The sequence below is a fragment of the Goodfellowiella coeruleoviolacea genome (genome assembly GCF_024171785.1).
Classification (GTDB): domain Bacteria; phylum Actinomycetota; class Actinomycetes; order Mycobacteriales; family Pseudonocardiaceae; genus Goodfellowiella; species Goodfellowiella coeruleoviolacea.
Genome location: NZ_JAMTCK010000006.1, coordinates 1 through 111,338, shown reverse-complemented (window position 1 = coordinate 111,338; position 111,338 = coordinate 1). Strand labels below are relative to the sequence as shown.

Sequence of the window (111,338 nt, the reverse complement as noted above, 5' to 3'; positions counted from 1 at the left end):
CGCCGGCCGGGCGCCGCGGCGCGCGGCTGCACCAGCCGGTGCGGGCGGTGGTGGCCGGGGTCGAGGTGCTGCTGGCCGTGCTGCTCGTGCTGGCCGCGGTGTGGTGCTGGCGCCAGGGGATCGTCCGCTACGAGTTCCCCTTCGACGGTGCCGCGCCCCTGGTCGCCACCCGCTACTTCGGCAACTGGCTGGCCACGGCCATCGGCCTGGTCACGGTGGCGGCCGTGCTCGTGCTGGACGCGCTGCGCCAGCTGCTGCTGGCCCTGCGGGGCAGCGCCGGGTGACCCCGGTCGGCCACGCCGACCCGACATGTGAGACTGGCAGTCGTGACAGCCAACGCGGAGCCGGCACACGTGGCCGAGTCGAAGGCCCTGTTCGAACGCGCGGTCCGGACCACTCCGGGCGGGGTGAACTCCCCGGTGCGAGCCTTCCACGCGGTGGGCGGCACCCCCCGCTTCATGGTCCGGGGGCAGGGCCCCTACCTGTGGGACGCCGACGGCAACCGGTACGTGGACCTGGTCAGCTCGTGGGGCCCGATGATCCTCGGGCACGCCCACCCGGACGTGGTCGCGGCCGTGCGCGAGGCCGCCGGCGGCGGGCTGTCCTTCGGCACGCCCACCCGGGGTGAGATCGAGCTGGCCGAGGAGATCATCAACCGGGTCGAGCCGGTCGAGCAGGTGCGGCTGGTCAACTCCGGCACCGAGGCCACCATGAGCGCCGTCCGGCTGGCCCGCGGCTACACCGGCCGCCGCCGGGTGATCAAGTTCGCCGGCTGCTACCACGGGCACGTGGACGCGCTGCTGGCCCAGGCCGGCTCCGGCGTGGCCACCTTCGGCCTGCCCACCTCGCCGGGCGTGACCGGCGCGCAGGCCGCCGACACCATCGTGCTGCCCTACAACGACCTGGACGCGGTGCGCGCCGCCTTCGCCGCCGACCCGGAGGACATCGCCTGCGTGATCACCGAGGGCGCCGCCTGCAACATGGGCGCGGTCGCCCCGGTCGAGGGTTTCAACGCCGCCCTGCGCGAGCTGTGCCACGCCCACGGCGCCCTGCTGATCATCGACGAGGTGCTGACCGGGTTCCGGGTTTCCTCCGCCGGCTGGTACGGGCTGGACCGGGTCGCCGGCGACCTGTACACGTTCGGCAAGGTCATGTCCGGCGGGCTGCCCGCGGCGGCGTTCGGCGGCCGCGCCGAGATCATGGCCAAGCTGGCCCCGGCCGGGCCGGTCTACCAGGCCGGCACCCTGTCCGGGAACCCGGTGGCGGTGGCCGCCGGCCTGGCCACGCTGCGCGCCGCCGACACCGACGTGTACCGGGCGCTGGACCGCAACGCCACCCGGCTGGGCGCGCTGTTCACCGACGCGCTCACCGCGGCGGGCGTGCCGCACCGGGTGCAGTACGCCGGCAACCTGGTCAGCGTGTTCTTCACCGACACCCCGGTGCGCGACTTCACCGGTGCGCAGGCCAGCCAGACCTGGCGGTTCCCGCCGTTCTTCCACGCGCTGCTTGAGCGCGGCGTGTACGGGCCGCCGAGCGCGTTCGAGGCGTGGTTCGTCAACGCCGCCATGGACGAGGAGACGTTCGACCGCATCGCCAGCGCGCTGCCCGCGGCCGCCGCTGCCGCCGCCGCGGCCGTGCCGCCACCCGACCCGACCGGCGGCTACGCGGTTTCGGAGGACGTTGAGTGACCAGGACCGTGGTTCACCTGCTGCGGCACGGTGAGGTGCACAACCCCGAGGGCATCCTGTACGGCCGGCTGCCCGGGTTCAAGCTGTCCGAGCGGGGCGAGCGGCAGGCGTTAACGGTCGCCCAGCATCTGGCCGACCACAACATCGCGCACGTGGTCGCCTCCCCGCTGGAGCGGGCCCAGCAGACCGCCCTGCCCATCGCCGACTCGCACCGGCTCGACCTGGCCACCGACGAGCGGCTGATCGAGGCGGACAACCAGTTCGAGGGCCAGCGGGTGTCGGTCGGCGACGGCGCGCTGCGCTCGCCGGCGCACTGGCCCAAGCTGCGCAACCCGTTCCTGCCGTCCTGGGGCGAGCCGTACCTGATGATCGCCCACCGGATGCTCGGCGCGGTGCACCGGGCCAGGCAGGCGGCCACCGGCCGGGAGGCGGTGTGCGTGTCCCACCAGCTGCCGATCTGGACGCTGCGGCGGTTCCTGGAGGGCCGGCGGATGTGGCACGACCCCCGGCGGCGGGAGTGCTCGCTGGCCTCGCTGACCAGCCTGGTGTTCGAGGACGAGCGGCTAGTGCGGCTGGTCTACACCGAACCGGCCGGCGCCACCGACCCGAAGGTGACCGGCGCATGAGTGCCAGCCCCGCCAGCCCAGCCCGGCCCGGGGGGGTGCGACGCGGTCGCGTGCTCGCCGGCCTGCTCGCCGCGGTGCTGCTGGCCCTGGTCGGCTGCTCCACCGGGGACGACGCCGTGGCCACGAACAACGAGTTCACCTTCGTGGCGCCGGGCGGGCAGACCACGATCCGCTACGCCGTGGCCGACCGGCAGGCCTCGCCCGACCTGACCGGGGAGAGCCTGCTGGAGGCGGGCAAGCAGATCAAGGTCTCGGACTTCGCCAACCAGGTCGTGGTGATCAACGTGTGGGGCACCTGGTGCCCGCCGTGCCGGGCCGAGGCCAGCGAGCTGGAGCAGGTCTACACCAACACCAAGGACTCGGGCGTGGCCTTCCTCGGCATCGACCTGAAGGACACCCGCAGCGCGGCCGAGGACTTCGTGCGCAACAACAACCTGACCTACCCGTCGATCTTCGACCCGTCCGGCCGGTCGCTGCTGGCGCTGAACGGCTACCCGCGCAACGCCGTGCCGTCCACCATCGTCCTGGACCGCCAGCACCGGGTGGCCGCGGTCTTCCTGACCGGGCTGCTGGCCAGCGACCTGGAGCCGGTGGTCAAGGAGATCGCCGCCGAGTCCTGAGCGGGCGACGACACCGCGCTGGTGTGACACCCGCGCCACCGGGTACCCCGGGCGTGCCGGAACGTGCGTGCGGGAGGTGGTGCGGGTGGCGGCACCCGAGGGACCGACGGAACTGTCCAAGCGCTCCTGGTGGCTGGTGCTCAAACGCACCGTGCGGGAGTTCAAGCGGGACAACCTGACCGACTGGGCCGCCGCCCTGACCTACTACGCGGTGCTGTCGGTGTTCCCGGGCCTGCTCGTGCTCACCGCCGTGCTGGGCATGCTCGGGCAGTCGGCCACCCAGACCCTGATCGACAACATCAACCAGATGGTGCCCGGCCAGGGCAAGCAGATCCTGGTCAACGCCCTCCAGGAGTTGCAGCGCTCGCAGGGGCTGGCCGGGCCGCTGGCCATCATCGGCCTGCTCGGCGCGCTGTGGACGGCCTCGGGCTACGTCGGCGCGTTCAGCCGGGCGGCCAACGCGGTCTACGACACCGAGGAGGGCCGCCCGGTCTGGAAGACCGTGCCGCTGCGGGTGGTGCTCACCCTGGTGCTGGTGGTGCTGCTGGCGCTGTGCACGGTGGGCGTGGTCGCCACCGGCTCGATCGCGCACCGGCTCGGCGACCTGCTCGGCCTGGGCTCCACCGCCGTGCTGGTGTGGCAGATCGCCAAGTGGCCGGTGATCGCGATCCTGATCAGCCTGGCGTTCGCGCTGCTGTACTGGGCCGCGCCCAACGTCCGGCACCCGGGTTTCCGCTGGCTGAGCCCGGGCAGTGTGCTGGCCCTCGTGGTCTGGGTGCTGGCGTCGGCCGGGTTCGCCTTCTACGCGGCCAACTTCGGCTCCTACAACAAGACCTACGGGTCACTGGCCGGCGTGATCGTGTTCCTGGTCTGGCTGTGGATCACCAACATCGCCATCCTGCTCGGCGCCGAACTCGACGCGGAACTGGCCAGGGGCCAGCGCATCGCGGCCGGCCAGCCCGAGAGCCAGGAACCCATCCTGCCGCCCCGCGACACCCGCGCCATGCCCGAGCGGCCGAGGGGCAGGGGCCACCGCCCAGCCCCCGGTCACTAGCGTTCCCCACCCCTCCCGCGCGAGTTGACTTTGCAAACCCCGCGAGTTGACAGCTCAGGCAGGGCCGTTCGGGTGATCGAGGCGGGGCGAGCGAGAACCTGGCCGGCGTTCAGCGGAGCGGACTGGGCAGGCCCGCCTTAAGGGCGGACAGGAACGCGTGGAACGCGGTGTCGGGGAAGAGTAATGTGCCGGCGCCCGGGTTCTTGCTGTCCCGGATCGCGGTGCGCTCCGGCCGCCGGTCGAGTTCCACGCACTCGTTGGCGCCGCCACCGCTGTAGCTGCTCGTGCGCCACCTGTTTTCGGTCATCGGTGCCCCTCCAGTTGTTTCAGTTGGTCGAGGATCAGGTCCGCCGAGGCTCCTGATGGCAGAGCTGCCGCGCTGATCTCGGCGAACATGGAGATGATGCGCGAAAGGTCGACCTGGTTCTCCACCCAGCGTCCACCTGCCATGTATTCGAGATAGACGCCAGGCGGGTCCTGAGGATCGGGGTAGTTGATGATCAGACACGGACCCGACATGGTCCCGTAGGCACCCGCAGCGTAGGGAATGACCTGGATCGTGATGTTGGAACGGGCTCCCATGGCCAGCAGGTGGCCAAGTTGTTCTCGCATGACGTCTGGGCCGCCGACCACGCGCCGGACGGCTGCTTCGTCCATGAGGACGTGGAGTCGTGGTGCGGCGGGGCTCATGAGGATCTTCTGGCGAGCCAGCCGTGCGGTCACGTACCCGTCCACCTTCGCCGCCGGGTGGAGGAACAGGTGAGCGGCAGCGTTCAACGCTCGGATGTAACCCTCGGTTTGTAGGAGACCGGGCACGATCGATGGCGCCAGGGTCCGGATGAGTTCCGCCTCTCGCTCGGCGCGGACCAGGGATCTGAGGTCGTTGGAGGCGTCCACGGGTAGCCGGACGCGGGTTGTCGTGGTGCCGGCGTCATCCCACAGGGCCAGGGCTTCGGCGGCTTCGTCGTCGGTCGCCCCGTAGAACTTCAGCAACTGCTCGACGGATGTCCGCTTTGGACGGACGTGCCCAGTCTCGTAGCGGCTGATGGTCGGCCCGGCGACACCGATCAGCTTGCCCGCCTCCGCCGTCGACCTGCCCGCGCGGGTGCGCAGGTGCTCCAGGTACGCGCCGAGTCGCTTCTTCCAGCGTGTTGGTGTCCCTGGCATGGCGTGAGCGTAGCGATGGCCATCACCAGGGCCGATGTACCCAATCGTGTTATTTAACGGGGTACATACCCCTTCTATTGTCGGTGGTGATCCCGATGAGAGGGGTGGCGATCGATGGACTCGCGCGATGTTGACGAGGAACTGGCGCTGCTGGTGTCGCGGAAGTGGACGCTCTACTACTTCGGCGGCAGGGAGCAGCCCAGGGCGATCGGGGCGGTGTACCAGTACCCGTGCTCGGAGTGCGCGGACGTGGTGTTGATCCGGGGCGAGTGGCTGACCATCGCCTTCCGCACGCCCACCGACGAGCACACCGACGTGTTCCGGCCCGAGCAGGTGGTCTGGTGGTACGGCAGCGCCACGCTGTGGGCGCTGCGGGCGGTGTTCCAGCTCGCCCCGCCGGGAGACCTGCGCGCGCCGCACCTGCCGATGCCGGCCCCCGGTTGCTGCCGGCTCGCGCCCGAGTTGACCAAGCCGCTGGTGGTGCGACCGCCCCGGTTCTCCGGCAGGTTGTGCTGAGCGTCGGGCCGCTGATCAGCCCTGTTGGGCGGGCGGCTGCTGGGTGCGGGCGTCGATGAGCAGGGCGATGCCGTCCAGGATGCGGTTCAGCCCGAAGTCGAGGGCCTGGTCCTGCCCGTCGGCGTGCTCGGTCGCGTCGGCCAGCAGCGCCGCCAGCGCCGGGAACCGGTCCTCGCGGCCGGACACCAGTGCGGTGTAGGCCAGCCCCAGGTGCTGTTCGGCACCGCCGTCACCGGCCAGGGCCCGGCCCTGCTGGGCGACGGTGCGCACGTGGCCGGCCAGGGTGGCGGCCACGTCGAGCACTTCGCCGCCGCGCAGGCCGCTGCCGGCGAGCGCGGCCACCACGTGCTCCAGCCAGGTGAGTTCGTTGGGACCGATGGCCCTGGCACCGACCGTGGCCTCCAGTGCCCACGGGTGCGCCCAGAACTGCTCGAACAGCCAGTGGGCCAGCCCGTCCAGTTGGGCGCGCCAGTCGCCGGGGGAGAACTCGCCGGGGCGGGGCGGCTCGCCGAGGGCGGTGTCGGTCATCAGCGCGACCAGTTCGTCCTTGCCCGGCACGTACCGGTACAGCGCCATCTTGGTGACGTCCAGTGCGGCGGCCACCCGCTGCATGGTGACCGCGGCCAGCCCGTCGGCGTCGGCGATCGCGATGCCGGCGCGCGCGATCGCGTCCAGGGTCAACGTGGGACGAGGACCGCGGCGCGGGGCGCCCGGCTGCTCCCAGAGCAGTGCCACGGCGTTCGCCTGACTGTCGCCGCTGGTCGCCATCTGACCTCCTGACTTGACGCTGACCTGGGGTCTTGTCGAAACCACGGAACTGTGTCTATGGTACACCGTATCCGTCGGACACAGTTTCGGTCCGGTTCGCACCCCTCTCGCCCCGAGGCAGGCATCGATGAGCACTTCCCCACTGCACGGCGTCCGCGTCCTGATCTCCGGTGCTGGCGTGGCCGGACCGGCCCTGGCCTGCTGGCTGACCCGCTACGGCGCCGAGACCACCGTGGTCGAGGTCGCGCCCGCGCCGCGCACCAGCGGGTTCGCCGTGGACTTCCGCGGCCCCACCCACCTGGGCGTGCTGGCCAGGATGGGCGTGCTCGACGAACTGCGCGGCCTGCAGACCCGCGGCGGCGCCATGAGCTTCGTGGACGAGCACGACCGGGAGATCTTCGGGCTGCCCGCCGAGTTCGCCGGCGGCGACATCGAGGTGCACCGCCGCGACCTGTCCCGGGTGCTGCACGAGCACAGCGCCGACCGGGCCGAGTACCTGTTCGGCGACACCGTCACCGGGCTGCGCGAGCAGGCCGACGGCGTGCGGGTGGACTTCGCCAGGTCCGCCTCCCGCACGGTCGACCTGGTGATCGGCGCGGACGGGATGCACTCCACCGTGCGCCGCCTGGTCTTCGGCCCGGAGGCGCGGTTCGTCCAGCACCTCGGGTTCTACCTGGCCGGCTGGGACCTGCCCGACGACCAGCGGTTGCGCGCCACCGCCACGGCCCGGGTGTACACCGAGCCGGGCCGGATGGCCAGCGTCGCCGCTGACCAGCGCACCCCAGGGCGGGCCGGCACGCAGGTCGTGTTCGCCGCACCGCGACTGGACTACGACTGGCACGACATCGACCAGCAGAAGAAGCTGGTCGCCGACGCCTGCCAGGGCATGGGCTGGCACGTGCCGCACCTGCTGGCCACCCTGCGCGAGGCCGACGAGCTGTACTTCGACTCGATCAGCCGGGTCACCGCGCCGGCCTGGACCAGTGGCCGGGTCGCCCTGCTCGGCGACGCCGCGTGGGGCGTCACCCTCGGCGGCATGGGCGTGGGCACGGGGATTGTCGGCGCGTACGTGCTGGCCGGTGAGCTCGCCGCCGCTCGGGGCGCGCACCGCACCGCGTTCGCCGCCTACGAGCGGCGCATGCGCGGCTACGCCGGCCGGTGGCAGCGCGGGGCCAACCCCGGCCAGTTCCTCGCGCCGCCCACCGCCACCCGGCTGCGGCTGCGCAACACCGTGCTGTCATCCCGGCTGGGCAGGTGGGCGCTGATCGCCAGCAGCAACTCCCTGGCCAAGGACGCCGCCCTGCCCGAGTACCGGTTCTGACCGGAACCGCTGGTGGCGGGTCCGGTGGGACCGGCACCGCCGACCCCACCGGGATGTTCCGCGGGTCGCGCTCAGCCGACGCCGAGCAGCTCCACCTCGAAGACCAGGGTGGCGCCACCCGGGATCACGCCGGGGAAACCGCGGTCGCCGTAGCCGAGGTGGGACGGCACGGTCAGCTTGCGCAGGCCGCCCACGCGCATCCCGGCCACGCCCTGGTCCCAGCCCTTGATCACGTGACCGGCACCGAGCGGGAACTCGAACGCCTCGCCGCGGTCGCGGGACGAGTCGAACTTCTTGCCGTCGGTGAGCGTGCCCACGTAGTGCACGCGCACGGTGTCGCCGGACTTGGCCTCGGCGCCCTCGCCGACCTTGATGTCCTCGATCTGCAGCTCGGCTGCCATGTGGTCCTGCTTTCCTGCTGACTACTGGTTCACCCGCTATCCGACCACACGGCCCCGGGTCGGGCGCGCCGCGCCCTACCGGTCCGCGGCGGCAGCGGCGTGCCGCGCGCGCATGGCGGCGGCCGTGGCCGCGGCGTCGTAGTCCGGACCGACCCCGTCGAGCAGGATGAGCGAGCCGGGGAGGTGCCGGGTGCGCAGTGGCTTGATCTCCTGGTAGGCCGGCGAGTCGTACCAGGCGCGGGCCGCGGCCATGTCCGGGAAGGCGACCATCACCAGGTCCCCGGTCCACGTCCCCTCCCACACGTGCGGGGTGGCGCCGCCGTGCACGATGAACCGGCCGCCGAACGGGGCGAAGGTGCCCTGGACGCGCTCCATGTACTCGAACACCTCCGGGTGCGGCTCCCCCTGCTGCAGGTGCGCGATCACGTAGGCGGTCATGGTTCCTCCTGACGGGCGTGCCGAGTGGGGCGGCGACCACCGCGTTGTCGCTGGTGGCCGCCGTGTTGCCGCAATCCTGCTGGCCGGTCGGCCAGCTGTCGATTACCCGCCGGGTAATGCCGGACCCCGCGCTGCCCGGTTCCGCGCGGTTCGGTTCCGCACGGTTCGGTTCCTCACTGCTCGGGGGGAGCCGCGACGAGCTTCTGGATGGTCATCGGCTCGGCCAGGATGCCCGCCAACACCTCGCTGACGTGGGCGAAGTGCGGGGTGGCGAAGTGGTCGGCCAGGGCGGCGGCGCCGGTCCACCGCTCCACCACCACCATCCGGGCCGGCTGGTTGGGGTCGGCGTAGGGGCGGTAGGCCAGGCAGCCGGGCTCGTCCAGGGACGGCTCGATCATCGCCTCCAGGGCGGTGCGCAGCCGGTCCTCCTGGCCCGGGGTGGCCAGGCACTCGGCGATGACGGTCAAGGACATGGCGGTCTCCTCGCTGGTCGGGGTGGGTGACGAACGGGTCAGGGGCGGGTCGGGCCGGTGCCCGCGCCGGAGGTGGTGATGGCGGCGGCGATGTCGGCCAGGTCGGCGTCGGTCAGCACCAGGCCGGCGCCCGGCGTCCAGCCGTCGACCTGCCCCGGGTGGCGGGCGCCGACGATCGCGCCGGTCACGCCGGGCCAGGCCAGCGTCCAGGCGACCGCCACGGCCGGCACGGTGGTGTCGTGCCGGCGCGCCACCGCGCGCAGCGCGTCGGTGACCACCAGGTTGCGCGCCAGGTTCGTGGTGAAGTCGGGGTGGCCGCGCCGCCAGTCGCCCGCCGGCAGCGCGGCCACCCGTGCCGCGTCCACGGCGCCGGTGAGCAGGCCGGACTGCATGGGCTGGTAGACGATCACCCCGGTGTCGTGCGCGGCACTCCAGGCGATCTCGGCGGCGGCGCCGCGGTCCAGCGCGGAGAACGGCGGCTGGATGGCGTCCACGTGGGCGACCCGCTCGGCCCGCTCCAGCTCGGCCACCCCGTGGTTGGACAGGCCGATGGCGCGCACCTTGCCCGCCCGCTTCAGGTCGGCCATGGTCTGCCAGTACTCCTCCAGCGGGGTGGCGCCCACCGGCGGCGCGGTGTCCTCGCCGCCCCAGATCAGCAGCTGGCCGTCACCGGGGTAGTGCACCTGGTACAGGTCGATGTGGTCCACGCCCAGCCGGCGCAGCGAGTCCTCCAGCTCCCGCCGCACACTGGCCGGGCTCATCAGCTTGCGCGGCGGCACGTTCCGCTGGTTCGGGTCCGCCCAGACCAGGCCGAGCTTGGTGAACAGGTAGGGGCGGTCCGCCTCGGGCAGGCCGGCGACGGCCTTGCCGACCACCTCCTCGGAGTGGCCCAGCCCGTAGGCGGCGGCGGTGTCGATCCAGTTCACGCCGGCCGCGACCGCGTGCCGGATGGTGGCTATCGAGTCGGCGTCGTCCTGCGGACCCCAGGCGTACTGCCAGTCGCTGCCGCCCATGGCCCAGGCACCCAGCCCGGTGGTGGAGATCGCCATGCCGGTGGTGCCCAGCTGCCGGGTGGTCAGGTTCGTCGTGGTCATTCTCGTTGCTCCTGCCGAGTGGGTGGTTCGTTCGGTGAGCACAACCCTGCCGGCGGGCGACCGGTCCACCCAGTGCCAGCGCGTGCCTGGGCACGGCATGACCAGGCAGGGCCGGTCAGCGGCCACGGATACTGGGCGCATGGCACTGGATCGACGCGCCGAACTGGGCGAGTTCCTCAGGTCCCGGCGGGCCCGGCTGCGGCCGGAGGAGCTGGGGCTGCCCGACTACGGCGGGGCCCGGCGGGTTCCCGGGCTGCGCCGCGAGGAGCTGGCCCGGCTGGCCGGCGTGAGCGTCGACCACTACGTGCGCCTGGAACAGGGCCGCACCCTGCACTTCTCCGCGGCGGTGCTGGACGCGGTGGCCCGCGCGCTGCGCCTGTCCGACGCCGAGCGCCAGCACCTGTACCGGCTGGCCCGCCCGTGGCCGGGCCCGGACCGCGCGGACAGCGCGCCCGAGCCGCAGCGGGTGCGGCCCGGGCTGCGCCGGCTGCTGGACTCGGTCGGCGAGGTGCCCGCCTACATCGTCGGCCGCAACACCGACGTGCTGGCCTGGAACCGGCTGGCCGCCGCGCTGATCACGGACTTCGGCGCGCTGCCGCCGCGCGAGCGCAACCTGGCCCGGCTGGTGTTCCTGGACGAGGGCATGCGCGCGCTGTACGCGGACTGGCGCGGCAAGGCCAGTGACGTGGTGGCCTACCTGCGGCTGGACGCCGGCCGCCACCCGGGCGATCCGAGCACCGCGACCCTGGTCGCCGAGCTGTCCTCGGCCAGCCCGGAGTTCCGCGAGGTGTGGGCGGAACACCAGGTCAAGGACAAGACCCACGGCCGCTACCGCTACCGGCACCCGGTGGTCGGCGAGCTGGAGCTGGGCTACGAGACGCTGCGCTTCCCGGACGACCCGGACCAGGCGCTGATCGCGCACACCGTGGCCGAGGGCTCACCCGCGCAGACCGCGCTGCGGCTGCTGGTGGCCTGGTCCGAGCAGACCACGCTGGTCACCGCCGCTCCGCCCGGGGGAACCGGCGACGGCTAGGCGTCCTGCGGGTAGCGCGCGCCCGCGGCGGCGCCGGCCGGCACCGCCCGCTCGATCGCGGCCAGCTCCTCCGGGGCCAGCCGCAGGTCGGCGGCTGCCAGCGACTCGGCCAGCCGGTCCCGGCGGCGCGCGCCCACCAGCGGCACGATGTCCTCGCCCCGGGACAGCACCCAGGCGATCGCCACCTGGGCGGTGGTGGCGCCGCGTGCCTCGGCGATGCCGCGCAGCGACTCGACCAGCTCCAGGTTGCGCGCGAGGTTCTCGCCCTGGAAACGCGGGGTGATGCCGCGGTAGTCGCCCTCGGTCAGGCGCCGCTCCGGTGACCAGTGCCCGGACAGCAGGCCCCGGGACAGCACGCCGTAGGCGGTGATGCCGACGCCCAGCTCCCGGCAGGTCGGCAGGATCTCCGCCTCGATGTCCCTGGTCAGCAGCGAGTACTCGATCTGCAGGTCGACGACGGGGTGGACGGCGTTGGCGCGGCGCACGGACGCCGCGTCCACCTCGGACAGGCCGATGTGCCGCACGTACCCGGCCCGCACCAGGTCGGCGATGGCGCCCACGGTGTCCTCGATCGGCACGGCCGGGTCCAGCCGCGCCGGCCGGTAGATGTCCACGTGGTCGGTGCCCAGCCGGCGCAGCGTGTAGGCGAGGGCGTTGCGCACCGCCGCCGGCCGCCCGTCCTGCCCCAGCCACTCGCCGTCCGGGCCGCGCAGCGCCCCGAACTTCACGCTGAGCACCACCCGCTCCCGGTCCCGGCCGCGCAGCGCCTCGCGGATCAGCAGCTCGTTGTGGCCCATCCCGTAGAAGTCGCCGGTGTCGAGCAGGGTGACGCCGGCGTCCAGCGCGGCGCGGACGGTGGCGATGCCCTCCTGCTCGTCCGCCGGCCCGTACAGGTCCGACATGCCCATGCAGCCCAGGCCCAGCGCGGGCACCTCCGGCCCGGTGGCGCCAAGACGACGCGTCTCCATGTGGTGCTCCTCTCCTCCTGCCTCGCATGACAGATGTCAGTGTTTGTCACCCCGCTTGGGGGGTGCAAGCGGGCCGCCCCGCGCGCCGGTCACCCGAACGGGCCTGCTGGAACGCCCGACTCGCGCACGCCGAACGCCCGACTCGCGCACGCTGAACGCCCGACTCGCGGGGTTTGCACAGTCGACTCGCGCGGTTGCGAACGCGAAATCACCGGCTGCGGGCTGATCGGGTGGTATGTGTGTGGCACCCCGCCGCGCCGGCTCAGGGCGGTCGCGGGTTGTGAGCCACGGCGCTCCTGGGGTATGCCGGTGCTCGCCCGCCCGAACGCGGTACCTACCCTCAGTACCCGTGGACCCCATCACCCAGTACGCCATCTCGGGGCCGCTGCTGCTGGCCACCGGATTGGCGTTACTCGCAGGGACGGTCTCCTTCGCGTCCCCCTGCGTGATGCCGCTGGTCCCCGGTTACCTCGCCTACCTGGCCGGCCTGGTGGGCGCCGAGGCCCCCGCCGTCAGCACCGCGGAGCGGCGGCGCGGCACCGGCCGGGGCCGGGTGGCCGGCGCGGCCGGGCTGTTCGTGCTCGGGTTCACCGCGGTCTTCGTCGCCGGCACGGTCGGCGTGCTCGGCCTGACCGACGTGCTGTACCTCAACACCCCGCTGCTCCAGCGCGTCGGCGGGGTGGTCACCATCGCCATGGGCCTGGTCTTCATCGGGCTGATCCCGGTGTTCCAGCGCGACCTGCGGATGCACCGGGTGCCCAGGGCCGGCCTGGTGGGCGCGCCCCTGCTCGGCGCGGTCTTCGGCCTGGGCTGGACACCCTGCCTGGGCCCCACCCTGTCCGGGGTGATGTCCCTGGCCGCCGGCACCGAGATCGGCCCGGCCGCGCTGCGCGGCCTGGTGCTGGCCCTGGCCTACTGCCTGGGCCTCGGCCTGCCGTTCGTGCTGATCGCCCTCGGCTCCCGGTGGGCGCTGCGGGTCACCGGCTGGCTGCGCGCGCACGTGCGCGGCATGCAGATCTTCGGCGGGGTCCTGCTGCTGGTGGTCGGCACGCTGCTGGTCACCGGCGTGTGGGGGATGCTCGTCCGCTGGCTGCAAACCGCCCTGATCAACGGCGTGGGGGTACCGCTGTAGATGAGCACCGACCAGAGCACGCGACCGAGCGCCCAGCACAGCCCGTCCCGGTTCGGCGCGCTGCTCGCCTTCCTGCGCAACACCTGGCGCGGCCTGACCGCCATGCGCACCGCGCTCACCCTGCTGTTCCTGCTCGCCCTGGGCGCCATGCCGGGCGCGCTGCTGCCGCAGCGCTCGCTCAACTCGGCCAAGACCGACCAGTACATCGCCGACCACGGCTGGTGGGGCCGACTGCTGGACCGGCTGCAGTTCTACGACGTCTACTCCAGCGTCTGGTTCTCCGCCATCTACATCCTGCTGTTCACCTCGCTGATCGGCTGCCTGCTGCCGCGCACCGTGGAGTACGCCAGGCAGTTGCGGGCCAAGCCGGTGCTCACCCCGCGCAACCTCGCCCGGCTCCCGCACCACCGGCAGTCCACTGTGGACGCCTCGGCGGACGCGGTGCTGACCGCGGCCAGGACGCGGCTGCGCGGCTGGCGCGTGGCCGAGCACACCGAGGAGGACGGGGCCCGCAGCATCAGCGCCGAGCGCGGCTTCCTGCGCGAGACCGGCAACCTGGTGTTCCACTTCGGACTGCTCGGCATCCTGGTGGCCTTCGCGCTCGGCGGCATCTACAAGTACGAGGGCCACGTGATCGTGCTCGCCAACGGCGGCGAGAACAGCGAGTTCTGCAACTCGGGCGTGGCCAACTACGACTACTTCGTGCCCGGCCTGAGCGTGGACGGCACCCAGCTCAGCCCGTTCTGCGTCAAGGTGAACGGCTTCACCGCCCAGTACCTGCCCACCGGCCAGCCCACCAGCTACCAGGCCGACATCCAGTACCAGGCCGGGGCGGACCTGAGCACCGGCACCTGGCGGCCCTACGACCTGCGGGTCAACTCGCCGCTGCGCACCGCCGGGGACCGGGTCTACCTGCTCAGCCACGGCTACGCCCCCCGGTTCACCGTCACCTACCCGGACGGCACCCAGCGCAGCAACGTGATCCAGTGGGAGCAGGCCGACCCGATCACCCTGCTCTCCAGCGGCGCGACCAAGTTCGACCCGCCCGACACGCCAGACCCCGAGCAGCGGCGCAAGTCCCAACTCGCCATCACCGGCCTGTTCGCGCCCACCGCCGTCTACGACGGCACCGTGCTCAGCTCCTCGTTCCCGGAACTGCGCGACCCGGCCGTCGCCGTGGACATCTACCGGGGCGACCTGGGCAGCGACTCCGGCCGCGGCCAGTCCATCTACTCCATTGACCAGTCCATGGTGGACAGTGGCCGGCTGCAGAAGGTGGCCAGGAAGAACCTGGCGCTGGGCGAGGAGATCACCCTCGACGACGGCACCCGGGTCCGCTTCGACAACGTCGAGCAGTGGGTGTCGCTGCAGGTGTCCCACGACCCCACGCAGAACTGGGTGCTGGTGTTCGCGGTGCTGATGCTGCTGGGGCTGGTCACGTCCCTGGTCGTCAAGCGCCGCCGGATCTGGGTGCGCGTCACCCCGGCCGGCGGATCGGGCGGGTCGGGTCGTACCGTGGTCGAGGTCGGTGGCCTCGCCCGCACCGACCAGGCTGGCTACGGCGAGGAATTCACCAAGGTGGCCGACGAGCTGCTGCGCGCGGCGCGGGCCGGAAGGGAGAGCTGATGCCGGTCGACGAATCGCTCTCGACGTTCAGCGACTGGTCCTACGGCAGCGCGGTCGCCGTCTACCTGCTCGCCATGATCTTCCTGCTCGTCGAGCAGGCGTTCGGCCGGACGGCGCGCGCCGCCGCGGCCGGGCGGACCGCCAGGGCCGCCGCGCTGGTCGGCGCCGGCGCCGGCGGCAGCAGTGTCGTCCAGGCCGACCAGACCGATCAGTCCGATCAGTCCGATCAGGACCGGCCCCGCATCACCCCCGGCGTCGTGAGCACGCCGCAGCGCTCCCGGCCCGAGCGGTTCGGCCGGATGGGCGCGGCGTTGATCGTGCTCGGCGCGCTGCTGCACCTGGGCTCGATCGTGTTGCGCGGATTCGCCGCCGGCCGGGCGCCCTGGGGCAACATGTACGAGTACATGTCCGTGGTCTGCTTCGTGGCCGTGGGCACCTGGCTGGCGCTGATGCGCAAGTTCCCGATCCGCCGGCTGAGCGCGTTCACGCTGCTGCCCGTGGTGGTGCTGATGTTCATCGGCGGCACCGCCCTCTACACCACGGCCGCGCCGGTGCAGCCCTCGCTGCAGTCCTACTGGCTGGTGGTGCACGTGTCCGCCGCGGCCAGCGGGTCCGGTGTGCTGCTGGTGCCGGGCGTGGCCAGCCTGCTGTACCTGGCCAGGAAGGCCAACGAGCGCGACCCGGGCCGGTTCGTGAAGCTGGCCGCCCGGCTGCCCGAGGCCGACCTGCTCGACCGGCTGGCCTACCGCACCACGATCATCGCCTTCCCGGTGTACACCTTCGGCATCTTCTGCGGCGCGATCTGGGCCGAGTCCGCGTGGGGCCGGTTCTGGGGCTGGGACCCCAAGGAGATCGTCGCGTTCGTCGCCTGGGTGGTGTACGCGGCCTACCTGCACGCGCGCGCCACCGCCGGCTGGCGGGGCAACCGCGCCGCCTGGATCAACGTGGTCGGATTCGCCATGACCGTGTTCAACCTGTTCTTCGTCAACCTGGTGACCACCGGCCTGCACTCCTACGCGGGGGTGTGACGCCGCACCGCCGTCGGGGATTTCGGTAACGGCGGGGAAAGGCCCGGCGAAAGCCTTCGTGATATGGCCACCCCGGATCGACCCCGCCGCCTAGGATGACTACCGTCGGCCGTGGTCGGGGAGGTCTCGATCGATCCGCGTCTGCTCAGGGAGGACCCCAGCGGTGACTGGTCGCTACGAGGAGCCTGAGCGGCGGCACAACGTGTCGTGGCAGCCGTCCGGCGGGGCGGACTCGCACAGCCACGGTGTGCCCGGCCAGAGCGCCAACCCCAGCCAGTCCGGGCCGTACCCGGTGGAGACCGGGGCGGCCACACCGGACGCCGCCGGACGCCACCAGGATCCGCCCACCATCCACATGGAACCGGTGAGCGGTGGCGCGTCCGGCCCGTACTCGGTGGGCGGCGGGGCGTCGGGCCCCTACTCGGTCAGCGGCACACCGCAGCCGGCCGACCCGTACGCGGTGAGCGGTGGCGCGTCCGGTCCCTACTCGGTCGGTGGCGGCCAGTCCGGCCCGTACTCGGTCGGCGGTGGACCGTCCGGTCCGTACTCGGCGGATCCGGGCGCGGGCGGGTACCACGTGGACCCGGCGCCGTCCGGACCGCACCAGCAGGTGTACGGGGCCGGCTACCCGGGTGGGCCGGTGCCCGGCGGCGGCCCGCAGCAGTACCCGCAGCAGCCGCAGTACGCGCCGCAGCAGCAGCCGGCGCCGCAGCAGGGCCGGAACACCTCCGCGCAGGAGGTCACCTCGCAGCGGCTGATCAAGCAGGCCAAGCGGCCACCGCAGTCCGGGTGGCGGCGCACCCTCTACAAGGTCAGCGGCGGCATGGTCAACCTCGGCGAGAGCCCGGGCGACCTGCGCCGGCGCGAGCTGATCATGCGGATCAACCAGCCGCTGCGCGGGTGCTACAAGATCGCCATGCTCAGCCTCAAGGGCGGGGTCGGCAAGACCACGACCACCACGACCCTGGGCTCGACGTTCTCGTCGCTGCGCGGTGACCGGGTGATCGCGGTGGACGCCAACCCCGACCGGGGCACGCTGAGCATGAAGATCCCCCGGGAGACCACGGCCACCGTGCGGCACCTGCTGCGCGACGCCAACCGGATCACCAAGTACAGCGACGTCCGGTCCTACACCTCGCTGGGCCCCAGCCGGTTGGAGGTGCTGGCCAGCGAGCAGGACCCGGCGGTGTCCGAGGCGTTCAGCGAGGAGGACTACCGCAAGACCGTCGCGCTGCTGGAGCACTTCTACAACATCGTGCTGACCGACTGCGGCACCGGGCTGATGCACTCGGCCATGCGCGGCGTGCTGGACCTGGCCGACTCGCTGGTGATCGTCTCGTCCGGATCGGTGGACGGCGCGCAGAGCGCCGCGGCCACCCTGGACTGGCTGGACGCGCACGGCTACCGAGACCTGGTGGCCAAGTCGGTCGCGGTGATCAACTCGGTGCGGCCGACCGCGGGCAAAGTGGACTTGACCAAGCTGGCCGCGCACTTCGGCGCGCGCTGCCGGGCGGTGTGCCGGATCCCGTTCGACCCGCACCTGGAGGAGGGCGCGGAGATCGAGCTGGACCAGCTCGCCCCGGAGACCAGGCTGGCGCTGCTGGAACTGGCCGCCACGGTCGCGGCCGACTTCCCCAGCTGAGGGGCGTCAGGCAACACTGATGGACGTCTCCACCCAGCGGGCGAGCGCCACCCCCGCGCGCTCGGCGACCCGCGACCCGGCCAACACCGGCGTCAGCACCATCGAGCTGTTCTTCGACCTGGTGTTCGTCTACACCGTGGGCTGGCTGAACACGGTGCTGGTCGACCAGTTCGACCTGGTCGGCCTGGCCAGGATGACGCTGCTGCTGGCCGTGCTGTGGTGGATGTACGGCGGGTACGCGTGGTCCACCAACGCGGTGCCGCCGGTGCGGGCGCGCAGCCAGGCGCTGCTCGTGCTGGGCATGGCCGGTTTCCTGGTCGCCGCGCTGGCCGTGCCGGGCGCGTTCGGGGACAGCGGGCTGGCGTTCGGGCTGGCCTACCTGGTGGTCACCCTGGTGCACATCGCGCTGTTCCTGGCCAACGGGACGACCACGGTCTGGCGCGGCCTGCTCCAGTTGGCACCGTGGAACCTGGCCGCCGCCCTGCTCATCGTGGCCGCCGCCCTGGTGGACGGCCCGCTCCACTGGGTGTTGTGGGTCGCCGCCCCGCTGGTGCTGTGGCTGCATCCGCTGGTGCATCGGGCGGCCGGATTCACCGTCGCGCCAGGACACTTCGTGGAGCGGCACGGGCTGGTGTTGATCATCGCCCTGGGGGAGACCGTCATCGCCATCGGGGTGGGCGCCACCGATCTGCCCGTCGACCTCGGTCTGGTCAGTGTGTCGGTGCTGGCCCTGGGTGTGCTCGCGGCGCTGTGGTGGTTCTACTTCACTGACAACCACCGCTTCGAGGAGGGCATGGCGCGCATCGAGCCCCGTCAGCGCTCCTGGGCGGCCCTCACCGGCTACGGCCACACGTTCCTGCTGCTGCTCGCCGGCCTGATCGTGTTCGCCGCCGGGGTGAAGAAGGCGGTGGCGCACCCCGGTGAGCACCTGTACCTGTCGGCTGCCCTGGCCGTGGGTGGCGGTGCCGCGCTGTACCTGCTGGGGAACCTGCTGCTGCGGTGGATCCTGGGGCTGCGGCCGACGGTGGTCCGGGTGGCGGCTCCGCTGCTGGCGTTGGCCACCACGGTGGTCGGCGCGGCCGGTAGTGGTCTGGCCCAGTTGGGGACGCTGCTGGCGGTGCTGGTCGCGGCCATGCTCGCCGAGGTGCGCCTGCGCTAGCCGCCAGCGGGGGCCGGGTCGTCAACCGAGGACGGCGTTGGCAACCGAGGACGGCGTTGTCAACCGAGGTATGGCCGAAACCCCCGAGTTGTCCACAGGCACCGCGGTTGTCCACAGGTGCGGGCCACGGCCTGTTGTGCACGGGGGAGCGCCGATAGGCTGGACCCGGGGTCGCCCCCCTGGGAGGGCGGGGGCTGCGCTCAGGTCTCGTCGTCGTCGCGCCGCCGGGTCTGCTCACCCAGCCGGCGCAGGAACTCGGGGTCGTCGTCCGGTGCGATGGTGGGCCGGGTGGCCACGCCAAGGCGTTCCGGGCCAAACGCTCGCCAGAGCAGTATGGCCACGGTGAGCGCACCAATCGCCGCCAACACGTACAACATGGCCGCCACCTCCTCAGGTTCCCGCACCCCTGAGGTTAACCCCCAGCGGGGAAAGAGCGGGTGAGGCCATCCTGTCGGGCACGGCCTTGCACACTGACAGCGGAACGACAGCGTCAGTTCACCGCTGCCAGTGTGCGGAGGGTGTTCAGTGGCGGACGGGTTCCGTCGCCTCGGTGGTGAGTTCGGACAGCAGCGCCTTGACCTCGGACTCGCGGAACCGGCGGTGGCCTCCGGGAGTGCGGATCGACCCGATTCGGCCGGCGGTCGCCCAGCGGGTGACGGTCTTGGGGTCGACCCGGAACAGGGTCGCGACCTCACCGGGAGTGAGAAGTCGCTCGTTGCTGTGCTGACGGGTGCTCTGCACGATGGCGGTCACTCTCGTCCTCCTTCGCCTGTCGAGCGCCAGCGGGGATCCGGCGTACCGGTCGCATCGTCGCATCTCACCCGTCAGGTACTCGAACGCTTGGCTGATAGTAAAGGGGGAGTAAGGGACGAACCGCCCGGTTCGGACATCGGTCGTGCGGGCCTAAGCTGTGCCGGGTGGATGCTCTCGATCGCCAGATCATCGCGGCGCTGCGGGTCAACGGCAGGGCAACGTACGCCGATCTGGGGCGAAAGGTGGGGCTGTCGGCCTCGGCCGTGCACGAGCGGGTCGGCAAGCTCGAATCGACCGGCGTGATCACCGGTTACCACGCCATGGTCGAGCCGAGCCTGGTCGGTCTCGGTGTGACCGCGCTGATCGGCATCCAGCCGACCGACACCGCTGACGACGACGAGGTGGCCGACGAACTGGGCCGGCTGTCCGAGGTGGAGTCCTGCTACGCGGTCGCCGGCGACGAGGCGTTCGTGGTCAAGGTCCGGGTGGCCACCGTGGACGAGCTGGAGCGCACCCTCGGGCGGCTGCGGCGCATCGCCGGGGTGGCCAGGACCAGGACCACCGTGGTGCTGTCCACCCGGTTCGAGGGGCGCCCCAACACCGGGGAGGTGCCGGCGCCGGCGGTACCGGGTGAACCAGAACCGGGCGAGTAACCTGGGAGCGTGCGACCCACAGGTGGACAGGCGGACGGGAACCCAGCTGACCAGGCCAAGGCCGACGTCCTCGGGGCCAGCGTCGCAGAAGCCAGTGCCGCAGAAGCCAACGCCGCAGGAGCCAGCGCCGCTGAGACCGGTGTCCCAGGGGCCGGTGTCCCAGGGGCCATCGCCGCTGGGGCCGGTGTCGCTGGGGCCGAGGTGCCCACCGCGACCAGGGCCGGCCGGCTCGGGCTGGACATCACCGTGTACGCGCTGGCCAGGTTCGGGCTGATCGCCGCGCTCGCCGCGGTGCTCGCCCTGTTCCAGGTGCCCCTGGTGGTGGGGCTGGCCGTGGCGATCGTGGTGATGGCGCCGCTGTCCCTGGTGCTGCTGCGCGGCCTGCGCACCCGGGTGGCCACCGGGCTGGCCGAACGCGCCGTGGTGCGCCAGGCGCTGCGCGCCCAACTGCGCGGGGAGTAGCCCGGCGCCGCCGGTTACAGTGCCGGCGTGAACGCCGTGGACAGGTGCAGTGAGACGACCAGGGACTGGGTCTGCGAGGCGGTCCGCGTCATCGAGGCGGACGCCAACCGCAGCGCCGACACCCACCTGCTGCGGTTCCCCCTACCCGCCGACTGGGGTGTCGACCTCTACCTGAAGGACGAGTCCACCCACCCGACCGGCTCGCTCAAGCACCGGCTCGCCCGGTCGCTGTTCCTCTACGCGATCTGCAACGGCTGGGTCACCAGGGGCACCCCGGTGATCGAGGCGTCCTCCGGGTCGACGGCCGTGTCCGAGGCGTACTTCGCCCAGCTGCTCGGCCTGCCGTTCATCGCGGTGGTGCCCCGCTCGACCAGCCGCGCCAAGATCGAGCTGATCGAGCGGCAGGGTGGGCGCTGCCACTTCGTGGACCGGGCCGACGCCATCTACGACGAGTCGCGGCGGCTGGCCCACGAGCTGGGCGGCCACTTCATGGACCAGTTCACCCACGCCGAGCGGGCCACGGACTGGCGGGGCAACAACAACATCGCCGAGTCGATCTTCGAGCAGCTGGCGCTGGAGCCGCACCCGGTCCCGGAGTGGATCGTGGTCGGCGCCGGCACCGGCGGCACCAGCGCCACCATCGGCCGCTACATCCGCTACCGCCGGCTGCGCACCCGGCTGGCCGTGGTCGACCCGGAGCGCTCGGTGTTCTTCGCGGCCTGGCGGGACCAGGCGCCGGAGCTGACCGCGACGGGCGGGTCGCGGATCGAGGGCATCGGCCGGCCCCGGGTGGAGCCGTCCTTCGTCGGGCAGGTGATCGACCGGATGATCAAGGTGCCCGACGCCGCGTCCATCGCCACCATCCGGCACGTCGAGCACGTGCTCGGCCGCCGGGTCGGCGGGTCCACCGGCACCAACCTGTGGGGCGCCTTCCAGATCGTGGCCGAGTTGGTCGCGGCCGGTCAGCGGGGCAGTGTGGTCACCCTGCTCTGCGACGGCGGCGAGCGGTACGCGCACACCTACTACGACGACGAGTGGGTGGCCGGTGAGGGGATCGACCTGGCACCCTGTCACCACGTTCTGGACCGTTTCCTGGACAGCGCCGAGTGGGTCGCCGACCCGGTCGGCGCGGGCCGGGCAGGCTAGGAGGGGCGGCGGTGCGGCGTGGCGGCCGACGAGTCGTGGAAGAGCGCCGAGGTGCTGGCGGCCGAGGCGGCACTGGGTCGGGCCGTGCGCGCCACCGAGCAGGACATGCGCGCGGCCGAGCAGCTGAGCCGCCCCACCGCCGAGCCGTCCACTGAGGACATCCGGCGGGTCTCGCGCTGGGCCCGCTCGCCCGAGGCGTCCGCCGAGACCAGGGCGCTGGCCGCCCGCGTGGCCAGGGGCGAGTTGAGCTGGCGGGACGTGCTCACCGGCCGGGCCGGCGCCGACGCCGGGGTGCGCGCGGCCATGGCGCGCGACCGGGCGAGGTTCGGCGAGGTGTGCCGCGGCGGTCCACCGTCCGGTGTGGACGACGCCGCGACCGCGACCGCCGCCCGCGACCGGCGGCCCGAGCCGCGCTCCTGGGACGAGAACGAGGACGAGGGCCTGCGCCAGGTGCTGCGCCGCCGGGCCTGGTGACCAGGGCCATCGTTTCGGGGTCCGTTTGTTCGTAGTGGACCCGAGCGCGGCCGCGGGCTGGCAGACTGTCCCGCCGTCGGGGCCCTGTCGAGGGGGGGAAGCATGTCGGGAAAGCCGAAGAGCCTGTGGAAGGTCGTGCTGTGGGGTGTCGCCGTGCTGGCCAGCCTCGGCATCCTGGGCTACCAGCTGGTGACCTACTTCGTGGTGACCTCGGCGGACGAGACCACCTACACGTCGACCAACTACGACCTGCGCCGGCTCACCGGTCTGTCCATGCCGGACGGTGTGCCGTGGCCCGGCGGACCGGCCAAGATCGAGAAGGACGACAGCAGGGCCGCGGGCACGGTCCGGTGCGTGTTCGTCTCCGACAGCAACAAGGACCTGCCCCTGCAGGACGCGCCCAAGTACCTGAACACGTTCTCCGGCGTGGCCGTCGAGATGCACCCGGACCAGCCCGGGCCGGGGCGGCTGGCCTGCTTCGCCGACAAGCGCGTGCGGCTGAAGATCTACTACGGCGCGGAGAACATCCAGGCGCAGCGCGACGCCACGGCGACAGGTGCCAACGTCGAGCGCTTCGCCACCATCATCGCTCCGCTGGTGGTGGCGCTGATCGTCACCCTGGTCGCCGGCGCGGTCCGGAGGTCCGGGCGTCGGTCCTGAGTGGACCACGCACCGAACCGTCCACTGTGTCCGGTTGACGGCATTCCTGGCGCTGGTTCCGCTTTGCTGCGTACAAGTACTCATCTCTGGTTCCGCCGGGAACCCGGGAACGAGGGGCGTCGTCTCACTGGCCGGTTCCGCCGGAATTCCGGGACGAATATCAGCACGATCGTGGTAAGGGGAGCGTTTTGCCCGATATCAACGTGGCGATCGAGGAACTGAACGCCTACGCCGACAACTTCGAGAACCTGAAGGGCAGAGTCGGCGAGATCCGCGGCTACGTCCAGGACCACGCGTGCGACAAGTCCGGTTTCACCGGCCTGCTGATGGTTCTCCAGCCCGGCGTCGACCTGGTGCGGTCCCTGTTCAACGAAACGCTGGACATCGTCGAGGACAAACTGGACAGCACCGCCCAGGGCATCAAGGACACCGCCGCCCACTATTCCGAGCAGGACGCCAAGATCCAGGACACGTTCACCAAGATCATGGACGGTTTGGAGAAGAGGGTCTGATGGGTGACTACGACGACGGGGGCGCCATCACCGAGGTGCTGTCGCCGCCCGAGGAGCCCAGCGGTGCGGACATCCAGCAGATGGTCCAGGAGGCCGGCTGGCAGGTCGCCGCGGTGGACTGGATCTTCACCAAGGTCACCGGCGAGAGCATCGTCGAAAAGGTGATCATGCCGATCACCGGTGATTTCCGGAAGATCGCCCAGGACGGGGAGAGCTGGGACAAGGTCGGCGAGGCCATGAGCACGCTGGCCGACACCCTGGTGAGCAACGTCAACGCCGTCCGGCAGAACTGGGACGGCGCCGCCGCGGTCAAGCACGAGCTGTACGTGCAGGCCGGGTGGCGGGCCGGGCTGTTCGTCGAGGGCCAGGTCGCCAAGCTGATCGCCAAGGGGTTCAACAGCGTGGCCGAGGGGTCGCAGCGGCTGTGCGCCAAGGCGCTCGACCTGCTCAAGACCCTGGTGAACAAGCTGATCGACGCGATCGCCAAGATCTGGATCCCGGCGGCCGGCTGGATCCGCGCCGCCCAGCTGGTCTGGGACGCCTACCAGCTCTACCAGAAGATCATGTCGATCATCGACGCGGTCAAGGACATCATCGAGCGCTGCAAGGCGCTGTGGGAGTCGGTGCAGAACATCGGCGGCCAGCTCGCCAAGCTCAAGGACGCCCGCAGCATCGGCGACGTCGTGGACATCGCCACGGGCATCTCCGACGAGGTCGGCAACATCAAGGACAACGTCCAGGGGATCAAGGACGACGCCACCGACATCGCCGCCAACGCCAGGGAAGCCAGCGGGGACGCCCGCGACGTCTACAACCGGTCCAAGGACCTGCCCAAGGACCTCAAGGACGGGTGGAACGAGACCCGCGAGAACTGGGACGAGCAGAAGCAGCGGATCAGGGACGCGCCCGGGCAGGCGTGGGACGCCGCCCGGGACGGCGCGCACAACGCGCTGGACAACGCCAGGGCCGGCGCGCGCAACGCGGTGGACTCGCTGCGCGACGGCTCCGCCTGGGACGCGGCCAGGCAGGGGGTCCGGGACGGCGCCAGCGGTGCGCTCGGCGCCGCCCGCGACGGGGTGACCAGCTACGGGCAGGACCTGTACCAGGAGCACATCGGCCAGCACGTGGACCAGGTCCGCCAGACCGCGGACATGGCCCGCAGCGGCGTCGAGCACGCGCGCAACATGCCCAGCTACGCCGGTGACCTGCGGGACGGCATCAGCCAGGGCTGGACCAGCGCGCGGGACGGCGTGGACGGTTTCCGCCAGGACCCGGGCGGCGCGGTGCGCGACGCCGGCGCGGCCGCGACCCGGGGCGTGGTGGGCGAGCAGGGCGTCCAGGACCTGCGCGAGACCAGGGACAACATGCGCGGCCTCGCCGGTGACCTGCGTGAGGACGCCGGCCGGGTCCGGGACCGGGTCACCAACTGGTGGCAGAACCGCTGAACCGACGAGAGACCGAGGGTGACGACGTGACCGGACCCACTGCGCCGTTCCGCGACGACAGCTGGAAGACCCCGCGGATCCGCGAGGCCGAGGCCCAGCTGGACGCGTCCATGGGCAAGGCCAGGGACCTGCTCAAGGAGCTGGAGAAGATCAAGCTCCAGCCGGCGCCCAGCGCGGCCACCGAGGCCGACATCCAGCAGATCCAGGACGCGGCCCGCAAGCCGGACGCCCCGCGGGAGCTGCGCGAGATGCAGAAGAAGGTCGAGCGGGGCGACCTGAACTGGAAGGACGTGCTGGAGGGGCGGGCCTTCGACGATCCGGACGTGCGCGCCACCGTGGAGAAGCAGCTCGGCCAGATGCGCGCCATCTACGAGCAGTTCGAGCAGGGCTACACCCTCGACCAGGTGATCGAGGCCAGGGAGGCGGCCGAGCGCGGCCACCACGGCGAGGACGAGGGCGGCGGCTCCATCCTGCGCTGAACCCCCGGGGCTGAACCCTGGGGCCTGAACCCGCGGGGCGGCCGGTCAGGGCCTGGGCAGGGGCGGCTCAGGCCAGGGCCAGGGCCACGGCGGTGATCGCGGACCAGGCCAGCATGCCCAGGCCGGTGTCCCGCAGCACCGGGATCAGGGCGCGCCCGGTGGTGCCACCGGCCACCGTGCGCACCGAGGGGATCACCGGGACCAGGGCGAGCAGACCGACCAGCACCCAGGGGTTGCCCGGCGCGCACAGCAGGGTGATCACGAACGGCACGGCCACCAGCGCGCAGTACAGCACCCGGGTGTTGCGGTCCCCCAGCAGCACCGCCAGGGTGCGCTTGCCGGTCTCCCGGTCGGTGGGGATGTCCCGCAGGTTGTTGGCCACCAGCACGGCCGAGGAGAACACGCCGACCCCGACCGCCCCGGCCACGCCCACCAGGGTGATCCGGCCGGACTGCACGTACAGCGTGCCGAGCACGCCGATCAGCCCGAAGAACACGAACACGGCGACCTCGCCGAAGCCGGAGTAGCCGTAGGGCCGCTTGCCGCCGGTGTAGTACCAGGCCGCGGCGATGCACGCGGCGCCGACCAGCAGCAGCCACCACAGCCCGGTCGCGGCCACCAGCACCAGGCCGGCCAGGGCGGCCACGCCCAGGCAGGCCACGGCCGCGGCCAGCACCGCCTTCGGCCGGGCCGCGCCCGAGCCGACCAGCCGGAACGGCCCCACCCGGTTGGCGTCGGTGCCGCGGATGCCGTCGGAGTAGTCGTTGGCGTAGTTCACACCGACCTGCAGCGCCAGCGCCACGACCAGGGCGACCACCGCCTGCCACCAGACGAACTGACCGATGGCGCGGGCCGCACCCGCACCCACGAGAACCGGTGAGATCGAGTTGGGCAGGGTGCGGGGACGGGCTCCCTCGATCCACTGGGCGACTGTGGCCATGCCTACATCCTGCGACATGGCCACACCGCCTTTTTCACCAGGCTGGGGGATTGCCTCACAGACCGATCAACAGGTTGCCGCGCCTGAGACGCCGGTCACGTACACCTTGGACACGTACATGTTGGTGTTGATCCGGTACCAGACGTTGGAGGTGCCGCCGCTGCCGGTGACGGTGTCGCCGGTGGTCTGGCACTCCACCCGCACCTGCGCGTAGTTGGCGCCGAGGCCGACCTGGGTGGCCGAGAGCTTGGGCGCGCTGCGCACGTTCACCGGGTCACCCGCGGTCTTGATGGTGCCGGCCGGGCCGGTGCCGGTCCACAGGTAGGTGACGTTCAGCCACGAGTTGTCGCTGAGCTTGAGCCCGTCCCAGAAGGTGCCGTCGGCCAGGTCGATGCCGGCCGGGTTGGTCGGCTTGCGGTTGCGCTGGCTGAGCCCGTCGTCGTAGCCGTTGTTGTAGTTGTCCTGGTAGGCGGCCTGCGCCTCGGGCTTGCCCTGGGGCAGGTCCTGCCACATCTGCCGGACGTCGGAGGGGTTCCAGTAGTCGTCGGCGATGTTCCACGGCCCCACGTCCCACACCGGCGCCCACTCGCAGCGGACCGAGGTGCCGGTGGTGCACAGCCGCACGCTGTAGGTGCCGGTGCCCTTGCTGGACAGGCCGCGTCGGGAGGGCAGGGCCACGAAGTGGTCCCGGCTGGTGATCACGTGGCCGTTGGCGGTGGTGCCGCCGACCAGGCCCTCCCGGGTGGCGTAGATCCGGTAGGTGTTGCCGGCCGAGGCGGCGGCCAGCCGCGCGGTGGGTGCCGCCTCGGTGGTGCTCGCGGTCAGCGACAGGCCGCGCACCTGGGGGCTGGCCGCGGCGTTCGGCGCGGTCAGCGACAGCCTGGCCTGCACGGAGGTGGTGCTGTAGGGCAGCACGGCCGGGCTGTCCGCGGTGGCCTCGGTCCACTCCGACCACTGGCCGTCCGCGCGCTGGCCGCGCACCTCCACGGCCAGCTGCGAGCCGGCCGGCACCGTGGCGTCCACCGCGGCCGAGACCGTGTTGGCGGGCTGGCTCAGCTGGTGGGTGTCGGCCACGAGCATGCCGAACCGCTGGTCGGTGCGGGCGCTGGCCGGGGAGACGGCCAGGTTGTCCAGGCGGACGGTGCCGCCGGTGGTGACCACGTTGCTGTCGTCGTCGGTCACCGTGGACAGGTCCGGGCGCCAGGTGGCGGACTGCTCGGCGGCGCCGGCCGCCGGGCTGGCGAAGGTGGCCAGGCTGACGGCGGCCGCGGCGAGCACCGGCAGGGTGCGGGCGAGTAACCGTCTGTTACCGGCAGGAGCTGAGGACAAGGTCGGCCTCCTCGTCTGGGCACGCGGTGCGGCCGTGGCGCCGCAGCGGGGCCGCGTCTCCCAAGGCGAGGTGGAGCCAATCGCTGCGACGGTTACTTGTCAACGAATCGGCTTTGTTTGGTGGAAAATTCTGACCTTATGCGTACCGCTGCTCGGCCGGTTGGGCTAGTTCGACCAGCGTCGGGTTAGCCCGAGCAGAACCCGAACGGGTGATGTGATCCCTAACTCGATCGGGTGGTGTCAGGGCAGGTGGGATCAGTGCTCGGCCGCGAACCCGGCCCGCACCGCGGCCCGGTCCACCTTGCCCGGCCCGAGCACGGGCAGCTCGGCCACGAACCGCAGCCGCCTGGGCACCGCGGCCCGCCCCACCTGGGCGCGCACCGCGTCCAGCAGGTCGCGCTCGGCCGGCGGGCGCGCCGGGTCGGCGGGCACCACCGCGGCCACCACGGCCTGGCCCCACTCCGGGTCGGCCACCCCGGTCACGCACGCCTCCAGCACCCCGGGCTGGGCCACCAACACCCGTTCCACCAGCAGCGGCGGCACCTTCACCCCACCGGTGTTGATCATGTCGTCGAGCCGGCCGACCACCTCCAGCCGGCCGTCCGGCAGCCAGCGGCCCACGTCCCCGGTGCGGAACCAGCCGTCCTCGGCAAAGGCCCCGCCCCCGGTCCCGGGGTCCCCGGCCCGCCGGTAGCCCCTGGCCAGCATCGGCCCGGCCAGGTCGATCCGGCCGGTGCCGGCCTGCCCGTCCGGCGTGTCCCGCTGAGCCGGCCCGTCCGGCCCGTCCTGTCCGGTCAGCGGGGTCAGCCGCACCCGCGCCCCGGCCAGCGGCACCCCGTCGTAGACGCACCCGCCGGCGGTCTCGCTCATCCCGTAGGTGGTGACCACCCGCACGCCCGCGGCCGCGGCCGTGGCCAGCAGGGACGGCGGGGTGGCCGCACCGCCCAGCAGCACCGCGTCGAACGCGCGCAGCGCGGCCAGCCCCGGGCCCTCGCCCGCGACCAGCCTGGACAGCTGGGTGGGCACCAGCGCGGTGTAGTGCCGGCCCGGGCTGGCCAGCACCGGCTCGGCCGCGGTCGCGAACGCCGCCGGCCGGAACCCGGTCGTCAGGTCGAGCACCCCCGGCTCCAGGCCGGCCAGCAGCGAACGCACCAGCACCTGCAGCCCGGCGACGTGCCTGGCCGGCAGGGCCAGCAACCACCGCCCGACCCCGCCCAGGCGCGCGTGCGTGGCCTCGGCCGAGGCGCGCAGGGCCGCGCCGGACAGCAGCACGCCCTTGGGCGCGCCGGTGGAGCCGGACGTGGCGATCACCACGGCGGTCGGGTCGGCCGCGCTGTCCTCGCCGGCGCGCAGCACACCGGGCGCGGCCACGGCGGCGGCCAGCGCCCCGGCCTCCCGCTGGTCGTCGGCTGGCACCGGCAGCAGCGCTGGCCCCACGCCGTCGAGCGCGCGGCGCAACGCGGGCAGCAGGTCGAGCACGGCCGGGCCGAGCGGCACCGGCACCGGTTCGAGCCGCCGGGGCGAGCCCGCGTCGGTGGGGTTCATCGCGCCGCCCATCAGAAGTAGTGCGGGAATCGGGACCAGTCCGGGCTGCGCTTCTCCAGGAACGCGTCCCGGCCCTCGACCGCCTCGTCGGTCATGTAGGCCAGCCGGGTCGTCTCACCGGCGAACAGCTGCTGGCCGACCAGGCCGTCGTCGATCAGGTTGAACGCGTACTTGAGCATCCGGATCGCCGTCGGCGACTTGCCGTTGATCTCCTTGGCCCACTGCAACGCGGTCGACTCCAGCTCCGCGTGCGGCACCACCGCGTTGACCATGCCCATCTCGCGGGCCTGCTCGGCGGTGTAGGGGCGGCCCAGGAAGAAGATCTCCCTGGCGAACTTCTGGCCGACCTGCCTGGCCAGGTAGGCCGAGCCGTACCCGCCGTCGAAGCTGCCCACGTCCGCGTCGGTCTGCTTGAACCGCGCGTGCTCGGCGCTGGCCAGGGTGAGGTCGCAGGTCACGTGCAGGCTGTGCCCACCGCCGGCGGCCCAGCCGGGCACCACCGCGATGACCACCTTGGGCATGAACCGGATGAGTCGCTGACACTCCAGGATGTGCAACCGACCGGCCCGCGCGGGATCGATGGTGTCCGACGTCTCACCGGACGCGTACTGGTACCCGTCCCGACCACGGATACGCTGGTCACCGCCGGAGCAGAAGGCCCACCCGCCGTCCTTTGCGGACGGTCCGTTGCCGGTGAGCAGGACGCATCCGACAGTCGGGCTCATCCGTGCGTGGTCCAGCGCGCGGTACAGCTCGTCCACGGTGTGCGGCCGGAACGCGTTGCGGACCTCGGGCCGGTTGAAGGCGATGCGCACCGTGCCGTGCTCGACCGCGCGGTGGTAGGTGATGTCGGTGAAGTCGAACCCCGGCACCTCCTGCCACGCGGCAGGATCGAACAGCTCGGAGACAGGACCATTACTAGGCTCTGGCGAGCCGGTCGGCGAGTGGGTCTCGGTTGACTCGGTCACGCCTGCGAGGATAGGAGGGTGGCTTTGAGGGCATGTGTCCCACTATGGGCCGGTCGTCCTGTCGCTCAGCTGGGTGACGGGTGATGAATCCCGCCACGGCGCAGGCCCGGGTCATCGTTGACGAACTCGTCCGCAACAACGTGCGGAACGTGGTGCTCTGCCCCGGCTCGCGCAACGCCCCGCTGGCGTTCGCGCTGTACGAGGCGGCCGTGCGGGAGCGGCTCACCCTGCACGTGCGGGTGGACGAGCGCAGCGCCGGCTTCCTGGCCCTCGGCCTGGCCAAGGGCCTGGCCCAGCACTCCCCGCGCGGCGCCCACCCCGGCCGGTCCGGGTTCGCCGCCGTGGTCTGCACCTCGGGCACGGCCGTGGCCAACCTGCACCCCGCCGTGCTGGAGGCGCACCACGCCGGGGTGGCGCTGCTGGTGCTGACCGCCGACCGGCCGGTCGAGCTGTACGGCACCGGCGCCAACCAGACCGTGGACCAGCGGGGCGTGTTCGGCGCGGCGGCCGACACCGTGGAGTTCCCCGTGGCCGAGCGCCGCGGCGGGCAGAACGCCATCTGGCGCGGGCTGGTCTGCCGCGCGGTGGCCAGGGCCGACGCCAACCAGCCGGTGCACCTCAACCTGCCGTTCCGCGAGCCGCTGGTGCCCGACGGCGACGACGACTGGCCGGAGCCGCTGGACGGCCGGCCCGACGGCCTCGGCTGGACCCGGATCAGTCCCACGTGGACGGTGCGCGGGCCGGCCGGCGGGGCCGCACCGCCGTTACCCCTGTGGTCGCGCACGGTCGTGGTGATCGGCGACGGCGACTGGCGGGCGGCCGGACAGGCCGTGCGGGTGGCCGAACGCGCCGGCTGGCCGGTGATCGTGGAGCCGACCGGGATGACCGGCTCGACCGGCGCCAAGGAGGTGCTGCGCTACGGGTCGCTGCTGCTCAACTCCGGGCAGCTGCCCGAGCGGCTGCGCCCGGACGCGGTCGTGGTGGTCGGCCGCCCCACCCTCACCAGGGGGGTGCAGCGGCTGCTGAAGACCACCGGGGTGGTGCTGGTGGTCGGCGACCCGGCCGGCGACTGGACCGACCCGCAGCACGTGGCGTCCACCGTGGTCGCCCACTTCGGCCCGGACGACGTGTTCTGCTCCGGCGAGACCGGCGAGCCGCTGACCGACCCGGATTTCACCCGACTCGTGGACCCGAACTGGCTGCCGGACTGGCGGCGGGCCGACGAGGAGGCCGGCGGCGTGCTGGACGCGCTGCTGGCCAGCCACCCGTGGCCGACCGGGCTGCGCGTCGCCAGGGACCTGGTGGACGCCTTACCCGAGCGCGCCGTGCTGTTCCTGGGCTCGTCCAACCCGGTGCGCGACGTCGACCTGGTGGCCGACCGGCGGGACGACCTGCTGGTCTACGCCAACCGAGGGGTAGCCGGCATCGACGGCAGCGTGTCCACCTCGGTGGGCGTGGCCCTGGGCACCAGGCTGGCGACGGCCACTGTGGACAGACCGGCCGGGCCGGGCTACGCGCTGCTCGGCGACCTGACGTTCCTGCACGACATCAACGGCCTGCTGATCGGCCCGCAGGAACAGCGGCCGGACCTGGCGATCGTGGTGCTCAACGACAACGGCGGCGGCATCTTCTCGCTGCTGGAGCAGGGCGCCCCCGAGCACGAGGCGGCCGGGTTCGAACGCGTCTTCGGCACCCCGCACGGCACGGACCTGGCCCTGCTGTGCGCGGGCTACGGCGTGCCGCACACGCTGGTCACCACCGCCGCCGAGTTCCACGCCGCACTGCGGCCCCAGCCCGGCCTGCGCGTGGTCGAGGTGCGCACCGACCGGGGCACCCTGCGCGCCCAGCACGCCGAGGTCCTGGCCGACGTGGCGACGGCGCTGCGCCGCTGATCCCCGGGCCGTGCGGCTGGACCACTCGACTAGGCCGCTTCCCGCCCCCGCGTCAACGTGAAAAATCCCGGGATCCCGAGTGGCAGGAAGTCGACACAGGGGGTAGTGGAATGACTGCGATGTGGATACGTTCCGCCTGTCGCACCGCCTGACACGGAGGTTCAGTGCATGTCAGCCAGATCCAGGTTTGCCAGAGCTGGGCTCGGCGTCCTCGGCGCCGCCTGCGCCCTCACCCTGTTCGCGGGTACCGCCGGCGCGGCGGTGGGCCAGCCCGGTGCCGACAGCATCGGTGACCCCTACTACCCGGGTGCCGGCAACGGCGGCTACGACGTGGCGCACTACGACATCCGGCTCACCTACCAGCCGGCCACCGACCAGCTCGCCGGAACCACCACGATCCTGGCCAGGACCACCCAGGACCTGTCCAGCTTCAACCTGGACTTCCTGCTCAAGGTCTCCTCCGTGCGGGTCAACAACGCGCCGGCCCAGTTCAGCCAGGCCGACGGCGAACTCGTGGTGCGGCCGGCCGCCAGCCTGGCCAAGAACACCGACGTGACCGTGGTCGTGCGCTACGCCGACGTTCCGTCCACTGTGGAGCACGACGGGTACACCTCGTGGGTGCGCACCGCCGACGGCGCCCTCGCCGTGGACGAGCCCAACAGCGCGCCCTGGTGGTTCCCCAGCAACAACCACCCGCTGGACAAGGCCACCTACGACGTGTCCGTGGCCGTGCCCGACGACGTGTCCGCGCTGTCCAACGGCACCCTGGTGCGCACCAGCAAGGACATCGCCGGCTGGACCAGGTGGAGCTGGCGCAGCACCCAGCCGCAGGCCACCTACCTGGCCTTCCTGGTGGTCGGCAAGTACGACATCCACTCCGGCACCGCGCCCAACGGCCAGCCGTTCCTCACCGCCTACGGCGCCGACCTGGGCGCCAGCACGGACGCGGCCAAGGCCAGCGTGCAGCGGACGCCCGAGATCCTGGACTTCCTCAGCGACCAGTTCGGCGCCTACCCGTTCGAGGCGCAGGGCGGGGTGGTGTCCACCGGCCTGGGCTTCGCCCTGGAGACGCAGACCCGCCCGGTCTACTCGGACCGGTTCTTCCTGCGCGGCTCCAACACCTCGGTGGTGGTGCACGAGAACGCGCACCAGTGGTTCGGCGACTCGGTGTCGGTGCACGGCTGGCGGGACATCTGGCTGAACGAGGGCTTCGCCTCCTACGCGGAGTGGCTGTGGTCGGAGGCCGAGGGCGAGGGCACCGCCCAGCAGCTGGCCGACTACATCTACGACTACTACCCGGCCGACCACGAGTTCTGGCAGGTGCTGCCCGGTGACCCGGGCCCGGAGAACCAGTTCGACGACGCCGTCTACGACCGGGGCGCGCTGACCCTGCAGGCGCTGCGCAACGCCGTGGGCGACGAGGCGTTCTTCACCATCATCCGCACCTGGGTGGCCGAGCACCGGTACGGCAACGGCACCATCGAGCAGTTCGTGGCGCTGGCCGAGAAGATCTCCGGCAAGCCGCTGTACGACCTGTTCCAGACCTGGCTGTTCACCAAGGGCAAGCCGGCCGACAGCGCCGCCGTCGGCGTGTCCTCGGCCCCCGCGCGCGCCACGGTGGCCGAGCCGAAGTCCTTTGCCACGCTGCGGGAAACCCACGCCCTGCTCGCCCGCTCGGGCGGCTGACCACCGGCGAGGAGTTGACACCGGCTGGCCGGGGAGGAACCAGGGGCGAACCAGCCACCACTCCGGTTTCTCGTCGGCCAGCCGGACGATCCGGCCGGGAGGCGGCTCAGAACCGCGCTGGCCCTCCGTTGGCCGCGACGGCCTCGCCGGCCGCCTGGGCGAAGGCGCGGACACGGGCGGTGGCCCCCGCGGTGCGCCAGACCACCGCGACGTCGGTGGCCGGGGCGTCGTCGAACGGGACGAACGCGATGTCGGGCCGGGCGTAGTAGCGCTCGACCGAGGCGGCCACCGGTGAAACCCCCTGACCCGCCGCGACCAGCGCCAACAACTCCTGGAAGGTGGCCACGTCCTGCCCACGCCGCACCGGCCTGCCACTGGGCGTGAACCGGGGCACGTGGAAGTCCCACCAGTAGTCCGGCGCCGGTCCCGTGACACCGAAGACGGTCTCGCGCGCCAGGTCCTCGAGCGACACCTGCTGGCGCCGGGCGAACCGGTGGCGCGCCGGCACCGCGAGCACCCTCGGCTCCGACAGCACCACCGGACCGACGGTCAGGTCCGGTTCCCGCACCGGCAGCCGGGTCACCAGCACGTCCACCTCGCCCGCGCGCAGCGGCCCCAGCGGGTCCGCGAAGTGCGTCTCGCGCATCTGGATCTCGCAGCCCGGGTTGGCGGTCCGGAAGGCGTCCAGAACGGCCGAGGTCAGCTCGCCGGCACCCGCGCCGAGGAACCCCACGCGCAGCACGCCCGCCACCCCGCGCGCGGCGGCCACCGCCCTGGCCACCGCCTCGCCCATTTCCCGGTGGAGCGGTTCGAGGTCGTCACGCAGTTGGACGCCCAGCGGGGTGAGCGCGACCCGGCGGCTGGTGCGCTCGAACAGCGGCGCGCCGATCCGGCGCTCCAGCCTGCTGATCGTCTGGCTGACCCGGGCCTGGGACAGCCGCAGCCGCTCGGCGGTGCGGCCGAAGTGCAGTTCCTCGGCCAGCACCAGGAACGCCTCCAGTTCGTGCCGTTCCAACACCCGGACCCGATCCATAAGCCTTGATTATCGACCCTTGTCCGCTTCGGTGTTGTTCGAGGTGGCGCCGCGTTCGATCGTTGCGGCGACAGGCGAACGAGCGACGGAGGAGAGGACGAGATGAGCGTGGTGACGCAGGCGCGGGCCGGCGGGGCAGCGAGGGCCGGGACGACGGCCCCGCGAACGGTCCCGGCCCCTCGGCGGGGTGCGCCGGCGGAGGCGGAGCGGCTGTCCCGACGCGACCTGTGGTTGCTGCTGGTGATGATGGTCGGCACGTTCATGGCGATCATGGACGGGTTCATCGTGAACGTGGCCGTGCCCTCGGTGCGGGCCGACCTGAACGCCACCTCCGCCCAGATCGAACTGGCGGTCAGCGGCTACGTGCTGGTGTACGGGCTGCTGCTGGTCACCGGCGGTCGACTGGGTGACCTGTTCGGGGCCAGGCGGCTGTTCCTCGCCGGCATCGGCGTCTTCACCCTCGCCTCCCTGGCCGCCGGGCTGGCTTCGGGCCCGGTGCCGCTCATCGCGTTCCGCGCCGTGCAGGCAGTCGGGGCGGCGCTGTTCTACCCGCAGGTGCTGGCCGTGCTGCAGACCGCGTTCAGCGGCCACGTCCGGGCCAGGGCGCTCGCGGTGTTCGGCGCCACGATCGGGCTGGCGTCGATCGCCGGGCAGGTGTTGGGTGGCCTGCTGATCCACCTCGACCTGTTCGGTCTCGGCTGGCGGAACGTCTTCCTCGTGAACGTGCCGATCGGACTGCTCGCCCTGGTCGGTGCCGGCCGGGTGCTGCCAGGCAGCCGCGTGGCCGGCGGCGGGCACCGCACCGGCCTCGACCTGACCGGGGTCGGCCTGCTCAGCGGAGCGCTCCTGCTGCTGACGGTGCCGCTCGTGCAGGGCCAGCACGCGGGGTGGCCGGCCTGGGCCTGGATCGCGCTGGCCGCCGCCGGACCGGTGTTCGCGGCCTTCTGGGCCTGGGAGCGGCGGGTGGCCGCCCTCGGGGGCAATCCGCTGGTCGACCCCGCGCTGTTCCGCCGGCGCGCCTTCTCCGCGGGCAACGCCATCGCGCTGGCGTTCTTCGCCGGCAACGCGGGCCTGTTCTTCGTGCTCACCCTGCAACTGCAGGACGGGCTCGGCTACCAGCCGCTGGCGGCCGGCCTCGCCTTCGCGCCACTGGCCGTGGCCTTCTCGGCGGCCTCGCTGCTGGGTCCGAGGCTGCAGGCCCGCCTCGGGCACCACGTCCTCACGCTCGGCTACGCCGTCAACGCCGCCGGCACCCTGGCCCTGCTCGGCACCGCCTGGGCCGCCGGGGCTGGGCTGAGCGCGACCGCCCTGCTGCCCGCTCTGGCGGTCGTCGGCTTCGGCCAGGGCCTCGGCGTCAGCCCGCTGTTCGGGGCCGTGCTGAACGGTGTTCCCGCCACGGCCGCCGGAGCCGCGGGCGGTGTGCTGGAGACCGCCGGCCAGGTGGGGATGTCACTGGGCGTCACCGCGCTCGGGCTCGTCTTCTTCAGCACCCTGGACCCGCAGGCGTCCACCGCCCACGCGGCGGCGAGCACCACGACGGCGTTCACCGTGACCCTCATCGGCAACCTCGCGCTGGCGCTCGCGGCGCTCGCCCTGCTGCCGCTGCTGCTCCGGCGATCGCCGGGTGCCGGGGCAGCACGCTGAGTCGCCGGCGAGCGCTGGCACCACCGCTCGAACTCCGCGACCACGTCGATGTCGGCCGGTGCGACAACACCGGGTGTGGTTTTCCACAGTGGAACGCGATGGCCGGCCGCAGTCAACGCTGCGGTCGGCCACCTGGTCGCGGGTCACCGGGTTTTCTAGTTTTCCTCGCATGCCAACGAAAACTCTTCGCACCGGTCTTGTCGCCGCGGCCCTGACGGTGGTGACCGCGCTGGCCGTGTCCACCGGCACCGCGGCCGCGCTGGCCGCACCCGGTGGCACCGCCGCCGGGCTGGCCGCGACCGGTGGCACCGCCGCCGCGGCCAGCGCACTGCCCGTGGCGGGGCTCCAGGCCGGCATCGCCGACCTGGTCGCCACCGGTTCGGCCTCGGCCGCGCTGGCCCGCGTCCAGGACGGCCCCGCGCGGTGGTCCGGCGCGGCCGGCGTGCGCGACCTCGCCTCCGGCCGGTCGGCCGATCCCGCCGGCTACTTCCGGATCGGCAGCGTCACCAAGACGTTCGTGGCGACCGTGGTGCTGCAACTGGTCGACGAGCGCCGGCTCGCCCTGGACGACCCCATCGACCGGCACCTGCCCGGCGTGGTGCCGGACGGCCAGCACATCACCGTCCGGCAGATCCTGAACCACACCAGCGGGCTGTACGACTACGCCCACGAGGCCGGCTACTCCACCAACCGCTGGCGCGGTGCCGAGCGGTTCCGCACCTACCAGCCGCGAGAACTGCTCGACGTGGCCTTCGCCCACGAGCCGTACTTCGCGCCCGGTGCGGGCTGGCACTACTCCAACACCAACTACATCGTCGCCGGCCTGCTCATCGAGCGGTTGACCGGCCACGGCTACGGCGAGGAGATCGCGCGTCGCGTGCTGCGTCCGCTGCGCCTGACCCAGACCAGCGTGCCCGGCACCAACCCGCGCCTGCCCGAGCCGCACACGCACGGCTACGTCGAGGTCGCCGGGCAGGGCTGGGTGGACGCCACCGAGATGAACCCCTCGCTGGACTGGGCCGCCGGCGAGATGATCTCCACGACCGCCGACCTCAACCGCTTCTTCGCCGCCCTGCTCGGCGGCCGGCTCACCAGCCCGGCGTCCCTCGCGGCCATGAAGGACACCGTCGAGACCGGCACGATGTTCCGCTACGGCCTCGGTCTGCAGCGCTTCGACCTGCCGTGCGGCACCAGCGTGTACGGCCACGGTGGTGAACTGCTCGGCTACCTCACCTACGCCACCCGCGCGGACAGCGGCCGCCAGTTCACCCTGACCTACAACCCGTACCAGGGCAAACCATCCAACGACTCGCTGATCTCCCTGTTCGTCACCGCCTACTGCCCGGCGTAGCGGCGTCCCAGGGCGGCCGGTTGGGCTTTCGGCGCTCCGCCAGGGATGCCGTGGGTGTCTCATACCGCCCGATAGAACACCTGTTCGGGTGATGAAGTGCTGGGGATGGCGTACCTAAACTGGAAATATGTCCGGTCGGGGGGATTCAGCCGCACAACTCGACGCGATTGTCGAGTACCAGGCGATTATCAACGTGCTGCACGGTCTGCTCATGCAGGCCGTGGCGGAATACCACCGCGCGCACGAACAACCCGAATTCGCCGCGGCTGAACTCGCCCTGGCCACCCAGTGGACCCATTACCACGCCAATGCCCAACTCTCGCTGGCCGTCGACCTGGCCACCCGACTACCGGCCACCCTGGCCGCACTTCAGCAAGGACGAATCTCCCTCTACAAGGCCAGGGCGCTCGCCGAACTCACCCTGCCGCTGACCGCCGAGCAGACCGGGCGGATCGAGGCCGCGATCCTGGCGGTGGCGCCGGACCAGAACGACGCCACCACCCGCCAGCACATCCGGCGGCTGGTGCACCGCATCGACCCCGAGGGCGCCGAGCGGCGTCACCAGCAGTGCGTCCAGGACCGGAACGTCCAGTTCCACCACGCCGATCACGGGATGGCCGAACTGCACGCCTACCTGCCCGCACACCTCGCGCTCGCCGTCCACGACCGCATCTGCGCCGCCGCCGGCCAGGCCCGCACCCCGGGGGACGACCGCACCGCTGACCAGCGGCGAGCCGACGCGTTCGTGGACCTGTGCCTGGGCGAGTCCGGCGTTCAGGCGCGCATCCAGGTCACCGTTGCCGCGACCACGCTGCTCGGCCTGGACAACCGGCCCGGCGAACTGGCCGGGTACGGCGAGATCCCGGCCAGCGTGGCCCGGGAGATCGCCGCCGAGGGCACCTGGCGGCGACTGCTCACCGACCCGGTCACCGGCGCCCTGCTCGACCACGGCCGCAACACCTACCGGCCGCCGGCCGCGCTGGCTGATTTCGTCCGCACCCGGGACAAGACGTGCCGGTTCCCCGGCTGCCTGCGCGCCGCCAGGAAATCGGATATCGACCACCACGTGCCATTTCCACGGGGCGACACCTCAGCCGAGAACCTCACCACCCTGTGCCGTCACCACCACAGGGTGAAACACGGTGGCCGGTGGCAGTCCAAACGCCTTGACGACGGCACGGTCCAGTGGATCAGCCCGACCGGCCGCCAGTATTCCCGCGCACCAGAACCGGTACTGGGAATCGGTTCGGCCGTGTTGGCTGACGCCACCGGTGCGCCACCATTCTGAGAGCCGGATCAGGATTTGTGCGGCGGTTCAGGGTTCACGCGGTGCCTCCGGTCCCGTGTGAGGTTCAGGCTTTGTGTGGTGGCTCAGGATTCATGCGGCGGTTCAGGATTCACGCGGCGGTTCAGGATTCACGCGGAGGTTCAGGATTCGTGTGGCGGCAGGCTGAGCAGGGACCGGCGATCGGCGCCGCGCCTGCCCGGTGTTGGTGAGGGGCTTCGAGATCACCGGCGGCCGTGCTGGGCCAGAGGCGGCGCCGGCACCTGCCGCCTGCCACGGCCTACCCGCAGGCAGGCCTACTCGCATCCCCACCACCAGCCACGTCAACGTCCGGTACCGGTTCCGTTGCCGGCAGCGACGCCAGGCAACCCCCCACCCTCCCGGGGGCGGCCCCAGGGCCAGTCTATCCGCCCCCACCTGCGAAAACATCACTCCAGGGGTGCGCTGTGGACAACCCCGAGGGGTGTGGATAACCCGATGCACGATCAGGTGAAATTCGGGGGAGTGGACGAAACCCGTGGTACACGCGCACGCGTCAAGCGGCTACCCGCACATCGCCGTCGCCACCCGGTCACGCGCGCACGGAGTGGAGGAAGGCCGACCACTGGGCGGCTGGGAAGGCGAGCACGCCAGCCCCCGGGTTCTTGGAGTCGCGGACCGCAACCGCCGGCCCCACAACGGCCACCTCGACGCAGGCCCCCTTGTTGCCCCCGTTGCTGCGGCTGCTCTTCCGCCACACGTACCCAGAACTATCCATAGTGGACACTCTGATTCCCTTCTTCACTCGGCCCCATCCCAGTCGGTGAGCACCTGTCTGATGAATGACACCGAGTCCTTCAGGTCCAACGCCTGGTGGCGAAGGTGCTCGTAGGCGACCTTGGCTTCCTGGATCTGGTCGTCGTCCTCGATGTGCAGGGCTGCGGTTGGGTATTCGATGTAGAGCATCTCCTGATCGTCGGGCTCGGGAAAGGCCAGTAGGAGGAAAGTCCCGTTGATGATCGCGTGCGCTTCGGCGGAATCAGGCAGCACTTGCAGGGTGACCGTGGGGAGGCTCGCTACCTCGATCAGGTGCCGCAACTGCTCTCGCATCACCGTGGGGCCGCCGACCGCCCGGCGCAGTGCTGCTTCGTTGATCACACACTCCAGGGACAACGGGTTGTCCTCGTCAGTCAGTCGGCGTTGCCGGAGCAAGCGGATCGTTATCTCCGTTTGAATCTCCTGCGGGCTGCGCTGCAGCCAGTGGGAGTTGAACAGCTCCCGCATGTACGACTCAATCTGCAGGAGGCCGGGCAGATTGAGCAGCGTCACCTCCCGAGCCAGATGCGCCTCGCTCTCCAGGGCGACGTAGCCCTGGTCCTTCATCCCGTAAGCCACCCACCATCCGGGTTTCAGTGCGTACCTGGCCTGATCGAGCAGGTCGGGGTCGTACTGGTCGTACAGGTCCATCATCGAACGCACCAGGTGCACGTCGGCCCTGGTCTCGCCAGCCTCGATGCGTTGCAGGGCACTGCGCGTCTTGTCCAACCGAGCTGCCGCTTCGTCCAACGTGAACTTCGCCTGTTCACGCATGAGCCGCAGTCGACGCCCCAGCCGGCGGCGACGGAATGGTGGATGAGGCTTGGTCACGGATTCACCCCCGAATGCTGCTGACCGCTCCGCCATGATCGCAGTGGGAATCGCGCGACTGGGAAACCCACAAGTGGGAATCCCACTCCCACGCGGCCCACTCGTGGTTTTCCCATTCGGATCATCTGTTCGCGGAGCACTCGCATCCCTTGACCACGAGTGGAGGCACATCGTGCGAACGCGGCACTTCTGGCTGGTCAGCGCCGAGGACGAGAACCAGATCTTCGCCATCGGCATGGAGATCACCCACGACGACGACCAGGAGGCGGTGATCTTCCGGCGTGACCCGCTGACCAGGCGGACGATCTTCGGGGTGCACGAGTCAGCGGCCCAGGCGTTGAACCGCTACGGCACGATGCTGCCGATGAAGCTGGTGTGGCAGGACTGCGGCAACGACCACCGCTGCCTCAGCGGTTTGCCCGCGGACGCCCTTGCCCGGGGCGACCACGGCTGAGCAGCGCGTCCCCGTGGGTCAGGCCCGGTCGGCGCCTTCCAGGGCCTGGCGGATCGGGACCAGTTTGGCCTCGGCCTCGCGCACCTCGCGGTCCGGGTCGGAATCCGCGACCACGCCGCAGCCGGCGAACAGGCGGGCCACCGGCCCGGTCACCTGGGCGCAGCGCAGGGCCACCCCGAACTCGCCGTCGCCGTCACCGCCGATCCAGCCGACCGGGCCGGCGTAACGCCCCCGGTCCATCCCCTCCAGCTCGCTGATCAGCGGCACCGCCACGTTCGTGGGGGTGCCGCCCACCGCCGCGGTGGGGTGCACCGCCTCGGCCAGCTGGAACAGGGAGAAGTCGTCGGCCAGCCGCCCGGAGACGTCGCTGACCAGGTGCGACACATTGGGCAGGCGCAGCACACCCGGCTGGGCCGGCACCGACAGGGTCGAGCAGAACGGCCGCAGCGCGTCGGCGAGCGAGCCGATCGCGTAGGCGTGTTCGCGCTGGTCCTTGGCGGAACCGAGCAGGGTCGCCGCCAGTTCGTGGTCCGCCTCACCGGCCGAGCCCGGCCAGATCGTGCCGGCCAGCAGGCGGGAGGTCACGGTCGCGCCGGTCTTGCGCAGCAGCAGTTCGGGTGTGGCCCCGACCAGCCCGTCCACCGCGTACGCCCAGCAGCTCGGGTACTTCGCGGCCAGCCCGGACAGCAGGAACCTCGGGTCGATCGGCTCCGCCGCGGTGGCCACCAGGTCGTGGGCGAGCACGATCTTGGCCAGCTCCCCGGCCCGCATCCGGCGCACCGCCGTGCGCACGGCCGCGCGGTAGCCGGACACGGACAGCTCGCCATCGGTGTAGCGCACGTCCACCGGCCGGCGCACCGGCAGCGGCGTGGTCGGCTCCAGCGCGCCGCCGAGTTCGGTGATCCAGCAGGTGCCGCCGCGTCTGCCGACCACGACCCTGGGGACCACCAGCACGGACGGGCTGGGGCCGTCCGCGAACGACATGCTGACGAATGCCACCGGACCGGTGCCGGGCAACCCGACGTCGTCCCGCACGTCCAGGTCGGCGACGAACTCCCGCCACCACCGCTCGGCCTCGGCGAACCGGTCCGGGCCGGAGATCTCGAACCGGGCCAGCTCACCCCAGCCGACCAGCCCGTCACCCTCCCTGACCCAGGCCAGCGCCCCATCCGGGGCCGGTAACTGGTCGAGCAGGTGGTTGACCCGCACCGGGCGGGTACGCACGCTCAACTGGACGGCGGGGATGGTGGTTGCCACCCTGCGAGGGTAGGAGCAGCGGCCTGAGAAGCGCGCGACGGCTCCGCCCGTAGACTCCGGTTTGTGGCGGATGACGCAGTGCTGGTCGAGGCCGGGCTGGTCGGGTCCGACCCCGGGACGCCTCGGACCGGTGCGGCGGCTGCCGAGGCCTGCCGGCCCACCGGGCGAGCCGGACGGGAACCAGGGCGGGGACCGGGCCGGGGACGGCGGGTGGCCAGCTGGGTGCTGCTGGTCATCGCGATGCTGGTGACCCTGGAAGGCGGGGTGGTCCTCACCGCCTGCTGGTGGGACGACATCGCCATCAACAACCACCTCACGCGCACCACGGCCGTGGTCGAGTCGGTGACGTTCAACCGCACGGTGATCCGGTTCACCAGCCCGGAGGGGGTCGAGTACCGACCGTCACAGGGCGTGCTCTACCCGCGCGGGCTGGAAGAGGGGCAGATGGTCCGCATCGAGTACGACGCGGACAACCCCGAACTGGCCAGGGTGGCCGGCCGCACGGCCGCGCTCGCCCTGCTGCCGGTGGGCACCACCCTGCTGGGCGTGTGGCTGGTGGCTGGCGCGCTGCTGTGGTGGCTGCGCCGGCCCGGCATGCCCAGGACGGCCAGGGCTGCCCAGACCCCTTGATCGCGATGTGACAGTTCTCTCCGCAAACGCCGTTCACGTGTAACATCGGTCTCGGTGGAGCCGGCCGATGGAGGTGGGCGTTGACCGAGCAGAACCCTTCTGATCAGGGAATTTCCCCGCAGGACCAGCGGGACCAGCGGGGCCAGCAGGGCCGGCACGACCAGCAGGACCAGCACGCGTTGGCCGCGTTGGAACAGCGGTTCGCCCGGACCATCGCCGCGGACCACCGCATCGAGCCCAGGGACTGGATGCCCGACGCGTACCGCCGCACGCTGATCCGGCAGATCGCCCAGCACGCGCACTCCGAGATCATCGGCATGCAGCCGGAGGGCAACTGGATCAGCCGGGCGCCCAGCCTGCGCCGCAAGGCCATCCTGCTGGCCAAGGTCCAGGACGAGGCCGGGCACGGCCTCTACCTGTACGCGGCCACCGAGACGCTGGGCGCCGACCGCGCGGACCTGACCCGCAAGCTCATCGAGGGCCGGCAGCGCTACTCGTCGATCTTCAACTACCCCACGCTCACCTTCGCCGACGTGGGCGTGATCGGCTGGCTGGTGGACGGCGCGGCCATCTGCAACCAGGTGCCGCTGTGCCGCACCTCCTACGGCCCCTACGCCCGGGCGATGATCCGGATCTGCAAGGAGGAGTCGTTCCACCAGCGCCAGGGCTACGAGCTGCTGCTGACCATGATGTCCGGCACCGAGCAGCAGCGCCGCATGGTGCAGGAGGCGACCGACCGGTGGTGGTGGCCGGCGCTGATGATGTTCGGCCCGCCCGACGCCGACTCGCCCAACACCGCCCAGTCCATGGCGTGGCGGATCAAGCGGGACACCAACGACGAGCTGCGGCAGAAGTTCGTGGACATGACCGTGCCGCAGGCCGAGAAGCTCGGCGTCACCCTGCCCGACCCGGAGCTGCGGTGGAACCCGGAACGCGGCCACTACGACTTCGGCACGCCGGACTGGGCCGAGTTCAAGCAGGTGCTCGCCGGCAACGGGCCGTGCAACGCGCAGCGCCTGGCCCACCGGCGCAGGGCCCACGAGGACGGCGCCTGGGTGCGCGAGGCGGCGTCCGCGTACGCGGCCAAGCAGGCGGCCAGGGCAGCAGCACGAGCGCAGACCCCGGCAGCAGCGCGGGAACAGCGGGAACGGGCAGGTGTGGCATGAGTGGTGACGGTGGTGGCACTGGCGCGCCGGCCCGGGGCTGGCCGCTCTACGAGGTGTTCGTCCGGGGCAAGCGCGGCCTCAACCACGTGCACGTGGGCTCGCTGCACGCGCCCGACGCGGACATGGCCCTGCGCAACGCCCGCGACCTGTACACCAGGCGCAACGAGGGCGTGAGCATCTGGGTGGTGCCGGCCGAGGCCATCACCGCGTCCAGCCCGGACGAGAAGGACCCGTTCTTCGCGCCGGCCGGCGACAAGGTGTACCGGCACCCCACCTTCTACGCCATTCCCGATGATGTGCCCCACCTGTGAGGACGGCGGAGGCGAGGCGATGGACAACCAGGACGGCAGCGTCTACGCGGTACTGGGGGAGCAGACCGACGAGGACGGCCGGTGGGCGTTCGGCACCGGGTTCCACGACCCGCTGTCCGGAGTGGACAGAGCGGTGCCCGCCGGCGTGGACCGGGCGGACCTGGCGGCCTACTGCCTGATGCTCGGTGACGACGCCCTGGTGCTCAGCCAGCGGCTGGCCGAGTGGTGCTCGCGCGCGCCCGAGCTGGAAGAGGACGTGGCCATGGCCAACATCGCCCTCGACCTGCTCGGCCAGGCCCGACTGCTGCTGACCAGGGCGGGTGAGGTCGAGGGGGCCGGACGCGACGAGGACGCGCTGGCCTACTTCCGGGACGAGCACGAGTTCCGCAACGTCCGACTGGCCGAGATCGACTGCGGGCCGGGCCCCGGCGGGGACTTCGCCACCACCATCGCCCGGCTGCTGGTGTTCTCGTCGTGGCGGCTGGCGCTGTTCTCCCGGCTCGCCGCCGGCAGTGCCGATCCGGTGCTGGCCGCCGTGGCCGCCAAGGGCGTCAAGGAGCTGGCCTACCACCGGGACCACGCCGCCCAGTGGACGCTGCGGCTCGGCGACGGCACCGAGCACTCGCACGCGCGCATGCGCGCCGGGCTGGACCGGGTGTGGCCGTTCGTGGACGAGCTGTTCACCCCGCACGAGGTCGAGCAACGCCTTGCCGGGCAGGGGATCGCGGTCGACCCGGCCGAGTTGAGGTCCGAAGTGGACGGTGTGCTGGACGTGGTGCTGGACCGGGCCGGGCTGAGTCGGCCGGCGCTGCCGGGCCTGCCGGGGCCGGCGGGGCGGCTCGGCCGGGACGGCGTGCACACCGAGGCCATGGGCTACCTGCTGGCGGAGTTGCAGCACCTGGCCCGCGCCATGCCGGGGGCGAGATGGTGACCGCGGGACGGCCCGAGGGGCTGGCGGGTCAGCCGGCGGGGCAGCCCGCCCCGGAGTCCACTGTGGACGATGTGTGGCGGGTCGCCGGGCAGGTGCGCGACCCGGAGCTGCCCGTGCTCACCCTGGCCGACCTGGGTGTGCTGCGCGACGTGCGGGTGACCGGTGACGGCCGGGTGGCGGTGACCATCACGCCGACCTACTCGGGCTGCCCGGCCCTGGACGAGATGCGCGCGGACCTGCGGGCCAGCCTGGTGCGCGCCGGCTACCGCGATGTTGACGTGCGGGTCGTGCTGCACCCGCCGTGGACCACGGACTGGATCAGCGAGCGGGGCCGGCGGGCCCTGGCCGAGCACGGCATCGCCCCGCCAGGGCGCGTCGGCCCCCGGCCGGCCGGTCCGGTGCCGCTGAACCTGGCGCCGCCCTCGGCGGTGGTGCGCTGCCCCCGGTGCGGATCGCCCCGCACCACCGAGCTGTCCCGGTTCGGCGCGACCGCGTGCAAGGCGCTGCGCCGCTGCGCGGACTGCCGAGAACCCTTCGAGCACCTCAAGGAAATCTAGGCATGACAGTCGCGGTGGCGCCCAGCAACACCTCCCGTCGAGCCGCCTTCCACCCGCTCACCGTGGCCCGGGTGGACCAGCTGTGCGTGGACGCGGTCGCGGTCACCTTCGCGGTGCCGCCGGAGCTGGCCGAGACGTTCGCGTTCCGCGCCGGCCAGTACCTGACCCTGCGCCAGGACGTGGCCGGCCGGGAGGAGCGGCGCTCGTACTCGATCTGCGCGCCCGAGGGCCAGCCGCCCCGGATCGGGGTGCGCCGGGTGGCCGGCGGCCTGTTCTCCGAGCGGCTGCTGGCCGGCGTGCGGCCCGGTGACGTGCTGGACGTGCTGCCGCCGCTGGGCGGGTTCACCCCGGACCCGGCCATCCCGGCCCACCACGGGTTCGTCGCGGCCGGGTCGGGCATCACGCCGGTGCTGTCCATGGCCGCCACCGTGCTGGCCGGCCACCCGGACAGCACGGTCACGGTGCTCTACGGCAACCGGCGCAGCGACACGGTGATGTTCGCCGAGGAGCTGGCCGACCTCAAGGACGCCCACCCGGCGCGCACCCAGCTGGTGCACGTGCTGTCCCGGGAGCCCAGGGACGTGGAGCTGTTCTCCGGCCGGCTCGACGCCGACCGGCTGCGCCGGCTGTTCGCCACCGTGGTGCCGGCCGACGAGATCGACCAGTGGTGGCTGTGCGGGCCGCTGGGGCTGGTCCGCGACGCCCAGCGGGTGCTGGCCGAGCGCGGGGTGCCGGCGGAGGCGGTGCACCAGGAGCTGTTCTACGTGGACGAGCCGCCACCGGAGCCGGCGCGCCCGGCCGAGGACGGGGCGGCCGGCGGATCCGGTGCGGCCGGGCCGGTGAGCACGGTGACCGTGCGGCTGGACGGCCGGGAGACCGTGCTCCGGCTGCCCAGGGACACCCCGATCCTGGACGCGGCCCAGCGGGTGCGCGCCGACCTGCCGTTCGCCTGCAAGGGCGGGGTGTGCGGCACCTGCCGCGCCCGGGTGCTGGCCGGCGAGGTGCGCATGCGCCGCAACTACGCGCTGGACCAGCGGGAACTCGACGCCGGTTTCGTGCTGACCTGCCAGGCCCTGCCCCGCACCGACCACGTCACCATCGACTACGACGCGTGATCAAAACTCCCCCCACCCCGCGCGAGTCGACTTTGCAAACCCCCCGAGTTGACATTTCAGGCAGGGCCATGTGGGTGACAGGGCCGGGGTGGACAGGACTGGGGTGGACAGGGCCGGGTCCAGCCCTCACCCGGTCGCCGAGCGCCACCAGTCGAGCACGTCCCGCGCGGCACTGGGCGCGGCCACCAGCAGCCCGTCCACGGGCAGCGGCGCGGGGTGGCCGCTCCGGTCCAGCACCACCGCGCCGGACTCCGCGGCCAGGGCCAGCGCGCCGGCCACGTCCCACTCGCGGTAGTCGTGCAGCACCGCGGCCACGGCGTGGCCCAGCGCCACCTGGGCCACGGACAGCGCGGCCGAACCGAGCACCCGCACGGTGGTGCGCGCGCCCGCGGCCGTGCCGATGAACGTGCCCAGCCCCGGCCACGACCCGCTGCGGCCCAGCTCGGTGCACACGATCGCCCCGTCGGCGGTGCCCCGGTCGGTCAGCCGGACCGGCGTGCCGTTGGCCCGCATGCCCCGGCCGCGCGCGGCCGCGTAGATCTGCGCCCGGTACGGGTCGGCCACCACGCCGACCACCGGCCCCCACTGGTCGACCAGGGCCAGGCTGTAGGCGCACCACGGCATGCCGGCCACGTAGTTGGTGGTGCCGTCCACCGGGTCGACCAGCCAGCGGTAGGCCGCGGCCGACTCGGACTCGGACTCCGGCTCGGCCCCGGGCCCGACGGGCTGCCCGGCCGGGGACGGCTCGAAGGCGGTGTCCGGGAACCGGGCGTTCTCGCAGACCACCGGGATGCCGGGGAACTCGCTGACCAGCACCCGGCGGGTGTGCAGCTCCAGGGTGCGGGCGGTGTCGGTCACCCAGTCGAACGGCGAGTCGCCGGTGTCGGGTTTGCCGCCACGTCCTGCCGTGGCCGTGATGACGTCGGCCGCGTCGTTGGCCAGTCGGCCGGCCACCTCCAGGGCCAGCGACAGCAGACCCGGTGGTGCGGGTCGAACGGTGCGGGAGGACAGCGCGGGGGTCATGCCGCACAAGCGTCACCTCAGCTGGTGACCGCGACGCGACCGGCAGGTGACGGCTGGACGATAACCAGGTCAAGAGTGTGCGCGAGCGGCCGAACGGGGTTGACGGACCGGGCGGGAACGATCACATCGGACCAGCCGGGTAGGCCGTTCGGGGCAGTCGGGCGTGGTCGCCGATGGAGTGGGTCGTTCACTCCTTGGTCGCAAAGGTGTTCGAGCGATGTCACTCCCCGTGACCTCGCCGGGGGTGGAGGCATAGGCTGCGGCCATGTCACGTGCCGGCCTGGACAAGGACCCCCACGAAGTTGCCGAGATGTTCGACGGTGTGGCCAGGGGCTACGACCGGACGAACTCGGTGATGACGCTGGGTTTTGATCGGCGTTGGCGGGAGATGACCCGCCGGGTGCTCGACCTGCGGCCGGGCGAGCGGGTGCTGGACCTGGCCGCCGGCACCGGCGTGTCCACGGTCGAGTTCGCCGCGTCGGGCGCCTGGTGCGTGGCCGCCGACTTCTCCCTGGGCATGCTGCGGCAGGGACGGCGGCGACGCAACCGCCGGGGCGTGCCCATGGTGGCGGCGGACGCGCTGCGGCTGCCCTTCGCCGACGAGTCGTTCGACGCGGTCACGGTGTCCTTCGGGCTGCGCAACTTCCAGAGCACGGTGGTCGCGCTGCGGGAGATGGCCCGGGTGGTCAAGCCGGGTGGCCGGCTGGTCATCTGCGAGCTGTCCACGCCCACCTGGCGGCCGTTCCGCGCGCTCTACACCAACGTGCTGCTGCGCGCGCTGCCGGTGGTCGCCAGCAAGGTCTCCTCCAACCCCGACGCCTACGTGTACCTGACCGAGTCCATCCGGGACTGGTGGAGCCAGCGCGAGCTGGGCGAGCTGATCGCCGAGTCCGGCTGGGACGACGTCGCCTGGATGAACCTGACCTTCGGGTTCGCCGCGATCCACCGGGCGGTCAAGCCGGTCCGGGCGCTCGGCGCGGGCGTGCGCTGAGCCGAGGTCACCGGCCCCGCGCGTGATCCACTCCTAGACTCGGCAGACTCGGCACAACTCAACACCTACCTCGCAACCCAGGGGAGCGCGGATGAGCACGACCAGCCGGCGGAGCAGCGACCAGGACGCGGACGTGATCGTGGTGGGGGCCGGGCCGGCCGGGTCCACGGCCGCGACCTACCTGGCCAGGGCCGGGCTGGACGTGCTGCTGCTGGAGAAGGGCGTGTTCCCGCGCGAGAAGGTGTGCGGCGACGGCCTGACCCCGCGCGGCGTCAAGCAGCTGATCGACCTGGGCATCGACACCCGGCCGGAGGCGGGCTGGCTGCACAACCGGGGCCTGCGCGTGGTCGGCGGTGGTGTGCGGATGGAACTGGACTGGCCGGAGCTGGCCACCTTCCCGCCCTACGGGGTGGTCCGGCCCCGGCAGGACTTCGACGAGCTGCTGGCCCGCACCGCGGTGAAGGCCGGCGCCCGGCTGCGCGAGCACACCACCGTGGTCGGCGCGATCACCGACGAGCGCACCGGCCGGGTGGTGGGGGTGACCGCGCGCGGCGGCGCGGAGCGCACGCCGGTGAGCTTCCGCGCGCCCCTGGTGCTGGGCTGCGACGGGGTGTCCGCGCGGCTGGCGCTGTCGGTGGGCATCGACAAGCGCGACGACCGCCCGATGGGCGTGGCCGTGCGGCGCTACTACACCAGTCCGCGCACGCACGACGACTACCTGGAGTCACACCTGGAGCTGTGGGACCGCAGCGACCCGGCCAACCCGGTGCTGCTGCCCGGCTACGGCTGGATCTTCGGGATGGGCGACGGCACGGTCAACGTGGGCCTTGGCATCCTGTCCACGTCCAAGGCGTTCGGCTCGACCGACTACCGCGCGCTGCTGCGGTCCTGGCTGGACGGCACGCCCGAGGAGTGGGGTTTCCGGGAGGACAACGCGCTGGGCCGGATCGGCGGGGCCGCCCTGCCGATGGGCTTCAACCGCACCCCGCACTACCGGGACGGGCTGCTGCTGGTGGGCGATGCCGGCGGCATGGTGAACCCGTTCAACGGCGAGGGCATCGGTTACGCCATGGAGTCGGCGCGGCTGGCCGCCGAGTGCGTGGTGCAGGCGCTGGCCCGCCCGGACGGGCCGGCCAGGGAGCGGGCGCTGGCCGGCTACCCCGCGGCGCTGCGCGCGGCGCTGGGCAGCTACTACCGGCTGGGCAACATCTTCAGCCGGCTGATCGGCAACCCGGTGGTGATGCGCACGGCCACCCGCTACGGGCTGCCGCGCACCACGCTGATGCGGCTGGTGCTCAAGCTGCTGGCCGGGCTCTACGACGTGCGCGACGGCGACCTGATGGACCGCCTGATCACGTCGGCGACGAAGTTGGCACCCAGCGCCTGAATTGGCAAACGGGTGAATGCATTGGGAATCTAAGTAACACACGGTAAACACCGGCCGGGATGTCGTTCTTGGTCCGGCGAAACGCGGCGGTTTCGTTTCTGGTGTTTTCCGTGGTGATGACGCGTGTGCGTGATCATGTGTGGCCCCTGACACGGGTGGAGTAGGACGTTCGTCACAGTCCTGTTGCTCCGGACGGCCCTGACCGGGTTGGGCTTCGCCGGTCTTTTCCCAGGTCAACAGGGCTGTGTGGGGTGCCTTGGGGGTACTTGGCAGGGGTTTTACACTGAGGGCGTGCCATGTGAAACGGTTCACAACGTCTCGGTATGGCTTGTGAACTGTTTCACAAGCGCATTTTGTTCGGCGAATTGGTTGGTCGCCGGGCAAAAGCGGTTAGTTAGGTCGGCCTAACAAACCGACGAGTGAAGAACACCCCTTAGGGTGCGACCGGATCGCGGCCGGTTGGCCGTGTGGAGAGGAAAGGACGGCGGAACCGTGCTTGATCCCTACGTCCCCCTCGTGCTGATGTTCGTGCTCGCCACGGCCTTTTCCGCGGTCTCGGTGCTCGTCGCGCCGCTCATCGGACCGCGTCGGTACAACCGGGCGAAGCTCGACTCGTACGAGTGCGGCATCGAGCCGTCGCCGCAGCCCATCGTGGGCGGCGGCCGAACCCCGGTCGCGTACTACCTGACGGCGATGCTGTTCATCCTGTTCGACATCGAGATGGTGTTCCTCTACCCGTTCGCGGTCACCGCGGACGCGCTGGGCCTGTTCGGCCTGGTGGAGATCGCGCTGTTCATCGCGACCGTCGGCTTCGCCTACGCCTACGTGTGGCGGCGCGGCGGCCTGGACTGGAACTAGGCGCCGAGGACACGGTGCAGGGAAGGCGATAGCCATGGGTCTGGAAGAGAAGCTTCCCAACGGCATCCTGCTGACCACGGTGGAGAAGCTGGTCAACTGGAGTCGCAAGACCTCCATGTGGCCGGCGACCTTCGGTCTGGCCTGCTGCGCGATCGAGATGATGACGACCGGCGGCTCCCGGTACGACATCGCCCGGTTCGGCATGGAGCGGTTCAGCGCCACGCCCCGGCAGGCCGACCTGATGATCGTGGCCGGCCGGGTCAGCAACAAGATGGCCCCGGTGCTGCGGCAGATCTACGACCAGATGCCGGAGCCGCGCTGGGTGCTGTCGATGGGCGTGTGCGCCTCCTCGGGCGGCATGTTCAACAACTACGCGATCGTGCAGGGCGTCGACCACGTGGTGCCGGTGGACATCTACCTGCCCGGCTGCCCGCCCCGCCCGGAGATGCTGCTCGACGCCATCCTCAAGCTGCACGCCAAGGTCATGGACGAGCCGCTGGGCCCGGCCAGGGCGGCGCTGAAGGCCGAGCGCGGCGAGCGCACCGAGCTGATCCCGTCCTCGGTCCGCTACGCGCCACGCGGCGCGGGGAAGTGAGCGCGATGAGCGAGCCGACCAACACCTCCGGCGCCAGCAAGCCCCAGCCGGGCGAACCGCAGTCCAGTGTGGACCGGCCGGCCGGCGTGGAGCCCAGGCGCGACAACGGCACCGAGCCGGCGCAGGCCAGGGCGGGCCAGCCGCTGGTGGCCGGCAGGGCCAGGCGGGGCATGTTCAACGTGTCCGGCAGCGGCGACACCTCCGGGTTCGGCGGCCTGCGGCTGCCCGCGTACTCGCCGCCGCCGGCCGAGCGGCCCTACGGCGGCTGGTTCGACGAGGTGGCCGACGCGCTGCTGGGCGCGCTGCACGAGCAGGGCCTGCCGGCCGACACCGTCCAGCAGGTCACCGTCGACCGCGGCGAGATCACCTTCTACCTGCGGCGGGAACACCTGGTGGCGGTGTGCCGCACGCTGCGCGACAACCCGGCGCTGCGCTTCGAGCTGTGCAGCTCCGTGTCGGGCGTGGACTACGGCGTGGACGTGCCGCAGCGGCTGCACTCGGTCTACCACCTGACCTCGATGACCTACCGCCGGCGGATCCGGCTGGAGGTCGCCCTCGACATCGACGACCCGCACGTGCCCAGCGTCGTCGAGGTGTACCCCACGGCCGACTGGCAGGAGCGGGAGGCGTGGGACATGTTCGGGATCGTCTACGACGGCCACCCCGCGCTGACCCGCATCCTCATGCCGGACGACTGGGACGGCCACCCCCAGCGCAAGGACTACCCGCTGGGCGGCATCCCGGTCGAGTACAAGGGCGCCGAGATCCCACCGCCCGACCAGCGGAGGTCGTACTCATGAGCACCGACAACCTGTCCGAGACCCGGTTGTCCGACGTCACCACCGGCACCGACACCGGCCCCGGCGGCCTGGCCAGCGAGGAACAGGCCGGCCAGGAGCAGGCCGGCCAGGAGCAGGCCGGCCAGGAGCAGGCCGACTCGTACGCGGGCGTCCGGGAGACCACCGAGGGGCCGGTCTACACGGTCACCGGCGGCGACTGGGACGACGTGCTCGACGACATCAGCCACGACGAGCGCGTGGTGATCAACCTCGGGCCGCAGCACCCGTCCACCCACGGCGTGCTGCGCCTGGTGGTCGAGCTGGAGGGGGAGACCGTCACCCAGGCCCGCTCGGTCATCGGCTACCTGCACACCGGCATCGAGAAGAACTGCGAGTACCGCACCTGGACCCAGGGCGTCACGTTCGTGACGCGGATGGACTACCTGGCGCCGCTGTCCAACGAGGCCGGCTACTGCCTGGCCGTGGAGAAGCTGCTCGGCGTCACCGCGCCGAGGCGGGCCCAGCTGATCCGGATGCTGCTGCTGGAACTCAACCGGATCAGCTCGCACATCGTGTTCCTGGCCACCGGCGGCATGGAGCTGGGCTCCACCACGGCCGCGGCCATCGGGTTCCGCGAGCGCGAGGAAGTGCTGCACCTGCTGGAGTTCATCACCGGCCTGCGGATGAACCACGCGTTCATCCGGCCCGGCGGGGTGGCCCAGGACCTGCCCGAGGGCTACGAGCAGCGGATCCGCGACTTCATCAAGGTCATGGACGAGCGGCTGCCGCTCTACGACAAGCTGTTCACCGGCCAGCCCATCTGGCGCAACCGGCTCAAGGACGTGGGCTACCTGCCGCTGGACGCCTGCCTGGCGCTGGGCGTCACCGGCCCGGTGCTGCGCTCCGCCGGCCTGGCCTGGGACCTGCGCAAGGTCGAGCCGTACCTGGCCTACGACGAGGTCGACTTCGACGTGCCCACCGCCACCGAGGCCGACTGCTTCGCCCGCTACCTGCTGCGGGTGGAGGAGATGCACCAGTCGCTGCGGATCGTCCGCCAGCTGCTGGACATGCTGGAGCCCGGCCCGGTCATGGTCGAGGACGCCAAGATCGCCTGGCCGGCCAAGCTGACCATCGGCCCGGACGGCATGGGCAACTCCCTGGAGCACGTCCGCAAGATCATGGGCCAGTCCATGGAGTCGTTGATCCACCACTTCAAACTGGTCACCGAGGGCTTCTCCGTGCCGCCCGGCCAGGTCTACGTGCCGGTCGAGTCGCCGCGCGGGGAACTCGGCTACCACCTCGTCTCCGACGGCGGCACCCGGCCGCTGCGGGTGCACGTCAGGGAGCCCAGCTTCGTGAACCTCCAGTCGATGCCCGCGATGGCCGAGGGCGGCCTGATCGCCGACCTCATCGCGGCAGTGGCCTCGATCGACCCGGTGATGGGTGGGGTGGACCGATGACCGAAGCGTCCAAAGTAGACGAGATGGGGGTCGGTCAGGGCACCGACACCACCGCGGCCGACCTGACCAGGTTCGACCAGGACACCATCGACAAGGCCCAGCAGATCATCGCCCGGTACCCGAGGTCCCGGTCGGCGCTGCTGCCCATGCTGCACCTGGTGCAGTCGGTGGAGGGCCACGTCAGCCAGGCCGGGGTGGCGTTCTGCGCCGCCCAGCTGGGCCTGTCCACCGCCGAGGTCAGCGCGGTGGCCACCTTCTACACCATGTACAAGCGCCGGCCCTGCGGCGAGCACCTGGTCAGCGTGTGCACCAACACGCTGTGCGCGGCCCTGGGCGGCGACGCCATCTACGCCAGGCTGCGCGAGCACCTGGGCAGCGACGGCCGGCCGCTGGGCCACGAGGAGACCTCGGGCGAGCCCGGCCAGCCCGGCTCGATCACCCTGGAGCACGCCGAGTGCCTGGCCGCCTGCGACCTGGCCCCGGTGCTGCAGGTCAACTACGAGTTCTTCGACAACCAGACGCCCGAGTCCGCGCTGGAGCTGGTCAAGGCGCTGCAGCGGGGTGAGCGGCCGGCACCCACCCGGGGCGCGCCGCTGACCGACTTCCGCCAGGCCGAACTCCAGCTGGCCGGTTTCTTCGAGGGCCGCGAAGCCGACCTGGACGGCCCGTCCGCCGCGGACGAGACCGTGCGCGGCGCCCGGCTGGCCGCCGAGCGCGGCTGGACCGCACCGCCCATGCCCGACGACGCGCAGCTGCCGCCGGTCCCGGAGAAGAAGTGAGGGGAAGGCACTGATGGCCGCAACCGAACAGACCGCCGCCCTCACCCCGGTGCTGACCAAGCGGTGGCTCTCGCCGAAGTCCTGGACGCTGCGCACCTACGAGCAGCTGGAGGGCTACACCGCGCTGCGCACCGCCCTGGCGGCCCACCCCGACCAGCTGATCCAGCTGGTCAAGGACTCCGGGCTGCGCGGGCGCGGCGGCGCCGGCTTCCCCACCGGCATGAAGTGGGGCTTCATCCCGCAGAACGACGGCAAGCCGCACTACCTGGTGATCAACGCCGACGAGGGCGAGCCGGGCACGTGCAAGGACGTGCCGCTGATGATGGCCGACCCGCACTCGCTGATCGAGGGCATCATCATCACCGCCTACGCGATCCGCGCCAACTTCGCCGCCATCTACGTGCGCGGCGAGGTGCTGCACTGCATCCGCCGGCTCAACGCGGCCGTGCGCGAGGCCTACCAGGCCGGCTACCTCGGTAAGAACATCCTGGACAGCGGGTTCGACCTGGACGTGGTGGTGCACGCCGGCGCCGGCGCCTACATCTGCGGCGAGGAGACCGCGCTGCTGGACTCGCTGGAGGGCAAGCGCGGCCAGCCCCGGCTCAAGCCGCCGTTCCCGGCCACCGCCGGCCTGTACGCCTCGCCCACCGTGGTCAACAACGTCGAGACCATCGCCAGCGTGCCCTACATCGTCAACGGCGGGTCCGACTGGTTCCGGTCCATGGGCCGGGACAAGTCGCCCGGCCCGAAGATCTACTCGCTGTCCGGGCACGTCACCCGCCCCGGCCAGTACGAGGCGCCGATGGGCAGCACCCTGCGCGACCTGCTGGAGCTGGCCGGCGGCATGAAGGACGGCATCCCGCTGAAGTTCTGGACGCCGGGCGGCTCGTCCACCCCGCTGTTCACCGCCGAGCACCTGGACGTGCCGCTGGACTTCGAGGGCGCGGCGCAGGCCGGGTCCATGCTGGGCACCACCGCGTTGCAGATCTTCAACGAGACGGTGTCCGTGCCGTGGGCGGTGATGAAGTGGACGCAGTTCTACGAGCACGAGTCCTGCGGCAAGTGCACGCCGTGCCGGGAGGGCACCTACTGGCTGGCGCAGATCCTGGAGCGGATGGTGCGCGGCGAGGGCCGGCCCGAGGACATCGACACGCTGCTGGACGTCTGCGACAACATCTTCGGCCGCTCGTTCTGCGCGCTCGGTGACGGCGCGGTCAGCCCGATCGTCAGCGGCATCAAGTACTTCCGGCACGAGTTCCTGGAACTGTGCGAGACCAACCGGGCCAACCTGGCCGACCGGGCCCAGCAGGCCGAGCAGCGACCGGTACTCGCGGGAGCGAACCAATGACTGTTGCCCCTGAGAAGAGCAGCGCGAACAGCGGTGAGCTGGTGGTCCCCGAGGGCCACGTCAAGCTCACCATCGACGGCGTCGAGGTGGTGGCGCCCAAGGGCGAGCTGCTGATCCGCACGGCCGAGCGGCTGGGCATCGTGGTGCCCCGGTTCTGCGACCACCCCCTGCTCGACCCGGCCGGCGCCTGCCGGCAGTGCCTGGTCGAGGTGGAGATGGGCGGCCGGCCCATGCCCAAGCCGCAGGCGTCCTGCACCATGACCGTGGCCGACGGCATGGTGGTGCGCACCCAGCTCACCTCGCCCGTGGCGGACAAGGCCCAGCAGGGCGTGATGGAGCTGCTGCTCATCAACCACCCGCTGGACTGCCCCATCTGCGACAAGGGCGGCGAGTGCCCGCTGCAGAACCAGGCCATGCGGCACGGCCGCACCGACTCCCGGTTCCGCGACACCAAGCGCACCTTCGCCAAGCCCATCCAGATCACCAGCCAGGTGCTGCTGGACCGGGAGCGCTGCGTGCTCTGCCAGCGGTGCACCCGGTTCGCCAAGCAGATCGCCGGCGACCCGTTCATCGAGCTGCTGGAGCGCGGCGCCGAACAGCAGATCGGCACGCCCAACACGGCCGAGCTGGACGGCGTGGTCGACCACCCCAAGCAGAGCTACTTCTCCGGCAACACCATCCAGATCTGCCCGGTGGGCGCGCTGACCAGCGCCGCCTACCGGTTCCGGTCCCGCCCGTTCGACCTGGTGTCCACCCCGGGCGTGTGCGAGCACTGCGCGTCCGGCTGCGCCCAGCGCACCGACTGGCGGCGCGGCAGGGTGATGCGCCGGCTGGCCGCCGAGGACACCGCGGTCAACGAGGAGTGGAACTGCGACAAGGGCCGGTTCGCGTTCACCTACGCCACCGCGGCCGACCGGCTGCTGCGGCCCAGGGTGCGCGACGCCGAGACCGGGCAGCTGCGCGAGACCTCGTGGACCGAGGCGCTGCGGGTGGCGGCCGAGGGCCTGACCAGGGCGCGCGACGCCCAGGGCGTGGGCGTGCTCACCGGCGGCCGGCTCACCGTCGAGGACGCCTACGCCTACGCCAAGTTCGCCCGGGTGGCGCTGCGCACCAACGACATCGACTTCCGGGCCAGGGCGCACTCCATGGAGGAGATGGACTTCCTGGCCTCCACCGTGGTCGGCACCGGCCCCGACAACGGCGGGGTCAGCTACGCCGACCTGCAGGCCGCGCCGGCCGTGCTGTGCGTGGCCTTCGAGGCCGAGGAGGAGTCGCCCATCGTCTTCCTGCGGCTGCGCAAGGCCGCCCGCGCCGGGAAGACCAGGGTGTTCCACCTGGGCCAGTGGACCACGCCCAGCGTGGAGAAGACCTTCGCCAGCCTGCTGGCCTGCCTGCCCGGCGGGGAGCCGGCCGCACTGGACGCGCTGCCCAGCCACGCCGCCGACGTGACCGAGGCGCTGTCCACGCCCGGCGCGGTGATCCTGGTCGGCGAGCGCGCCGCCGAGGTGATCGGCCTGCACTCGGCCGTGCTGCGGCTGGCCGAGCGCACCGGCGCCAAGGTCGCCTGGATCCCGAGGCGCGCCGGCGAGCGGGGCGCGCTGGACGCCGGCGCCACCCCCATCCTGCTGCCCGGCGGCCGGCTGGTCAGCGACGCCAGGGCGCGCGCCGAGGTGGAGGCGGCCTGGGGCCTGGAACCGGGCAGCCTGCCGGCCGACCCGGGCCGGGACACCAGCGCGATCCTGGCCGCCGCCGCGGACGGCGAGCTGTCCGGCCTGGTGGTGGGCGGCGTCGACCCGGCCGACCTGCCCGACCCGGCGCTGGCGCTCAAGGCGCTGGACCGGGCGGGCTTCGTGGTCAGCCTGGAGCTGCGGGAGAGCGTGGTCACCGAGCACGCCGACGTGGTGCTGCCGATCGCGCCCGCCGTGGAGAAGTCCGGCAGCTACCTGAACTGGGAGGGCCGCCGCCGCGAGTTCCGCACCACCCTGGAGGGCACCGGCGCGCTGTCCGACTGCCGGGTGCTGGACACCCTGGCCGTGGAGATGGACGCCGACCTGTTCACCCAGACCCCGGCCGCCGCCGCCGGTGATTTGGCCCGGCTGGCGCCGGTGCCGCGGATCGCCGGCCGGCCCACCGTGCTCGCCCCGCCCACGCCGCAGCCCCTGGAGTGGGAGCTGGTGCTGGCCAGCTGGCGGCTGCTGCTGGACAACGGGTCGCTGCAGGACGGCGAGCCCGCGCTGGCCGGCACGGCCAAGCCCGCGGTGGCCCGGCTGTCCTCGGCCACCGCCGCCCGGTTCGGCGTCGAGCAGGGCCAGCCGGTGCGGGTGTCCACCGGGCACGGCTCGGTGACCCTGCCGGTGGAGCTGACCGACCTGCCCGACGGAGTGGTGTGGCTGCCAGGCAACTCCGGGACCTGCTCGGTGCGCCGCGACCTGGCCGCCGGCCACGGCTCGCTGGTGGCGCTGGCCCCGGCCGGCCCGACCTCATCAGGGCCGACCCCACCCGGGGCGACTGAGGCGACGCTCGGAGGTAACGCATGACCACCACTGCCGTGCTCGCGCAGGCGCAGCAGCGGCTCAGCAACGCCGAACTGCTCGCCGACGACCCGCTCTGGCTGACCCTGATCAAGGTCGTCGTGCTGTTCATCGTGGTGATGCTGACCCTGGCCCTGCTGGTGTGGGCGGAACGCCGGGTGCTCGGCCGGTTGCAGAACCGGCCCGGCCCCAACCGGGCCGGCCCGTTCGGCATGCTCCAGTCCATCGCGGACGCGCTGAAGCTGAGCCTCAAGGAGGACATCCGGCCGGCCAGGGCGGACAAGTGGGTCTACATCATGGCGCCGATCATCGGCGGCATCCCCCCGTTCCTGGCCATGGCGGTGATGCCGTTCGGCGGCGAGGTCACCATGTTCGGGGTGCAGACCGCGCTGCAGGTGGTCGACCTGCCGGTCGGCGTGCTGGTGGTGCTGGCCTGCTCGTCGGTGGGCGTCTACAGCATCGTGCTGGCCGGCTGGTCGTCCGGCTCGCCCTACCCGCTGCTCGGCGCGCTGCGCTCGGCCGCGCAGGTGATCTCCTACGAGATCGCCATGGGCCTGTCCATCGTGGGCGTGGTGCTGTTCGCCGGGTCGCTGTCCACCGCGGACATCGCCGCCGCGCAGTCGGGCGGCTGGTTCGCCTGGATCCTGCCGATCAGCTTCGTCATCTACCTGATCTCCATGGTCGGTGAGACCAACCGGGCCCCGTTCGACCTGCCCGAGGCCGAGTCCGAGCTGGTCGGTGGCTTCCACACCGAGTACACCTCGCTGAAGTTCCTGATGTTCTTCCTCGCCGAGTACGCCAACATGGTCGTGGTCTCGGCGTTCGCCACCACGCTGTTCCTCGGCGGCGGCGCGGTGCCGTGGCCGCTGTCGGCGATCGCCGACAACGCGCTCAGCTCCGGCTACTGGCCGCTGCTGTGGTTCGGGCTCAAGACCGCGCTGCTGATCTTCGGGTTCATCTGGGCCCGCGCCGCGCTGCCCCGGCTGCGCTACGACCAGTTCATGAAGTTCGGCTGGAAGGTCCTGGTCCCGCTGAACCTGGTGTGGATCGTGGCGGTGACCGCGCTGCGCGTGCTGCGCAACGCCGAGGGCGTCACCAGCGGCCAGCGGATCGTCATCATCGGCGTGGCCGTGGCCGTGCTGGTGCTCGGCAGCCTGCTGCTGCCCGGCCGGCAGGTCGCCGACGAGGAACCCCAGGTGCCGTTGGCCGGCAGCGGCTACCCGCTGCCGCCGCTGGACCTGACCGTGCCCACCCCGCCACGGCAGCGCCGCACCGTGCGCGCGCGGGCCGAGCAACCACGTGAGGCCGTGACCGCGTCCGGGAAGGAGGCTGGCGATGGGAATGCTTGATCCCCTCAAGGGCTTCGGGGTGACCCTGTCCACCATGTTCAAGAAGGTGGCCACCGAGGAGTACCCCGAGGTCAAGAAGGTCACCGCGCCCCGGTACCACGGCCGCCACCAGCTCAACCGGCATCCGGACGGGCTGGAGAAGTGCGTGGGCTGCGAGCTGTGCGCGTGGGCCTGCCCGGCCGACGCGATCTTCGTCGAGGGCGGTGACAACACCGACGAGGAGCGCTACTCGCCCGGCGAGCGCTACGGCAAGGACTACCAGATCAACTACCTGCGCTGCATCGGCTGCGGCCTGTGCATCGAGGCGTGCCCGACCCGCTCGCTGACCATGACCAACGAGTTCGAGCTGGCCGACGACGACCGGCGGCGGCTGATCTACACCAAGGAGCAGCTGCTGGCGCCGCTGCTGCCCGGCATGGAGGCCCCGCCGCACCCGATGCGGCTGGGCGAGAACGAGCAGGACTACTACGTGCACGGCCCCGAGCTGGCCCGCCGGGCCGGGGTGCCCGAGGGCCGGATCGTGGAGACCGGCACCGAGGAGGCGGGGCGATGACCGGCCTGGTGCTGGCCCAGGCCGCGACCGGTGCGGCCGACACCGTGACCACCGGCGAGGCCGTGGCGTTCTGGATCCTCGGTCCGCTCGCCCTGGCCGGCGGACTGGGCATGCTGTTCGCCCGCAACGCCGTGCACTCCGCGCTGTGGCTGGCCATGTCCATGCTCAGCCTCGGCGTGCTCTACATGGTGCAGCAGGCCCCGTTCCTGGGGTTCGTGCAGATCATCGTGTACACCGGCGCGGTCATGATGCTGTTCCTGTTCGTGCTGATGCTGGTCGGCCGGGACAGCTCGGACTCGGTGGTGGAGGTGCTGCGCGGGCAGCGGCTGGCCGCGTCCGTGTTCGGTCTCGGCTTCGGCGTGCTGGTGGTGGCCGCGGTGGCGCGCTCGCTCACCCAGGTCACCCCGGCCGGGCTGAACCAGGTGAACACCACCGGCGGCGGCAACGTCAGCAACATCGGGCGTTCGCTGTTCACCGACTACCTGTTCCCGTTCGAGCTGACCTCGGCGCTGCTGATCACCGCCGCGCTGGGCGCCATGGTGCTGGCGTTCACCGGGCACGACCGCAAGCGCCGCACCCAGCGGGAGACCGTGGTGGCCCGGTTCCGCGGCGAGCACGCCCGGCCCTCGCCGCTGCCCGGCCCCGGCGTGTTCGCCACGGCCAACTCCGTGGCCACGCCCGCGCTGCTGCAGGACGGTTCGGTGGCGCCGGAGTCGCTGTCCGAGATCATCGAGGCCACCGCGGCCGAGCAGCTGGCCGAGGACCTCGCCGAGGTGTCCGGCCGGGTCGCCGGGCCGGACCCGCGCGCGCTGCGCGGCCCGGCCGGCACCGCGACCGCCCCGCCAGGGGCGAGCGCCACCGCCGGCGCCTCGGCCGCGGAGGGAGAGTCATGACCCCGACCTACTACCTGCTGCTGTCCGCGCTGCTGTTCACCATCGGCGCGGTCGGCGTGCTGATCCGGCGCAACGCCATCGTGGTGTTCATGTGCGTCGAGCTGATGCTCAACGCGGTGAACCTCACCCTGGTGACCTTCGCGCGGATCAACGGTGGCCTGGACGGCCAGGTGATGGCGTTCTTCGTGATGGTGGTCGCCGCCGCCGAGGTGGTGGTGGGCCTCGCGATCATCATGTCCATCTTCCGGACGCGTCGCTCGGCCTCGGTCGACGACTCCAACCTGCTCAAGTACTAAGGGGCGTTGGCGTGACGGGAATGACCAACCTCGCGGCGGCACAGGCCACGCTCGCGGAGGCGGCGCAGGTGGGCGCGGCGGGTGGGGTGGCGCGCTTCGCGTGGCTGCTGATCGCGCTGCCCGCGCTGGGCGCGGCGGTCCTGCTGATCGGCGGGAAGCGCACCAACGCCTGGGGCCACCTGCTCGGCTGCGCGACCGTGGTGCTGTCCTTCCTCTACGGGACGCTGCTGTTCTTCGACACCACCGACCTCGATCCGCAGCGGCGGGTCCGGGAACTGGACGTGTTCTCCTGGATCCCGGTGAACGCGCTGCAGGTCGACTTCGGCCTGCGGCTGGACCCGCTGTCGCTGACCTTCGTGCTGCTGGTCACCGGGGTGGGCGCGCTGATCCACATCTACTCGGTCGGCTACATGTCCCACGACGCCGACCGGCGCAAGTTCTTCGCCTACCTCAACCTGTTCGTCGCGGCCATGCTGGTGCTGGTGCTGGGCAACAGCTTCGTGACGCTGTACTTCGGCTGGGAGGGCGTGGGTGTCGCCTCCTACCTGCTGATCGCGTTCTGGCAGCACCGGCCGGCCGCGGCCACCGCGGCCAAGAAGGCGTTCCTGATGAACCGGGTCGGCGACGTCGGCCTGGCCATCGCGATCTTCCTGCTGTTCCGCGACCTGGGCACCACCCAGTACACCGAGGTGTTCGCCCGGGCCGGCGAGCTGTCCTCGGGCACCCTGCTGGCGATCACCCTGCTGCTGTTGCTCGGCGCGTGCGGCAAGTCCGGCCAGTTCCCGCTGCAGGCGTGGTTGCCCGACGCCATGGAGGGCCCCACCCCGGTGTCCGCGCTGATCCACGCGGCCACCATGGTCACCGCCGGCGTGTACCTGGTCGCCCGGTCCAACCCGATCTACGACCTGAGCCCGGACGGCCGGCTGGTGGTCACCGTCATCGGTGCGCTCACCCTGCTGATCGGGTGCGTGATCGGCTGCGCCTACGACGACATCAAGAAGGTGCTGGCCTACTCCACGGTCAGCCAGATCGGCTACATGATCCTGGCGGTCGGCCTCGGCCCGGCCGGCTACGCCCTGGGCATCATGCACCTGCTCACCCACGGCTTCTTCAAGGCCGGGCTGTTCCTGGGCGCCGGCTCGGTGATGCACGGCATGAACGACGAGACCGACATCCGCCGCTTCGGCGGGCTGTTCCGGTACATGCCGGTCACCGCGGTCACCTTCATCATCGGCTACCTGGCGATCATCGGCTTCCCCGGGCTGTCCGGCTACTTCTCCAAGGACGCCATCATCGAGGCGGCGTTCGGCCAGGAGGGCTGGCGCGGCTGGGTGTTCGGCGGGGCCGCGCTGCTCGGCGCCGGCCTGACCGCGTTCTACATGACCCGGCTGGTGCTGCTCACCTTCTTCGGCGAGAAGCGCTGGGAGAAGCTGACCTCGGCGGACGGCCGGGCCTACCACCCGCACGAGTCGCCCAGCGTGATGACCGTGCCGATGATCGTGCTGGCGATCGGTTCGGTGGGCGCGGGCGCGTTCTTCGCCCTCGGCGACAACCTGGTGACCTGGCTGGAGCCGTCGCTGGGCGCGCTGGAGGCCAGTGAGCACGGCGTGCTGCCGCACGCGTTGGTGCCGGTGCTGACCATCCTGCTGGTGGCTGCGGGCGTGGCCGCGGCGTGGCTGCTGGTCGGCCGCAAGCCGGTGCCGGTGACCCGGCCGGTCCGGGTGGCCCTGCCGGTCCGCGCGGCCCGCGCCGACCTGTACGCCAACGCCATCAACGAGGCCCTGTTCGCCCGGCCGGGCGCCTGGCTGGCCAGGGCGCTGGTGTTCGTGGACAACAAGGGCGTCGACGGGCTGGTGAACGGCACGGCGGCGCTGCTGGGCGGCGGCTCGGGCCGGATGCGCCGGTTGCAGACCGGGTTCGTGCGCTCGTACGCGCTGAGCATGCTGGGAGGTTCGGTCCTCGTGGTGGCCGCTCTGTTGGTGGTGAGGTTCGCATGAACCAGTCGGGTTCGGTGCTGCTGCTCGTCCTGCTGCTGGTGCCGCTGGTCGGCGGCCTGGTGGTGGCCGTGCTCGGCCGGGGCGGGCGGGCCGAGCGCGCCGCCAAGCTGACCGCGCTGGGCTTCTCCCTGGTCGAGCTGGTGGTGGCGATCGCGACGTGGGTCGGCTACGACCCGGCGGGCGCCCGGCTCCAGCTGACCTTCTCGGCGGACTGGATCCCCCCGCTGGGGGTGCGGTTCTCCCTGGGCGTGGACGGCATCGCCCTGGTGATGCTGGCGCTGATCGCGGTGCTGGTGCCGATCGTGATCGGCGGCTCGTGGGCGGAGAAGCTGCCCGAGGGCCGCACCGCCGCCGGGTTCTTCGCGCTGCTGCTGCTGATGGAAGCCGGCATGGTGGGCGTGTTCGCGGCCACCGACGTGTTCCTGTTCTACGTGTTCTTCGAGGCCGTGCTGGTGCCGATGTACTTCCTCATCGGCCGGTTCGGCGGGCCGCGCCGGCAGTACGCGGCCGTGAAGTTCTTCCTGTACTCGCTGCTCGGCGGGTTGATCATGCTGGCGTCGGTGATCGGCGTGTACGTGGTCGGCGCCGAGCGGCTGGGCACCGGCACCTTCGACTGGGCCACCCTGGTCACCGTCGTCAAGGACGCCCCGGCCAGCACGCAGATCTGGCTGTTCCTCGGCTTCTTCGTGGCCTTCGCCATCAAGGCGCCGCTGGTGCCGCTGCACACCTGGCTGCCGGACGCCGGTGCCGAGGCGCCGGTCGGCGCGGGCGTGCTGCTGGTCGGCGTGCTCGACAAGATCGGCACGTTCGGGTTCCTGCGCTACTGCCTGCCGCTGTTCCCGGTGGCCAGCCAGGAGCTGGCCCCGCTGGTGCTGGTGCTGTCCGTGGCCGGTGTGCTCTACGGCTCGCTGCTCGCGGTCGCGCAGAGCGACCTGAAGCGGTTCGTGGCCTACACCTCCATCGCCCACTTCGGGTTCATCGCGCTGGGCGTGTTCGCGTTCAGCAGCCAGGCGCAGGCCGGCGCCGTGCTCTACATGGTCAACCACGGCATCTCCACCGGGATGCTGTTCCTGGTCATCGCCATGGTGATGGCCAGGGGCGGGTCGCGGACCATCAGCGACTACGGCGGCATGGCCAAGCTGACCCCGGTGCTGGGCGGGCTGTTCCTGGTGGCCGGGCTGTCCTCGCTGGCGCTGCCCGGCACCAACTCGTTCGTCAGCGAGTTCCTGGTGCTGATCGGCTCGTTCCCGAACGCGCCGGTGTACACGGTGCTGGCCGCGTTCGGCATGGTGCTGGCCGCGCTGTACGTGCTGTGGGTGTACCAGCAGATCATGCAGGGCCCGGTGCGCGGCAACGCGCTGGTCGGCCTGGCCGGTGGGCCGGGCGCCGCGGTCAACCCGGACTCGGACACCGCCCGCGCGTCCGTGTCCGACCTGTCCCGGCGCGAGGTCGCGGTGCTGGCCCCGCTGGTGGCGCTGGTGCTGGTGCTCGGCTTCTACCCGAAGCCCGTGCTTGACGTGATCACCCCGTCGGTCAACGCGACGATGAGCGAGGTCGGGTTGAGCGACCCGGTCACCGTGCAGGAAGGCAACTCAAGGTGACGGTTCTCGAAGCTGCGCACACGTCCCTGGGCGGATTCCTGGCCCAGGTGACCCCGATCCAGGCCCCGGAGATCGACTACGCGGCCATCCTGCCGATGCTGATCGTGCTGGGCGCGGCCTGCGTCGGCGTGTTGTTCGAGGCGTTCCTGCCCCGCTACCAGCGCTGGTCCTGGCAGGTGGCGCTGACCCTGCTCACCCTGGTGGGCGCCGGCCTGGCGCTGGTCGTCTACCTGCGGGACAACCCGCAGCAGGGCGTGGTCACCCTGGCCGGGGTGCTGTCGGTGGACCGGCCCGCCCTGTTCCTCTGGGGCACCCTGCTGGTGCTGGCCTTCGGCGCGGTGCTGCTGATCGCGGACCGGTCGGTGGAGCCGGGCGGGGCGTTCGTGTCGCACGCGGCCGTCCGGCCGGGCACCATCCAGGACCGGGCCCAGGCGGCCCGGCTGGGCATGCAGACCGAGGTCTTCCCGCTGACGCTGTTCGCGCTCGGCGGCATGATGGTGTTCTGCGCGTCGAACAACCTGCTGACCATGTTCATCGCGCTGGAGGTGCTCAGCCTGCCGCTGTACCTGATGTGCGGGCTGGCCCGGCGGCGCCGGCTGCTGTCCCAGGAGGCGGCGGTCAAGTACTTCCTGCTCGGCGCGTTCGCGTCGGCGTTCTTCCTGTACGGCGTGGCCCTGCTCTACGGGTACGCCAACTCGGTGCGGCTGCGCGACATCGCCGAGGCCGCGGCCGGCACCAACCGGTCGGACACCCTGCTCTACGCCGGACTCGGCCTGCTCGTGGTCGGACTGCTGTTCAAGGCGTCTGTCGGTCCGTTCCACGCCTGGACGCCCGACGTGTACCAGGGTGCGCCCACCCCGGTCACCGCGTTCATGGCCGCCTGCACCAAGGTGGCCGCGTTCGGCGGCATCCTGCGCGTGCTCACCGGCGCGTTCCAGGCCACCAGCTGGGAGTGGCGGGGCGTGCTGTGGGGCGTGGCCATCGTGTCCATGATCATCGGCGCGGTGCTCGGCCTGACCCAGACCGACATCAAGCGGATGATCGCCTACTCGTCCGTGGCGCACGCCGGGTTCCTGCTGGTCGGCTCGATCGCGCTGACCGGTGAGGGCCTGTCCGGCACCCTGTTCTACCTGCTGGCCTACGGGTTCACCACGGTCGCCGCGTTCGGCGTGGTCAGCCTGGTGCGCACGGCCGACGGCGAGGCCACCCACCTGTCCCAGTGGGCCGGGCTGGCCAAGCGCTCGCCGCTGGTGGCCGGGGTGTTCACCTTCCTGCTGCTCGCCCTCGCCGGGATTCCGCTGACCAGCGGGTTCATCGGCAAGTTCGTGGTGTTCTCGGCCGCGCTCAAGGACGGCATGGCCCCGCTGGTGGTGGTCGCCCTGCTGGCCAGCGCGGTGGCCGCGTTCTTCTACCTGCGGGTGGTGGTGCTGATGTACTTCAGCGAGCCCTCGCCGGAGGGGCCCACGGTGAGCGTGCCCGGCTCGTTCACCATGGTGGCGATCACCCTGGGCACGGTCATCACGTTCGTGCTCGGCGTGTGGCCGGCCTTCGTCCTCGATTGGGCGGGTGCCGGCGGTTTCGCGTTCTCAACTACGTAGGCTGCCCACCGTGACGACAAGCGGACAGGCCGGGCCGGCCGGGGCGGGAATCGAGTTCGCCGACCCGGCCCTCGCCGAGGCGATCCTCGACGAGATGGCGAGGGTGGAGGAACTGCTACACAGCGCGGTGCGGAGTGACTTCCCCTTCGTCACCGAGACAGCGCTGCACCTGGTCGAGGCGGGCGGCAAGCGGTTCCGGGCGTTGCTCACCCTGTTGTCCGCCCAGTTCGGCACCGACGGCATCGGCGAGGACGTGGTCAAGGCGGCGGCCGTGGTGGAGCTGATCCACCTGGCCACCCTCTACCACGACGACGTGATGGACGAGGCCACCATGCGGCGCGGCGCGGCCAGCGCCAACGCCCGGTGGAACAACACCGTCGCCATCCTCACCGGCGACTACCTGTTCGCGCACGCCTCGGCGCTGGTCGCCGACCTGGGCACGGACGCGGGCCGGATCATGTCGCGGACCTTCGCCGAGCTGGTCACCGGGCAGATGCGGGAGACCACCGGCCCGGCGGGTGACGAGGACCCGGTCGAGCACTACCTCCAGGTGATCGCCGGCAAGACCGGATCGCTGATCGCCACCTCGGCCCGGTTCGGCGGCATGTTCTCCGGCGCCAAGGAGGACCACGTGGCCGCGCTGGAGCGGTTCGGCGCGGTCATCGGCGCGGCGTTCCAGATCTCCGACGACATCATCGACATCGCCTCGGCGTCCGAGGAGTCGGGCAAGACCCCCGGCACCGACCTGCGCGAGGGCATCCGCACCCTGCCGGTGCTGCACGCGCTGGCCCAGGACGGCCCGACCGCCGACCGGCTGCGGGTGCTGCTGGCCGGCCCGGTGACCGACGACGCCCTGGTCGCCGAGGCACTGGGGCTGCTGCGCGACTCGTCGGGCATGGTCACGGCCAGGGCCACGCTGGCGGACTACGCGGAGCGGGCGCGGGCCGAGCTGGCCGTGCTGCCGTCGTGCCCGGCGCGGGAGTCGCTGGAGAAGCTCACCGACTTCGTGGTCGAGCGCACCACCTGACGCGGAACGCCGGGGACCGGCGCCGGGCGGTCAGCGCTCCGCGCCGGTCGCGTCCCCACCCGCGGTGGGCAGGGTGGTGTCCCGGCGGGGTCGGCGGAGGTAGGTGCCGGCGGTGAACACCACCAGGGCCGTCCACACCAGACCGAAGCCCAGCCAGCGGGACACCGGCATGGGCTCGTGGTTGACGAACACCCCGAGGACGAACTGCAACACCGGGGTCAGGTACTGGAGCATGCCCAGGGTCACCAGCGGCACCCGCTTGGCCGCCGCGCCGAACAGCAGCAGCGGCACGGCCGTGATCGGGCCGGTGGCCGCCAGCAGCAGGACGTGGCCGGCCCCCTCGGTGGTGAACGTGCCGGCGCCGGTCGTGCCGAGCCAGACCAGGTAGGCCACGGCCAGCGGCCCGATCACCAGGCTCTCCGCGGTGAGGCTGCTGGCCGGGTCCAGCGGCACGGTCTTCTTCAGCAGCCCGTACAGGCCGAACGAGCCGGCCAGGGACAGCGCGATGACCGGGACGCGCCCGTAGTCCAGGGCCAGCACCAGCACCGCGACCGCGGCGATGACCAGGGCGAGCAGCTGCGGCCGGCGCAGCCGCTCGCGCAGCACCACCACACCCAGCACGATGCTGACCAGCGGGTTGATGAAGTAGCCGAGCGCGCCCTCCACCACGTGGCCGCTGTTGACCGCGTAGATGTAGACGCCCCAGTTGATGGTGATCAGCACGGCCGAGATCGCGACCATGCCCCAGCCCCGGGCGGGCAGCCGGCGCAGGACCCGCCAGCGGCCCAGCACGGTCGCCACGACCAGCATCAGCGCCAGGGTCCACAGCAGCCGGTGCGCCAGCACCTCCACCGGGCCCGCCGGCGCGAGCAGCGGCCAGAACAGCGGGAACAGGCCCCAGAGCAGATAGCAGCCGGTCCCGAGCAGGACACCCGATCTGCCGGCGGGCTGGTCCGAGCGGGTACGCTCCGCCACCGCCGAGGGTGGGTTCGTCGGTGACGGCACGCGACCTAGGGTATGCCGGAGCCGGATGACTTTGTCGCGAGCCTGCTAGCCCAAACGGGGTATTCTCCCCCCGCTCGGGTGGAGGATGGAGGGGGCTGAAATCGAATCGGTGCACTGCCGGTTTGATGTCAACCCCTCACCGGGTGATAGTCCGTGCTGAGAGACCTGCCCGACGGTGCTGGGGTGGCGGCCACGGCCGGCCATGCCCGGTGGTGATTCGGGCGGAGCGTGTCGGGGTGCCCGCCTGGCCAGCGGTCGGCGGGTGTACGGGACTCAAGAAAGAAGACCGCGGGCGGTACCCGGCGGTCGGTGGGAGGGACTTCCCGTGGTGTCGCTCTTCTGGCAGGTCTGGCTGTGGAGCGTGCTCGCCTTTGTCCTTGGCGTGCTGCTGACCTGGGCTTTCCTGGTTCGCCCCGTGAGCAGACGCAACCGGGAACTCACCGAGGAGCTGACCGAGGCCAGAGCACGGGCCCGGAGCGCCTCGGCCGAGGCACCAGCGTCGCCGGCGACGGTGAAGGCGGCACCGGCACCGGCACCGGAGGCACCGGCATCGGGTGCTTTGGTGCCGGATGCGCCGGTGTCGGGTGCGCCGACGCCGGGTGCGCCGGGGGCCAGGACCGCGTCGGGCACCCGCTACCAGGAGTGGGGCGCCGAGGCGGAGTTCGACCGCCCGGCGCTGGTCGACGACGTGCTGGGGCAGCCCGACTGGGCCAACGAGCCGCCGTCCACCCCGGCCGGGGTCACCACCATGGTGCCGCGCAACGGCGGCCTGTCCGCCGGCCCGGACGAACTCGACCGGCCCGAGCGGCCCGAGCGCACCCCGAGTCCCGCTGACCGGCTCTCCGGCGAGCCCGGTCGCCCTTCGGCTGAACCCGACCGGCCCTCGGGTGGCCGGCACGGCCTGATCGAGGACGCGCCCGTCGCGGCCGGCCAGGAGCGCGCGGGTGCGTCGGCCACGGAGACGACCACCGTGCTCGGGGCGATCCCGGCGGAGGCGCCGGCCCCGCCACCGAGCCTGGGCGACGAGTCCGAGCCGGAGGTGCCGGTGGAGCAGACCACGGTGCTGCCCGTGACCAGCGAGGAGCTGCCCGACGGCCCGCTGTCCAACGAGTCCCTGTCCCACGAGCCCCGGTCCGCCACGCCCCGGTCCGCCACGCCCCGGTCCGCCACTCCGCTGTCCGACGTGCCACCGGCCCGCCCCACCGTGCCGGAGTCGGCGCCCACCGCCCCGCCGGAACTGCCCGTGCTCGACGCGGGCACGACCACGCCGCTGCTGGAGCCGGCCGGCCGAGGACCGGCCCGGACGTCGGGCGAGTCGCTGCTGGAAGGCGTGCCCGACGGTGGCGGCGCCCAGCCGGGGCGGCGCTGGCCCGACCCGAACGCGCCCGCCGCAGACCACACCGCCGAGCAGGACGGCCGAACGAGGACCCCGGACAGCGGGTCGCGCAGTCAACCCGACTGGGACGAGGACGACCGCGGCGCGGGCTACCGGGACGGCGGCCACCGCGAGGGCGGCCTGCGCGCCGGACCCACCGGCCGCGCCACCTGGGACAGTGGTTCCCGGGACAGCGGCTCTCGGGACAGCGGCTCTCGGGACAGCGGCTCTCGGGACAGTGGTTCCCGGGACGGCGGCTCGCCCGGCGGGGGCGCCCGGCACGGCGGTGACTTATCCGAGGAACCGGCCAGGGACGTGTCCAGCAGGGCCGGTTCCCTGCGCGACCTGGCCGACTTCTGGGACGACGCCGAGCGGCACGTCGACCGGGGCGGCGCGCAGCCGGACGAGGCCGGTTCGGCGCTGTGGCCCGACCCCTCGGCCGACCAGGACCGGGGCCAGCCACCGATCGCGCCGGAGAGCACGCACGCGCTGAACCTGCCGCAGCCGCCGCTCCGCCCCGGCCCGGCCCAGCCGCCTCCGGGCCACCGGGTGCCCACCCAGCGTCCGCCGGCCACGCCCGAGTCCGAGGCCAGGCGGTCCCGGTCGCTGTTCGAGCCGGTGGTCGACCCGGAGCCGGTCCGGCCCAAGGCGATGCCCCCGGCCGCGCCGCCGGCGCCCCAGCCCAGCGCCCCCCAGCAGGGTCCAGCCCAGCAGGGGCCAGCCCACCAGGGGCCGGTGCAGCCGGGTTCCGCCCCGTCAGGTTCCGCCCCGTCAGGTTCGGTCCAGCCCGGTGTCGGCCAGCCCGGTGCCGCCCAGCCAGGTGCAGCCAAGCCAGGTGCAGCCAAGTCCACTCCGCCGCCGGCCCGGCCGCGGTCGGCCAAGGCCACTCCGGCCGCCGCCAAGGCCACTCCGGCGCCGGCCAAGCCCGCTCCGGCGCCGGCCGAGCGCGACGCCGGTCAGTCCCTGACCGGTGACCAGGCGGGCGGCCAGCCGTTCGTGCCCAAGCTGGCGCCCGAGGCCGGCCGCGGCGAGCGGCCCGAACTGCCGCAGCGCCGGGCCGGCGGGAACTTCCCGGGCGGCCGGACCAGCAAGCCCGCGGAACCGGGCCGGCCGGCCGGCGCGGACCAGTCCCGCTCGTCCTCGGCCGGGGCCGGCATCCTGCCCGCCAGCGGCACGCCGACCAGGCGGCGGGGCAGCGAGTTCGCCCCGCGCGCGCCGTTCGGGCCCGGCTCGATGCTGCCCAAACTGGACGGTGCCGCACCCGGGCCGGACTTCCGGGTGAAGGCCACGCTGACCGGCCGGCGCTACTACACCGAGGACGCGGCCGGGTTCGGGGAGACCCGGGCGGACGTCTGGTTCCGCACGGTCAACGACGCCGAGCGGGCGGGCTTCCGGCCGGCGTCCTGACCGCGCCCGGACAGCGCACGGGGCCCGCCCCGGCCGGATCAACCAGCCGGAACGGGCCCCGGGGCGACAGGTCAGCCGATGACCGTCCAGGTGTCGTTGCCGTGCAGCAGCGACCGCAGGTCGGCCCGCTTGCTGGCCTTGGCCTGCTCCACCTGGGCGCGGGCCAGGTCGTCGTAGGTGGGCCGCTGCACCGAGCGGAACACCCCGGTGACCGTGTGCGCCAGGTCCTGGCCACCCAGCCGGGACAGGGCGAACGCGTAGGACGGGTCCTCGCGGGTGGCGTCGTGCACCACCACCGAGCCGGCGTTGGCCTCGGTGATCTCGGCGACGCTCAGGCCGCCCTCGGCGTCGCGCACCACGCCGTACTCGCCGTTCGCGCCGAACCGAATCGGCTCGCCGTGGCGCAGCGGGACCAGCCGCCGCTCCCGCTCACCCGGCTCCTTGAGCACGTCGAACGCGCCGTCGTTGAAGATCGGGCAGTTCTGGTAGATCTCCACCAGGGCGGTGCCCCGGTGCTCGGCCGCGGCCCGCAGCACGTCGGTCAGCTGCTTGCGGTCCGAGTCCAGCGCCCTGGCCACGAACGTGGCCTCGGCGCCCAGCGCCAGCGACACCGGGTTGAACGGGTTGTCCAGCGAGCCCATCGGCGTGGACTTGGTGACCTTGCCGGTCTCGCTGGTCGGCGAGTACTGGCCCTTGGTCAACCCGTAGATCCGGTTGTTGAACAGCAGGATCTTCAGGTTCACGTTGCGGCGCAGCGAGTGGATCAGGTGATTGCCGCCGATGGACAGCGCGTCGCCGTCCCCGGTCACCACCCACACCGACAGGTCCGGCCGCGCCGTGGCCAGACCGGTGGCGATGGCCGGGGCCCGGCCGTGGATGGAGTGCATCCCGTAGGTGTTCATGTAGTACGGGAAGCGGCTGGAGCAGCCGATGCCGGAGACGAACACGATGTTCTCCCGGCGCAGGCCCAGCTGCGGCATGAAGCCCTGGACGGCGGCGAGCACCGCGTAGTCACCACACCCGGGGCACCAGCGCACCTCCTGGTCGGACTTGTAGTCCTTGGCGGACTGCTTCTCGTCGCTGGTGGGCACCCCGGCCAGGCCGCCCAGCCCGGGTAGGCCCAGATCGATGGTGGTCATGCGGTGACTCCTCGCACGATGTCGGTGAACACGCCCTCAAGCTCCTCGGCCTTGAACGGCAGGCCGGCGACCTTGGTGTAGCTGATCGCGTCCACCAGGTACTTCGCCCGGACCAGCAGGGCGAGCTGCCCCAGGTTCATCTCCGGCACCACCACGCGCTCGTAGCGGGCCAGCACCTCGCCGAGGTTGGCCGGGAACGGGTTGAGGTGGCGCAGGTGGGCCTGGGCGATGGCCATGCCGTTCTTGCGCACCCGCCGGCAGGCCGCGCCCACCGGGCCGAACGTGGACCCCCAGCCCAGCACCAGGACCTTGGCCGCACCGGACGGGTCGTCCACGGTCAGGTCGGGCACGCTGATGCCGTCCACCTTGGCCTGGCGCAGCCGCACCATCCGGTCGTGGTTCTCCGGGTCGTAGGAGATGCCGCCCTTGCCGTCGGACTTCTCCAGCCCGCCGATCCGGTGCTGCAACCCGGGCGTGCCCGGCACCGCCCACGGGCGGGCCAGCGTCTCCGGGTCGCGCAGGTACGGCCAGAACTCACCGGACCCGTCCGGGGCGTTGGGCTCGGTGGCGAAGGACACCCGCAGGTCGGGCAGGGTGTCCACGTCCGGGATCAGCCACGGCTCGGAGCCGTTGGCGATGTAGCCGTCGGAGAGCAGCAGCACCGGCGTGCGGTAGGTCAGCGCGATCCGGGCGGCCTCCAGCGCGGCGTCGAAGCAGTCCGCCGGCGACTGCGGGGCCACGATCGGCACCGGCGCCTCGCCGTTGCGGCCGAACATCGCCTGCAGCAGGTCGGCCTGCTCGGTCTTGGTGGGCAGGCCGGTGGACGGGCCGCCGCGCTGGATGTCCAGCACCACCAGGGGCAGCTCGGTCATCACGGCCAGGCCGATGGTCTCCGACTTCAGGGCGATGCCCGGGCCGGAGGTGGAGGTCACGCCGAGCGCGCCGCCGAAGGACGCGCCCAGGGCCGCGCCGATGCCGGCGATCTCGTCCTCGGCCTGGAGCGTGAGCACGTTGAAGTTCTTGTGCTTGGCCAGCTCGTGCAGGATGTCCGAGGCCGGCGTGATCGGGTAGGTGCCCAGCAGCACGGGCAGCTCGGACAGCTGGCCGGCCGCGACGATGCCGTAGGCCAGCGCGGTGTTGCCGGTGATCTGCCGGTAGGTGCCCGGCGCCAGCTTGGCCGGGGACACCTCGTAGGTGACCGCGAACGCCTCGGTGGTCTCGCCGTAGTTCCAGCCGGCGCGGAAGGCCAGCACGTTGGCCTCGGCGATGTCGGGCTTGCGGGCGAACTTCTCCCGCAGGAACCGCTCGGTGCCCTCGGTCGGCCGGTTGTACATCCAGGACAGCAGGCCAAGGGCGAACATGTTCTTCGCCCGCTCCGCGTCCTTCTTGGACAGCCCGGTCTCCTCCAGCGCGCCCTTGGTCAGCGTCGCCATGGCCACCTGGTGCACCTGGTAGGCGGCCAGCGACTCGTCCTCAAGCGGGTTGGTGTCGTAGCCGACCTTGGTCAGGTTCCGCTTGGTGAACTCGTCGGTGTTGACGATCAGGGTGCCGCCGGCCGGCAGGTCGCCGATGTTGGCCTTGAGCGCGGCCGGGTTCATCGCCACCAGCACGTCCGGCCGGTCACCTGGCGTCAGGATGTCGTAGTCGGCGAAGTGCAACTGGAAGCTGGAAACACCCGGCAGGGTCCCCTGCGGCGCGCGGATCTCCGCGGGGAAGTTGGGCAACGTCGCCAGGTCGTTGCCGAACGCAGCTGCCTCCGAGGTGAACCGGTCACCTGTGAGCTGCATGCCGTCACCGGAGTCACCGGCGAACCGGATAACGACCCGATCCAGCCTGCGGACCCCGGAGCCTGTCGGGGAGGCGCCGTTACCCACACTCACGCTCATCGGTCGCCGATCCCTCTTTTCGTGGTTGGCTGTGTTGCTGGTGGAAGCAGGGGTGTTCGCGGAAGCAGGTTCCTACGTGCGATCCGGACCGCTCGTGAGGTCCAGCGTCCCCGGGTCGGACGGACACGCAGGTTGCCTGACCCCAGCCCGTGACACCCTGGTCCACTCCTTCGTGAGGGTAGTCGCCGCATCGCTCGGCCGAGCCGAGATCCCTCGGTGTGGGACACAAGGCGGCGGCGGTGTGGTGACACGTTGTTGATGGATCGACACGTCGGTATCCACGGTAAGGACACCCTCACACCTGGATCGATTAAGGCGTCTCAGGTCACACCGACGCACCCCGGGGACGGCCCCTTGGTGCCGCCCGCCCCAGGACGTCGGTGCCGGCCGCGCGGGTCAGCGCCGGCTGATCCGCTCCTTCATCGCCGCCAGCCGCTCGGTGAAGGCCGGGCTCTCCATCGAGACCAGCTGGGCCGCCAGCTCGGCCTCGACCGCGGCCGCGTGCTCGTCCAGCACGGCCGTGGTGCGCATGGTCCGCTTGGTGGCCAGCACCAGCTCGCGCGGGGCGCGGGCGGCCGGCCCGGCCAGCTCCACGGCGGCGTCGACCAGCGCGTCGTGCTCCCCGTCGACCAGCTGCCAGACCAGCCCCACCCGGTGCGCCGTGGCCGCGTCCACGACCTGCCCGAACAGCGCCATCGCCGCGGTGGTCTGCTGGCCGGTCGCCCTGGGCAGCATCCAGGTCATCCCGCCCCCGGGGTGGATGCCCAGCTGGAGGAACCTGCTGTCGAACCGGGCGTGCTGGTTGGCCAGCCGCACGTCGCAGGCCAGCGCCAGGTTCAGCCCGGCGCCCACCGCCGACCCGCCCACCGCCGCGATGGTGGGCAGAGTGCAGTGCGCCAGGGCCAGGAAGCCCGCGTAGATCTGGCGCAGCCCGGCCTCGCGCGCCTCGCCCAGCGCGGTCAGGTCGGCGCCGGCGCAGAAGGCCGGCGGCGTGCCGGTGACCACCACCGCGTGCACGTCCTCGTCCTGCTCGCACTCGGCCACGGCCGAGGCCAGGTCGGCGGACAGGGACAGGGTCAGCGCGTTGCGGCGGTCCGGGTCGTGCACGGTGAGCACGGCGACGTGGTCGCGGCGGTCGACGCGGATCTCAGCGGTGGCCATGGCCGCATCCTGTCACGGTCGCCGGCCGGCGGCTCAGCCCCGCGGGCCGGCTCCGGGCCCGTCGGACCGTGCGCGGCCCGGGCGATCGAGAGGTAGCTCTCAGGCGGCGGCGGGTCACGCGTGTTGATGGGGCGTGCCGGCGCGGTTCGGCGCACGATCCAGTCGTGTCAGTCATGCGTTCCCCGGACGGGGCGGTGCGTCCCGTCCCGCGCCGGGCAGCCCGCCTCCACCTGGGCAGCTGGCCCGGATACGCCGCTGCGGCGTGGGGGGTCCTGTTCGCGATACCCAGTTTCGTCTGGGCGACGGGCAACACCGTCGGCGCGCGGTCGACGGTGTCGCCAACGCTGGTGGAACTCGCCCGCGACGGAGTGCCGTGGTTCCTGACCGTCCTGGTGGTAACCGGCTTGCTGAAGCTCTTCGGGGCACTGGTCGGCATCGGCCTGACCCGGTCGTGGGGCGCGCGGATCAGCCGATTCCTGGTGTTGTGCGGTGGTGGCGCTGCGGTCCTGCTCACGTGGCACGGCGGCCTCTTCGTCGTCCGCGGTGCGCTGGTCGAGGCTGGTGCCATCGCCGTGGAGCCAGACCTGGCCGCGTTGACTCGTTGGTACTGCTACCTGTGGGGGCCGTGGTTCATCGCCGGCGGGCTGGCCTTCGCCGGGGCCACCGCACTGCACGTGCGCCACCACGACGACCGGCGCGAGCTGCGGCGCTACGGCGCCGTGGGCGCGCTGGGCGCGCTGGTCCTGTCCGTGGCCTCGACGGCTACCGGGATCGGGTGAGAGCTGTCCCTGCTGGCCACGCGGCGGGCTGATCTCGCGGTGGCCGGGTGGTCGCGGCGTCGCAGCTGCCCGGAACAACTCCGTGGCACCGGGCTCAGGCCTGCTGGTCGGGCGCGGGCGGCCGCTCCAGCAGCCGGGACAGCACCACGGTGGAGACGGTCCGGTCGATGATCTCCACCGAGCGCAGCCGCTCCAGCGCGGTCTCCAGGTGGTGGATGTCGGACGCGCGCAGGTGCACGATCGCGTCGGCCGCGCCCGAGACCGTGTAGGCGGCCACCACCTCGGGCAGTGGCTCCAGGTTGGCCTTGATCTCCCCGGGTGCCACGTTGCCCCGGCAGTGCACCTCCACGAACGCCTCGGTGCCCCAGCCCAGCGCCTCGGGGTCGACCACCGCGGTGAAGCCCTGCAGCACGCCGGTGTCCAGTAGCCGGTCCACCCGGCGCTTGACCGCCGGGGCGGACAGGCCCACGGCCGCGCCGATCTCGGCGTAACTCGACCGGGCGTTGCTCACCAGGCATGAAATGATTCGATGGTCGATCGTGTCCACACGCAACATTCTGCATGAGAATCCGCAACGCTACGACATTGTTCGTTGGTCAGTTGCGTACTTACATTCATGACATGACCACAGCCTCCGTCCTCGGCTCCGGTGACGAGCCGATCGCTCTCGACAGTGCGGTCAGCCTCGTCGCACCAGCCGCGCCGGTGCGGGTGCCCACCCAGCGGCGCTACCTGATGTGCCGGCCGACGCACTTCACCGTGCGGTACGCCATCAACCCCTGGATGGACCCGAGCCAGCCGGTGGACACCGAGCGGGCCGTGGCCCAGTGGACCGAGCTGCGCGACACCTACGAGCGGCTCGGCCACACGGTGGAGCTGATCGACCCCCAGCCCGACCTGCCCGACATGGTGTTCGCCGCCAACGCCGGCACCGTGATCGGCGGCCGGGTGCTCGGCGCCCGCTTCCGCTCCACCGAGCGCGCGCCCGAGGCCGAGTTCTACCGCCGCTGGTTCGTCGAGCACGGCTACCGCGACGTGATCATGCCGACCAGGACCAACGAGGCCGAGGGCGACCTGGTGTGGACCGGCACGGTGCTGCTGGCCGGCACCGGCTTCCGCACCGACCCGGCCGCGCACGCCGAGGCCCAGGAGGCCCTGGGCGTGCCGGTGATCTCCCTCCAGCTGGTCGACCCGCGCTACTACCACCTGGACGTGGCCCTGTTCGTCCTGGACGACCGCGCCGCCCGTCCCCTGGTCGCCTACTACCCGGAGGCGTTCTCCCCTGGCTCGCGGCGTGTGCTCCAGCGCCTGTTCCCCGACGCGGTGATCGCCACCGAGGCCGACGCCGCCTGCCTTGGCCTCAACGCCGTCTCCGACGGCCACCACGTGGTCCTGCCCGTGGAAGCCACCAACCTGGCCGCCCAGCTCGCCGACCGCGGCTTCGACCCGATCCCGGTCGACATCTCCGAGATCCGCAAGTCCGGCGGCGGCCCCAAGTGCTGCACGATGGAGCTGCGGGACTGATCGGGGAGAACCACCGGTAGTTGTCGCGAGGTGCTGGTCAGCGTGGCTGTATGCGCTCTGACCAGCACTAACCATTGATCGTGGCACTTCGCTCATCCGTCACTGTCCGGCACCATTCGGCAGAGCCTGTCAGTGTTCCCGGGACAGTTACGGGACAGAAAAGCCTCCCGGCGAGGGAGCAAAGACCAGGGGGCGACAGCATGACGCCCAACTCGGCGAGCGGTTCCGCTTCCGCAGCCCGCTGATGAGTTCCGATGACCCCGCCGGCCACCTGGCCGGGCTCGCCGGCTTCCTCCGAGTCGTCACCGGCGTCGACATGATCAGTGAGCTGTACGGCGAGCGCGAGGCCACTCTCGTCTACGACGTGCACACCGCCACGCCGGTCGGCACCCAGCGCACCGCCGAGCACTTCCGCCTCGACGACACCGGCATCACCTCGATCACGCTGATCTTCGACGGCACCCCCTGGCAGCCCATGCTGGCCGTGATGAACCCGTCGAACGCCCCGGCCGCGAAACCCGCGAGCTGACCGTCCACCGCTCACGGACGGGCCAGGGCGGAGCTTGACGGAGGACCGGTTCTGGCGGGAGGACGCACCCGTGTTGCCTACTGGGGATCCTCGTCAACCCCGCGGCTGGCGCTGGCCGTGTCCGGTCTGGGCAGCGGACGGCGCGGTTCCCGGTCTCCCGATCCGTTGTCGGGTGGCTGCTCCTGGAAGGAGATGGTCACCACGGTTCCCCGGGTGACCAGTTGCCCTGGCGCTGGGCGCTGGTCGGTCACCACCCAGGTGCCCGGCCAGGTCAGTGCTCCCAGCGGCGGACCGTCCAGATCAGCCGAGGTGACCACCAGACCGGTGTCATGGCCGACCTGGCGGGCCACCCGCACGCCCAGACCGACGAGATCCGGAACCTCCACCTGTTCACCACGCTGTTCAGGCCGTGCCATGTGCCCCCTCCCGACGAGTCCAGAGTCTCGCGGACCGGGCCAATCCGAAAGAGCCGGCAACGGTTGTGAACGCGCGCCTGACCGCCGCGGCCGGTTGAACGCGGCTACTTCCGTCACGTGAGCGAACTGAGTAGCCTGGGCGACCGGACCAAGTGGCCTGGGGAGGCAATGGGCTGGTGACGCGGACGCAGGTGCTGATCAACCTTTTTGCGATTACCGCGGTCCCTAGCTGAAGCTGCCCAGGATCCGGTCGGGCTGATCCTCTTGGGAGTGGCGTTCTCCCTGGTGGTCGGCGTGCTCGTGTTCTCGGTGACGTTCTCCTACAAACTCGCCGAGATCATGGCCGAACGTCTGAAAGCCACGATGACGACCAATCGGCAGAACGCCCCACCCGTGGACAGCACAGGCCCACCCGGGGTGCACAACGAGGTGAGCGGCACCGTCTACGGGACCGTGATCCAGACCAGGGAAGTGCACCTGCACCAAGCCGCCACACCCGGTGCGGACCACCCCGCCCCGGGGGAGGGCTCGGACGGGTGAGCTGAGTGGAGTCGCACCGTTTACGCTGGCTGGATGTGACCGCAGCATCCTCGCTCGACCAGCGGCAGTTCACGCTGGACTGGGGCACCACCTACCACGTCACCGTGCTCGACCTGGGGCTCGCCTGCTGCGGTGTCGAGGTGATGGCCGCGTTGACGGGCCGCGAGGACAGCGCCGAGGACCTGGCCGGGCTGGGCGTGCGGCCGGTGACCGGCGGCGACGCCGGGCAGGCGCACGTGCTGGTGGTGTCCGGCACGGTCACCGACGTGATGCTGCCCGCGGTGCGCGCCGCCTACGACGACATGCCCGAACCCAAGTACGTGCTGTCGGTGGGGGCGTGCAGCAACACCGGCGGCCCCTACTGGGACTCCTACAGCGTCACCAAGGGCATCGACCAGGTGCTGCCCGTGCACGTGGCCGTGCCCGGCTGCCCGCCCCGCCCGGAGGCGCTGCTGTCCGGCCTGGCCGCGCTGCACCGGCTGGTGTCCTCGTGAGCCCGGGCACGGCCGAACTGGCCGAGCGGCTGGTCGAGGTGGTGCCCGACACCACCGCGGCCACCGCCTACGGGCAGACCGGCGTGCGGGTGCCGGTCCAGCACTGGCGGGCGGCGGCCCGGGCGGCCAGGGACGCGCTGGGCTGTGTGCTGTTCGACTGGCTCGGGGTGGAGGACGCCGGCCGGCCCGGCGCCAGCGGTGAGCGGTTCACCGTGCTGCTGCACGTTGTGGCCCCGACCGGCGCGCGCGGGCTGTTGTTACGCACCGAGCTGGCCGACGGTCAGCCGCTGCCCAGCGTGGCCGAGGTGTGGGCGGGCGCCGCCTGGCACGAGCGGGAGGCCGCGGAGATGTTCGGCATCGTGCTGGCCGACCAGCCGGCGCCGGCCCGGCTGCTGCTGCCCGACTCGTTCGCCGGCCACCCGCTGCGCAAGGACTTCGTGCTGGCCGCCCGGGTCGCCCGGCCGTGGCCGGGGCGGCTGGAACCAGGCGAGAACCAGGGGAGTGCGGCGCCCAGCCGCCGCCGGATGGCCCCGCCCGGGGTGCCCGACCCGTCCTGGGGACCGCGACGCGACAACGACGAGCAGGAGAACGCACACGATGAGTAGTTCGCCGGAGCAACTGCCGGCCCGGTCCAGGGGCGTGATCGCGCTGCTGGAGGCGAACTGCACGGTGTGCATGCTGTGCGCCCGCGAGTGCCCGGACTGGTGCATCCACATCGACTCGCACACCGAGGTCGAGCAGCCACCGCCCGGTGCCGCCGCGTCCGGCCGGCCGGGCCGCGCCCGCAGCCGCAACGTGCTCGACCGGTTCGCCATCGACTACGGCCAGTGCCTCTACTGCGGGATCTGCGTGGAGGTCTGCCCGTTCGACGCACTGCACTGGGCGCCCGAGTTCGGCTACCCGGGCACCGGCACGCCCGAGGGTGACGGGGCCGTCGCCGAGCTGGTGCAGGAGCGGGACCAGCTGGCCGAGTGGATCGGTCAGGTGCCGCCGCCACCCCCGCTCGACCCGGCCGCCGAGCCCGCCCCGGAAGCGGGTGTGTCTCGTGCGACACGTGGCGGTTCCGGAACTTCGCGCAGGCCAGGAGCGTTCAGGGAAAGGACGTAACGACCCGGAGGCTACTGGCGTGCACAAGCACTACAACGGGTTGAAGACCGCGCTGTTGCTCGGCGCCATGAGCGCGTTGATCGTCGTGGTCAGCTCGTTCTTCGGGCGGACCGCGTTGGTCATCGGCCTGGTGCTGGCACTGGGCGTGAACGCCTACGCCTACTTCAACTCCGACAAGCTGGCGCTGCGCGCGATGCGCGCGCGGCCCGTGTCCCAGGCCGAACAACCGGCCATGTACCGCATCGTGCGCGAGCTGGCCACCAAGGCCCGCCAGCCGATGCCGCAGCTCTACATCAGCCCCACCCAGGCGCCCAACGCGTTCGCCACCGGCCGCAACCCGCGCAACGCCGCGGTGTGCTGCACCACCGGCATCCTGGAACTGCTCAACGAACGCGAACTGCGCGCGGTGCTCGGCCACGAACTGTCGCACGTGTACAACCGGGACATCCTGATCTCCTGCGTGGCCGGCGCGCTGGCCAGCGTGGTCAGTTCCCTGGCCAACGTGGCGATGTTCGCCGGGCTGTTCGGGGGCCACGACGACGAGCGGCCCAACCCGTTCGCCATGCTGCTGATCGCCATCCTGGGGCCGGTCGCGGCCGGCATCGTGCAGATGGCGGTGAGCCGGTCACGGGAGTACCAGGCGGACGCCTCCGGCGCCGACCTCACCGGGGACCCGCTGGCGCTGGCCTCGGCCCTGCGCAAACTGGAGTACGGCACCAGGGTGGCGCCGCTGGCGCCGGAACCCGCGGTGGCGGCCCAGTCGCACCTGATGATCGCCAACCCGTTCCAGTCGGGCGAGCAGCTGGCGCGGATGTTCTCCACCCACCCGCCGATCGCCGACCGCATCCGGCGGCTGGAGGAACTGGCCGGTCGGCCCCTGGAGTGGTGAGAACCGCCCGGGGGCGTTCGGTGGCTGGCGCTACTCGGTGGCGCCGGCCGAGCGGGCCACGGTCATCACGTACTGGCCGTAGCCGGACTTGGCCAGCTTGCGGCCCAGGGCCAGGCACTCGTCGGCCGTGATGTAGCCCATCCGCAGCGCGATCTCCTCCAGGCAGGCGATCCGCACGCCCTGGCGGTGCTCCAGCACCTGCACGAACTGGCCGGCCTCCAGCAGCGAGTCGTGCGTGCCCGTGTCCAGCCAGGCGAACCCGCGGCCCAGGTCCACCAGTTGGGCACGGCCCTCGCGCAGGTAGGTGAGGTTCACGTCGGTGATCTCCAGCTCGCCCCGCGGCGACGGGGTGAGCTGCCTGGCGATCTCCACCACCTGGTTGTCGTACAGGTACAGGCCGGTGATCGCCTTGTTCGAGCGCGGGGCGGCCGGCTTCTCCTCGATGGAGACCAGCCGGCCGTGCTCGTCCACCTCGCCGACGCCGTAGCGCTCCGGGTCCTTGACCGGGTAGCCGAACAGCGTGCAGCCGTCGAGCGTGGCCACCTGCTGCTGCAACAGCCGGGAGAAGCCCTGGCCGTAGAAGATGTTGTCGCCGAGCACCAGCGCGACGTCGTCGTCACCGATGAAGTCCGCGCCGATGATGAACGCCTCGGCCAACCCGTTGGGCTGCGGCTGCGCCGCGTAGCTCAGCCGCATGCCCAGGTGGCTGCCGTCGCCCAGCAGCCGGCGGAACTGGGGCAGGTCGGTGGGGGTGGAGATGACCTGCACCTCGCGGATGCCGGCCAGCATCAGCACCGACAGCGGGTAGTAGACCATCGGCTTGTCGAACACCGGCAGCAGCTGCTTGGACACCGCCTGCGTGATCGGATGCAGCCGGGTGCCACTGCCGCCGGCCAGGATGATCCCCTTCACCGCGCCGCCCCCTCGCCTGGTTACCGGTAGTTGGTGAACTGCAGGGCGATGCCGAAGTCCTTGTCCTTCAGCAGCGCGATCACCTCCTGGAGGTGGTCCTTCTTCTTGCCCGACACCCGCAGCTGGTCGCCCTGGATCTGCGCCTGCACGCCCTTGGGGCCCTCGTCGCGGATGGCCTTGGCGATCTGCTTGGCCTTGTCCGCGGCGATGCCCTGGACCAGCTTGCCGGTCGCCTTGTAGATCTTGCCGGACAGCACCGGCTCGTCCACGTCGAACGCCTTGAGCGACACCCCGCGCTTGACCAGCTTCTCGCGGAAGACCTCGATGGCCGCCTTGCAGCGTTCCTCCGTCTCGGCCTGCAGGGTGATCGCCTCTTCGCCGGCCCAGGCCACCTGGGCCCCGGTGCCCCGGAAGTCGAACCGGCTGCCCAGCTCCTTGGCAGCCTGGTTCAGCGCGTTGTCGACCTCCTGGCGATCGACCTTGCTCACCACGTCGAAAGACGGGTCCGCCACGTGCCTAGCACCTCCGCGTCACAGGTTGGGTAGCCCCACGGATGCTACTGGAGCCCCCCGGTTGCACCCCCCTCGACAGGGGTATGTATTCTTTCCTCCGCACCCACCAAGACGGGGTGCACGGCGGGTTGCCCGAGCGGCCAAAGGGAGCGGACTGTAAATCCGTCGGCTTCGCCTACGAAGGTTCGAATCCTTCACCCGCCACATCAGTGGCAGCAGAGCCCCTGACCTGGAACAACAGGTCAGGGGCTCTGCTGTTTTCCCGCTCGATTCCACCCCCGTCTGACACCCTGTGGCAGTGGGCTTCGATCTCGACTGCGTGTTCGGCTTGGACGACAGCGTGTTCGCGCTGTTCGACAGGGTGGTTCCCGGTGGTCGACGACACGGATTTCCGACTGGGCTCCCTGCTCAGCCTGGCCGCGCCCGTGGTGCTCGTCCGCGACTGCGCGTTTTGGCGGAGTCCTCGGTCACGAGTACGCCGCGCTGTGGCTGGACGGCGAGCTGATCGTCGCCAGCGGCATCGACTACCTGCGCAACACGGCCTTCTCCCTGGAAGGCGATACCCACCGCGCCGTCGATCCGGCAACGGTTGATCCCACCACGCAGTGCGCTCAGCTGCTCGACAGTCGCTTCAGCGGGAGATCCCTGTACGACGGGTACCTCCCCCGTGAGCCGCATCGGGAGGGAGCGCCGTGCCGGGAGGTCTGGGCAGGGCCTGAGCCGAATGTCGACTCGGCTTGGCGCAGCCACTTCCCGGTGCTCAGGAACTGGTGAGCCAGCACCCGTGTCCCCGCTGTCCGGCGGTGACGCCGCGGCGGTGCTGAACAGCATGCGGGGTGGTCGGTGATCCGGCGGGCGCGAACGCGGAGCTGGAGCGGCTGCTGGCGGATCGGCTGCGGCTGCTCGGGCCCGACCACCCGCACGTGCGCTCCACGCGCGCGGGCCTGGCCCGCTGGCGGCGCCGAGCCGGGGCGCAGCCAGCGGAGCCGGGTCAGGCGTGGTCGGTGGTGCTCACCGCTGGGCGGTGAGGTGGGCGAGCACGTCGGCCCAGACCCGGTGGATGACCAGGTGGCCGACCCCGTCGACCGCGGTGACGCTGCCGTCCGCGACCTGCTCGGCCCACCACGCCCCGTGCGCCGGGCTGACGATGCTGTCCTGGGCGCCGTACCAGCACCGCACCGGCGCGCCCACCGCGCGCGGGTCGAACCCCCAGTCGTGCAGGGTGTAGGACGCCAGGTCGGCGGCCAGGCCCACCGCGCCCTGGCGGAACGCCTCGCTGAGCATGTCCACCAGGCCGGCGCGCACCCCGGGCTCGGCGAGCACGGCGTCGTCGGCCGGGCCACCGCAGACCTGCTCGACGGCGGCGGCCGGGTCCGCGGTCATCGGGGCCAGCATCTCGGCCAGCACGGCGGGCGCCCCGGCCAGGTCGCGGCGCAGCTCGGCGAGCATGCCCCGCTGCGGCTCGCCGATCCACGGCACCTCCTCGTCCGGCGCGGGGGTGGCCAGCACCGCCACCGAGGTGACCAGCTCGGGCCGGCGCGCGGCCAGGGCCAGCGCCACCCGGCCGCCGGCCGACCAGCCGGCCACGCCCGCCTCGGTCACGCCCAACTGCTCCAGCACCAGGGCCGCGTCGTCAGCGGCGCTGGTGACGGTGAGCGGCTGCCCGGCGGGCATCGGGTCGGAGCCGCCGTAGCCGGGCCGGTCCAGCGTGACCAGGCGCACCCCGGCCGAGGCGGTGACCGAGGGGTTCGGGTCGAACCGCCGCGACCCGGGTGCGGCCGAGAGGAGCAGGACCACCGGGGCATCGGCGGGGCCGTGCACGTCCACGGCGATCCGACGCTGGTCAGCGGTGGTGATGAAGTGGGAGGGGCGGTGTTCCGTCGTTGTCATGGCACTACTGTCGAACGCTCCTGGTGACACCGTCCTGTCACCAGTTTTGGCCGATTGTTGTGACCTGGGTCACGAGTGCTGGGGAAGGGGTCGGGTGAACCGGACCGAACGGCTGTACGCCATCGCCGAGGAACTGCGCTCGGCCGGCGGGCGCGGGCGCACCAGCGACTGGCTGGCCCGGCGGTTCGAGGTGTCCGCGCGCACGGTCAAGCGCGACGTGACCGCGTTGCAGCAGGCCGGCGTGCCGATCTGGGCGCAGGCCGGGCCCGGTGGCGGCTACGTGCTGGACACCGCGGTGAGCCTGCCGCCGCTCAACGTGACCGCGGCCGAGGCGACCGCGGTGGCCCTGGCGCTGGCCGCGCTGCCGGAACTGCCGTTCGGTCCGGACGGGCGCAGCGCGTTGGCCAAGGTCCTGGCGGCCATGCCGGCCAGGGAGCGGGAGCTGGCCGGGGAACTGGGCCGCCGGCTGTGGGTCCACCACGCGGTGCCGCCGACCAGGCCGGCGATCGCCCGGGTGCTCGACGAGGCGCTGCGCGCGGGCGTGGTCGTGGTGCTTGACTACACCGACGCCGGCGGCGCGCACTCCAGCAAGCGGGCGGTCGAGCCCATGGCCGTGGCCTTGACCAGGGGAAACTGGTACCTGCTCGCGTGGTGTCGCAGTCGGCGGGCCGGCCGCTGGTTCCGGCTCGACCGCATCGCCCGGGTGACCGCGACCCGGGAGCGCGCCGCGCCCAGGGACGTGATCCGCACCTTTGGCGAGCCGCCGCCCGACGCCCACCCGCTCGTGCTGGACGAGCAGCGGTAGTGCGGGAAGAAGAACGAGGCCGACGCGCCGGGGCTTCCTCTCCCCGGCGTGTCGGCCTCACCCACAGCATACCCCATGTCGAACACGCGTTCGATTCCGTGGGGCACGCCGTGGTGCGACCGCGTCGCGCACCCGGGCTCACCCGATCAGCGCGGTGATGCCGGCGCTGGTGAGTTCGGCGGTCGTCCGCTCGTCGATGCCGGTCGGCCGGACGGGTCTGACCAGCCCGGCGTGGGCCAGCTCGTGCGCGGTGACCTGGTCGCAGCAGGACAGCCCGTCCACGTACAGGTCGGGCTCGCACCCGCCGCTCATCTCCCCCCTTCCCTCGGCGACGGCGCGGAGCATGGCTCGGGCGCGGTGCGTGAGCAGGACTGTCCTGGTGCTGGTCATCGCCGGCTCCCCGGTGCGCGGTGTACTCCTGGGAAGAAGAGGCGCGAGTCACACCCGGAGTACCTGCGTTCACACTGCGCCACCGCACTGGTCCGGTCCGATCCGCCACGCCGATCGGCGCCGCGGATTCACCCCGGCCGAACTCGGACGACCGGCTGGCGACCGGAAGCCCCTCGCGCCGTGGCCACCCTGGGCAGGGCCCCGGTTGTCCGCATGCTGGGGGAATGAGCGAGTTCTGGCTGCTGCTCCTCGCCCTGGTGATCGGCATGGCCTGCGGTGTGCTGGCCACATGCGCGCACCGCAACCGGCCCGACCCGGCGGCGCCGTCCCCGGAGTCGGTGTCCCTGCGCACCGAACGCGCGCGGATCCGGGAACTGCTCGACGCGGTCGGCGAGCTGGACCGCGGTCTGGCCGCCGTGCTGGCGCACGGGCCGCTGGGCGCGGCCGAACTGGCCGAGGTCGACCTGCTGGCCAGAATCGACCGACTGACCAGCAGTGGTGATCCACTCGTGCTCGACGGGGTGGTCATCGATCAACTCCGGCGATCCGTGGAGACGATTGCCAGCCATCCGTTCCCGGCGCAGGGCGTGCTCAGGGCCGCGCTGGCCGAGCGGGCCGGCGGGGCACTGGAAACCACGCTGTGGGCGCTGGTCAGGGATGCCGCGGGCAGTGGGGCCGCGCAGCACGTGGCGGCGCACGCGGCCAGGGAATGCCTGGTCGAGGTGCGCGACGAACTGGAACGGGAACTGGCCCTGCGGACCGGCGTGACGCAGCCGGCGCTGAGCGGATCGCTCCACTGAGCGGAGCGCCCAGTGCATAAGGCGTTTTTAGGTCTTTCAATAATCGCCACTGATTTGTGTGGCGATACCGTCACGAACGCATGATCTTGTCTGTCTATGCGTCACTGGTCTGACTAGTCGACCAGTTGCTCAGCGCTGCTGAAGATGACATCGGTTTGCTGAAGGCTCTGGCTGACTGACAACCGCTTGGATGCCAGTCGGCGGCAGACGGTTGCGACGCCGAGGGTGGTGGCGGACACCAGGCCCCACCACGACAGATGGGCGGCAGGGGTTGCGCTGCCCGGTGGTGTTGCGGTAAGGCAAAACGGAGTAATTAGCACTGCGACCCAGCGTGGAGGGCGGGCTAATCGGCGTTACTCTTCGTGGCAGACGAGCGGACTCGCGGGCACGGCTCGGTTACTGTCCAGAACGGAAGCCTGACTATTTGCCATACCTGGGGTTAATCGTCGTCACGCCGAGTGTTTCTCACCTCAACATCCTCACTTTTTTGCCACCAATCGAGGTACATTGACCGACTTAGAGGGGTCCTGGTTGCTGCTCGGGACCCCTCAGTCGCGCAGAAGTACGACCCCGGAACCACCGTGGGCCGGGTGACCGCCGGCGGGATTCGCGACGGTCCGTCGCCCTGGTGATCACCCGACGTCACAGGTCGTGTTCGCGCTGACCCCCGAGCAGCGCCGAACACCAACACGGTGAGCACACGAGCCGCAGCAGGCTGACGAGGAGGGTTGATGTCCGACCGCCGGGTGGTCGATCCGGACATTTCGGAGCCCGAGCCACATTCCGCACCGGCGGCGACGGGTAACGGCCGAGCCTTCACCCTGTTCGCGACAGCGCTGCTGGCCGTCGGGCTGGTCGCCGCCGCCGCGGTGTCCGGCTGGCTCCCGTTCCACTCCGGCGCGCACCTGCTGTGGGTCACCCCGCTGCTGCTGGTCGGCTACGTGCTGGCCGAACAACTCGCCATCAACCTCGACGTGCGCGGCGGCACCGGGTGGACCATCTCCTTCACCGAGATCCCCCTGGTGATCGGGCTGCTCACCGCGCCGTTCGAGGTGATGCTGGTCGCGCACGTCCTCGCCGGGCTGGGCACCCTGCTCGGCCGGCGCGTGCTGAACCGGGCCGTCTACAACGCCGGCCTGATGTTCGTGGAGATCTCGGTCGCCTTCACCGTCGCCGAACTGGTCAACCGGATGAACGGGCCGACCGGCGCGCCCTGGGCCGGCGCCTTCGCCGGCGCACTGGCCGTGCCCCTGGTCGCGATCCTGCTCGGCCTGGTCGCCCTGCACCTGATGGGCCAGCGCATGCGGGTCACCGCCGCCGCCCGGCTGGTGCTGAGCACCCTGGTGGTCGGCCTGCTCAACACCGCCGTCGGCCTGGTCGGCTACCAGGTGGTGGTGACCACGACCTGGGGCTGGGCCCTGGTGGTGGTGGCCTTCTGCGGCCTGATCGCGCTGTACGTGGCCTACTCCGGGCTGCTGCGCGAGCAGCGCGACCTGGAGGCGCTCAGTGACGTCAGCCTGCGGGTGGCCCGCTCCGGCCAGCAGGCCGCCGCACCCCGCGCCGGCCTGCGCGGCCAGTCCGGCCAGTCCGGTCAGGAGGCCACCGCCGGCGAGGACGGCGACGACATCGAGTGCGACGACGAGTGGCAGTCGATCGCCGACCGGATCCGGGAACAGCTCAACGCCAACCGGGTGGTGCTGCGGCTGCGCGTCGAGGCCCAGCCCTACCCGCACACCATCGTGGCCGGCGCGGACCTGCCCGAGGAGATGCGCCGGGCCGACGGCCGGGCCCTGCGCGAGGACCCGGTGCTCCAGCTGCCCGGCAGCGACGTCCGGTACTTCCGGGCCGCGGACGCGCCCGAGGAGGTGCGCGAGGCACTGGCCCGCCGCCAGGCGGGCGAGGCGCTGGTCGTGCCGCTGCGCGGCGCCACCCAGCTGCTCGGCGTGGTCGAGGCGCACGACCGGCTCAGCCGGTGGCGCGGCTTCGGCAAGGCCGACATCCAGCTGCTCCGCACCCTGGCCAGCCATCTGGCCACCGCCGTGGACAACCGGCGGCTGCTGGCCAGGCTGCGCCACGACGCCTACCACGACCCGCTGACCGGCCTGCTGAACCGACCCGGCTTCCGCGAGTCCGCCGGCGAGCTGCTGCGCCAGCACGCGCGGGCGGTGGTGCTGCGCATCGACCTGGACGTGCTGTCCACGGTCAGCGACGCGCTCGGCCACGCCTGGGGCGACCGGATGGTGGTGGCCGCCGGCCGCCGGCTGCGCGACGGGCTGGGCCGGGACGTGCTGCTGGCCCGGCTGGAGGGCGGCTCGTTCGCCGCGCTGCTGGTCGACTGCCAGCCCGAACAGGCCCACGAGATCGCCGAGAAACTGCGCGCCGAGCTGTCCGTGCCCTACCCGGTGGACCGGCTGACCGTGGAGGCCAGCGCGGTCATCGGCTACGTGCCCACCACCGCGCTGGAGGCCGAGACCGAGGAGCCGGACGCGGACGGGCTGCTGCAGCGCGCGGACGTGGCCGTCCGGGCCACCAAGACCAGCGACCCGGTCCGCGCCTACGTGCCCAGCATGGGCCAGATCTTCCTGCGCCGGTTCCAGCTGGTCACCCAGTTCCGGCAGGCGCTGGAGAACGGCCAGGTCTCCGTGCACTACCAGCCCAAGGTGGCGCTGCCCAGCCGGCAGGTGGTCGGGGCCGAGGCGCTGGTGCGCTGGCGCCACCCCGAGTTCGGCCGGCTGGACCCGGACGAGTTCGTGCCCGCGGTGGAGGCCACCGGCCTGGTCGACGCGCTGACCACGTTCGTCATGGAGTGCGCCCTGGAGCGGGTGCGCGCCTGGATGGACCGGGGCCTGCGGATGTCCGTGGCGGTCAACCTGTCCGTGCGCAACCTGGCCGACGAGGACTTCCCCGACCGGGTGGCCGAGGCGCTGCGCCGCTACGACGTGCCACCCGCGCTGCTCACCTTCGAGCTGACCGAGTCCGGGGTGATGTCCGACCCGGAGCGCGCCCTGCCGGTGCTGCGCCGGCTGCACGCGCTGGGCGTGGTGCTGGCCGTGGACGACTTCGGCACCGGGTACTCCTCCCTGGCCTACCTGCGCCAGCTGCCGGTGGACGAGGTGAAGATCGACAAGAGCTTCGTCTTCGGCATGGGCACCGACCTCGGCGACATGGCCGTGGTGCGCTCCATCGTGGAGCTGGGGCACTCGCTGGGGCTCACCGTGGTGGCCGAGGGCGTGGAGGAGGACGCCGCCCGCGACCAGCTGGTGGCCATGGGCTGCGACGTCGCCCAGGGCTACCTGATCTCCCGGCCGCTGTCCGAGGACCGGCTGGAGGCCTGGTTGCAGGCCAGAACCGTGCGGATGCAGGGCGGGCGGAATGAGACGGTGCTCACGCTGGTGCACTGATCCTGGGGTTTTGCCGGACCCCGATTTCACAACCGGGCGGATCGTTGTGTAGAGTCATCCTCGCTTGAACGAGAGCAGGCCCCAATAGCTCAGTCGGCAGAGCGTCTCCATGGTAAGGAGAAGGTCTACGGTTCGATTCCGTATTGGGGCTCGATGATCCAGCCGTGGTGCTCCCGCAAGCAGGACACCACGGCTGAGTCATGTGAGGCGGTGTAGCTCAGTCGGTAGAGCAAGCGGCTCATAATCGCTGTGTCGCCGGTTCAAGTCCGGCCACCGCTACGCGAGTTGGTGAGCTGTGCTCACACACGTGAGCCTGGCTCGCTTCGCAGTGCCTTCTGGGGGCCCAGCCCCCAGGCCCCAGCCGGAGGGGCTCCGCCCCCCGGACCCCCCAACGCCAGCGTGACCACGTTGGTCAGGGGGGTGGACCAAACCCCAGCCGGGGGCAAGCCCCGGGATCCTCAAACGCCGGCGGGATCTGTTGGCGTGGATCGAAACCGTCTGAGAGGAGCATCTCTCGTGGCTGCCACCGATGTGCGACCCAAGATCACGCTGGCGTGCGAGGAGTGCAAGCACCGCAACTACATCACCAAGAAGAACCGGCGCAACGACCCGGATCGTCTGGAGATGAAGAAGTTCTGCCCGAACTGCGGCACGCACCGGACGCACAAGGAAACCCGCTGAACCAGCGGGTCCACCAGGGCTCGACGAGGCCACCTTCCCACCCGGGGAGGTGGCCTCGTCGCTTTCCGGGCGGGCCGTCTTGGGTAGCCTGCTCCGGTGGCACTGGACCAGTCGTTCATCGGACGTGAGTACCCACCGCTGACCTACACCGTGGGCCGGGAGAAGATCCGCGAGTTCGCCGAGGCGATCGGCGACACCAATCCGGTGCACCACGACCCGGCAGCGGCCAGGGCCGCCGGCTACCACGACGTGGTGGCCCCGCCCACCTTCGCCGCCATCGTCAACCTGCGGGCGATGAACGTGATCACCGGCGACCCGGAACTGGGGCTGGACTTCAGCCGCGTCGTGCACGGCGACCAGACGTTCGTGCACCACCGCCCGATCCAGGCCGGCGACGAACTGGTCACCGTCGCCCACGTGGACAACATCATGGCCAGGGCCGGGAACGACTTCCTGTCGGTGCGGGCCGAGATCACCACGGCCGACGGCGAACCGGTGTCCACCCTGCGCGCCACCCTGGTCGCCAGGGGCACGGCCGCGGCAGCAGCAGAACAGGAGGCAGGGGCGTGAGTGAGCTGACCGGTCCGTCGGTGGACACCGCACAGCGGGTCAACGTGGGTGACGAGCTGCCCCCGCTGCGGGTCCAGCTCACCAGGGCGGACCTGGTCCGCTACGCCGGCGCCTCGCTGGACTTCAACCCCATTCACTGGAACGAGCGGTTCGCCCGCGAGGTCGGACTGCCCAACGTGATCGCGCACGGCATGCTCACCATGGCGCTGGGCGGCCGGCTGGTCACCGACTGGGCCGGGCCCGGCTCGGTGCTGGAGTACGGGGTGCGCTTCACCCGGCCCGTGGTGGTGCCCGACGACGAGCAGGGCGCGCTGGTCGAGCTGACCGGCAAGGTCACCGCCGTCGGCGAGGACGGCACCGCGCGGGTGACGATCACCGCCAGGTTCGACGGCCAGACCGTGCTGGGCAAGGCCGTGGCCACGGTCCGCCTGCCCTGAGCACCGATCCCGAGTAGTACTGAGCACCGCTGACACACAGCCGGGCGGGGCTGGTTCGACGCGCACACGCCGAACCAGCCCCGCCCGTGTTCTTCTGCCAACCCTCTTTCCTCGGCGTCACCCGTTCAGCCACCGGGCCCGCGGTCCACCACCGAGACCGAGGAGCCGCCCGTGCGCAGGCATGATGACCTGATTTCCCGCTTTCCGGGCGGTTGGCTCATTTCTCCACTCTTTCGCGGCGTCACCGTTCGTTGGTGACGGTCACCTGCTCGAGCTGGTCCTGCAACTCGCTGACCGCCTGGCCGATGACCACGGTCCACCAGATGCAGCCGACCAGACCGAGCACGGACAGGATGGCGCCGGCGATGGACAGGCCCTTGTTGTTCGCCTGCCCCTTGTTGACGCGGACGATGCCGACGATCGACAGGACCAGACCGACGATCACCAGCGGCCAGGCGACCACGTTGATGAACGGGATGACGCTCAGAACCAAACCGACCAGGCCGAGGACGAACCCGGCGGTGCCCAGGCCGTTCTTCGGCTGCTGCGGGAGCTGGACCTGGGGTGCGTAACCAGCCTGCGGCGGCATGCCTGGCATCTGCGGTGCGGACATTGGGGAGATTCACTCGCTTTCGCGTCGCCTGTGTTGACTCAGCCCCTCCCGGGCCGAGGGCGTGAGATTAGCGTAAAAAAGTGACCGGATCGGCCAACTTTAGGCGATTTGTTAACTCTCAGTGATCACCTTGTGTCTTCTTGATCTACCTCTTTACGCCGGATCGGCGTAATCGATCACCCGAATGGCCCTGCCTGCCGGGGTCTTCTGTCTGCGCTGCGTGTCCCTTTTGGTGGACTGTCCGGGCCGGCATGCCTCGGGTTGACCGGCTTAGTCCATTAACCTATGGTCATAGGTAATTAGAGTTTGAGGAGCGCGCTTGATCGAGTTCCGGGTTGAGACCGGCTCCGGGGTTCCGCCCTACCTGCAACTGGTGCACCAGGTCGAACACGCGCTGCGGCTGGGGCAGCTGCGCGTGGGCGACCGCCTGCCCACGGTCAAGGAAGTGGCGAAACGCCTGGTCATCAACCCCAACACGGTCCTGAAGGCCTACCGCGAACTGGAACACAAGGGCCTGGCCAAGGGCCGCCCGGGACAGGGCACGTTCGTCGAACGCGAACTGGCCGGGCTGCCCGTGGAGCGCCAGGCCGAACTGCGGACCGCCCTGGACAGCTGGTTGGCCAGCGCCTACCAGGCCGGTATGGACGCCGACGGCATCGCCGCGATGGTGGCCACCGCGCTGCACGAATTCCGTCCTGAGGGGAGCACATGACCGAGACCGCGATCGCGGCCACCCGCCTCGGCAAGCGCTACGGCCAGAAGTGGGCGCTGCGCGACTGCACGCTGCGCGTTCCAGCGGGCCGGGTGGTCGGCCTGGTCGGCCCGAACGGCGCCGGCAAGTCGACGCTGATGAACCTGCTGGTGGGCCTGGACAGGCCCACCACGGGGGAGTTGGACCTGCTGGGCGAGCGGGTCGGGCCGAACCGCGCGCTGGACCGGGTGGCCTACATCGACCAGGAGCACACCCTCTACCGCAACTTCAGGGTGCACGAGGTGTTGAAGGCGGGTCGGCTGCTCAACCCGCGCTGGCACGAGCAGGACGCGGTGGACCGGCTGCACGAGTTGAACATCCCGCTGACCAGCAAGGTCGGTCGGCTCTCCGGTGGACAGCGGGCCCAGGTGGCCGTGGCCGCCGCCCTGGCCAGGCGGCCCGACCTGCTCATCCTGGACGAGCCGGTGGCCAGCCTCGACCCGGTGGCCCGCCGCGATCTGATGGCCACCCTGATGGCGGCCAAGGCCGACCGGGACTGCACGATCGTGCTCTCCTCGCACGTCGTCTCCGAACTGGAGCGGCTCTGCGACCACCTGGTGGTCCTGGACCACGGCGAGGTCCGGCTCGCCGGGGACATCGACGACCTGCTCGACGGCCATCGGCTGCTGACCGGCCCGGCGGCCACCGCCGACCGCGCACCGGTCGGCACCTGCCGGGTGGTGCACCAGGAGCGCGCCGGCGACCAGGTCTCCCTGCTCGTCCGCGGCGCACCGCCGGCCGCCGACCCTGCCTGGCACGCCCGGCGGGTGAACCTGGAAGAGCTGGTCATGCACTACCTGGCCAGCGCGGCCGACACCACCGGCGGCGGGAAACACCCCGCCGTGCTGGGCTGATCCCCGCCCGAACATCCCGACGACCGGTCGCGGGCCGGTGAATCCCCGCGTGGCCCTCCCCGGATCGGGTAGAAGTCGACCGGTTGGCCCGGCGCACCCGTGGCGGTTGCGCTGGAATGGGCCGTGTTCGCCATCATCCTCTTTCTCGCTGGTCCCGGCGCGAGTCGCGGGACCGATTTGTCACGCCGCCGGTCCGGTTGACGACACCGCGGTTCTTCCCGGGTCGAGCCGACAGCGGCATTCGTTGTTCCCTGAATGGAGTCATCGCGTGTTCTGGATGACCTGGCGGCAACACCGCCTCACCCTGGCCAGCCTCGCGGTCGTGTTTCTCGGCCTGGCTGGCGGATATCTGCTGAGTGGCGCCGCGATGCGCGGGTCGCTGTCCCTGGAGGCGGTGCAGAAATGTTTTGTCGGAACTCCACTGACCTGCCCGGAATGGGCCGGCGTGATCTCCACCGACCGCAATCTGCGGCAGACCCTGCTCCCGGTTCTGCCGGCACTGGTCGGCGTGTTCCTCGGCGCCCCGCTGGTGAGCCGGGAACTGGAACAGCGCACCTTCCGCTACGCCTGGACCCAGGCGATCACCCCGCGCCACTGGCTGACCTCGAAGGTTCTCCTGCTCGGCAGCGCGGTCACGCTGCTCGGCGCGGTGTTCGCCGCGGTCTACCGGTGGTGGTTCACCCCGGCCACCACCGGCGCCGTGACGCTGTACGACTGGTTCGACGTGTTCGACCAGGGAGTGCTGTCCTTTCCCTCGGCCTGCCTGTTCGCGTTCGCCCTCGGCGTGCTGGCCGGCACCCTGACCAGGCGCGTGGTGCTGGGCATGGGCAGTGCCCTGGTCGGATTCCTCGCGGTGTTCCTGCCGCTGGCGATCTGGGTGCGGCCGAACTACCTGCCGACGCTGCGCGTCGACGCCGACTCCTACTACTCGCAGAGTGGCGGATGGGCGACGGATTTCGTTTACCTGGATCGCGACGGAAACGAGTTCGGCATGTGGGAAGCGCTGTCCAGGGCGGGCGTCACCAGCACCACCAGTTTTGGTTCCGAACAGGAGGAACTGCTGGCGCGGGCCGGTTTCCGGGAAATGGTCGACTACCACCCGGGCGACCGTTTCTGGGTGTTTCAGCTCATCGAGGCGGGGATCTTCGTGGCGCTCGCCGCGGGCTGTGTCGCGCTAACGTTCTGGCTGGTGCGTCGCAGGTCCGTCTGAGTTGTCCGACGTGACCGGAACAGAGCCCGAACAGAATTCGAACACGGTGCCCGAACGGCCGGGGGAGGACGTCATGCGCCCACGTTTTCTGGTGTCGACCGTGCTGCTCGCGGTGCTGGTCGTGCTCGCCGGCGCGGGTGGTGCCGGCGCGATCGTCGGCGGCCGGCCCGCCACCGAGCCGTACCCGTTCATGGCGTCGGTGCGCATGCCCCACCAGCCGTGGTTCCAGTGCGGCGGCGCCCTGGTGCACCAGCAGTGGGTGCTCACCGCGGCGCACTGCGTGGACGGCTGGCAGCCGGGCGCGTTCGAGATCCGGGCGGGCAGCGCGGACCGGGACGCCGGCGGTGAGGTGCGGGCGGTGCGCGAGGTGGTGCTGCACCCGGAGTTCAGCCCGGACGTGGGCATCCCCAACTACTGGAACGACCTCGCGCTGCTCCGGCTGGACCGGCCGGTGGCGCTGGCCCCGGTGCCGATCGCGGACGCGGTGGCGGTGGGCGCGCGCGTCCGGCTGCCCGGCTGGGGCCGGGAGTGCAGCGAGTTCGTCTGCCCCAACCCGCCCACCGTCCAGCACCTCAAGGAGCTGGACAGCCAGGTGCTGGCGGACAAGGTCTGCGCCAGGCAGGACGCGAGCTTCAACGGCGCCGTCGAGGTGTGCGTGGACAGCCCCGGGGGCGAGTCCATCTGCCAGGGCGACTCCGGCGGGCCGGCGCTGGTGCGCGGCGCCTCGGGCCGCTGGGAGCTGGTCGGCGTGGCCAGCAACTGGGCCACCGCCGACCCCACCCTGGTGTGCGGCGCGGCCGCGATCTCCTACGCGGACACCACCGTGGCCAGGTCGTGGCTCGGCCAGCGGCTCACCGCGTAGGGCCGCTGGCCGGCCGGGTTCAGCTGGCCTCGCGCAGCAGGTCACCCATCCTGGTCAGGCCGGTCACCAGGTCCTCGTCGCCGAGCGCGTAGGACAGGCGCAGGTAGCCGGGGGTGCCGAAGGCCTCCCCGGGCACCACCGCGACCTCGGCGTGCTCCAGCAGCAGCGCGGCCAGCTCGACCGAGGTCCGCGGCCGCTCACCGCGGATCTGCTTGCCGAGCAGGTTCTTGACCGAGGGGTAGGCGTAGAACGCGCCCTGCGGCACCGGGCAGTCCACGCCGGGGATGGCCGACAGCAGCTCGACCATCGTGCGGCGGCGCCGGTCGAAGGCCGCGCGCATCTCCAGCACCGCGTCCAGCGGGCCGGACACTGCGGCCAGGGCGGCGCGCTGCGCGACGTTGGACACGTTCGAGCACAGGTGCGACTGCAGGTTGGTGGCGGCCTTGATCACGTCGTTCGGGCCGATCATCCAGCCCACCCGCCAGCCGGTCATGGCGTAGGTCTTGGCCACGCCGTTGAGCACCACGCAGGTGTCGGCCAGCTCGGGCACGACCACCGGCATGGACTCCGCCCGGACGCCGTCGTAGACCAGGTGCTCGTAGATCTCGTCGGTGATCACCCAGATGCCGTGCTCCAGCGCCCACCGGCCGATCCGCTCGACCTGCTCGCGCGGGTAGACCGCGCCGGTCGGGTTGGACGGCGAGCAGAACAGCAGCACCTTGGTGCGCGGGGTGCGCGCCGCCTCCAGCTGCTCGACGCTGACCAGGTAGTTGGCGCTCTCGTCGGCGGTGACCGGCACGGCGACGCCACCGGCCAGGGCGATGGCCTCCGGGTAGGTGGTCCAGTAGGCGGCCGGCAGCAGCACCTCGTCACCGGGGTCGAGCAGGGTGGCGAACGCCTGGTAGACGGCCTGCTTGCCGCCGTTGGTGACCAGCACCTGACCGGCGCCGACCTGGTAGCCGGAGTCCCTGGCGGTCTTGGCGGCGATGGCCTCGCGCAGCTCGGGCAGGCCCGCGGCCGGCGTGTACCGGTGGTTGCGCGGGTCGGCGCAGGCCTGCTGCGCGGCCGCCACGATCGGCGCCGGCGTGGGGAAGTCCGGCTCGCCGGCCCCGAAGCCGATCACCGGCCGGCCGGCGGCCTTGAGCGCCTTGGCCTTCGCGTCCACCGCCAGGGTCGCCGACTCGGCGATGCCGCCGATCCGCCTGGACACGCGCGGACGGGCAGAAGTGCTGCTCACGGGGGCTGTCTCGGACGTAGCCATGGCCCTCATCGTGACAGATCCCACCGGTGCCGCCGCCCCCGGCCCAGGGCGCCCGCGACCGCGGTTCCAGACCGCGAACTACCGGGCTGACCTGCGCGGTTGCGATGTTGGGGCGGTCGTGCCGTACACTTCCGAACTTGGAACGTCTGACAGCTTGCCCCACGGGCCACGTGGGGAGGGTGGAAGACGCTCCCAGCCAGGAGCCCGCGGGCATCAAATATGATGGCCGTGGACACCGATGGCCGTGGGTACACGGTGGCTGGTGAAGGGGCGTAGCTCAATTGGCAGAGCAGCGGTCTCCAAAACCGCAGGTTGCAGGTTCAAGTCCTGTCGCCCCTGCGTCGATGCGGACGGTGAGCGGAGGATGGCATGAGCAAGCGTGCGAGCTCACCATCTGACACAACACTCCGCGAGTGGCGTCCGACGTACGTCAGCGAGGAGGGTCTGTGAGCGAGGACCGCGAGCAGGAGCGAGCTGGGGAGCGCGACAGCTCAGCTCGTCCGGTCACCGCCGCCGCGCGGCGGGAACGCCGTGCCTCCGCGCGGTCCACTGCCGGTGCTGACTCGGCGGCGCAGACCGTCGAGGCGGCCAAGGGTGCTCGCGCGGCCAGGCCCGCCAAGACCAAGGACTCGGGAGAGTCCAAGTCCGCTGAGGCGGTGAAAAAGGGTCGGCCGACGCGGTCGCGGGACCAGCAGGACAAGAAGCGGTCGCTGTTCGGACGCCTGTTCCGCTTCTTCCGCGAGGTTGTCGCAGAGCTGCGCAAGGTGATCTGGCCGACACGCAAGCAGCTGGTGACCTACACCGTGGTCGTGCTGGTCTTCGTGGCCTTTATGGTGGCCTTGGTGGCAGGGCTGGACATCGCCTTCAACAGGGGCGTGCTCTGGCTCTTCGGCTGAACCGGCCTCGGTCGCCGACGGTCCCGAGCAGTCTGGCGGGACATGCAATGCACGAGAGGAAGCGAGACCAACAGTGACCTCCCACGAGGGCGGCCAGGAGCTGACCGGCCTTTCCGACGAGCGGGTGCTCGCCACCGGCAACGAGGGCGACTCCGAGCGCGTCGGGTCGGTTGGCGAGACCGCCAACGAGATCGAGCCGGAGGACACGCAGGATCAGCCGCGGGAGTCGGACGCGGACTCGGAGCAGGACGAGGACGAGGACGAGGCGACCGAGGGGGCCGTCGCCGAGGTTGACGAGGACGAGGCTGACGAGGTGCACGACCCGGCAGCCGAGATGCGTGCGGCCCTGGCCAGGGCCCCCGGCGAGTGGTACGTCGTGCACTCCTACGCCGGCTACGAGAACAAGGTCAAGACTAACCTCGAAACCCGGATCCAGACCCTGGACATGGAGGAGTACATCTTCCAGGTCGAGGTGCCGACCGAGGAAGTCACCGAGATCAAGAACGGCCAGCGCAAGCAGGTGCAGCGCAAGGTCCTCCCCGGTTACATCCTGGTCCGGATGGAACTCAACGACGCCTCGTGGAGCGCGGTGCGCAACACCCCGGGGGTCACCGGGTTCGTCGGCGCCACCTCCAAGCCGTCGCCGCTGAGCATCGACGAGGTGCTGAAGTTCCTGCTGCCGCAGGCCGAGCGGGAGAAGCCGGCCGCGGGCAAGGCGGCACCGAGCGCGGTGGCCAAGCCAACGGTCGAGGTGGACTTCGAGGTCGGCGAGTCGGTCACCGTCATGGACGGGCCGTTCGCCACGCTGCCCGCGACGATCAGCGAGGTCAACGCGGACGGCCAGAAGCTGAAGGTCCTGGTGTCGATCTTCGGCCGGGAGACGCCGGTCGAGCTGTCGTTCACCCAGGTCTCCAAGATCTGACCGACCCGAGGGGTCGGCGGCCACGCGGCGTGCCGCAAGGTCGGCCGCGCGGACACGGGCGACACCCGCCTGTCGGGTGCCGCCACGAGCGGAACACACAGGAAGCACAATGCCACCCAAGAAGAAGAAGCTCGCAGCGATCATCAAGCTGCAGATCACGGCTGGCCAGGCCAACCCGGCGCCGCCGGTGGGTCCGGCGCTCGGTCAGCACGGCGTCAACATCATGGAGTTCTGCAAGGCCTACAACGCCGCGACCGAGTCGCAGCGTGGCACCGTGGTGCCGGTCGAGATCTCCGTGTACGAGGACCGGTCGTTCGACTTCAAGCTCAAGACCCCGCCCGCGGCGAAGCTGCTGCTCAAGGCCGCTGGCGTGGACAAGGGCAGTGGCGAGCCGCACCGCACCAAGGTCGCCAAGGTGACCATGGACCAGGTGCGCGAGATCGCCCAGACCAAGATGGCCGACCTCAACGCCAACGACATCGACCAGGCGGCGAAGATCATCGCCGGCACCGCCCGCTCCATGGGCATCACGGTCGAGGCCTGATCGTCCCAGCCTGATCCGTGGACCGCGATCGCGTCGCTCGGTCTGCTCCTCCTGACCGGCCGAGCCGCCCTGGTCGCGACCCGCGAGTGGGAGGGCCCAGCGCTGGCCCGAACCACTACTGATCCTCCCGCCGTGACGCGCACCCGCCCCCGGGTGGTTGTGCCGTCGTCGACGGCAACCGATACCGAAGGAACAGCCAATGAAGCGCAGCAAGGCATACCGCCAGGCCGCCGAGCTGGTGGACCGCGAGCGGCTCTACTCGCCGCTGGAGGCCGTCCGGCTGGCCAAGGAGACCTCCAAGATCAAGCTGAACGCCACCGTCGAGGTCGCCATCCGGCTTGGCGTCGACCCCCGCAAGTCCGACCAGATGGTGCGTGGCACGGTCAACCTGCCGCACGGCACCGGCAAGACCGCCCGGGTGGTCGTGTTCGCCGTCGGTGACAAGGCCGCCGAGGCCGAGGCCGCCGGCGCCGACGCGGTGGGCAGCGACGACCTGATCGAGCGCATCCAGGGTGGCTGGCTCGACTTCGACGCCGCCATCGCCACCCCGGACCAGATGGCCAAGGTGGGCCGCATCGCCCGCATCCTGGGCCCGCGCAGCCTGATGCCGAACCCGAAGACCGGCACGGTGACCCCGGCGGTGAGCAAGGCCGTCGCGGACATCAAGGGCGGCAAGATCAGCTTCCGGGTGGACAAGCAGGCCAACCTGCACCTGGTCATCGGCAAGGTGTCGTTCGAGCCGGAGAAGCTGGTGGAGAACTACGCCGCGGCGCTGGACGAGATCCTGCGGGCCAAGCCGTCCGCGGCCAAGGGTCGTTACCTGAAGAAGATCACCGTCAGCACCACCATGGGCCCGGGCATCCCGGTGGACCCGAACCGCACCCGCAACCTGCTCAGCGACGAGGTTGCTTCCGCTTCCTGAGCGTCCCGCTTGCGTTCGTGTGCCCGGAGGGGCGATCCCACATCGCTGGGATCGCCCCTCCGGCGTCTTCCGGGGTCCGCGCGCGTCCGGATCAGCCGCCCACGCAGTCGGCCGGCTCGTTCTCGTGCCCGGAGATGATCCACCCGCCGTTGTCCTGCCTGGTCAGCGTGAACCGGCCGAGGCGCTGGCCGCCCTGCACGACCAGGTCGGCGCACGAGCTGATCTCGGTGGTGGTGCCGGCCGGGACCTTGGTCGTGTCGTTGCGGAACACCGGCTCGGCATAGCTGGACTTGCGCTGCACCGCGGCGCTGAGCTGGCGCATGGCCTGCGGGCAGTCGGGCGCGCCGAGATCGGTGGCGAAGGTCTGCTTGGTGGCGTCGGTGAACAGCGCGCACGCGTCGTCGGGCAGCCCCTGCGCGATGTGGTCGTAGAGCATGCGCACGGTCTCGCTCGGCTTGGTCGGCAGCAGCTGGTTGGTCTCGGTGCGCCCGCCGCCGGCCGCCTCCTCGGGTTCCTCGCCGAAGTAGTACTGGTAGGCCCAGTTCAGCAGGAGCAGCACCACCAGCACGGTGACCGCCAGCCGGATCAGCCGACGGACCAGCCGCAGCCGCAGGACGCGCCGCCACAGCGGGGTGCGGGGGGAGCCGGGCGGGTGGGGCGGTCCGGACGGCGGCTGGGGCGGCCACCGGCCCTGGTCGATCACGGGCACCGGGGCCGCGCCCGGCCCGGGGGCTGTGCCGGGTGCGGGCACCGGGAGCGAGGCCGAGCCGGGGACCGTTCCGGCTGCCGGACTGGCCCCGGGTGGTGCGGGCAGGGCCGGTGGGCCGCCGGCGGCGCCCGGTGTGCTGGCGGCGGCCGCGTCGTTCTGCTGCTGCGCCTCCTGGAAGCGCAGGAACTGCTGGAACTGCTGGAACTCCTGGAACCGGCGGAGTTGGTCCGGGTCGAGCCTGGCGTCCGCTGGCTGCTCGTTCTCGCCCACGCCTGACATCATGCCGGGTGCGCGGGGTGATTTGGCTGTCCGAGTTGTCCTGACGTATCCTCGTTCCGGTTCCACCAGAGACCGCTGGTCTTCCCCTGTGCTCACACCGCGAGGTGGCGGCCCCGGGGAGCGAAGGTCCCGCGACGCGGGCGGCCTGCGTAGGAGGACGAGGCTGGTTGACACGCCCTCGCGCGTGTCCGCCGTTCTGTTGTACGCCCCGTGCCGCCTGCGCCGGGGCGTTTGTCGTTTCCGGGCCTGTTTCGGGCCGTTCGGCCGACCAGATCCCGTGTGCCCCGCGTGGTCACGTCCGGCGTGACGTGTCACGCGCTATCAGCCAGAGAGGAGGCGACCATGGCGAAGCCCGACAAGGTGGCTGCGGTTGCGGAGATCGCGGACAAGTTCCGCGCCAGCTCGGCCGCTGTCGTCACCGAGTACCGCGGACTCACCATGGCGCAGCTCAGCACGCTGCGTCGCGCTCTCGGGGCTGGCGCCACCTACCGGGTCGCGAAGAACACGCTGGTCAAGCGTGCCGCCGAGGACGCCGGCGTGCAGGGTCTGGAAGACCTGCTCACCGGCCCCACCGCCATCGCCTTCGTCGAGGGCGAGCCGGTGGACGCTGCCAAGGCGCTGCGTGACTTCGCCAAGGACAACCAGGCCCTGATCATCAAGGGCGGCTACATGGATGGCCGTCCGCTCTCGGTTGACGAGGTCAGCAAGATCGCTGACCTGGACAGCCGTGAGGTGCTGCTCGCCAAGCTGGCGGGCGCGATGAAGGGCAACCTGTCCAAGGCTGCCGGCCTGTTCGCCGCGCCGGCCACCAAGGTCGCCCGGTTGGCCGCCGCCCTGCAGGAGAAGCGGGCGGGCGGCGAAGCCCCCGCCGACGAGAGCTGACCCACCCCGTAGCAAGTAGGACTTGCCCCAGCGGATGCTCCCGCGGGGGCGCAGTGAGGAAGGAACCGCCACCATGGCGAAGCTCAGCACCGAAGAGCTGCTCGACGCGTTCAAGGAAATGACGCTGCTGGAGCTGTCCGCTTTCCTGAAGGAGTTCGAGGAGACCTTCGAGGTCACCGCCGCTGCTCCGGTCGCCGTCGCGGCCGCCGCCCCGGGTGCCGCTCCGGCCGAGGCCGCTGAGGAGCAGGACGAGTTCGACGTCGTCCTCGACTCGGCCGGCGACAAGAAGATCCAGGTCATCAAGGTCGTCCGCGAGGTCGTCTCCGGCCTGGGCCTGAAGGAGGCCAAGGAGCTGGTCGAGAGCGCGCCCAAGGCGATCCTGGAGAAGGTCTCCAAGGAGCAGGCCGACGCCGCCAAGGAGAAGCTGGAGGCCGCCGGCGCCAAGATCACCCTCAAGTGATCTCGCGGCGTGTCGCCTGACACGCCACCACGGCACCGCCGTTCCGGGGCGGGCATCCCTCGCGGGTGCCCGCCCCGAATGCTTTTCCGGCCGGCTCGCCGCCGGCCGTCCCCCGCGGCCATGCCCCCCGCGGCCATGCCCCGTGCCCCCGTGCCCGCCCGGTTCCGCCGCGCTGACCGTCCGATGAGGACGGACAGACCGGACGTTACCGACTCATGAGTAACTTGCTCGCGCGGTGCTCGTTGCACAGTGCGGACGCGAAGTCTGGGGACGCGTGCCAGCAACGGTGCGGCGGGTTCGGGAGGGGCGATGGGCGTCGAGGTGGTTGTCGAGGGCCTGAGCAAGTCCTTCGGCAGCCAGGCCATCTGGCGGGACGTCTCGCTGACCCTGCCGGCCGGTGAGATCAGCGTGCTGCTCGGGCCGTCGGGCACCGGCAAGTCGGTCTTCCTGAAGTCGCTGGTCGGCCTGCTCACGCCGGAGCGGGGCAAGATCCTGATCAACGGCGTCGACCTGTGCCGGTGCTCGGAGAGCAAGCTCTACGAGATCCGCAAGCTGTTCGGGGTGCTGTTCCAGGACGGCGCGCTGTTCGGCTCCATGAACCTGTTCGACAACGTGGCCTTCCCGCTGCGCGAGCACACCCGCAAGACCGAGGCGGAGATCCGGCGCATCGTGCTGGAGAAGATGGAGATGGTCGAGCTGGTCGGGGCCGAGCGCAAGCTGCCCGGCGAGATCTCCGGCGGCATGCGCAAACGCGCCGGCCTGGCCAGGGCCCTGGTGCTGGACCCGGAGATCATCCTGTGCGACGAGCCGGACTCCGGCCTGGACCCGGTGCGCACCGCCAACCTGAGCCAGCTGCTCATCGACCTCAACGCGCAGATCGACGCCACCATCCTGATCGTCACCCACAACATCACCGTGGCCAGGACCGTGCCGGACAACCTCGGCATGCTCTTCCGCCGTGAACTGGTCATGTTCGGTCCCCGCGAGATGCTGCTGACCAGCGACAACCCCGTGGTGGTCCAGTTCATCAACGGCCGGCGCGTCGGGCCGATCGGGATGAGCGAGGAGAAGGACCAGGCCGCGGTGGCCGCCGAACTGGCCGGTCACCAGTCCGGCCCGCCGGACGAGGATGTGCGCGGGATCGTGCCGCAGCTCGAACCCACCCCGGGCCTGCCCCGGCGGCAGGGCGCGCTGCGCCGCAAGGACCGGGTGATGCGCGACCTGCACGCCCTGCCGGCCGCGGCGCGCCAGGGCGTGCTGGACAGCCTCACCGACGAGGACCGCGCCCGGTACGGGATGCTGGCCGGGGTGGGCGCCCCGGTGGCACCCGCGGCCCAACCGGTGTCGGCTGTCGTGCCGGAGTGGCAGCCCCGGCACGGCCACCTCCCCGCCCCACCCGGTGCCGCCGGCCCGGACCCGTCCGACCAGCGGCCGGTGCGGCGCCGCGGGCGGTGGCGGTTCGGCAGGGGCGGCGGGAACCAGCGGGGAGGGCGGTCCGCATGAGTTCGCCGACGCCGTCGTTTCCGGGAGCCGCCGCCCTGCGGGAGACCGGCCGGCTGTTCGCGTTGGGCATCGACGTGGGCCGGGCCACGTTCAAGCGCCCCTTCCAGGTGCGCGAGTTCATCCAGCAGTGCTGGTTCATCGCCAGCGTCACCATCCTGCCCACCGCGCTGGTGTCCATCCCGTTCGGCGCGGTGATCGCGCTGCAACTCGGTTCGCTGACCAAGCAGATCGGCGCCCAGTCGTTCACCGGCGCGGCCAGCGTGCTCGCGATCATCCAGCAGGCCAGCCCGATCGTGACCGCCCTGCTCATCGCCGGCGCGGGCGGCTCGGCGATCTGCGCCGACCTCGGCTCGCGCACCATCCGCGAGGAGATCGACGCCATGCGGGTGCTCGGCGTCTCGCCGGTGCAGCGGCTGGTGGTGCCCAGGGTGCTGGCCGCCATGCTGGTCGGCCTGCTGCTCAACGGCATGGTCAGCGTGGTCGGCGTGCTCGGCGGGTACTTCTTCAACGTGGTCATGCAGGGCGGCACGCCCGGTGCCTACCTGGCCAGCTTCTCCGCCCTGGCCCAGCTGCCCGACCTGTGGATCAGCGAGATCAAGGCGCTCCTGTTCGGGTTCATCGCCGGCATCGTCGCCGCCTACCGCGGCCTGAACCCCGCACCCGGCCCCAAGGGCGTCGGCGACGCGGTCAACCAGTCCGTGGTTATCACGTTCCTGTTGCTGTTCCTGGTGAACTTCGTCCTCACCGCGATCTACCTGCAGGTCGTCCCGCCGAAGGTGAGCTGAGCATGGCAGTTGTCCCCGAACGCGTGCGCCGGGCCGCGCGGCGGCCGCTGGACGTGCTGGAGAACTTCGGCGACCAGCTCTCCTTCTACCTGCGCGCGCTGGCCTGGGTGCCCCGGGCGCTGCGCCGCTACCTGCGCGAGACCGTCCGGCTGCTGGCCGAGGTGAGCTTCGGCAGCGGTGCGCTGGCCGTGATCGGCGGCACCGTCGGGGTGATGATCGGCATGTCGGTGTTCACCGGCACCGTGGTCGGCCTGCAGGGCTTCTCCGCGCTCAACCAGATCGGCACGTCGGCGTTCGCCGGGTTCGTCTCGGCCTACTTCAACACCAGGGAGATCGCCCCGCTGGTGGCGGGCCTGGCCATGTCGGCGACGGTCGGGTCGGGGTTCACCGCGCAGCTGGGCGCGATGCGCATCTCCGAGGAGATCGACGCCCTGGAGGTGATGGGCGTGCCGAGCCTGCCGTTCCTGGTGACCACCAGGATCATCGCCGGGTTCGTGGCGATCGTCCCGCTGTACGTGATCGGCCTGCTCACCTCGTACCTGGCGTCCCGGATGATCACGATCTGGCTGTACGGCCAGTCGCCGGGCACCTACGACCACTACTTCAACCAGTTCCTGGCGCCGGTGGACGTGCTGTGGTCGTTCGGCAAGGTGCTGGCGTTCTCCGTGGTGATCATCCTGGTGCACTGCTACTACGGCTACCGCGCCAGCGGCGGCCCGGCCGGGGTGGGGGTGGCCGTGGGCCGCGCGGTGCGCACGGCGATCGTCACCACGAGCCTGCTGGACTTCTTCCTCAGCCTGGCCATCTGGGGCGCCACCACGACCGTGCGGGTGGCCGGATGAGGGCCGCGGGTGAGCTGGACTCGGTGAGGTGGTGGCGATGAGCGGTCGTGGCGCCATGGCCAGGGTGCGGCTGCGGCTGCTCGGGCTGGTGTTCGTGGTGGTGATCGCCCTGCTGGTGGCCACGTCCGTGGCCGTCTACCAGAAGGTGTTCACCCCGGTGGTGTCGGTGCTGCTGCGCACCGACCACGTGGGCAACCAGTTGCAGGCGGCCTCGGACGTGAAGGCGCGCGGGCTGATCGTGGGCGAGGTCAGGCAGATCCGCACCCGGGGTGACGGCGCCGAGCTGGAACTGGCGCTGCAGCCGGACAAGGTGGGCCTGCTGCCGAAGAACGTGTCGGCGCGGCTGCTGCCCAAGACCCTGTTCGGCGAGCGGTACGTGAACCTGGTGCTGCCCGAGCGGCCGGCGGCCGAGCACCTGGCCGCCGGTGACGTGATCGACCAGGACCGCTCCAGCAGCGCGATCGAACTGGAACGGGTGCTCAGCGACCTGATGCCGATGCTGCAGGCGGTGCAGCCGCAGAAGCTGGCCAGCACGCTGACCGCGGTGTCCCAGGCGTTGCAGGGCCGCGGCGAGGACCTGGGGGACACCCTGGTGCGGTTGAACTCCTACCTGGCGGAGTTCAACCCGCACCTGCCCACCCTGGAGGCGGACCTGCGGGAGCTGGCCACCCTGGCCGACACCTACCAGACCGCCGCGCCCGATTTGATCCAGGCGCTGGACGACGCCACCGTGACCAGCCGGACCATCGCCGAGCAGCGCGCCAACCTGGAGGCGCTGTACGGCGGGGTGACCACGGCCGCGCAGGACCTGACCGGGTTCCTGCGGGCCAACAAGGACAACCTGATCAGGTTGACCGAGGCCAGCCGGCCCACGCTGGAGCTGCTGGCCGAGTACGCGCCCGAGTACCCGTGCCTGCTCAAGGGGTTGACCGACTTCAAGCCGGTGATGGACAAGGCGTTCGGCGCCGGCACCGACGAGCCGGGCCTGCACGTCACCCTGGAGATCACCGTCAACCGTGGCAAGTACCGGCCCAACCAGGACGAACCCGAGTACCGCGACAAGCGCGGACCGCGCTGCTACGACGAGTACCCCGCACCCCAGTACCCGCCGGACGGGCCGATCAGGGACGGCTCCACCCCGCCGCCGGCCGGCACGAGCACCGGCGGCTCGGTGCTCGGGACCGCGGGAAGCGCCGACGCCACCAGCCCGTCCGCGGCCGCGGTGGGTGCTGGCAGCGGCCTCGGCCTGCCCAACTCCCCGCAGGAGCGCGGCTTCCTGGCCAGCCTGTTGGCGCCGCAGCTGGGCGTGTCCCCGCAGCAGGTGCCGGGCTGGAGCAGCCTGCTGGTCGGCCCGCTGTACCGGGGAGCGGAGGTGACCCTGAAGTGATCGGGACCAGCACCACCGCCCGATCGCGTTCGGTTGGTCGTGAACCCGCCTGCCCAGCCCCCACCCACCACCGGGGGGCGAGCCCTGCTCCAGCCTATCGGCCCTGGTCAGAAAGGCCAGGGCGGCGATTCGATCTGTGGATAACCAGCGTGCCTGTGGATAACTCCGCGCTCGATCGGGTGAACGTCGTCGGTGGTGTCGACATCCGTGGCTTGATGGTCGGCGACGAGCACGACACGGAGGTGACCCCATGAGCCGCGAACACCGGGGAGCGACCAGCATCGCCGGACCACTGGTCAAGCTGGTCGTCTTCGCGGTGGTCACCGTGCTGGCCACCGCGGCGCTGGCGGTCACCATCGCCAACGTGGACCTGCGCGACTCGGTCACCTACCGGGCCAGGTTCTCCGACGCCACCCTGCTCAACGAGGGCGACGACGTGCGCATCGCCGGCGTGCGCGTGGGCCAGGTGGAACGCGTCAGCGTGGCCGACCGCAGACAGGCCGAGGTGGAGTTCTCCGTCGACGGCGACCGCACCCTGCCCGCCTCGGTGACCGCCACCATCAAGTACCGCAACCTGGTCGGCCAGCGCTACATCGCCCTGGAACAGGGCGAGCCCGGCCCGGTCAACGCGGTGCTGCCGCCCGGCGGCGTGATCCCGCTGGAGCACACCAGACCGGCGCTGGACCTGACCGTGCTGTTCGACGGCTTCCGGCCGCTGTTCCAGGCGCTGTCCCCGGACGACGTGAACACGCTCTCCCACGAGATCATCCAGGTGCTGCAGGGCGAGGGCGGCACGGTGGACAGCCTGCTCGCGCACACCGCCTCGCTCACCGCCACCCTGGCCGGCAAGGACCAGGTGATCGGCGAGGTCATCACCAACCTCAACGCCGTGCTGGACACCGTCAACGGGCACACCGAGCAGCTCTCCGCGCTGATCAGCACGGTGCAGCAGCTGGTGTCCGGGCTGGCCGCCGACCGGGAGCCGATCGGCGACGCGGTGGCCGCGCTGGCCGGTCTGACCGACACCACAGCCGGCCTGCTGGAACAGGGCCGCCAGCCGCTCAAGGACGACATCGCCGCGCTGGGCGAGGTGTCGCGGAACCTGGCCGACAGCGAGGCCGTGGTGGACGGCGTGCTGCGACACCTGCCCGGCAAGGTGGAGACGATCACCCGAACCGCCACCTACGGCTCGTGGTTCAACTTCTTCCTGTGCGAGGCGGGCGGCAGCGTGGCCGTCTCGCCGATCATCAGCCAACCGGTGACGCTCACCCCGTTGCCCGTGACCCAGTCGAGGTGCCGGTCATGACGCTGTTCGCCCCCGAGCGGTCGCGGCGCCGGGCGCGGCGCGACCCGATCACCACCGGGGTTGTCGGCCTGACCGTGCTGGGTCTGCTCGTGCTGGCCGCGGTCAACACCGACGACCTGCCGATCATCGGTGGCGGCACCACCTACACCGCGGAGTTCTCCGAGGCCGCCGGCCTGAGCCCGGGCAACGAGGTGCGGGTGGCCGGGGTGAAGGTCGGCAAGGTGACCGGTGTCGGCCTGGCCGGCGACCACGTGCGGGTGACCTTCCGGGTCACCGACGCCTGGATCGGCGACCGGACCACCGCGGCCATCAAGATCAAGACCCTGCTGGGGCAGAAGTACCTCGCAGTGGACCCCCAGGGCAGCCAGCCGCTGGACCCGGCCGCGCCCATCCCCAGAGACCGCACCATCGCCCCCTACGACGTGCAGGAGGCGTTCAACGGGCTGGCCGCCACGGTCGGACAGATCGACACCAAGCAGCTCGCCGACAGCTTCACCGTGCTGTCCCAGACCTTCGCCGGTACCTCCGACGAGGTGAAGGGGGCCCTGGACGGGTTGTCCGCCCTGTCCCAGACCATCGCCTCCCGCGACGATCAGCTGGCCGCCCTGCTCGCCAACACCCGCCAGCTCAGCGGCACCCTGGCCGACCGCGACGCCCAGTTCGAACAGCTGCTCGCCGACGGCAACCGGCTGCTCGACGAGGTGCGCACCCGGCGCGACGCGATCAGCGCACTGCTGACCGGCACCCAGAACCTGTCCACCGAGCTGTCCGGCCTGGTCGCGGACAACAGCGCGCAGCTGGCGCCGGCCCTGGAACAGCTGGACGAGGTCACCGACGTGCTGCGGCGCAACCAGGACAACCTCAACCGAGGCATCGCCGACCTCGCCCCCTTCTACCGGCTGTTCGCCAACACCCTGGGCAACGGCCGCTGGTTCGACGTCTACATCTGCGGCCTGCTGCCCCCGTCGGTGAACCTCGGCGCGATCAGCCTCAACGAGGAAGGCTGCCTGCCGCCCGGCGCCGGGAAGGGGACCCGATGAGCAGGACCAGGGTCGGTCAGGACCTCAGCAGGGTGCTCGCGCTGGCCTGCGTGCTGGTCCTGGTCGTGGCCGGGGCCCTGTGGTGGGTGTTCCGGGGCGCGAACAGTCGGCGGATCACCGCGTACTTCTCCTCGGCGGTGGGGGTGTACGTGGGGTCGGACGTGCGGGTGTTGGGCGTGCGCGTGGGCTCGGTGGACGAGGTGGTGCCCGAGGGGGAGCGGGTGCGGGTGGGTTTGTCGGTGGACCGGGCGGTGGCCGTGCCGGAGCAGGCGCGGGCGGTGGTGGTGGCGCCGAGCGTGGTCAGTGACCGGTACGTGCAGTTGGCGCCGGTGTACGTGGGTGGGCCGCGGTTGGGGGACAACGCGGTGATCCCGAGGGAGCGCACGGCCACGCCGGTGGAGTTGGACCAGTTGTACGCCAGTCTGGACGGGTTGGCGACCGCGTTGGGGCCGGGTGGGGCCAACGCGGACGGGGCGCTGTCGGAGCTGCTGCGCACGGGCGCGGCGAACCTGGGTGGCAACGGGCAGGCGCTGCACGA

The 111,338-nt window shown here is 71.6% G+C and carries 116 protein-coding genes and 4 tRNA genes (1 of these 120 running past the window's edge); 87 read left to right on the top strand and 33 right to left on the bottom strand.

Going from position 1 to position 111,338, the window contains the following annotated elements; genetic code table 11:
* From LX83_RS14330 to LX83_RS14310, 5 genes are all read left to right on the top strand, one after another.
* A protein-coding gene (locus LX83_RS14330; RefSeq protein ID WP_253771406.1) for a hypothetical protein crosses the window boundary here: on the top strand, positions 1-284 show its 3' portion. It extends 49 nt beyond the left edge of the window; the window shows 284 of its 333 coding nt (coding positions 50-333); its start codon lies off the left edge, out of view; it ends in the stop codon at positions 282-284.
* A 42-nt stretch (positions 285-326) separates the two neighbouring features.
* Positions 327-1,688: a glutamate-1-semialdehyde 2,1-aminomutase gene (hemL, locus tag LX83_RS14325; RefSeq protein ID WP_253771403.1), complete on the top strand. Its 1,362-nt coding sequence runs from the start codon at positions 327-329 to the stop codon at positions 1,686-1,688.
* Positions 1,685-2,314, top strand: coding sequence for a histidine phosphatase family protein (locus LX83_RS14320; RefSeq protein ID WP_253771401.1), 630 nt, complete (start codon positions 1,685-1,687; stop codon positions 2,312-2,314). The genes hemL and LX83_RS14320 overlap by 4 nt, the downstream gene beginning before the upstream one ends.
* On the top strand, positions 2,311-2,934 hold the full coding sequence (locus LX83_RS14315) for a TlpA family protein disulfide reductase (RefSeq protein ID WP_253771398.1): 624 nt from the start codon (positions 2,311-2,313) through the stop codon (positions 2,932-2,934). Before LX83_RS14320 ends, LX83_RS14315 begins: the two co-directional genes overlap by 4 nt.
* Positions 2,935-3,019: 85 nt before the next feature.
* Entirely contained in the window at positions 3,020-3,988 is a 969-nt protein-coding gene (locus tag LX83_RS14310; RefSeq protein ID WP_253771396.1) for a YihY/virulence factor BrkB family protein, read from the top strand.
* 109 nt (positions 3,989-4,097) lie between these two features.
* Here the strand turns inward: LX83_RS14310 and LX83_RS14305 are convergent, their stop codons facing one another.
* Positions 4,098-4,295, bottom strand: coding sequence for a DUF397 domain-containing protein (locus tag LX83_RS14305; protein WP_253771394.1), 198 nt, complete (start codon positions 4,293-4,295; stop codon positions 4,098-4,100).
* The gene (locus LX83_RS14300) at positions 4,292-5,155 is read right to left on the bottom strand and encodes a helix-turn-helix domain-containing protein (protein WP_253771392.1); all 864 of its coding nucleotides are present in this window, start codon (positions 5,153-5,155) and stop codon (positions 4,292-4,294) included. The genes LX83_RS14305 and LX83_RS14300 overlap by 4 nt, the downstream gene beginning before the upstream one ends.
* A gap of 114 nt (positions 5,156-5,269) precedes the next feature.
* Between LX83_RS14300 and LX83_RS14295 the strand changes: the two genes are divergently transcribed.
* A complete protein-coding gene (locus LX83_RS14295) occupies positions 5,270-5,671 on the top strand; it encodes a hypothetical protein (RefSeq protein ID WP_253771390.1) in 402 nt (133 codons plus the stop codon).
* Positions 5,672-5,686: 15 nt separating this feature from the next.
* Here the strand turns inward: LX83_RS14295 and LX83_RS14290 are convergent, their stop codons facing one another.
* Positions 5,687-6,439: a TetR/AcrR family transcriptional regulator gene (locus LX83_RS14290; protein WP_253771387.1), complete on the bottom strand. Its 753-nt coding sequence runs from the start codon at positions 6,437-6,439 to the stop codon at positions 5,687-5,689.
* A gap of 127 nt (positions 6,440-6,566) precedes the next feature.
* On the opposite strand from LX83_RS14290, the gene LX83_RS14285 reads away from it, so the two are divergent.
* Positions 6,567-7,760 carry an FAD-dependent monooxygenase gene (locus LX83_RS14285; protein ID WP_253771385.1) on the top strand — a complete coding sequence of 398 codons (1,194 nt, stop codon included), beginning with the start codon at positions 6,567-6,569 and terminating at the stop codon, positions 7,758-7,760.
* A 71-nt stretch (positions 7,761-7,831) separates the two neighbouring features.
* Here LX83_RS14285 and LX83_RS14280 read toward each other — a convergent pair whose 3' ends face one another.
* From LX83_RS14280 to LX83_RS14265, 4 genes are all read right to left on the bottom strand, one after another.
* Positions 7,832-8,161, bottom strand: coding sequence for an FKBP-type peptidyl-prolyl cis-trans isomerase (locus tag LX83_RS14280; protein ID WP_253771383.1), 330 nt, complete (start codon positions 8,159-8,161; stop codon positions 7,832-7,834).
* A 75-nt stretch (positions 8,162-8,236) separates the two neighbouring features.
* Positions 8,237-8,599, bottom strand: a complete 363-nt coding sequence (locus LX83_RS14275) for a DUF1330 domain-containing protein (protein ID WP_253771381.1) — start codon at positions 8,597-8,599, stop codon at positions 8,237-8,239.
* A gap of 173 nt (positions 8,600-8,772) precedes the next feature.
* Positions 8,773-9,072 (bottom strand): putative quinol monooxygenase, encoded by a 300-nt coding sequence (locus LX83_RS14270; protein ID WP_253771379.1) that lies wholly within the window; start codon positions 9,070-9,072, stop codon positions 8,773-8,775.
* A gap of 38 nt (positions 9,073-9,110) precedes the next feature.
* Complete coding sequence (locus LX83_RS14265) at positions 9,111-10,166, bottom strand: aldo/keto reductase (protein ID WP_253771377.1); 1,056 nt, start codon at positions 10,164-10,166, stop codon at positions 9,111-9,113.
* Positions 10,167-10,305: 139 nt separating this feature from the next.
* Between LX83_RS14265 and LX83_RS14260 the strand changes: the two genes are divergently transcribed.
* Positions 10,306-11,199, top strand: a complete 894-nt coding sequence (locus LX83_RS14260; protein WP_253771375.1) for a helix-turn-helix transcriptional regulator — start codon at positions 10,306-10,308, stop codon at positions 11,197-11,199.
* Here LX83_RS14260 and LX83_RS14255 read toward each other — a convergent pair.
* The gene (locus LX83_RS14255; protein WP_253771373.1) at positions 11,196-12,167 is read right to left on the bottom strand and encodes an aldo/keto reductase; all 972 of its coding nucleotides are present in this window, start codon (positions 12,165-12,167) and stop codon (positions 11,196-11,198) included. The genes LX83_RS14260 and LX83_RS14255 overlap by 4 nt on opposite strands.
* Positions 12,168-12,516: 349 nt before the next feature.
* On the opposite strand from LX83_RS14255, the gene LX83_RS14250 reads away from it, so the two are divergent.
* The 5 genes from LX83_RS14250 to LX83_RS14230 all read left to right on the top strand — a co-directional run bounded on the left by LX83_RS14250 (position 12,517) and on the right by LX83_RS14230 (position 18,754).
* Positions 12,517-13,299 (top strand): cytochrome c biogenesis CcdA family protein, encoded by a 783-nt coding sequence (locus LX83_RS14250; RefSeq protein WP_253771371.1) that lies wholly within the window; start codon positions 12,517-12,519, stop codon positions 13,297-13,299.
* Entirely contained in the window at positions 13,300-14,925 is a 1,626-nt protein-coding gene (gene resB / locus LX83_RS14245; protein WP_253771369.1) for a cytochrome c biogenesis protein ResB, read from the top strand.
* Positions 14,925-15,953, top strand: coding sequence for a c-type cytochrome biogenesis protein CcsB (gene ccsB, locus LX83_RS14240; RefSeq protein WP_253771367.1), 1,029 nt, complete (start codon positions 14,925-14,927; stop codon positions 15,951-15,953). The genes resB and ccsB overlap by 1 nt, the downstream gene beginning before the upstream one ends.
* Before the next feature lie 163 nt (positions 15,954-16,116).
* The gene (locus LX83_RS14235; RefSeq protein ID WP_407649561.1) at positions 16,117-17,595 is read left to right on the top strand and encodes a MinD/ParA family ATP-binding protein; all 1,479 of its coding nucleotides are present in this window, start codon (positions 16,117-16,119) and stop codon (positions 17,593-17,595) included.
* Positions 17,596-17,614: 19 nt separating this feature from the next.
* Entirely contained in the window at positions 17,615-18,754 is a 1,140-nt protein-coding gene (locus tag LX83_RS14230) for a low temperature requirement protein A (RefSeq protein WP_253771365.1), read from the top strand.
* A 200-nt stretch (positions 18,755-18,954) separates the two neighbouring features.
* On the opposite strand, the gene LX83_RS14225 is transcribed toward LX83_RS14230, so the two are convergent.
* Both LX83_RS14225 and LX83_RS14220 read right to left on the bottom strand, forming a co-directional pair.
* Positions 18,955-19,131, bottom strand: a complete 177-nt coding sequence (locus LX83_RS14225) for a hypothetical protein (protein ID WP_253771363.1) — start codon at positions 19,129-19,131, stop codon at positions 18,955-18,957.
* Positions 19,132-19,276: 145 nt separating this feature from the next.
* Positions 19,277-19,507 carry a BldC family transcriptional regulator gene (locus LX83_RS14220; protein ID WP_253771361.1) on the bottom strand — a complete coding sequence of 77 codons (231 nt, stop codon included), beginning with the start codon at positions 19,505-19,507 and terminating at the stop codon, positions 19,277-19,279.
* A 164-nt stretch (positions 19,508-19,671) separates the two neighbouring features.
* Between LX83_RS14220 and LX83_RS14215 the strand changes: the two genes are divergently transcribed.
* The 8 genes from LX83_RS14215 (at position 19,672) to LX83_RS14180 (ending at position 25,338) form a co-directional block, all read left to right on the top strand.
* On the top strand, positions 19,672-20,160 hold the full coding sequence (locus LX83_RS14215) for an Lrp/AsnC family transcriptional regulator (protein ID WP_253771358.1): 489 nt from the start codon (positions 19,672-19,674) through the stop codon (positions 20,158-20,160).
* Positions 20,161-20,361: 201 nt separating this feature from the next.
* Entirely contained in the window at positions 20,362-20,622 is a 261-nt protein-coding gene (locus tag LX83_RS14210) for a DUF4229 domain-containing protein (RefSeq protein ID WP_253771356.1), read from the top strand.
* Positions 20,623-20,649: 27 nt separating this feature from the next.
* On the top strand, positions 20,650-21,768 hold the full coding sequence (gene cds1 / locus LX83_RS14205; RefSeq protein WP_308203974.1) for an L-cysteine desulfhydrase Cds1: 1,119 nt from the start codon (positions 20,650-20,652) through the stop codon (positions 21,766-21,768).
* Positions 21,769-21,786: 18 nt separating this feature from the next.
* A complete protein-coding gene (locus LX83_RS14200; RefSeq protein ID WP_253771354.1) occupies positions 21,787-22,242 on the top strand; it encodes a hypothetical protein in 456 nt (151 codons plus the stop codon).
* Positions 22,243-22,344: 102 nt separating this feature from the next.
* On the top strand, positions 22,345-22,902 hold the full coding sequence (locus LX83_RS14195) for a hypothetical protein (RefSeq protein ID WP_253771352.1): 558 nt from the start codon (positions 22,345-22,347) through the stop codon (positions 22,900-22,902).
* Between the two features lie 188 nt (positions 22,903-23,090).
* Positions 23,091-23,414: a hypothetical protein gene (locus LX83_RS14190; RefSeq protein ID WP_253771350.1), complete on the top strand. Its 324-nt coding sequence runs from the start codon at positions 23,091-23,093 to the stop codon at positions 23,412-23,414.
* Positions 23,414-24,859, top strand: a complete 1,446-nt coding sequence (locus LX83_RS14185) for a hypothetical protein (RefSeq protein WP_253771348.1) — start codon at positions 23,414-23,416, stop codon at positions 24,857-24,859. Before LX83_RS14190 ends, LX83_RS14185 begins: the two co-directional genes overlap by 1 nt.
* A 26-nt stretch (positions 24,860-24,885) precedes the next feature.
* Complete coding sequence (locus LX83_RS14180) at positions 24,886-25,338, top strand: hypothetical protein (RefSeq protein ID WP_253771346.1); 453 nt, start codon at positions 24,886-24,888, stop codon at positions 25,336-25,338.
* 67 nt (positions 25,339-25,405) lie between these two features.
* On the opposite strand, the gene LX83_RS14175 is transcribed toward LX83_RS14180, so the two are convergent.
* From LX83_RS14175 to LX83_RS14160, 4 genes are all read right to left on the bottom strand, one after another.
* Complete coding sequence (locus LX83_RS14175; RefSeq protein WP_253771344.1) at positions 25,406-26,278, bottom strand: 1,4-dihydroxy-2-naphthoate polyprenyltransferase; 873 nt, start codon at positions 26,276-26,278, stop codon at positions 25,406-25,408.
* Positions 26,279-26,344: 66 nt separating this feature from the next.
* The gene (locus tag LX83_RS14170) at positions 26,345-27,607 is read right to left on the bottom strand and encodes a hypothetical protein (protein ID WP_253771342.1); all 1,263 of its coding nucleotides are present in this window, start codon (positions 27,605-27,607) and stop codon (positions 26,345-26,347) included.
* Between the two features lie 255 nt (positions 27,608-27,862).
* On the bottom strand, positions 27,863-29,164 hold the full coding sequence (locus LX83_RS14165; protein WP_253771340.1) for an AMP-binding protein: 1,302 nt from the start codon (positions 29,162-29,164) through the stop codon (positions 27,863-27,865).
* Positions 29,164-30,120 carry a 1,4-dihydroxy-2-naphthoyl-CoA synthase gene (locus LX83_RS14160; RefSeq protein ID WP_253771339.1) on the bottom strand — a complete coding sequence of 319 codons (957 nt, stop codon included), beginning with the start codon at positions 30,118-30,120 and terminating at the stop codon, positions 29,164-29,166. The genes LX83_RS14165 and LX83_RS14160 overlap by 1 nt, the downstream gene beginning before the upstream one ends.
* 83 nt (positions 30,121-30,203) lie before the next feature.
* Between LX83_RS14160 and menD the strand changes: the two genes are divergently transcribed.
* Together menD and LX83_RS14150 are read left to right on the top strand one after the other, a co-directional pair.
* Positions 30,204-32,012 carry a 2-succinyl-5-enolpyruvyl-6-hydroxy-3-cyclohexene-1-carboxylic-acid synthase gene (gene menD, locus LX83_RS14155; RefSeq protein WP_253771337.1) on the top strand — a complete coding sequence of 603 codons (1,809 nt, stop codon included), beginning with the start codon at positions 30,204-30,206 and terminating at the stop codon, positions 32,010-32,012.
* A gap of 168 nt (positions 32,013-32,180) precedes the next feature.
* The gene (locus tag LX83_RS14150) at positions 32,181-33,698 is read left to right on the top strand and encodes a M1 family metallopeptidase (protein WP_253771335.1); all 1,518 of its coding nucleotides are present in this window, start codon (positions 32,181-32,183) and stop codon (positions 33,696-33,698) included.
* 106 nt (positions 33,699-33,804) lie between these two features.
* On the opposite strand, the gene LX83_RS14145 is transcribed toward LX83_RS14150, so the two are convergent.
* Positions 33,805-34,716 carry a LysR family transcriptional regulator gene (locus LX83_RS14145; protein WP_308203973.1) on the bottom strand — a complete coding sequence of 304 codons (912 nt, stop codon included), beginning with the start codon at positions 34,714-34,716 and terminating at the stop codon, positions 33,805-33,807.
* 117 nt (positions 34,717-34,833) lie between these two features.
* Here LX83_RS14145 and LX83_RS14140 point away from each other — a divergent pair, with 117 nt between their 5' ends.
* The 3 genes from LX83_RS14140 to LX83_RS14130 all read left to right on the top strand — a co-directional run bounded on the left by LX83_RS14140 (position 34,834) and on the right by LX83_RS14130 (position 39,014).
* Complete coding sequence (locus LX83_RS14140) at positions 34,834-36,375, top strand: MFS transporter (protein WP_253771333.1); 1,542 nt, start codon at positions 34,834-34,836, stop codon at positions 36,373-36,375.
* A 169-nt stretch (positions 36,376-36,544) separates the two neighbouring features.
* Entirely contained in the window at positions 36,545-37,726 is a 1,182-nt protein-coding gene (locus tag LX83_RS14135; RefSeq protein ID WP_253771331.1) for a serine hydrolase domain-containing protein, read from the top strand.
* Between the two features lie 127 nt (positions 37,727-37,853).
* Positions 37,854-39,014: an HNH endonuclease signature motif containing protein gene (locus LX83_RS14130; protein ID WP_253771329.1), complete on the top strand. Its 1,161-nt coding sequence runs from the start codon at positions 37,854-37,856 to the stop codon at positions 39,012-39,014.
* A 568-nt stretch (positions 39,015-39,582) separates the two neighbouring features.
* Here LX83_RS14130 and LX83_RS14125 read toward each other — a convergent pair.
* Entirely contained in the window at positions 39,583-39,768 is a 186-nt protein-coding gene (locus tag LX83_RS14125; protein ID WP_253771328.1) for a DUF397 domain-containing protein, read from the bottom strand.
* Positions 39,769-39,791: 23 nt separating this feature from the next.
* Positions 39,792-40,673, bottom strand: coding sequence for a Scr1 family TA system antitoxin-like transcriptional regulator (locus tag LX83_RS14120; protein WP_301328240.1), 882 nt, complete (start codon positions 40,671-40,673; stop codon positions 39,792-39,794).
* A 136-nt stretch (positions 40,674-40,809) separates the two neighbouring features.
* On the opposite strand from LX83_RS14120, the gene LX83_RS14115 reads away from it, so the two are divergent.
* Entirely contained in the window at positions 40,810-41,091 is a 282-nt protein-coding gene (locus tag LX83_RS14115) for a hypothetical protein (protein WP_253771323.1), read from the top strand.
* Between the two features lie 18 nt (positions 41,092-41,109).
* Here LX83_RS14115 and LX83_RS14110 read toward each other — a convergent pair whose 3' ends face one another.
* Positions 41,110-42,348: an isochorismate synthase gene (locus LX83_RS14110; protein ID WP_253771321.1), complete on the bottom strand. Its 1,239-nt coding sequence runs from the start codon at positions 42,346-42,348 to the stop codon at positions 41,110-41,112.
* 63 nt (positions 42,349-42,411) lie between these two features.
* On the opposite strand from LX83_RS14110, the gene LX83_RS14105 reads away from it, so the two are divergent.
* The 6 genes from LX83_RS14105 to paaE all read left to right on the top strand — a co-directional run bounded on the left by LX83_RS14105 (position 42,412) and on the right by paaE (position 47,058).
* Positions 42,412-42,978, top strand: coding sequence for a DUF3592 domain-containing protein (locus LX83_RS14105; RefSeq protein ID WP_308203972.1), 567 nt, complete (start codon positions 42,412-42,414; stop codon positions 42,976-42,978).
* 179 nt (positions 42,979-43,157) lie between these two features.
* Positions 43,158-44,144: a 1,2-phenylacetyl-CoA epoxidase subunit PaaA gene (gene paaA, locus LX83_RS14100; protein ID WP_407649586.1), complete on the top strand. Its 987-nt coding sequence runs from the start codon at positions 43,158-43,160 to the stop codon at positions 44,142-44,144.
* On the top strand, positions 44,141-44,455 hold the full coding sequence (gene paaB, locus LX83_RS14095) for a 1,2-phenylacetyl-CoA epoxidase subunit PaaB (protein WP_253771319.1): 315 nt from the start codon (positions 44,141-44,143) through the stop codon (positions 44,453-44,455). The genes paaA and paaB overlap by 4 nt, the downstream gene beginning before the upstream one ends.
* A 19-nt stretch (positions 44,456-44,474) precedes the next feature.
* A complete protein-coding gene (gene paaC, locus LX83_RS14090; RefSeq protein WP_253771317.1) occupies positions 44,475-45,386 on the top strand; it encodes a 1,2-phenylacetyl-CoA epoxidase subunit PaaC in 912 nt (303 codons plus the stop codon).
* Between the two features lie 62 nt (positions 45,387-45,448).
* A complete protein-coding gene (gene paaD / locus LX83_RS14085) occupies positions 45,449-45,943 on the top strand; it encodes a 1,2-phenylacetyl-CoA epoxidase subunit PaaD (protein ID WP_253771998.1) in 495 nt (164 codons plus the stop codon).
* A gap of 2 nt (positions 45,944-45,945) precedes the next feature.
* The gene (gene paaE, locus LX83_RS14080) at positions 45,946-47,058 is read left to right on the top strand and encodes a 1,2-phenylacetyl-CoA epoxidase subunit PaaE (protein ID WP_253771315.1); all 1,113 of its coding nucleotides are present in this window, start codon (positions 45,946-45,948) and stop codon (positions 47,056-47,058) included.
* A gap of 126 nt (positions 47,059-47,184) precedes the next feature.
* Here the strand turns inward: paaE and LX83_RS14075 are convergent, their stop codons facing one another.
* Positions 47,185-48,081, bottom strand: coding sequence for an inositol monophosphatase family protein (locus LX83_RS14075; protein ID WP_253771313.1), 897 nt, complete (start codon positions 48,079-48,081; stop codon positions 47,185-47,187).
* 265 nt (positions 48,082-48,346) lie between these two features.
* Between LX83_RS14075 and LX83_RS14070 the strand changes: the two genes are divergently transcribed.
* From LX83_RS14070 to LX83_RS13990, 17 genes are all read left to right on the top strand, one after another.
* On the top strand, positions 48,347-49,072 hold the full coding sequence (locus LX83_RS14070) for a demethylmenaquinone methyltransferase (RefSeq protein WP_253771311.1): 726 nt from the start codon (positions 48,347-48,349) through the stop codon (positions 49,070-49,072).
* 91 nt (positions 49,073-49,163) lie between these two features.
* Positions 49,164-50,459, top strand: a complete 1,296-nt coding sequence (locus LX83_RS14065; protein WP_253771308.1) for a geranylgeranyl reductase family protein — start codon at positions 49,164-49,166, stop codon at positions 50,457-50,459.
* 492 nt (positions 50,460-50,951) lie between these two features.
* A complete protein-coding gene (locus tag LX83_RS14060; protein WP_308203971.1) occupies positions 50,952-51,317 on the top strand; it encodes an NADH-quinone oxidoreductase subunit A in 366 nt (121 codons plus the stop codon).
* Between the two features lie 34 nt (positions 51,318-51,351).
* Complete coding sequence (locus LX83_RS14055) at positions 51,352-51,912, top strand: NuoB/complex I 20 kDa subunit family protein (RefSeq protein WP_253771306.1); 561 nt, start codon at positions 51,352-51,354, stop codon at positions 51,910-51,912.
* Between the two features lie 5 nt (positions 51,913-51,917).
* Complete coding sequence (locus LX83_RS14050; RefSeq protein WP_253771304.1) at positions 51,918-52,712, top strand: NADH-quinone oxidoreductase subunit C; 795 nt, start codon at positions 51,918-51,920, stop codon at positions 52,710-52,712.
* Positions 52,709-54,151: an NADH-quinone oxidoreductase subunit D gene (locus tag LX83_RS14045; protein ID WP_253771302.1), complete on the top strand. Its 1,443-nt coding sequence runs from the start codon at positions 52,709-52,711 to the stop codon at positions 54,149-54,151. The genes LX83_RS14050 and LX83_RS14045 overlap by 4 nt, the downstream gene beginning before the upstream one ends.
* Complete coding sequence (gene nuoE / locus LX83_RS14040) at positions 54,148-54,930, top strand: NADH-quinone oxidoreductase subunit NuoE (RefSeq protein WP_407649559.1); 783 nt, start codon at positions 54,148-54,150, stop codon at positions 54,928-54,930. The genes LX83_RS14045 and nuoE overlap by 4 nt, the downstream gene beginning before the upstream one ends.
* Before the next feature lie 13 nt (positions 54,931-54,943).
* The gene (gene nuoF / locus LX83_RS14035; protein WP_253771300.1) at positions 54,944-56,278 is read left to right on the top strand and encodes an NADH-quinone oxidoreductase subunit NuoF; all 1,335 of its coding nucleotides are present in this window, start codon (positions 54,944-54,946) and stop codon (positions 56,276-56,278) included.
* The gene (locus LX83_RS14030) at positions 56,275-58,815 is read left to right on the top strand and encodes an NADH-quinone oxidoreductase subunit G (RefSeq protein ID WP_253771298.1); all 2,541 of its coding nucleotides are present in this window, start codon (positions 56,275-56,277) and stop codon (positions 58,813-58,815) included. The genes nuoF and LX83_RS14030 overlap by 4 nt, the downstream gene beginning before the upstream one ends.
* A complete protein-coding gene (nuoH, locus tag LX83_RS14025; RefSeq protein ID WP_253771296.1) occupies positions 58,812-60,158 on the top strand; it encodes an NADH-quinone oxidoreductase subunit NuoH in 1,347 nt (448 codons plus the stop codon). Before LX83_RS14030 ends, nuoH begins: the two co-directional genes overlap by 4 nt.
* Entirely contained in the window at positions 60,145-60,711 is a 567-nt protein-coding gene (gene nuoI / locus LX83_RS14020; RefSeq protein WP_253771294.1) for an NADH-quinone oxidoreductase subunit NuoI, read from the top strand. The genes nuoH and nuoI overlap by 14 nt, the downstream gene beginning before the upstream one ends.
* Positions 60,708-61,604 carry an NADH-quinone oxidoreductase subunit J gene (locus tag LX83_RS14015; protein ID WP_253771292.1) on the top strand — a complete coding sequence of 299 codons (897 nt, stop codon included), beginning with the start codon at positions 60,708-60,710 and terminating at the stop codon, positions 61,602-61,604. Before nuoI ends, LX83_RS14015 begins: the two co-directional genes overlap by 4 nt.
* Complete coding sequence (gene nuoK / locus LX83_RS14010; RefSeq protein ID WP_253771290.1) at positions 61,601-61,900, top strand: NADH-quinone oxidoreductase subunit NuoK; 300 nt, start codon at positions 61,601-61,603, stop codon at positions 61,898-61,900. Before LX83_RS14015 ends, nuoK begins: the two co-directional genes overlap by 4 nt.
* Before the next feature lie 20 nt (positions 61,901-61,920).
* On the top strand, positions 61,921-63,897 hold the full coding sequence (nuoL, locus tag LX83_RS14005) for an NADH-quinone oxidoreductase subunit L (protein WP_301328239.1): 1,977 nt from the start codon (positions 61,921-61,923) through the stop codon (positions 63,895-63,897).
* On the top strand, positions 63,894-65,498 hold the full coding sequence (locus tag LX83_RS14000) for an NADH-quinone oxidoreductase subunit M (RefSeq protein ID WP_253771288.1): 1,605 nt from the start codon (positions 63,894-63,896) through the stop codon (positions 65,496-65,498). Before nuoL ends, LX83_RS14000 begins: the two co-directional genes overlap by 4 nt.
* A 26-nt stretch (positions 65,499-65,524) precedes the next feature.
* Complete coding sequence (gene nuoN, locus LX83_RS13995; RefSeq protein ID WP_253771990.1) at positions 65,525-67,096, top strand: NADH-quinone oxidoreductase subunit NuoN; 1,572 nt, start codon at positions 65,525-65,527, stop codon at positions 67,094-67,096.
* A gap of 94 nt (positions 67,097-67,190) precedes the next feature.
* Entirely contained in the window at positions 67,191-68,123 is a 933-nt protein-coding gene (locus tag LX83_RS13990) for a polyprenyl synthetase family protein (protein WP_253771988.1), read from the top strand.
* A gap of 30 nt (positions 68,124-68,153) precedes the next feature.
* Here LX83_RS13990 and rarD read toward each other — a convergent pair whose 3' ends face one another.
* The gene (gene rarD / locus LX83_RS13985; RefSeq protein ID WP_253771286.1) at positions 68,154-69,128 is read right to left on the bottom strand and encodes an EamA family transporter RarD; all 975 of its coding nucleotides are present in this window, start codon (positions 69,126-69,128) and stop codon (positions 68,154-68,156) included.
* 325 nt (positions 69,129-69,453) lie between these two features.
* On the opposite strand from rarD, the gene LX83_RS13980 reads away from it, so the two are divergent.
* A complete protein-coding gene (locus LX83_RS13980; RefSeq protein ID WP_253771284.1) occupies positions 69,454-71,910 on the top strand; it encodes a sunset domain-containing protein in 2,457 nt (818 codons plus the stop codon).
* Between the two features lie 71 nt (positions 71,911-71,981).
* On the opposite strand, the gene LX83_RS13975 is transcribed toward LX83_RS13980, so the two are convergent.
* From LX83_RS13975 to LX83_RS13965, 3 genes are all read right to left on the bottom strand, one after another.
* Complete coding sequence (locus LX83_RS13975; RefSeq protein WP_253771282.1) at positions 71,982-73,049, bottom strand: 2-oxoacid:ferredoxin oxidoreductase subunit beta; 1,068 nt, start codon at positions 73,047-73,049, stop codon at positions 71,982-71,984.
* Positions 73,046-74,935 carry a 2-oxoacid:acceptor oxidoreductase subunit alpha gene (locus LX83_RS13970; protein ID WP_253771280.1) on the bottom strand — a complete coding sequence of 630 codons (1,890 nt, stop codon included), beginning with the start codon at positions 74,933-74,935 and terminating at the stop codon, positions 73,046-73,048. The genes LX83_RS13975 and LX83_RS13970 overlap by 4 nt, the downstream gene beginning before the upstream one ends.
* A 396-nt stretch (positions 74,936-75,331) precedes the next feature.
* A complete protein-coding gene (locus LX83_RS13965) occupies positions 75,332-76,096 on the bottom strand; it encodes an enoyl-CoA hydratase (protein ID WP_253771278.1) in 765 nt (254 codons plus the stop codon).
* A gap of 173 nt (positions 76,097-76,269) precedes the next feature.
* Between LX83_RS13965 and LX83_RS13960 the strand changes: the two genes are divergently transcribed.
* Positions 76,270-76,875, top strand: a complete 606-nt coding sequence (locus tag LX83_RS13960; RefSeq protein ID WP_253771986.1) for a DUF3995 domain-containing protein — start codon at positions 76,270-76,272, stop codon at positions 76,873-76,875.
* A gap of 94 nt (positions 76,876-76,969) precedes the next feature.
* On the opposite strand, the gene LX83_RS13955 is transcribed toward LX83_RS13960, so the two are convergent.
* Entirely contained in the window at positions 76,970-77,422 is a 453-nt protein-coding gene (locus LX83_RS13955; protein WP_253771276.1) for an Lrp/AsnC family transcriptional regulator, read from the bottom strand.
* Positions 77,423-77,496: 74 nt separating this feature from the next.
* Between LX83_RS13955 and ddaH the strand changes: the two genes are divergently transcribed.
* Positions 77,497-78,399 carry a dimethylargininase gene (gene ddaH, locus LX83_RS13950; RefSeq protein WP_407649558.1) on the top strand — a complete coding sequence of 301 codons (903 nt, stop codon included), beginning with the start codon at positions 77,497-77,499 and terminating at the stop codon, positions 78,397-78,399.
* 244 nt (positions 78,400-78,643) lie between these two features.
* Positions 78,644-78,928, top strand: coding sequence for a hypothetical protein (locus tag LX83_RS13945; protein WP_253771274.1), 285 nt, complete (start codon positions 78,644-78,646; stop codon positions 78,926-78,928).
* A gap of 77 nt (positions 78,929-79,005) precedes the next feature.
* On the opposite strand, the gene LX83_RS13940 is transcribed toward LX83_RS13945, so the two are convergent.
* Positions 79,006-79,314, bottom strand: a complete 309-nt coding sequence (locus LX83_RS13940) for a PASTA domain-containing protein (RefSeq protein WP_253771272.1) — start codon at positions 79,312-79,314, stop codon at positions 79,006-79,008.
* 300 nt (positions 79,315-79,614) lie between these two features.
* On the opposite strand from LX83_RS13940, the gene LX83_RS13935 reads away from it, so the two are divergent.
* The 5 genes from LX83_RS13935 to htpX are packed head-to-tail and all read left to right on the top strand — an operon-like array spanning position 79,615 to position 82,374.
* A complete protein-coding gene (locus tag LX83_RS13935) occupies positions 79,615-79,884 on the top strand; it encodes a hypothetical protein (RefSeq protein WP_253771270.1) in 270 nt (89 codons plus the stop codon).
* A 35-nt stretch (positions 79,885-79,919) separates the two neighbouring features.
* Entirely contained in the window at positions 79,920-80,378 is a 459-nt protein-coding gene (locus LX83_RS13930) for an NADH-quinone oxidoreductase subunit B (RefSeq protein ID WP_253771269.1), read from the top strand.
* Complete coding sequence (locus tag LX83_RS13925) at positions 80,375-80,983, top strand: NADH-quinone oxidoreductase subunit C (protein WP_253771267.1); 609 nt, start codon at positions 80,375-80,377, stop codon at positions 80,981-80,983. Before LX83_RS13930 ends, LX83_RS13925 begins: the two co-directional genes overlap by 4 nt.
* A complete protein-coding gene (locus tag LX83_RS13920) occupies positions 80,976-81,485 on the top strand; it encodes a 4Fe-4S binding protein (protein WP_253771265.1) in 510 nt (169 codons plus the stop codon). Before LX83_RS13925 ends, LX83_RS13920 begins: the two co-directional genes overlap by 8 nt.
* Positions 81,486-81,504: 19 nt before the next feature.
* Positions 81,505-82,374, top strand: coding sequence for a zinc metalloprotease HtpX (gene htpX, locus LX83_RS13915; RefSeq protein ID WP_253771264.1), 870 nt, complete (start codon positions 81,505-81,507; stop codon positions 82,372-82,374).
* Between the two features lie 30 nt (positions 82,375-82,404).
* Here htpX and rfbA read toward each other — a convergent pair whose 3' ends face one another.
* Positions 82,405-83,286, bottom strand: a complete 882-nt coding sequence (gene rfbA, locus LX83_RS13910) for a glucose-1-phosphate thymidylyltransferase RfbA (RefSeq protein ID WP_253771262.1) — start codon at positions 83,284-83,286, stop codon at positions 82,405-82,407.
* A 20-nt stretch (positions 83,287-83,306) separates the two neighbouring features.
* Entirely contained in the window at positions 83,307-83,798 is a 492-nt protein-coding gene (locus tag LX83_RS13905; RefSeq protein WP_253771260.1) for a YajQ family cyclic di-GMP-binding protein, read from the bottom strand.
* A 122-nt stretch (positions 83,799-83,920) separates the two neighbouring features.
* Here LX83_RS13905 and LX83_RS13900 point away from each other — a divergent pair.
* Together LX83_RS13900 and LX83_RS13895 are read left to right on the top strand one after the other, a co-directional pair.
* Positions 83,921-84,002, top strand: a tRNA-Tyr gene (locus tag LX83_RS13900).
* 632 nt (positions 84,003-84,634) lie between these two features.
* Positions 84,635-84,826, top strand: a complete 192-nt coding sequence (locus LX83_RS13895; protein WP_253771258.1) for a hypothetical protein — start codon at positions 84,635-84,637, stop codon at positions 84,824-84,826.
* Here LX83_RS13895 and LX83_RS13890 read toward each other — a convergent pair.
* Complete coding sequence (locus LX83_RS13890) at positions 84,810-85,688, bottom strand: alpha/beta fold hydrolase (RefSeq protein WP_253771256.1); 879 nt, start codon at positions 85,686-85,688, stop codon at positions 84,810-84,812. The two genes, LX83_RS13895 and LX83_RS13890, sit on opposite strands and share 17 nt — an antisense overlap.
* A 94-nt stretch (positions 85,689-85,782) precedes the next feature.
* On the opposite strand from LX83_RS13890, the gene LX83_RS13885 reads away from it, so the two are divergent.
* Positions 85,783-86,493 carry a helix-turn-helix transcriptional regulator gene (locus LX83_RS13885; protein ID WP_253771254.1) on the top strand — a complete coding sequence of 237 codons (711 nt, stop codon included), beginning with the start codon at positions 85,783-85,785 and terminating at the stop codon, positions 86,491-86,493.
* Positions 86,494-86,631: 138 nt separating this feature from the next.
* Here the strand turns inward: LX83_RS13885 and LX83_RS13880 are convergent, their stop codons facing one another.
* Entirely contained in the window at positions 86,632-86,883 is a 252-nt protein-coding gene (locus LX83_RS13880) for a hypothetical protein (protein WP_253771252.1), read from the bottom strand.
* Between the two features lie 224 nt (positions 86,884-87,107).
* Here LX83_RS13880 and LX83_RS13875 point away from each other — a divergent pair, with 224 nt between their 5' ends.
* Positions 87,108-87,683, top strand: a complete 576-nt coding sequence (locus tag LX83_RS13875) for a hypothetical protein (protein WP_253771250.1) — start codon at positions 87,108-87,110, stop codon at positions 87,681-87,683.
* A gap of 113 nt (positions 87,684-87,796) precedes the next feature.
* Here the strand turns inward: LX83_RS13875 and LX83_RS37815 are convergent, their stop codons facing one another.
* Positions 87,797-87,922 carry a hypothetical protein gene (locus LX83_RS37815; protein ID WP_301328235.1) on the bottom strand — a complete coding sequence of 42 codons (126 nt, stop codon included), beginning with the start codon at positions 87,920-87,922 and terminating at the stop codon, positions 87,797-87,799.
* A gap of 492 nt (positions 87,923-88,414) precedes the next feature.
* Between LX83_RS37815 and LX83_RS13870 the strand changes: the two genes are divergently transcribed.
* From LX83_RS13870 to LX83_RS13845, 6 genes are all read left to right on the top strand, one after another.
* Complete coding sequence (locus tag LX83_RS13870) at positions 88,415-91,084, top strand: putative bifunctional diguanylate cyclase/phosphodiesterase (protein ID WP_253771248.1); 2,670 nt, start codon at positions 88,415-88,417, stop codon at positions 91,082-91,084.
* Between the two features lie 78 nt (positions 91,085-91,162).
* A tRNA-Thr gene (locus tag LX83_RS13865) sits at positions 91,163-91,235 on the top strand.
* A gap of 55 nt (positions 91,236-91,290) precedes the next feature.
* A tRNA-Met gene (locus tag LX83_RS13860) sits at positions 91,291-91,363 on the top strand.
* A 237-nt stretch (positions 91,364-91,600) separates the two neighbouring features.
* Complete coding sequence (gene rpmG, locus LX83_RS13855) at positions 91,601-91,765, top strand: 50S ribosomal protein L33 (RefSeq protein WP_020668467.1); 165 nt, start codon at positions 91,601-91,603, stop codon at positions 91,763-91,765.
* Positions 91,766-91,861: 96 nt separating this feature from the next.
* On the top strand, positions 91,862-92,335 hold the full coding sequence (locus tag LX83_RS13850) for a MaoC family dehydratase N-terminal domain-containing protein (RefSeq protein ID WP_253771246.1): 474 nt from the start codon (positions 91,862-91,864) through the stop codon (positions 92,333-92,335).
* Positions 92,332-92,772 carry a MaoC family dehydratase gene (locus tag LX83_RS13845; protein WP_253771244.1) on the top strand — a complete coding sequence of 147 codons (441 nt, stop codon included), beginning with the start codon at positions 92,332-92,334 and terminating at the stop codon, positions 92,770-92,772. Before LX83_RS13850 ends, LX83_RS13845 begins: the two co-directional genes overlap by 4 nt.
* 241 nt (positions 92,773-93,013) lie before the next feature.
* Here LX83_RS13845 and LX83_RS13840 read toward each other — a convergent pair whose 3' ends face one another.
* Positions 93,014-93,385 carry a DUF4190 domain-containing protein gene (locus LX83_RS13840; RefSeq protein ID WP_253771242.1) on the bottom strand — a complete coding sequence of 124 codons (372 nt, stop codon included), beginning with the start codon at positions 93,383-93,385 and terminating at the stop codon, positions 93,014-93,016.
* Between the two features lie 319 nt (positions 93,386-93,704).
* Between LX83_RS13840 and LX83_RS13835 the strand changes: the two genes are divergently transcribed.
* The 4 genes from LX83_RS13835 to LX83_RS13820 all read left to right on the top strand — a co-directional run bounded on the left by LX83_RS13835 (position 93,705) and on the right by LX83_RS13820 (position 97,062).
* Positions 93,705-94,097 (top strand): GntR family transcriptional regulator, encoded by a 393-nt coding sequence (locus LX83_RS13835; RefSeq protein WP_253771241.1) that lies wholly within the window; start codon positions 93,705-93,707, stop codon positions 94,095-94,097.
* Entirely contained in the window at positions 94,094-94,990 is an 897-nt protein-coding gene (locus tag LX83_RS13830; RefSeq protein WP_253771239.1) for an ABC transporter ATP-binding protein, read from the top strand. The genes LX83_RS13835 and LX83_RS13830 overlap by 4 nt, the downstream gene beginning before the upstream one ends.
* Before the next feature lie 106 nt (positions 94,991-95,096).
* A complete protein-coding gene (locus LX83_RS13825; RefSeq protein WP_253771237.1) occupies positions 95,097-96,200 on the top strand; it encodes a hypothetical protein in 1,104 nt (367 codons plus the stop codon).
* 73 nt (positions 96,201-96,273) lie between these two features.
* The gene (locus LX83_RS13820; protein WP_253771235.1) at positions 96,274-97,062 is read left to right on the top strand and encodes a S1 family peptidase; all 789 of its coding nucleotides are present in this window, start codon (positions 96,274-96,276) and stop codon (positions 97,060-97,062) included.
* A 19-nt stretch (positions 97,063-97,081) separates the two neighbouring features.
* Here LX83_RS13820 and LX83_RS13815 read toward each other — a convergent pair whose 3' ends face one another.
* The gene (locus LX83_RS13815) at positions 97,082-98,323 is read right to left on the bottom strand and encodes a pyridoxal phosphate-dependent aminotransferase (RefSeq protein WP_253771233.1); all 1,242 of its coding nucleotides are present in this window, start codon (positions 98,321-98,323) and stop codon (positions 97,082-97,084) included.
* Positions 98,324-98,589: 266 nt separating this feature from the next.
* Here LX83_RS13815 and LX83_RS13810 point away from each other — a divergent pair.
* The 5 genes from LX83_RS13810 to rplA all read left to right on the top strand — a co-directional run bounded on the left by LX83_RS13810 (position 98,590) and on the right by rplA (position 101,607).
* Positions 98,590-98,662: transfer RNA gene (locus tag LX83_RS13810), tRNA-Trp, on the top strand.
* A gap of 107 nt (positions 98,663-98,769) precedes the next feature.
* Positions 98,770-99,219 (top strand): preprotein translocase subunit SecE, encoded by a 450-nt coding sequence (secE, locus tag LX83_RS13805; RefSeq protein ID WP_253771231.1) that lies wholly within the window; start codon positions 98,770-98,772, stop codon positions 99,217-99,219.
* Between the two features lie 73 nt (positions 99,220-99,292).
* A complete protein-coding gene (gene nusG, locus LX83_RS13800; RefSeq protein ID WP_253771228.1) occupies positions 99,293-100,141 on the top strand; it encodes a transcription termination/antitermination protein NusG in 849 nt (282 codons plus the stop codon).
* A 109-nt stretch (positions 100,142-100,250) separates the two neighbouring features.
* Entirely contained in the window at positions 100,251-100,685 is a 435-nt protein-coding gene (gene rplK / locus LX83_RS13795; RefSeq protein ID WP_253771225.1) for a 50S ribosomal protein L11, read from the top strand.
* A 199-nt stretch (positions 100,686-100,884) separates the two neighbouring features.
* On the top strand, positions 100,885-101,607 hold the full coding sequence (rplA, locus tag LX83_RS13790) for a 50S ribosomal protein L1 (RefSeq protein WP_253771223.1): 723 nt from the start codon (positions 100,885-100,887) through the stop codon (positions 101,605-101,607).
* A 91-nt stretch (positions 101,608-101,698) separates the two neighbouring features.
* Here rplA and LX83_RS13785 read toward each other — a convergent pair whose 3' ends face one another.
* A complete protein-coding gene (locus LX83_RS13785; protein ID WP_253771221.1) occupies positions 101,699-102,586 on the bottom strand; it encodes a hypothetical protein in 888 nt (295 codons plus the stop codon).
* A gap of 351 nt (positions 102,587-102,937) precedes the next feature.
* Here LX83_RS13785 and rplJ point away from each other — a divergent pair, with 351 nt between their 5' ends.
* The 9 genes from rplJ to LX83_RS13740 all read left to right on the top strand — a co-directional run.
* Positions 102,938-103,477 (top strand): 50S ribosomal protein L10, encoded by a 540-nt coding sequence (gene rplJ, locus LX83_RS13780; protein WP_253771219.1) that lies wholly within the window; start codon positions 102,938-102,940, stop codon positions 103,475-103,477.
* Between the two features lie 73 nt (positions 103,478-103,550).
* Positions 103,551-103,937 carry a 50S ribosomal protein L7/L12 gene (gene rplL / locus LX83_RS13775; RefSeq protein WP_253771217.1) on the top strand — a complete coding sequence of 129 codons (387 nt, stop codon included), beginning with the start codon at positions 103,551-103,553 and terminating at the stop codon, positions 103,935-103,937.
* A 309-nt stretch (positions 103,938-104,246) separates the two neighbouring features.
* Positions 104,247-105,440, top strand: coding sequence for an ABC transporter ATP-binding protein (locus LX83_RS13770; RefSeq protein ID WP_253771215.1), 1,194 nt, complete (start codon positions 104,247-104,249; stop codon positions 105,438-105,440).
* Complete coding sequence (locus LX83_RS13765) at positions 105,437-106,225, top strand: MlaE family ABC transporter permease (RefSeq protein WP_253771213.1); 789 nt, start codon at positions 105,437-105,439, stop codon at positions 106,223-106,225. The genes LX83_RS13770 and LX83_RS13765 overlap by 4 nt, the downstream gene beginning before the upstream one ends.
* 2 nt (positions 106,226-106,227) lie before the next feature.
* Positions 106,228-107,067 (top strand): MlaE family ABC transporter permease, encoded by an 840-nt coding sequence (locus LX83_RS13760; protein ID WP_253771211.1) that lies wholly within the window; start codon positions 106,228-106,230, stop codon positions 107,065-107,067.
* A gap of 37 nt (positions 107,068-107,104) precedes the next feature.
* Complete coding sequence (locus LX83_RS13755) at positions 107,105-108,454, top strand: MCE family protein (protein ID WP_253771209.1); 1,350 nt, start codon at positions 107,105-107,107, stop codon at positions 108,452-108,454.
* 250 nt (positions 108,455-108,704) lie between these two features.
* Complete coding sequence (locus LX83_RS13750; protein ID WP_253771207.1) at positions 108,705-109,760, top strand: MCE family protein; 1,056 nt, start codon at positions 108,705-108,707, stop codon at positions 109,758-109,760.
* Complete coding sequence (locus LX83_RS13745; RefSeq protein WP_253771205.1) at positions 109,757-110,800, top strand: MCE family protein; 1,044 nt, start codon at positions 109,757-109,759, stop codon at positions 110,798-110,800. Before LX83_RS13750 ends, LX83_RS13745 begins: the two co-directional genes overlap by 4 nt.
* Positions 110,797-111,338: MlaD family protein (locus tag LX83_RS13740; RefSeq protein ID WP_253771203.1), on the top strand; the 542-nt coding region annotated here is incomplete at its 3' end. The genes LX83_RS13745 and LX83_RS13740, both read left to right, overlap by 4 nt.

Excerpts from the sequence above, each read along its gene's own strand:
- LX83_RS14315 (WP_253771398.1), top strand. The coding sequence starts at position 2,311 with ATGAGTGCCAGCCCCGCCAGCCCAGCCCGGCCCGGGGGGGTGCGACGC.
- LX83_RS14305 (WP_253771394.1), bottom strand. The coding sequence starts at position 4,295 with ATGACCGAAAACAGGTGGCGCACGAGCAGCTACAGCGGTGGCGGCGCC.
- LX83_RS14300 (WP_253771392.1), bottom strand. The coding sequence starts at position 5,155 with ATGCCAGGGACACCAACACGCTGGAAGAAGCGACTCGGCGCGTACCTG.
- LX83_RS14295 (WP_253771390.1), top strand. The coding sequence starts at position 5,270 with ATGGACTCGCGCGATGTTGACGAGGAACTGGCGCTGCTGGTGTCGCGG.
- LX83_RS14290 (WP_253771387.1), bottom strand. The coding sequence starts at position 6,439 with ATGGCGACCAGCGGCGACAGTCAGGCGAACGCCGTGGCACTGCTCTGG.
- LX83_RS14285 (WP_253771385.1), top strand. The coding sequence starts at position 6,567 with ATGAGCACTTCCCCACTGCACGGCGTCCGCGTCCTGATCTCCGGTGCT.
- LX83_RS14280 (WP_253771383.1), bottom strand. The coding sequence starts at position 8,161 with ATGGCAGCCGAGCTGCAGATCGAGGACATCAAGGTCGGCGAGGGCGCC.
- LX83_RS14275 (WP_253771381.1), bottom strand. The coding sequence starts at position 8,599 with ATGACCGCCTACGTGATCGCGCACCTGCAGCAGGGGGAGCCGCACCCG.
- LX83_RS14270 (WP_253771379.1), bottom strand. The coding sequence starts at position 9,072 with ATGTCCTTGACCGTCATCGCCGAGTGCCTGGCCACCCCGGGCCAGGAG.
- LX83_RS14265 (WP_253771377.1), bottom strand. The coding sequence starts at position 10,166 with ATGACCACGACGAACCTGACCACCCGGCAGCTGGGCACCACCGGCATG.
- LX83_RS14260 (WP_253771375.1), top strand. The coding sequence starts at position 10,306 with ATGGCACTGGATCGACGCGCCGAACTGGGCGAGTTCCTCAGGTCCCGG.
- LX83_RS14255 (WP_253771373.1), bottom strand. The coding sequence starts at position 12,167 with ATGGAGACGCGTCGTCTTGGCGCCACCGGGCCGGAGGTGCCCGCGCTG.
- resB (WP_253771369.1), top strand. The coding sequence starts at position 13,300 with ATGAGCACCGACCAGAGCACGCGACCGAGCGCCCAGCACAGCCCGTCC.
- ccsB (WP_253771367.1), top strand. The coding sequence starts at position 14,925 with ATGCCGGTCGACGAATCGCTCTCGACGTTCAGCGACTGGTCCTACGGC.
- LX83_RS14230 (WP_253771365.1), top strand. The coding sequence starts at position 17,615 with ATGGACGTCTCCACCCAGCGGGCGAGCGCCACCCCCGCGCGCTCGGCG.
- LX83_RS14225 (WP_253771363.1), bottom strand. The coding sequence starts at position 19,131 with ATGTTGTACGTGTTGGCGGCGATTGGTGCGCTCACCGTGGCCATACTG.
- LX83_RS14195 (WP_253771352.1), top strand. The coding sequence starts at position 22,345 with ATGTCGGGAAAGCCGAAGAGCCTGTGGAAGGTCGTGCTGTGGGGTGTC.
- LX83_RS14185 (WP_253771348.1), top strand. The coding sequence starts at position 23,414 with ATGGGTGACTACGACGACGGGGGCGCCATCACCGAGGTGCTGTCGCCG.
- LX83_RS14175 (WP_253771344.1), bottom strand. The coding sequence starts at position 26,278 with ATGGCCACAGTCGCCCAGTGGATCGAGGGAGCCCGTCCCCGCACCCTG.
- LX83_RS14165 (WP_253771340.1), bottom strand. The coding sequence starts at position 29,164 with ATGGGCGGCGCGATGAACCCCACCGACGCGGGCTCGCCCCGGCGGCTC.
- menD (WP_253771337.1), top strand. The coding sequence starts at position 30,204 with ATGAATCCCGCCACGGCGCAGGCCCGGGTCATCGTTGACGAACTCGTC.
- LX83_RS14150 (WP_253771335.1), top strand. The coding sequence starts at position 32,181 with ATGTCAGCCAGATCCAGGTTTGCCAGAGCTGGGCTCGGCGTCCTCGGC.
- LX83_RS14140 (WP_253771333.1), top strand. The coding sequence starts at position 34,834 with ATGAGCGTGGTGACGCAGGCGCGGGCCGGCGGGGCAGCGAGGGCCGGG.
- LX83_RS14135 (WP_253771331.1), top strand. The coding sequence starts at position 36,545 with ATGCCAACGAAAACTCTTCGCACCGGTCTTGTCGCCGCGGCCCTGACG.
- LX83_RS14130 (WP_253771329.1), top strand. The coding sequence starts at position 37,854 with ATGTCCGGTCGGGGGGATTCAGCCGCACAACTCGACGCGATTGTCGAG.
- LX83_RS14125 (WP_253771328.1), bottom strand. The coding sequence starts at position 39,768 with ATGGATAGTTCTGGGTACGTGTGGCGGAAGAGCAGCCGCAGCAACGGG.
- LX83_RS14120 (WP_301328240.1), bottom strand. The coding sequence starts at position 40,673 with ATGGCGGAGCGGTCAGCAGCATTCGGGGGTGAATCCGTGACCAAGCCT.
- paaB (WP_253771319.1), top strand. The coding sequence starts at position 44,141 with ATGAGTGGTGACGGTGGTGGCACTGGCGCGCCGGCCCGGGGCTGGCCG.
- paaC (WP_253771317.1), top strand. The coding sequence starts at position 44,475 with ATGGACAACCAGGACGGCAGCGTCTACGCGGTACTGGGGGAGCAGACC.
- paaE (WP_253771315.1), top strand. The coding sequence starts at position 45,946 with ATGACAGTCGCGGTGGCGCCCAGCAACACCTCCCGTCGAGCCGCCTTC.
- LX83_RS14075 (WP_253771313.1), bottom strand. The coding sequence starts at position 48,081 with ATGACCCCCGCGCTGTCCTCCCGCACCGTTCGACCCGCACCACCGGGT.
- LX83_RS14070 (WP_253771311.1), top strand. The coding sequence starts at position 48,347 with ATGTCACGTGCCGGCCTGGACAAGGACCCCCACGAAGTTGCCGAGATG.
- LX83_RS14065 (WP_253771308.1), top strand. The coding sequence starts at position 49,164 with ATGAGCACGACCAGCCGGCGGAGCAGCGACCAGGACGCGGACGTGATC.
- LX83_RS14055 (WP_253771306.1), top strand. The coding sequence starts at position 51,352 with ATGGGTCTGGAAGAGAAGCTTCCCAACGGCATCCTGCTGACCACGGTG.
- LX83_RS14050 (WP_253771304.1), top strand. The coding sequence starts at position 51,918 with ATGAGCGAGCCGACCAACACCTCCGGCGCCAGCAAGCCCCAGCCGGGC.
- LX83_RS14045 (WP_253771302.1), top strand. The coding sequence starts at position 52,709 with ATGAGCACCGACAACCTGTCCGAGACCCGGTTGTCCGACGTCACCACC.
- nuoE (WP_407649559.1), top strand. The coding sequence starts at position 54,148 with ATGACCGAAGCGTCCAAAGTAGACGAGATGGGGGTCGGTCAGGGCACC.
- nuoF (WP_253771300.1), top strand. The coding sequence starts at position 54,944 with ATGGCCGCAACCGAACAGACCGCCGCCCTCACCCCGGTGCTGACCAAG.
- LX83_RS14030 (WP_253771298.1), top strand. The coding sequence starts at position 56,275 with ATGACTGTTGCCCCTGAGAAGAGCAGCGCGAACAGCGGTGAGCTGGTG.
- nuoH (WP_253771296.1), top strand. The coding sequence starts at position 58,812 with ATGACCACCACTGCCGTGCTCGCGCAGGCGCAGCAGCGGCTCAGCAAC.
- nuoI (WP_253771294.1), top strand. The coding sequence starts at position 60,145 with ATGGGAATGCTTGATCCCCTCAAGGGCTTCGGGGTGACCCTGTCCACC.
- LX83_RS14015 (WP_253771292.1), top strand. The coding sequence starts at position 60,708 with ATGACCGGCCTGGTGCTGGCCCAGGCCGCGACCGGTGCGGCCGACACC.
- nuoK (WP_253771290.1), top strand. The coding sequence starts at position 61,601 with ATGACCCCGACCTACTACCTGCTGCTGTCCGCGCTGCTGTTCACCATC.
- nuoL (WP_301328239.1), top strand. The coding sequence starts at position 61,921 with ATGACCAACCTCGCGGCGGCACAGGCCACGCTCGCGGAGGCGGCGCAG.
- LX83_RS14000 (WP_253771288.1), top strand. The coding sequence starts at position 63,894 with ATGAACCAGTCGGGTTCGGTGCTGCTGCTCGTCCTGCTGCTGGTGCCG.
- LX83_RS13990 (WP_253771988.1), top strand. The coding sequence starts at position 67,191 with ATGGCGAGGGTGGAGGAACTGCTACACAGCGCGGTGCGGAGTGACTTC.
- LX83_RS13975 (WP_253771282.1), bottom strand. The coding sequence starts at position 73,049 with ATGACCACCATCGATCTGGGCCTACCCGGGCTGGGCGGCCTGGCCGGG.
- LX83_RS13970 (WP_253771280.1), bottom strand. The coding sequence starts at position 74,935 with ATGAGCGTGAGTGTGGGTAACGGCGCCTCCCCGACAGGCTCCGGGGTC.
- LX83_RS13965 (WP_253771278.1), bottom strand. The coding sequence starts at position 76,096 with ATGGCCACCGCTGAGATCCGCGTCGACCGCCGCGACCACGTCGCCGTG.
- LX83_RS13960 (WP_253771986.1), top strand. The coding sequence starts at position 76,270 with ATGCGTTCCCCGGACGGGGCGGTGCGTCCCGTCCCGCGCCGGGCAGCC.
- ddaH (WP_407649558.1), top strand. The coding sequence starts at position 77,497 with ATGACCACAGCCTCCGTCCTCGGCTCCGGTGACGAGCCGATCGCTCTC.
- LX83_RS13945 (WP_253771274.1), top strand. The coding sequence starts at position 78,644 with ATGAGTTCCGATGACCCCGCCGGCCACCTGGCCGGGCTCGCCGGCTTC.
- LX83_RS13920 (WP_253771265.1), top strand. The coding sequence starts at position 80,976 with ATGAGTAGTTCGCCGGAGCAACTGCCGGCCCGGTCCAGGGGCGTGATC.
- LX83_RS13890 (WP_253771256.1), bottom strand. The coding sequence starts at position 85,688 with ATGACAACGACGGAACACCGCCCCTCCCACTTCATCACCACCGCTGAC.
- LX83_RS13880 (WP_253771252.1), bottom strand. The coding sequence starts at position 86,883 with ATGACCAGCACCAGGACAGTCCTGCTCACGCACCGCGCCCGAGCCATG.
- LX83_RS13875 (WP_253771250.1), top strand. The coding sequence starts at position 87,108 with ATGAGCGAGTTCTGGCTGCTGCTCCTCGCCCTGGTGATCGGCATGGCC.
- LX83_RS13870 (WP_253771248.1), top strand. The coding sequence starts at position 88,415 with ATGTCCGACCGCCGGGTGGTCGATCCGGACATTTCGGAGCCCGAGCCA.
- LX83_RS13840 (WP_253771242.1), bottom strand. The coding sequence starts at position 93,385 with ATGTCCGCACCGCAGATGCCAGGCATGCCGCCGCAGGCTGGTTACGCA.
- LX83_RS13830 (WP_253771239.1), top strand. The coding sequence starts at position 94,094 with ATGACCGAGACCGCGATCGCGGCCACCCGCCTCGGCAAGCGCTACGGC.
- LX83_RS13820 (WP_253771235.1), top strand. The coding sequence starts at position 96,274 with ATGCGCCCACGTTTTCTGGTGTCGACCGTGCTGCTCGCGGTGCTGGTC.
- LX83_RS13815 (WP_253771233.1), bottom strand. The coding sequence starts at position 98,323 with ATGGCTACGTCCGAGACAGCCCCCGTGAGCAGCACTTCTGCCCGTCCG.
- rplK (WP_253771225.1), top strand. The coding sequence starts at position 100,251 with ATGCCACCCAAGAAGAAGAAGCTCGCAGCGATCATCAAGCTGCAGATC.
- rplA (WP_253771223.1), top strand. The coding sequence starts at position 100,885 with ATGAAGCGCAGCAAGGCATACCGCCAGGCCGCCGAGCTGGTGGACCGC.
- rplJ (WP_253771219.1), top strand. The coding sequence starts at position 102,938 with ATGGCGAAGCCCGACAAGGTGGCTGCGGTTGCGGAGATCGCGGACAAG.
- rplL (WP_253771217.1), top strand. The coding sequence starts at position 103,551 with ATGGCGAAGCTCAGCACCGAAGAGCTGCTCGACGCGTTCAAGGAAATG.
- LX83_RS13770 (WP_253771215.1), top strand. The coding sequence starts at position 104,247 with ATGGGCGTCGAGGTGGTTGTCGAGGGCCTGAGCAAGTCCTTCGGCAGC.
- LX83_RS13765 (WP_253771213.1), top strand. The coding sequence starts at position 105,437 with ATGAGTTCGCCGACGCCGTCGTTTCCGGGAGCCGCCGCCCTGCGGGAG.
- LX83_RS13760 (WP_253771211.1), top strand. The coding sequence starts at position 106,228 with ATGGCAGTTGTCCCCGAACGCGTGCGCCGGGCCGCGCGGCGGCCGCTG.
- LX83_RS13755 (WP_253771209.1), top strand. The coding sequence starts at position 107,105 with ATGAGCGGTCGTGGCGCCATGGCCAGGGTGCGGCTGCGGCTGCTCGGG.
- LX83_RS13750 (WP_253771207.1), top strand. The coding sequence starts at position 108,705 with ATGAGCCGCGAACACCGGGGAGCGACCAGCATCGCCGGACCACTGGTC.
- LX83_RS13745 (WP_253771205.1), top strand. The coding sequence starts at position 109,757 with ATGACGCTGTTCGCCCCCGAGCGGTCGCGGCGCCGGGCGCGGCGCGAC.